Origin of the sequence: Tepidimonas alkaliphilus (assembly GCF_007556595.1) — a bacterium.
Taxonomy (GTDB): Bacteria; Pseudomonadota; Gammaproteobacteria; order Burkholderiales; family Burkholderiaceae_C; genus Tepidimonas; species Tepidimonas alkaliphila.
On sequence record NZ_VJNB01000003.1, the window covers coordinates 172616 to 258285 of the forward strand.

An 85670-nucleotide genomic window follows, 5' to 3' on the forward strand; every position below is an offset into this window, starting at 1 on the left:
GCCCGCAGGCCAAGCCGCCTCTGAGGGTAGATGATCCGGTGCGCGCAGACGCCGCTGCCATTCGTCGGCCAGCGCCTGCAGCGCGGGATCGCTGGGCTGCGCCGTGAGCTGGGAGCCAAGACCGGCGCGCACGCGTCGCACATCGGCCAGCAGCGCGTGCGCCAGCTTGAAGTGCGGCTCGCGCGCCACCAGCTCCATCAACAAGGACTCCGCCTGGCCAAGCTGCCCGTCCAACAACGCTTGGGATGCGGCCAGCAAGGCGCGTTCCGGTTCGGACAACAAGGCTGCGCCCGCCGGTGGCGGCGAGATCCCTGACGGCGTATCGGCTGCTGCGCGCGGCAATCCGCCGCCGCGGCCGTCTCGGGCGCTTAGCCACCACCAGGTGGCGGCGGGGATGGACAACAAAACCACTGCGGCGGCGCTAAGCCGCCACAGAGCCAAGGTTCGCATGGGGCTGCAGTTTAAAGGGTGCGCTCGCTGGCAATCAGCCAGCGCCCCCCTTGCTGCGTCAGCACCAGCTCCTTGCGGGTGCGGTTATCCAGCGAATCCGACCGATATTGCTGCACGAAGCGCACGGCCACCGAGCCATCGTTGCGCGGCTGAATTTGCACATCCGACAGCTCCACCTCGATGCGCTTGCGCGGCACGATGCGCGCGGTGCGTTCGTTGACCCACTGCTCGTGGCTCATGCCGTTTTTGGGCGTGTAGCGCGGCACGTAGCTTTCGACGTAGGCTTGGATGTCGCGCGCGCTCCAGGCGCGACGCCATTGCTCCAAGGCTTCGCGCACGGCCTGTTCCACATTGTCGCCAGAGGTTGGCGACGTGGGTTTGGCCGTCGGCGCCGGAGCCGGTGTCGGCGGGTTGGCGGCAGGCGCAGCCGCGGCGGACGAGCCAGAGGCCGAAGCGGGAGCGGCGGCCGCCGCCGGGGCCGTCGCCGCAGGCGTCAGCGCCACCACCTGGTTGATCAAGCGCAGCTTGGGCTGCAGCTCTTTTTTCGGTTGCAGGTTAAGCGCCCGCGCATAGGATTGGCTGGCCAGCTTGGCGTAGATGTCGCCCAGGTTTTCGTAAGCCGTGGCGTAGCTAGGGTTGGTCTTGATGGCCATTTCCAGCACCGCGCGGGCTTTGTCAAAGTCGCCATCGGCAGCGTAGAGCACCGCCAGGTTGTTGTAAGGCTCGGGCAGCTGGGGATGATCGACAATGAGGTTTTGGAAAATCGTGCGGGCGTCCTTGCTGCGGCCGGTTTCGGCCAGGATGACCCCCTTGAGCAGCAACAACTGCGGATCTTTGGGGTTGGCGGCCAATTGCTCTTCCAGCATGGAGAGGGCCTGCGTGCTTTTGCCGCTGCGATAGGCGGCCAGCGCCGCCTCAGGGGTCGAGGCCCATGCGCTTGCCCAAGCGCACGCCGCGCCGAGGGCCAGGCAGGACAGTTTCCAGGCTCGGGTTACCGACAACATCATGGAGCGTTCGATCGCGAAATGATCAGGCGGTCTGGGACAGCCGCTGCAGGGTGCGATGATACACAAGTGTCAAAGTTTCCAGATCGGCCAGCGCGACGTGCTCATCGACCTTGTGGATCGACGCATTCGGGGGGCCTAGCTCCACCACTTGCGGGCAAAGGGCGGCGATGAAGCGCCCGTCGCTGGTGCCGCCCGAGGTGGACAGCTCTGGGGTCAGCCCGGTGACATCCTGAACGGCTGCGGTGACCGCCTCCACCAGCGTGCCACGGGGGGTTAGAAACGGCAAACCACCCACCGTCCACGTGAGGTCGTAGTCCTCGCCAGGCCGCAAGCCGTGGCGGTGCAGCACGCTCTCGAAGCGCGCCTGCAGCCCGGCTGCCGTGGAGGCGGTGCCGAACCGAAAGTTGAAGTCCAGCGTGACGCTGCCGGGGATGACGTTGCTGGCGCCGGTGCCGCCGTGGATGTTGCTGACCTGCCAGCTGGTGGGCTGGAAGTGTTCGTTGCCGTCGTCCCAGCGAGTGGCCGCCCATTCCGCCAGCGCGGGCGCCAGCAGGTGGATCGGGTTGCGCGCCAGGTGCGGGTAGGCGATGTGGCCCTGGATGCCCCTGACCGTGAGCCGTCCGCTCATCGTGCCACGGCGGCCGTTCTTGATCATGTCGCCGGTGCGCTGCACGCTGGTGGGCTCGCCGACGATGCACCAGTCCAGCCGCTGGCCGCGCTGGCGCAGCAGCTCGCACACCGCCGCAGTGCCGTCGCGGGCCGGCCCTTCCTCGTCGCTGGTGAGCAGGAAAGCCAGCGCCAGCGGCGCGTCGGTCTGCTCGGCCACAAAGCGTTCCACCGCCACCACCATGGCCGCCAGCGAGCCTTTCATGTCGGCTGCTCCGCGGCCCCACAAGCAGCCATCCCGCACCACGGGCTCAAAAGGGTCGCTGCGCCAGCGCTCGCGCGGCCCCGGCGGCACCACATCGGTGTGACCGGCCAGCACCAGCACTGGCGCCTGGGGCGTGGGCCCCGGGCGCAGCGCCCACAAGTTGGTGACGCGAAAATCCGCCGGGCCGCGCTCGATGGTTTCGCAGACAAAGCCCAGCGCGCGCAATCGCTCGGCCAGCAAAGCTTGGCAGCCCGCATCGTCGGGCGTGATCGAGGGGCGGCGCATCAGCGCTTGCGCCAATTCCAAAGTGGCCGTCATCGGATGCTCGTCCAGATGAGCCCGGCAGGCTCAAGGGTTGTTGGAAGAAGGGGGCAAAAAGCCCTCGAAGGAGGGGCCCGCGCGTCCGCTTGCGCCTTGGGGTTCGGCCTGGGCGCGGGCGCGATCGTCGTGCTGCAGCCGCCACAGCAGGTTGTTGGGCGAGTCGGCGTGCGCCAGCCCTTCTTCGCGTGTGATGCGACCGGACAGAATCAACCGCGCCAGATCGGCTTCGAAGGTCTGCGATTCTTCCGCCAACGATTGTTCCAGCGCTTCGCGCACGCCGAAGAAGTCGCCTTTTTCAATCAGCTCGCTGATGAGCCGCGTGTTGACCAACACCTCCACCGCCGGCGCCAGTCCTCCCTCCACGGTGCGCAACAGCCGTTGCGAAACGATGGCCTGCAACGAGGAGGCCAGGTCGTTGAGCATGGTGGGCCGCACTTCTACCGGATAGAAGTTGAGGATGCGGTTGAGCGCCTGGTAGCTGTTGCTGGCGTGCAAGGTGGCCAACACCAAATGCCCCGACTGCGCGTAGGCCAGCGCCAGCGACATGGTTTCCCGGTCGCGGATTTCGCCGATCAACAGCACATCAGGCGCTTGACGCAGGGCGTTTTTGAGCGCCACGTGCAGCGAGGCGGTGTCGGTGCCGACTTCGCGTTGGTTGACGATGCTTTTTTTGTTGCGAAAAAGGTATTCGATCGGGTCCTCGATGGTCAGGATGTGGCCGCTGACTTGTTCGTTGCGATGATCCAGCAACGCCGCCAGCGTCGTGCTCTTGCCTGAGCCGGTGGCGCCCACCACCAGCATCAGGCCGCGCTTGGCCATGATCAAGCGCGTCAGCACCGGCGGAATGCCGAGCTCGCTGACCTTGGGGATCTGTCCGCTGACGTAGCGCACCACCACCGCGCAGGTGCCGCGCTGGCGCATGGCGCTGATGCGAAACCGCCCCACTTCGGCCAAAGGGATGGCGATGTTGAGCTCGCCGCTGCGGTCAAACTCGTGCAGCTGCTCGGGGCTGACCACCTCCGCCAGCAGCCGGTAGGGGCCGTCGGCGGGCAGCGGCTGCTCATCCACGGGCTGGGTAATGCCGTTGACTTTGATCAGCGCGGGCGAGGCAGCCGACAGATAGAGATCCGACGCCTTGCGCAGCGCCATGAGCCGCAGCAGCTGCTGCATCGATTCCATGGGTGTGCCAGAAGCGGCTGGGTTGCGGGCTGGGGTCAGTCGCGCAGCAATTCGTTGAGGCTGGTCTTGGCGCGCGTCTGCGCGTCCACGCGCTTGACGATGATGGCGGCATACAGACTGTAGCGGCCCCCGTCTTTGGGCAGGCTGCCGCTGATGACCACCGAGCCGGCTGGCACCCGTCCGTAGAGGATCTCGCCCGTGGTGCGGTCGTAGATCGGCGTGCTCTGGCCGATATACACCCCCATCGAGATGACGGAGTTTTCCTCGACGATGACGCCCTCGACGATTTCGGAGCGCGCGCCGATGAAGCAGTTGTCCTCGATGATGGTCGGGTTGGCCTGCAGCGGCTCCAGCACGCCGCCCAGGCCCACGCCGCCGGAGAGGTGCACGTTCTTGCCGACCTGGGCGCAGGAACCGACCGTGGCCCAGGTATCCACCATCGTGCCTTCATCGACGTAAGCGCCGATGTTGACGTAGCTTGGCATCAGGATCGCGCCCTTGGCGATGAAGCTGCCGCGGCGCGCCACCGCTGGCGGCACCACGCGCACGCCAGTGGCGGCCAACTCCTGCGGGCTCATGCCGCCGAATTTGGTCGGCACCTTGTCGAAGAACGCCAGATCGCCGGCGCGCATGACCTCGTTGTCGCGCAGCCGGAAGCTCAGCAGCACCGCCTTCTTGATCCACTGGTGCACGGTCCACTGGCCCACACCGTGGCGCGTGGCCACGCGCAGGCGGCCGGCGTCCAGCTCGGCGATGACGTGCTCGACGGCCTCCACGACCTCCTTCGGGGCGCTGCTGGCGCTCAGCTGCGCGCGGTTGTCCCAGGCGTTCTCGATGATGCGTTGCAGTTGGTCGGTCATGGTCGGTGGTGGAGAAGGGTGGAGGAATCCAACGGGGAGGAAGACCGGGGCCGCGCTCAGCCGCGCGCGCAGCGCACGATGCGCTCGGCGGCTTCGACGCATTCGTCGAGCCCCGCCACCAGCGCCAGCCGCACCCGGCCGGCGCCGGGATTGTGCCCTTGGTGCGTGCGCGCAAGGAAGCTGCCCGGCAAAACCGTCACATTGTATTGGGCCAGCAGTTCGCGCGCGAAGGCGGCATCGTCACCCCCAAAGCGCGCCGGCACCCCGGCCCAGAGGTAGAAGCCCGCATCGGGCAGGCGCACGTCCATCACCTCGGCCAGCATCGGCGTGACGCGCTCGAACTTGGCGCGGTAGAGCAGGCGGTTGGCCTGCACGTGCGCCTCGTCGGCCCAGGCCGCGGCGCTGGCCTGCTGCACCGCCAGGCTCATCGCACTGCCGTGGTAGGTGCGGTAGAGGGTGAAGGCGCGGATGAGCTGCGCGTCGCCGGCGACGAAGCCGCTGCGCAGGCCCGGCGCGTTGCTGCGCTTGGAGAGGCTGGTCAGCATGATCAGGCGGCGCAAGTCCCGCCGGCCGAGCCGCCAGGCGGCCTGCAGCGCCCCCAGCGGCGGCTCGTCGCCGAAGTAGATCTCGCTGTAGCACTCGTCGCTGGCGATGACGAAGCCATGGCGGTCGCTGAGTTCGAACAGCCGCGCCCATTCCTCCAGCGGCATCACGGCGCCGGTTGGGTTGCCCGGCGAGCAGGCATAAACCAAGCGCGTGCGCGCCCAGATCTCGGGTGGCACGCGATCCCAGTCGGTGGCGAAGTTGCGCGCCGGGTCGCTTGGCGCGTACCACGGCGTGGCCCCGGCCAGCAGCGCCGCGCCCTCGTAGATCTGGTAGAAGGGATTGGGGCAGACGACCACCGGCTCGGCTCCGGCGGCGAACGCGCGCGGATCCAGCACCACCTGCGCCAGCGCGAACAGCGCCTCGCGCGAACCCAGCGTCGGCAGCACCTGCGTGGCTGCATCGACTTCCACGCCGTAGCGCCGCGCCAGCCACGTCGCGCACGCCTGCCGCAGCGCCGGCGTGCCGGCCGTGGCCGGGTAGGCCGAAAGCCCCCCTTCGGCGTCGATGGCGGCGTGCAGCGCGTCCTTGAGCACCGCCGGCGTCGGGTGGCGCGGCTCGCCGATGCCGAGGTTGATCGGACGGTAAGCCGGGTTGGGCGTCAGGTCCGCGGTCAGCGCGCGCAGGCGCTCGAACGGATAAGGCTGCAGGCGCTGCAGCAGGGGGTTGCCAGCCAACGTCATGGGGCGCAATGGTAGCGGCTGGAGGGGCGGGTCGCGGCGGCGCGGTCTCTTACACTCTCGCCCCGTGCGTTTGCAGACCATCAAACTCTCAGGGTTCAAATCGTTCGCCGAGCCCACCACCATCCAGCTGCCAGGGCAGCTGGTCGGCGTGGTGGGCCCCAACGGTTGCGGCAAGTCCAACATCATCGACGCCGTGCGCTGGGTGCTGGGCGAGTCGCGCGCCAGCGAGCTGCGCGGCGAGACCATGCAGGACGTCATCTTCAATGGCACGACCACGCGCAAGCCGGCGCAACGCGCCAGCGTCGAGTTGGTGTTTGACAACAGCGCGCGTCGAGCCAGCGGCCCGTGGAACGCCTACGCCGAAATCGCGGTGCGCCGCGTGCTGACGCGCGACGGCGCCAGCAGCTACTTCATCAACAACCAGCCGGTGCGGCGCCGCGACGTGCAGGACGTCTTCATGGGCACCGGCTTGGGGCCGCGCGCTTACGCCATCATCGGCCAGGGCACGATCAGCCGCATCATCGAAAGCCGCCCGGAGGAGCTGCGCTTGTTTCTGGAGGAAGCCGCCGGCGTCTCCAAATACAAAGAGCGGCGCCGCGAAACCGCCGCCCGGCTGGCCGACACGCGCGACAACCTCACGCGCGTCGAAGATATCTTGCGCGAATTGCAGGGGCAGCTGCAGCGCCTGCAGGCGCAAGCGGAAGTGGCCCAGCGCTACCAACAGCTGCAAGCGCAGCTGCAGCGCCGCCAGCAGCAGCTGTGGTGGCTCAAAGCCGAGGAAGCGCAGGCGCAACGCGACCGGGTGCGGGCGCAAGGGGGGCAGGCCGTGGCCGCACTGGAGCAGCAGGCCGCGCAGCTGCAGCTGGCGCAGGCGCAGGCCGCCGACCTGCGCCAAGCCCAGCAAGCGGCGGCGGAGGCGTTGCACCGCGCGCAGGGGCGCGTCTATGAGGCCGGCGCGGAGGTGGCGCGACTGCACGCCGAACTGCGCTTTGCGGCGCAGAGCCGTCAGCAGGCTGAGCAACGCTGCCAAAGCTTGCAGCAGCAGCTCAACCAGTGGGTCGAGCGCGCCGCGCTGGCCGGCGAAGAAGAGCAGGCGCTGCAGGCGCAGCAGGAGGAGGCGGCGGAGGAAGCCGAGCGTCTGGCTGCGCAAATCGAGGAGTTGCAGCCCCGCTTGGAAGCGCTGCAGCAGGCGCGCGCCCAAGCGCAGGCGCAACTGCAGCAGCGGCGCGCCCGCGTGCACGAGTTGCAGCGCGAGCTCAGCGCGCTGGCCGCCGAGCAGCGTGGCCTGCTCGAGCAGCGGCAAGCCGTGCAGGCGCGCTATGACCGTGCCATGCGCGAAGCGCAGCGGGCGCAAGCGCCGGATCCGCAGCACCTGCGTCATTGGCAGGTTGAGGAGCAAGCGGCGGCGGAGGCGTTGGCGCAAGCGCAGGCGCGGCTGGCGCACCTGCAAGAGGAAGCGCTGCCCGCTGCGGATGAAGCCCGCGCCGCAGCCGAACGCAGCGTGCGCGAGGAGGCGGCCCGTGAAGCCGACTTGCAGGCCCGCTACAACGCCTTGCGCGCGTTGCACGACAAGCTGCAGCATGATGAGCGGCTGCACCCTTGGCTGCGCGCCCAGGGGTTGGACGGCCTGCGCGCGCTGTGGCACGACTTGCCCAGCGACACCGGTTGGGAAACCGCCTTGGAGGCGGCGTTGCGCGAGCGGGTGCGCGCCTTGCCGGTGCAAGCGTTGGATGCCTTGGCCGGTTTGCGCCACGACCCGCCGCCGGCGCGGCTGGCGTTCTATGCCCGTGGCGGCGCAGCGGGGCCGTCCAGCAAGCAGTCGCCTCCGGGCGGCTGCGTGCCGTTGGCCGAGCACTTGCGCCTGCATGACGCGGCGCTGCACGCCGTGCTGGCGGACTGGCTGCACGGCTGCTGGGCCGCGCCGGATCTGACGGCGGCGCTGAGCGCGCGCGCCGCGCTGGCGGCGGGTGAGCGCATTTACACCCCGCAGGGCCACAGCGTGGGGCGCTTCGACGTGGTGTTTTACGCTGCTGACGAGCCGCAAGCGGGCTTGCTGGCGCGCGCACACGAACTCGAGCAGCTGCAGCGCGCCGCGCACGCGCAGGCGCTGGTGCACGAGCAGGCGCGCTTGGCCTTGCAACGCGCTGACGCCCGCTTGGCCGAACTTCGAGCGGCGCAGGAGTCGGCGCGGCGCGACCTGGCGCAGGCGCAGCAGCGTCACCACGGCGCGCAGTTGGAACGCCTGCGCGCGGAACAAGCCCTGCGCGAGGCCGAACGGCACGCCGAGCGCCTGCAAGCGGAGCGGGCTGAACTGGAGCAGACGCTGCAAGAGCTCCAGCAGCGCGCGGCTGATGCGCAAGCGCGTCTGGAAGCCTCGGATCAGGCGCTGGCTGAAGCGCAGGAAGCCCTGGTGCAGGCCGAAGATGAGGCTGCCGGCGCGGAGGCTGCGCTGCAGCGCACGCAGGAGCAGATGCGCGTGCTGGAGCGGCGCGCGCAGGAGGCCGACTTCGCCTGCCGCAGCCTGGCGCAGCGCCGCGACGAGCTGCGCCGCACCCAAACCACCGCCGAAGCGCAGCAGCGCGAGTTGAGCCAGCAGCTGGCCGCCCTGCAAGCCGAGCTGCAACGCCACGACGACCCTGCGCTGGAGCAAGCCCTGCAGGCTGCCCTGCAACGCCAAAGCGAGGCGGAAACGGCGCTGGCGGCGTGTCGCAGCCGCCACGATGACTTGGCCGCGCAGCTCAGGGCGGCGGAAGAGCAGCGCTTGCGCGCCGAGCAGGCGCTTGAGCCGTTGCGCCAGCGCATCACCGAGCTGCAACTCCAGGAGCAAGCCGCCGAGCTGGCGCGCCAACAACACGCCCAAGCGCTGGCCGAGACGGGGGCCGACCCCGAAGCGGTGGCCGCCAGCATCGTCGCCGACGGCGTGCGCGCCTCCGCTCTGCCCGGCGAGATCGAGCGGCTGCAGCGCGACATCGCCGCGCTGGGCGCGGTCAACCTCGCGGCGCTGGAGGAGCTGGGCGCCGCGCGCGAGCGCGAGCAATTTTTGCGCCAGCAGTCCGACGACCTGCGCCAGGCCATCGCCACGCTGGAAGACGCCATCCGCCGCATCGACCAGGAGACGCGCGACCTGCTGGCGCAGACCTTCCACACCGTCAACGAGCACTTCGGGCGCATGTTTCCGGAGCTGTTCGGCGGCGGGCAGGCGCGCCTGATCATGACCGGCGAGGAGATCCTCGACGCCGGCGTGCAGGTGATGGCGCAGCCGCCCGGCAAGCGCAACCAGACCATTCACCTCTTGTCCGGCGGCGAAAAGGCGCTGACCGCCATTGCCCTGGTGTTCGCGATCTTCCAGCTCAACCCGGCGCCGTTCTGTCTGCTCGACGAGGTGGACGCCCCGCTGGACGACGCCAACACCGAGCGCTACGCCCGCCTGGTCACGCGCATGAGCCGCGACACGCAGTTCCTCTTCATTAGCCACAACCGTATCGCGATGGAGATGGCGCAGCAGCTCATCGGCGTGACGATGCAGGAGCAGGGCGTCTCGCGCATCGTTGCGGTGGATCTGCAGCAGGCCGTCTCGATGATGGACAATGCGGCGCCATGAACGATGCGTCGTTGCTGATGGCACTGGCCGGCGCGGGAGCCGGCGTGTGGCTTGCGGTGTGGGCCTACCACCGTTGGCGGCTGCGCCGCCTGGCGCCGCGTCGGGCGACCGCGGAGCCGGCCCCGCAGCCTGAGGAAGGGGGGCGGCTGGAGCCCGTTTTGGAGCCCTCCCAAGTTCCTGCAACTGCGCAAGAGGCGCCGCAGCGCGTGCTGTCGCCGCGCATCGATGCGCTGGTGGAATTGCGGCTGGAGCGCGTGTGCAGCGGCGAGGCGGTGCTGGCGGCGCTGCCGGCCAGCCGGCGGGCCGGCAGCAAGCCCCTTTGGGTGGAGGGCTGGCCGGAGCAGGCTGCGTCTGAGGCGGACGCCTGGGAGTTGCCGCGGGCGGGCCAGCGCTACAGCCGCTTGCGCGCCGGTGTGCAGTTGGCCAACCGCAATGGCGCCCTCAACGAAATCGAATATTCCGAGTTTGTGCAAAAAGTCACGCAGTGGGCCGAGCATCTGCAGGCGGCAGCGGATTTTCCCGATATGCTGGCCGTGGTGCAGCGCGCGCGCGAGCTGGATCAATTTGCGGCGGCGCACGACGCCCAGCTGGCGCTGACGCTGCGCGCGCGCCGCGCGGCCTGGAACCCAGGTTATGTGACGCAGCACGCTTTGCGTTTGGGCTTTGTGCACGGGGCGCTGCCGGGGCGCATGGTCTATGCGGCGGCGGACGGCACGCCGATGGTCGGTTTGCAGTTCGAAACCCAAGCGGCGCTGGCCGACGACCCGGAGCTGGCCGTGCTGCGCGAGGTGCGCTTGACCCTGGACGTACCCCACGTGCCGGCGGAGCTGGAGCCGTTTGCGCGCCTGCGCGAGCTGGCGCAGGCGCTGGCCCGCGCCATGGAGGGCTGGCTCAGCGACGAAGCCGGGCAGCCGCTCAGCGACGAAGCGCTGGATGCCATCGCCGCCCAGCTGCGCCAGCTCTACCAACGCCTGGACGAGGCTGGACTGTCGGCTGGGTCGGCTGCAGCGCGACGCTTGTTCAGCTAAGGGGTGGAGGCGCAACCTGCGGAACGATCGCTGTTGAGCAACGCGGCGGCGGTGGGCTGGGCCAGCGCTTCCACGCGGGCCAATGCGCGCTGCGCCTCATCGGTCGCGCCGGCTCGGGCGGCGTGCTCCAACTGGGCCGCCGCGGCAGCCATGGCCAGCGCCCCCACGCTGCGGCTGCTGCCTTTGAGCGTGTGCGCGGCGCGCACGGCTTGATTTCCAAGACCCTGTTGGCACGCCTGCTTGAGTTGGGTGATTTCTGCTGCCAGCCCCCGGGCATACTCTTGCACGAGCGCGCGCACCTCCTGGCCCAGCAGCGTTTCCATCGCTTGCAGATGCGCCCAGTCCACCAACGGGACGGCGGGGTCGTCCGCGCCGGCGGCCGGGAGGGCGTTGGGGCGGGCTGCAGGCTCCATCATGCGATGTCGGCGGTGTGCACGCCAAACGCGCCGCGGCGGCGGTCGTCGAAGTAGCGTTGCAGCGTCTCAGCCACGGTCCGAAAGGCCAGCTCCTCCCAGGGAATCTCGTGCTCGGCGAAAAGGCGCGCTTCCATGGTCTCATGCCCTGGCGCGAAGCGGTCGCTCAGCAGCCGCGCCCGATAGTAAATATGCACTTGGCCGACGCGCGCCACATTGAGCAGCGTGAACAACCCTTCGAGCTCGACCTCGGCGCCGGCCTCCTCGCGCGTCTCGCGCAGCGCGCCTTGCGCGGTGGTCTCACCCAGCTCCATGAAGCCCGCCGGCAGCGTCCACTTGCCGCGCCGCGGCTCGATCGCGCGGCGGCACAGCAGCACCCGCTCGCCCCAGACTGGCACCGTGCCCACGATGTTGAGCGGGTTCTCATAGTGGATCGTGCCGCAGGCCGGACAGACCGCGCGCACGCGGGTGTCTCCGTCGTCGGGGATGCGGTGCTCCACCGCCGCGGCGCAGGCACGACAAAAGCGGATCGAGCGGGCTGCCATGTCGCGCTAGTGTAGCCGCGGCGGCGCGCGCGCTCAGGTCGCGCGGGTGTGCTTCTCGATGAGCTGCCGGGCGGTGTCGAGCAGGTCGCGCCCGTTGAAGCCGCGCCGATCCATCTCTTGCACCCACTCCACCTCGACCTGGCGCGCCTTGCGGCGAAACTCTTGCGCCTGCGCCAATTCGATGGTGTGGATGCGGTTGCCGCGCTGCTGCGCCTGCTGGCGCGCCGGCGCATCCCCGCCCTGCTGCGTGCGGCCCATGAGGGCCGAGGTCTGCGGCCCCGAGTTGGCGTCGATCACCTTCCTCAATTCCGGCGGCAGCGACGCGTAGCGCGCCTTGTTCATCGCCATCACGAAGGTGGTGGTGTAGAGCGCGCCGCCCTTGGGGTCGAACTCGCTGTGATACTGCACGAGCTCGTGCACCTTGATGGAGGGCACCACTTCCCACGGGATGACGCACCCGTCGATCACGCCTTTGGACAGCGCATCCGGAATTTGCGGCAGCGGCATGCCCACGGGAGTGGCGCCCAGATAGCCCAACATTTTGGTGATTGGTCGCGTGGGGCCGCGCATCTTAAGGCCACGCAGATCGTCAGGCTGCGTGATGGGGCGCGACTTCACGTGAAACACCCCAGGCCCGTGCACGTGCAGCGCGATCAGGTGCACATCGCGAAACTCATCCGCAGCCTTGGTCTGGACGTAGTCCCAAAAGGCGCGCGAGGTGGCCTCGGCGTTCGTCATCATGAATGGCATTTCAAAGACCTCGCTGCGCGGAAAACGCCCCGGCGTGTTGCCGGGCAGTGTCCAGACGATGTCCACCACGCCATCTTTGGCTTGATCGTAAAGCTGCGCCGGCGTGCCCCCCAGCTGCATCGCCGGGTAGCCCTCAAACTTGATGCGCCCGCCCGACTCGCGCTCGACCTTGTCCATCCACGCTTTGTGCATATGAAGCCAGACGTTGGAGGTGGGCGACATGAAGGTGTGAAATTTCAGCGTCACGCTGGCTTGGGCCAGGCCCACCAGGGCGGGGGCGCCAAGAGCGGCGGCGGCTCCCGATTGAATCAGGGTGCGACGGCGAATCATGGTGCACACACTCCTTGCGACGTCGAGATGGATTGCGTTCAGGCCCTCGATCGGCGCCTGCTGCGCGGCGATTCGATCGAGAACCCACCGCAAGGTTGCAGTGTAGCCCTGCAGGGCCCGGATCCACCCGCCAAGCGACACCGCCGACACGGCGATGCGACAGCCCGCACGCCAACGGCTGCGCTAGACTGCTCGGGGGAATGTTGGCGGCAGTTTCCGGGCCAGACAGCAGGGGTTGGTTGCATCGATGAAGCTTTACAACTACTTTCGTTCCGGCACTTCGTTTCGCGTGCGCATCGCGCTCAACCTCAAAGGGCTGGACTACGACTACGTGGCGGTGCATCTGGCCAAGGGCGAGCAGCACGGCCCCACCTACCGGGCGCTCAGCCCCGACGGGCTGGTGCCGCTGCTGGAGCTGGAGGGCGAGCCGCAGCCGCTGCGGCTGAGCCAATCGATGGCCATCATCGAATACCTGGACGAAGTGTTCCCCGAGCCGCCGCTGCTGCCGCGCGATCCGCTCGGGCGCGCGCGCGTGCGGGCGCTGGCGCAGACGATCGCCTGCGAGATTCACCCGATCAACAACCTGCGCGTGCTGAAGTATCTGGCCGGGCCGCTGGCCCTGTCGGAGGCGCAGCGCGCCGAGTGGTACAACCATTGGGTGATGGAGGGGCTGCGCATCTATGAGCGCCGCCTTCAACAGCTGGCTGAGGAGCGCGCGCGGCAAGATCTGCCGCCGTCGGTGTACTCGTACGGTGACACGCCGACGCTGGCGGACTGCTGCCTGGTGCCGCAGATCGTCAACGGGCGCCGCTTCGGCCTGGAATACGACGGCATCCCGTTGACGCTGGCGGTCTATGAGCGTTGCATGCAGCTGGAGGCGTTCCAGCGCGCCCACCCGAGCCGCTGCCCCGATGCCGAGTGAGATCCCGCCTCCGCGCTGGCAGACGCTGGGGCCGCTGCCGGGCGTGGCGGCGGATCTCGGCCCCGGCGCGCGCGGCTGGGTCAGCACCCGCAGCGGCGGCGTCTCCGCCGGCCCGTGGGCGTGGCTGAACCTGGGCGACCACGTTGGCGACGAGCCTGCGGCGGTGGCGGAGAACCGCCGTCGGCTGACCGTCGCGCTCGGAGTGCGACCCGTGTTTTTGCGCCAAGTGCACGGCTGCGCTGTAGTGCGGGTTGACGATGCCACGCCCGACGGCATCGAGGCCGACGCCGCCTGGACCGACGCGTCCGGCGTGGCCTGCACGGTGCTGGTGGCCGACTGCCTGCCGGTGCTGTTGGCCACCGCCGCCGGCGAATCGGTGGCGGCGGCGCACGCCGGCTGGCGCGGGCTGGCCGGGCAGGGCGGCCGCGGCGTGCTGGAGGCGCTGGCCGAAGCCTGGCCGGCGGTGCGCGACCCAGCGGCGCGGGCCGCCTGCCGCGTCTGGATCGGGCCGGCAATCGGACGCGCGGCATTCGAGGTCGGCGACGAGGTGCGGCGCGCCTTCGTGGAGGCGGCTCGCGACGATGCGTTGGCATTCACTCCTTCGCCGCGCACGCCGGGGCGCTGGCTGGCGGACCTGGCGTGGCTGGCGCGCGCGCGGCTGCACCGGCTCGGCTTTGGGAATGTCGGCGGCCACGACGGCAGCGCGATCTGGTGCACCGTCTCACAGCCGACGGTCTTTTTCTCGCACCGGCGCGACGCGGCCCGGCTCGGCGCCAGCGGTCGCATGGCCGCTTGCGTTTGGCGCGCCTGACGTGGGATCGGCGGCGGCTTGCGCCTGCGCGGCGCGCCGCGCCGCCTTGCGCCGCAGCGGGCTGCCGGCGATATAAACGAACAGCGCCATCGGCAGCAGCCCGTAGCCCAGCGCCACGCGCAGCGCGGCCCCGATGCCGCCGTCCGCCGCCCCGGCGGTGGCCAGGGCCATCAGCAGCACCACGTAGCCCCAAGCCAACAGCACCACCAGCACCATGCGCGATCACTCCTGCCGCGGCGACGCCAACGCCACCAGCACAATGGTAGCCCGAGCGGCGCCTCGGTGACATTCTTGGTCTTCAGCCGTGACACAGCCACAACACCGTCATCGTTGTGACCCTGGGAAACGTTAAGATGTGCAACAAAACGCAACACCGAACTAAATATCCCCACGATCGCAGAGGAGACCGTCGCCATGGCCGACCAACCCCACTCTGAGCCTTGGATGGCTTGGGCGCAACAGGCCTGGCAGCCGTGGCTGACGCCTTGGGGATGGTGGGGCGAGACGGCTCAGGAGTTGACAGCGTTGTCGCAACTGCTGCGTCATTTGAGCGGGCAGCCGCTGCAGCTGGATGCGGCGCAGTGGCTGCAGATTCAGCAAGATTATTTGCGCGAGCTCACGCAGCTATGGCAGCAGGGCCCGCACGTCAAGCCCCCGGCGGACAAACGCTTTGCCGCTGAAGCTTGGGCGCGCAACCCTTTGGCGGCCTTCCAGGCGGCGTGGTATTGGCTGAATGCCCGCACCCTGATGCGCATGGCCGAAGCCGTGCAAGCCGACGCCAAAACCAAAGCGCGCCTTCGCTTTGCGGTGCAACAATGGATGGATGCCAGCGCTCCGAGCAATTTCTTGGCCTTCAACGCCGAGGCGCAGCAAAAAGCGCTGGAGACGCATGGCGAAAGCCTGGCGCGCGGGGTGCTAAACCTGCTGCACGATTTGCAGCGCGGTCAAATCTCCATGACCGATCCCCAAGCCTTTGAAGTGGGGCGCAACGTCGCCGCCACCGAAGGGCAGGTGGTGTTTGAAAATGATTATTTTCAGCTGATTGAATACAAGCCGTTGACGGCGCGCGTGTTCGAGCGGCCTTTTTTGGTGGTGCCGCCGTGCATCAACAAATACTACATTCTTGACCTGCAGCCAGAGAATTCGTTTTTGCGCTACGCGGTGGAGCAGGGGCACCGAACGTTCGTCATCAGCTGGCGCAACCCCGATGCCACGCTGGCGCAGGCCACCTGGGACGACTATATCGAGCACGCCGTCATCCGCGCCATCGACGTCGTGCGCGAAATCGGCAAGGCCGACACCATCAACACGCTGGGCTTTTGCGTCGGCGGCACGATGCTGGGCACGGCGCTGGCGGTGCTGGCCGCGCGCGGGCAGCGCAAGGTGCAAAGCGTCACCTTTTTGACCACGCTGCTGGACTTTTCCGACACCGGCGTGCTGGATGTGTTCATCGACGAGGCCAGCGTGCGCATGCGCGAACTGCAGTTCGCCCACGGCGGCCTCATGCCCGGGCGCGATCTGGCGCTGACGTTTAACTTTTTACGCCCGAATGACTTGGTCTGGAATTACGTGGTGGGCAATTATCTGAAAGGGGAGACGCCGCCGCCGTTTGACCTGCTGTTTTGGAACAGCGACAGCACCAACCTGCCCGGCAAGTGGTATGCATGGTATCTGCGCCACACTTACCTGCAAAATGAACTCTGCCAGCCCGGCAAGCTCACCGTCTGCGGCGCACCGGTGGATCTGGGCGCCATCGACATCCCGGCCTACATTTATGGCTCGCGGGAAGACCACATCGTGCCGATCGGCGGCGCCTACGCCACCACGCGCCACCTCGGCGGGCCGATGCGCTTTGTGATGGGCGCCTCGGGCCATATTGCCGGCGTCATCAACCCCGCTGCCAAAGGCAAGCGCAGCTTTTGGACGGGGCCCGAAGGGCGCTTCCCCGAATCGGTGGACGACTGGATCGCGGCGGCCACCGAGCACAAGGGCAGCTGGTGGACCGACTGGGCACCGTGGATGGCAGCGCACGGCGGCCGCCAGATCGCAGCCCCGCGCAGCTACGGCAACCGACGCTACCGCCCCATCGAGCCGGCGCCGGGGCGCTACGTGCGCGTCAAGGCCGATGATGCGCTGGCGACGTTGGTGGGTCGGCGCACGGGCCAAGCTTCTCCCCATCCCTAAGCGAAAGGATGAATGCGATGGACGATATCGTGATTGTCGGCGCGGTGCGCACCGCCATCGGCAAGTTTGGCGGCACGCTGGCCAAGACCCCCGCGATGGACTTGGGCGCCACCGTGATCCGCGCCCTGCTGGAACGCACCGGCGTGCCGGCGGAGCAGGTCGGCGAGGTCATCATGGGCCAGGTGCTGGCGGCCGGCTGCGGGCAGAACCCGGCGCGCCAGGCGGCCATGAAGGCGGGCGTCCCGAAGGAGACGCCGGCGCTGACCATCAACGCCGTGTGCGGCTCGGGCCTGAAGGCCGTGATGCTGGCCGCGCAGGCCATCGCCTGGGGCGACAGCGAGATCGTGATTGCCGGCGGACAGGAGAACATGTCGCTCGCCCCGCACGTGCTGATGGGCAGCCGCGAGGGCCAGCGCATGGGCGACTGGAAGATGATCGACTCAATGATCGTCGATGGCTTGTGGGATGTCTATCACCAGTATCACATGGGCATCACCGCCGAAAACGTCGCCAGGGCGCACGGCATCACGCGCGAAATGCAAGACGCCTTTGCGCTGGAAAGCCAGCGCCGCGCCGCCGCCGCGCAGGACGCCGGCAAATTCAAGGACGAGATCGTGCCGGTGACGATCCCGCAGCGCAAGGGCGATCCGATCGTTTTCGATGCCGACGAATACATCAATCGCAAAACCAGCGCCGAGGCGCTGGCGGGCTTGAAGCCTGCCTTCGACAAGGCCGGCACGGTCACCGCCGGCAACGCCAGCGGCATCAACGACGGCGCGGCTGCCGTGATGGTCATGAAGGCGAGCAAGGCCGCGCAGCTCGGCCTCCAACCCCTGGCGCGCATCGCCAGCTTTGCCACCAGCGGGCTGGATCCGGCCACGATGGGCATGGGCCCGGTGCCCGCGTCGCAGAAGGCGCTGGCGCGCGCCGGCTGGTCGGTGGCCGACGTCGATCTGTTCGAGCTGAACGAGGCGTTTGCGGCCCAGGCGTGCGCGGTCAACCAAGCCCTGGGGGCCGATCCGGCCAAGGTCAACGTCAACGGCGGGGCCATCGCGCTGGGCCACCCGATTGGCGCTTCGGGCTGCCGCGTGCTGGTCACGCTGCTGCATGAGATGCAGCGCCGCAACGCCCGCAAGGGCCTGGCCGCGCTGTGCATTGGCGGCGGCATGGGCGTGGCGTTGACGGTGGAGCGCTAAGGGCAAGCCGCCGCGATGCGGCGGCGGCCTTTTTCATCCGATTTGCCCGACCTTTCGAAAGAGGAGACATCAGGATGGCTCAACAACGCGTGGCTTACGTCACCGGCGGCATGGGCGGCATCGGCACCGCCATCTGCCAGGCGCTCTACAAAGCGGGTTTCAAGGTGATCGCTGGCTGCGGCCCAACGCGCGATTACCAAAAGTGGCTCGATGAGCAAAAGGCGCTGGGTTACACCTTCTACGCCAGCGTCGGCAACGTGGCCGACTGGGACAGCGTTGTGCAGGCGTTTGCCAAGGCCAAGGCCGAGCACGGCCCGATCGACGTGCTGGTCAACAACGCCGGCATCACCCGCGACCGCATGTTCGTCAAAATGACCAAAGAAGACTGGGATGCGGTCATCAGCACCAACCTGACCTCGCTGTTCAACGTCACCAAGCAGGTGGTGCCGGACATGATCGAGCGCGGCTGGGGCCGCATCATCCAGATCTCCTCGGTCAACGGCGAGAAAGGCCAGGCCGGCCAGACCAACTACTCGGCGGCCAAAGCCGGCATGCACGGCTTCACGATGGCGCTGGCGCAGGAGCTGGCCTCCAAGGGCATCACGGTCAACACCGTCAGCCCCGGCTACATCGCCACCGACATGGTCAAGGCCATCCGCCCGGATGTGCTGGAAAAGATCATCGCCCAGATCCCGGTCAAGCGATTGGGCGAGCCGCATGAGATCGCCTCCATCGTCGCCTGGCTGGCCAGCGACGAAGCGGGCTTTGCCACCGGTGCGGACTTTTCCATCAACGGCGGGCTGCACATGGGCTAAGCCGCTGCCGCCAAGGCGGGCCAGCAATCGGCGCGGCTCGCCCAGGCAGGCGGTCATTTCGACTGTGCGGCGCGGCGGTGGATAATCGCGGCCCCATGAGTGAGCCGCTGGTTTCGAGGGCGTGGAGCCCGTGGCGCCTGAGCGTGGCGCCGATGATGGAATGGACCGATCGCCACTGCCGCTGGCTGCACCGGCAGCTGACGCGGCACGCGCGGCTCTACACCGAGATGGTCGCCACCGGCGCGCTGCTGCACGGCGACGTCGCGCGCCATCTGGCCTTCGACCCGGTCGAGCATCCGGTGGCGCTGCAGCTGGGGGGCAACGACCCACGGGAGCTCGCGGTCTGCGCCCGCATCGGCGAGGCGTGGGGCTACGACGAGATCAACCTGAACTGCGGCTGCCCCAGCCCGCGCGTGCAGCGCGGGGCCTTCGGCGCCTGCCTGATGGAGCATCCGCGGCTGGTGGCCGACTGCGTGCGCGCGATGCGCGATGCGGTGCGCGTGCCGGTGACGGTCAAACACCGTATCGGCATCGACCGGGTGGAGGACTACGCCTTCGTGCGCGACTTCGTCGGCACCGTGGCTGAAGCTGGCTGCGAGGTCTTCATCGTGCACGCGCGCAACGCCTGGCTGGATGGCTTGAGCCCCGCCGAAAACCGCACGGTGCCGCCGCTGCGCTACGAGGTGGCGCACCGGCTCAAGCGCGACTTCCCGCAGCTGACGATCGTCGTCAACGGCGGCCTTGCCACCGACGCGCAGGTGCGCGAGCAGCTGATGCAGGTCGATGGGGTGATGGTAGGGCGCGAGGCTTACCACAACCCGTGGTGGCTGGCGTCGTGGGATGCCGCGTACTTCGGGTCAACGACGCCTGCTCTCGATCGCGACGAGATCGAAGCACGCATGGTTGAATACATGGAGCGCGAGGGCCCGACGCTGCCGGGCGGCTGGTACGCGATCGCGCGCCACATGCTGGGCCTGCGCCATGGCCAGCCCGGGGCGCGGCGCTGGCGCCAGGTCTGGAGCGATCACCGGCTCAAGGCCCTGCCGCCGCGGGAGGTGGCGCGCCGCGCCAGGGAAGCGCTGCAAGGCGGCGCGCGCCGCGTCGCCACAGCTCACGCGGGCGCCAACGCAGCCGGATAACCCGGGGCGCCTGCGCCGCCCCGGCGCGCCAAGCTCAAATTGCCGCCTGCAGCCCGTTGGCGAAATGACGGCGCACCGCATCCACAGCGGCTTGGCGATCGCGCGCTTGCAGCGCCTGCAGGATCGCACGATGCTCCGCCAGGGACTCCGCCACGCGTCCTTCCTTGGCCAGCGAGGCATGGCGGTGCAGCTTCATGACCTTGCGCAGATCCAGCACCAGCTGCTTACGCCAGCGGTTACCGCCCAAATCCAAAACGCGTAAGTGAAACGCCTCGTTGAGTTCGAAGAAGCGCTCGCGCGAGCCGTGTTGCGCGTGGTCGGCGGCGGCTTCCAGCTCGGCGTGCAGGCGCGCCAGTTCGGTGAGCTCCTCGTCGGTGGCGCGCCAGCAGACCGCTTCGGCGGCATCGGCTTCCAGCAGCGCCAGCAGCTCATACACCTCGCGCAAATCTTGCGACGACACTTCGGTCACGTAAGCGCCGCGGCGCACTTTCATCGTGACCAAGCCCTCAGCGGCCAACACCTTGATCGCTTCGCGCAGCGGCGTGCGGCTGATGCCCAGCTCCTGCGCGATCTTCATTTCGTCGATCCAGGCGCCGGGCGGCAGCTCCCGATTGAAAATGCGCTGCCGTAGGCGGTCGGCCACCTCTTCATACAGCGCGCGGGCTTGCAACGGGGTGGCGTTCATGGGTGCGGATGATACGACAGCCGCAGCATGCGTTATCCATAATTATGAATGCGCTATACTGGAACGCGATCGCCGCTCACCGAATCCGAAACAGCTGGTTGGGGTCGATTGGCCGCGTCCTGTGCGGCATTGCGGGCCGCGACCTTCGAAGCATGCAAGCGCCATGAGTCACCCGCACGAACCGTTTCGTCAAGCCACGCTGGCCGACTGGGAAGAGGCCGCGCGCAAGTCCCTCAAAGGCGCGCCGCTGGAGAGCCTGAACTGGGTCACCCCGGAGGGCATCACGGTCAAGCCGCTCTACACCGCGGCTGACATCCGCGATCTGCCTTACACCGACACGCTGCCGGGCTTTGAGCCGTTCATTCGCGGGCCGCAGGCGACGATGTACGCGGTCAAGCCGTGGACGATCCGCCAGTACGCCGGCTTTTCCACCGCCGAGGAGTCCAATGCCTTCTACCGCAAGGCGCTGGCCGCCGGCGCGCAGGGGGTCAGCGTCGCCTTCGACCTGGCCACGCACCGCGGCTACGACAGCGACAACCCGCGCGTGGTGGGCGACGTCGGCAAGGCGGGTGTGGCCATCGACAGCGTGGAGGACATGAAGATCCTGTTCGAGGGTATTCCGCTCGACAAGGTCAGCGTCTCGATGACGATGAACGGCGCGGTGCTGCCGGTGCTGGCCGGCTACGTGGTGGCGGCCGAGGAGCAGGGCGTGCGCCAGGACCAGCTCTCCGGGACCATCCAGAACGACATCCTCAAGGAGTTCATGGTCCGCAACACCTACATCTATCCGCCGGAGCCCTCGATGCGCATCATCGGCGACATCATCGAGTACACGGCGCGGCACATGCCGAAGTTCAACTCGATCAGCATCTCCGGCTACCACATGCAGGAAGCTGGCGCCAACCAGGCGCTGGAGCTGGCCTTCACGCTGGCCGACGGTAAGGAGTACGTCAAGACGGCGCTGGCCAAGGGGCTGGACGTCGACGAGTTCGCCGGGCGGCTGAGCTTCTTCTGGGCGATCGGGATGAACTTCTACCTCGAGATCGCCAAGATGCGCGCCGCGCGGCTGCTGTGGTGCCGCATCATGAAGGGCTTCGGCGCCCAGAACCCCAAGAGCCTGATGCTGCGCACCCACTGCCAGACCAGCGGCTGGTCGCTGACCGAGCAGGACCCCTACAACAACATCGTGCGCACCACCATCGAGGCGATGGCGGCGGTGTTCGGCGGTACGCAGAGCCTGCACACCAACAGCTTCGATGAGGCGATCGCGCTGCCGACCGAGTTTTCGGCCCGCATCGCGCGCAACACGCAGCTGATCCTGCAGGAGGAGACGAACATCACCCGCGTCATCGACCCCTGGGGCGGCAGCTACATGATGGAGGCGCTGACGCAGCAGATGGCCGACAAGGCGTGGGCGATCATCGAGGAGATCGACGCCATGGGCGGCATGACGCGCGCGGTGCAGAGCGGCTGGGCCAAGCTCAAGATCGAGGCCAGCGCCGCCGAGAAGCAGGCGCGCATCGACAGCGGCAAGGACGTCATCGTCGGCGTCAATAAATATCGTCTTGAAAAAGAGGATCCGGTCGAAATCCTGGAAGTGGACAACCTCAAGGTACGTGAGGCGCAGATCGCGCGGCTGCAGCGCCTGCGCGCCACGCGCGACGCCGCCGCGGTGCAGCGCGCGCTGGAGGCGCTGACCGAGTGCGCCCGCACTGGGCAGGGCAACCTGCTGGCGCTGTCGATCGAGGCGATGCGCGCGCGCGCCACCGTCGGCGAGGTCTCCGATGCGCTGGAGAAGGTCTTTGGCCGCCACCGCGCCGACACGCAGAAGGTCACCGGGGTGTACGCCGCCGCCTACGACAGCGCCGAGGGGTGGGAAAAGCTCAAGGCCGAGATCGCCGCCTTCGCGGAGGAATTTGGCCGCCGCCCGCGCGTGATGATCGCCAAGCTCGGCCAAGACGGCCACGACCGCGGCGCCAAGGTGGTGGCCACGGCCTACGCCGACCTCGGTTTCGACGTGGACATCGGCCCGCTGTTCCAGACCCCGGAGGAGTGCGCGCGCCAGGCGATCGAAAACGACGTGCACGCGGTGGGCATCTCGACGCTGGCGGCCGGGCACAAAACCTTGGTGCCCGCGTTGATCGAGGCGCTGCGCCAGCATGGCGCCGACGACATCATCGTCTTTGTCGGCGGCGTGATCCCGCGGCAGGATTACGAATTTCTCTACGAGGCTGGCGTGCAGGGCATCTACGGCCCCGGCACGCCGATCCCGGCCAGCGCCAAGGACGTGCTGGAAAAGATCCGTGCCAGCCTGCAGCGGCAGTCCAGCTGAGACCGGGGCCATGACCGGTTCGCCTGACGATCCGACCGGGCTGCTGGCGGCCCTGCTCGGCGGCGCCCCGATGGCACGGCGCCGCGCGATGGCCAAGGCCATCACGCTGCTGGAATCGACGCGCCCGGACCACCGGCGCCAGGCCGACGCGCTGCTCAACGCGCTGCTGCCCTACACCGGCCGGGCTTGGCGGCTTGGCATCAGCGGCGTGCCGGGGGTCGGCAAGAGCACCTTCATCGAGGCGCTGGGCCTGCACCTGGTCGGCCGCGGCCACCGGGTCGCGGTGCTGGCGGTGGATCCGAGCAGCAGCGTCTCCGGCGGCTCCATCCTCGGCGACAAGACGCGCATGGAAAAACTCTCCGTGCACGAGCGCGCCTTTATCCGGCCCAGCCCCAGCGGCGGCAATCTCGGCGGCGTGGCGGCCAAGACGCGCGAGGCGATACTGGTCTGCGAGGCCGCTGGCTACGACGTCGTCATCGTCGAGACGGTCGGCGTCGGCCAGAGCGAAACCGCCGTGGCCGACATGACCGACCTGTTCTGCGTGCTGCAGCTGCCCAACGCCGGCGACGACCTGCAGGCGATCAAGAAGGGCATCATGGAGCTGGCGGATCTGATCGTCATCAACAAGGCCGACCTCGACCCGGACGCCGCCACGCGCGCGCAGGCGCAGATCACCTCGGCGCTGCGGCTGCTGGGGCTGCATGGCCGCCCGGATGCCGCGCATGGCGAGGCGGGCGGCTGGACACCCCGCGTGCTGCAGCTCAGCGCCCTGCAGGCCAGCGGCATCGAGGCGTTTTGGCAGGCGGTGCAGGAGTATCGCGCCCTGCAGGAGGCCAGTGGCCGCCTGACGCAGCGCCGTCAGCGCCAGGCGCGCGCCTGGATGTGGGAGCGCATCGACGCCGGCCTGCGCGAGGCGTTCGCCCGCCACCCGGCGGTACGCGCGCGTCTGCCGGCGCTCACCGATGACGTGCTGGCCGGCCGCGTCGTCGCCTCGGTGGCCGCGCGGGAGCTGCTGGCCTGCTTTGAGGTCGGGGCCAACGGCGACCCCGGCCAGGGTTCTTTTCCACGAGCGGCGACGGCGCCGACCCCCTGATGGCGCCGCCGCCCTTGAGCCGATTTCCCTAGGAGCCCACCACCATGCACGACATCCTCGAACAGCTGGAGCGCAAGCGCGCCGCGGCCCGCCTGGGCGGTGGCCAGCGCCGCATCGACGCCCAGCACGCCAAGGGCAAGCTGACCGCGCGCGAGCGCCTGGAGGTGCTGCTCGACGAAGGCAGCTTCGAAGAATGGGACATGTTCGTCGAGCACCGCTGCACCGACTTCGGCATGGCCGAGCAGAGGATCCCCGGCGACGGGGTGGTGACCGGCTACGGCACCATCGACGGGCGGTTGGTGTTCGTCTTCAGCCAGGACTTCACCGTCTTCGGCGGTGCGCTGTCCGAGGCGCACGCCGAGAAGATCTGCAAAATCATGGATCAGGCGATGAAGGTCGGCGCCCCGGTCATCGGTCTGAACGACTCGGGTGGTGCGCGCATCCAGGAGGGCGTGGCCAGCCTCGGCGGCTACGCCGAGGTGTTCCAGCGCAACGTGCTGGCCTCCGGCGTCATCCCGCAGATCAGCGTCATCATGGGGCCGTGTGCGGGCGGGGCGGTCTATTCGCCGGCGATGACGGACTTCATCTTCATGGTGCAGGACACGTCCTACATGTTCGTCACCGGCCCGGACGTGGTCAAGACCGTGACGCACGAGGAGGTGACCGCCGAGGAGCTCGGCGGGGCGCTGACGCACACCACCAAGAGCGGCGTGGCCGACCGCGCGTTCGAGAACGACATCGAGGCGCTGCTGATGGTGCGCCGGCTGTTCAACTACCTGCCGCTGTCCAACCGCGAAAAGCCCCCCGTGCGCAAGAGCGGCGACCCGATCGACCGCGCCGAGCCGAGCCTGGACACGCTGGTGCCGGACAACCCCAACCAGCCCTATGACATGAAGGAGCTGATCCTCAAGACCGTCGATGACGGCGACTTCTTCGAGATCCAGCCCGATTACGCCAAGAACATCATCGTCGGCTTTGCGCGCATGGACGGGCAGACGGTGGGCATCGTCGCCAACCAGCCGCTGGTGCTGGCGGGGTGCCTGGACATCAAGAGCAGCATCAAGGCCGCGCGCTTCGTGCGCTTCTGCGACGCCTTCCACATCCCGGTCATCACGTTCGTGGACGTGCCCGGCTTCATGCCCGGCACCGCGCAGGAATACGGCGGCATCATCAAGCACGGCGCCAAGCTGCTCTATGCCTACGCCGAGGCCACGGTGCCCAAGATCACCGTCATCACGCGCAAGGCCTACGGCGGCGCCTACGACGTGATGGCTTCCAAGCACCTGCGCGGCGACGTCAACTTGGCCTGGCCCAACGCCGAGATCGCCGTCATGGGCGCCAAGGGGGCGGTGGAGATCATCTTCCGCGAGGACAAGAAGGATCCGGCCAAGCTCGCCGCGCGCGAGGCCGAATACAAGGCGCGCTTTGCCAACCCCTTCGTGGCGGCCGAGCGCGGCTACATCGACGACGTCATCCTGCCGCACGAGACGCGCAAGCGCATCTGCCGCTCGCTGGCGATGCTCAAGGACAAGAAGCTTGAGAACCCGTGGCGCAAGCACGGCAACATTCCGCTGTGAGGGCAGGGGAGAGCGCACCATGTTCAAGAAGATCCTGATCGCCAACCGCGGCGAGATCGCCTGCCGCGTCATCGCCACCGCCCGCAAGATGGGCATCGCCACTGTGGCCGTCTATTCCGAGGCCGACCGCGAGGCGCGCCACGTCCGCCTGGCCGACGAGGCCGTCGGCATCGGCCCCGCGCCCAGCCGCGAGAGTTACCTCGTGGCCGACAAGATCATCGCCGCGGCCAAGTCCACCGGCGCCGAGGCCATCCACCCCGGCTACGGCTTTCTGTCCGAGAATGAGGACTTCGCCCGCCGCGTCGAGGAGGAGGGCCTGGTCTTCATCGGGCCGAAGCACCACAGCATCGCGGCCATGGGCGACAAGATCGCCTCCAAGAAGCTGGCCAAGGAAGCTGGCGTCAGCACCATCCCCGGCTGGAACGACCCGATCGAGTCGGCCGAGCAGGCGGTGGAGATCGCGCGCAGCATCGGCTATCCGGTGATGATCAAGGCCAGCGCCGGCGGCGGCGGCAAGGGCCTGCGCGTGGCCTTCAACGACAAGGAGGCGCTGGAAGGCTTCACCTCGTGCCGCAACGAGGCGCTGAGCAGTTTCGGCGACGACCGCGTCTTCATCGAGAAGTTCATCGAGGAGCCGCGCCACATCGAAATCCAGGTGCTGGGTGACGCGCACGGCAACGTCGTCTACCTGTGGGAGCGCGAGTGCTCGATCCAGCGCCGCCACCAGAAGGTCATCGAGGAGGCGCCCAGCCCCTTCATCAGCGAGGCCACCCGCAAGGCGATGGGCGAGCAGGCCGTGGCGCTGGCCAAGGCGGTGAAGTACCAGAGCGCCGGCACGGTGGAGTTCGTGGTCGGCAAGGATCAAAGCTTCTACTTCCTCGAGATGAACACCCGCCTGCAGGTGGAGCACCCGGTCACCGAGTGCATCACCGGGCTGGATCTGGTGGAATGGATGATCCGCATCGCCGCAGGCGAGCGGCTGCCGTTCACTCAGGCCGACATCCGGCGTGACGGCTGGGCGATCGAGTGCCGCATCAACGCCGAGGACCCGGAGCGCAACTTCCTGCCGTCCACCGGGCGGCTGGTGCGCTTCAAGCCGCCGAAGGAGACGATGCACGCCGCCGACACCGCGCACCGCTACGGTGTGCGGGTGGACACCGGGGTGTTCGAGGGCGGCGAGATCCCGATGCACTACGACTCGATGATCGCCAAGCTGATCGTGCACGGGCGCGACCGCAAGGAGGCGATCGCCAAGATGCGTGAGGCGCTCAACGGCTTTGCGATCCGCGGCATCAGCAGCAACATCCCGTTCCAGGCGGCGCTGCTGGCGCACCCGGACTTCGTCGCCGGGCGCTTCCACACGGGCTTCATCGCGCAGCACTTCCCGCGCGGCTTCCGGCCCGAGGACGTGCGCCACGACGACCCCGACTTCCTGGTGGCGCTGGCGGCGTTCGTGCGCCGCAAGAGCCGCGAACGCGCCGCCGGCATCAGCGGCCAGATGCCCGGCTACGGCGCGCGCATCGGCAACGACTATGTCGTCATCGCCCTGGCCGCCGATGGCCAGCACCGCCACATCCCCGTGCACGTCGATGAATACGTCGGCGAGACGGGCTACGCCAGCGTGCGGGTCGGGCAGGGGGACGAGGCGCGCCGCTACAAGATCACGTCCGCCTCGCGGCTCAGCGACATCGTCATCACCGGCGAGTGCAACGGCGAGCCCTTCACCGCGCAGGTCGAGCGCGGCACGCCCAAGCACCCGCTGGCACTCGTCGTGCAGCACCACGGCGCGCGGCTGGAGTGCCTGGTGGTGTCGCCGCGCATCGCCGAGCTGCACCGGCTGATGCCGTTCAAGGCGCCGCCGGACATGAGCCGCTTCGTGCTGTCGCCGATGCCGGGTCTGCTGGTGGACGTGGCGGTGCAGCCCGGGCAGAAGGTGCAGGCCGGCGAGCGCGTCGCCGTCATCGAGGCGATGAAGATGGAAAACATCCTGTTCGCCCCGGCCGACGGCGTCGTGGCCAAGGTGCTGGCGCAAAAAGGCGAAAGCCTCGTCGTGGACCAGCCGATCGTGGAGTTCGAGCGGTGAGCGCACCGCGCCCGTTTCGCATCCTCGGCATCCAGCAAATCGCCATCGGCGGGCCGGACAAGGCGCGGCTGCGCCGGCTGTGGGTGGATCTGTTCGGGCTGGAGGTCACCGGCACCTTCGTCAGCGAGCGCGAGAACGTCGACGAGGACATCTGCGCGGTCGGCGCCGGGCCGCTGAAGGTGGAAATCGACCTGATGCAGCCGCTGGATCCCGAGAAGAAACCCGCGGTGCACGCCACGCCGCTGAACCACGTCGGCCTGTGGGTGGACGACCTGCCGCGGGCGGTGGAGTGGCTCACCGCGCAGGGCGTGCGCTTTGCGCCCGGCGGCATCCGCAAGGGCGCGGCGGGCTTCGACATCTGCTTCATCCACCCGAAGGGCAGCGACGAGGCCCCGATCGGCGGCGAAGGGGTGCTGATCGAACTGGTGCAGGCCCCGCCGGAAGTCGTGCGCGCGTTCGACGCGCTGGCCGCCGCGGCGCGAGGCTCAGGCCGGCCTGGCGCGGGCCTTGCGCCGTGAGCGGGAGCTGGCCTGCCCCCGGTGGTCAAGACCCGGGGGGTGTCGATGCACCGGCCAGCTTGGCGCGAGCCTTCTCGATGGCGGCCTGCACCAGTTGGCGCTTGCGCTCCAGCAGCGCCGGGTCGGTGTGCTTGGAATGCTGCGCCAGGTCGGCGAGCTTGGCCTCGGCCTTGTGCAGCCGGCGCGCCTCAGCTTCTACCGCCTCGCGCGCCAGGCGCTGCAGGCGCGCCTGGTAGCGCCGCCGGGCGGTGTCGGCTTGCGCTGCCGACCACGCCTGCCAGCCGCTGCGCCCGGGTGTGGTCACCTCCATCGCGATGCAGTCCACCGGGCACACAGGGATGCACAGCTCGCAGCCGGTGCAATAGGCCTCGATCACCGTGTGCATACGCTTGGGTGCGCCGACGATGGCGTCGGTCGGGCAGACTTTCAGGCACAGCGTGCAGCCGATGCACCACGTCTCATCGATCACCGCGACGCCAAACGGCCCCTCGCGGCCGACCTCGGGGTCCAGCGGCACCGCAGGCAGGCCGGTGATCGCCGCCAGCCGCCGCACGCCCTCCTCACCGCCGGGCGGGCAGCGGTTGATCGGCGCTTCGCCGCGCGCGATCGCCTCGGCGTAGCGGCGGCAGTCCGGGTAGCCACAGCGCGTGCACTGCGTCTGGGGCAGCGCTGCGTCCAGCCGCTGCACCAGCGCGGGATCCGCTGGGGCCGCGCCGGCGGCGTCGGGGAGGGTGGTGGCAACGGCGGCCGGATTCACGCTTCACGCACGCGACGCCGTGCACCCCCGCCAGGCTCAGCGGCTGGGGCCGGCGCGCGTTCGATGGCAGCGGCCAACAGCTCCGCTTCGTGCACCATGGCTTCGTCCGGGCCGGCGGCGGGCGGTTGGTGCTGGCGAATAAAGTCGCGCACCACCGGGTAAACTTTTTCCCGCCAGCGGCGACCGCTGAAAATTCCGTAATGCCCGGCGCCTTCCACCTCAAAATGTCGGCGCAGGTGCGGCTCTAGACTCGTGCAGAGGTCATGCGCGGCGCGCGTCTGGCCGCTGCCGGAAATATCGTCCAGCTCGCCTTCCACCGTCAACAAACCGACACCGCGAATGTCTTGCGGGCGTACGCGCTCCAAGCGCCCGTCCGGGGCTCGCACGTCCCATGTGCCTTGCACCAGGCGAAATTCCTGGAAGACGATGCGAATGGTTTCCAGGTAATAGGGCGCATCCATATCCAGCACCGCGTTGTATTCATCGTAAAACTTGCGGTGCGCCTCCGCGCTTTCGTTGTCGCCTTGCACCAGGTGCTTGAAGTAATCGTAATGACTCTTCAGGTGCCGGTTGGGGTTCATCGCGATGAAGCCGGCATGCTGCAAAAAGCCCGGATAGACGCGCCGCCCTTCGCCGGGGAACCCAGCTGGCACGCGGTAGATCAGGTTGTTTTCAAACCATTCGTAGCTGCGGTGGGTGGCCAAATTGTTGACTGCCGTCGGCGAGCGTCGCGCGTCGATGGGCCCACCCATCATGGTCATCGACAACGGGGTTTTTTCCCCTCGACTGGCCATCAAGGAAACGGCTGCCAGCACCGGCACGGTCGGCTGGCACACGCTCATCACGTGGCAATGACCATACTTGCCTTGCAGGTGGCGGATAAATTCCTGCACATAATGGACGTAATCGTCCAGATGGAACTCGCCTTGCTCCAGCGGCACCATGCGCGCGTTTTTCCAGTCGGTGATATACACCTTGTGGTCGCGCAGCATGGTGCGCACGGTGTCGCGCAGCAGCGTGGCGTGGTGGCCCGACAACGGCGCCACGATCAGCACCACGGGCTGATGCTTGAGCCGCAGCAACAGCGCAGGGTCGTCCGCGTAACGCTTAAAACGCCGTAACTGGCAAAAGGGTTTGTCAATTTCGACGCGCTCGTGGATGGCCACAGGCACGCCCTCGATGTCCACCGTGTGAATGCCGAACTCCGGCTTTTCGTATTCCTTGCCGAGTCGGTGGAAGAGATCGTAAGCGGCCGCCAGGCGCTGCGAAAACGGCGTTTGCGCCAGCGGCGAGGTCGGGGTGGCGTAAAGCCTGGCGGCCACCGCCGCAAATTGAGAAAACGGCTCGATCAGCGCGCGCTGCGCCTCATACAGGTGATACAGCATGAGAACCCCGGCACCGTTTTGTTGCGGTGCAACAACTATAGCAGGAAGCCGTGACGCATGCCATCGGCGTCAGCCCGAAAGCCCGGTCTGCGGGGCGACCTTGCGCCTTGCGCGCGGAGGACTCAGCGCAAGACCGCCGCGATCGCGCGGCAGACGTAGCCGATGTTGCGGCTGTTGAGCGCCGCCACGCACATGCGCCCGGTGTCTGTGCCATAGACCCCAAACTCGCTGCGCAGGCGCTGCATCTGCTCCTTGGTCAGGCCGGAGTAACTGAACATGCCGATCTGGCGCGTGATGAAGCTCATGTCCTGCGCCACGCCGGCTTCCTTCAGGCCCTGCACCAGCTGCTCGCGCATCGCTTTGATGCGCGTGCGCATGCCGGCCAGCTCCTGCTCCCACAGCGCCCGCAGCTCCGGGGTGTTGAGCACCGTGGCCACCACCGCCGCACCGTGCGTCGGCGGGTTGGAGTAATTGGTGCGCACGACGATCTTGAGCTGCGACAGCACGCGTTCGGCCTCGTCCTTGCTCGCGCACACCACCGACAGGGCGCCGACGCGCTCGCCATACAGGCTGAAGCTCTTGGAGAACGACGTGGCGACGAACACGTCCAGTCCCGCCTCGACGAACTTGCGCACCGCCGCACCGTCCTCGGCGATGCCGTGGCCGAAACCCTGGTAGGCCATGTCGAGGAACGGCACCAGGCCGCGCTCCTTCACCACCGCCACGACCGCATCCCACTGCCCGGGGGTCAGGTCATAACCCGTCGGGTTGTGGCAGCAGGCGTGCAGCACGACGATGGTGCCGGGCGCGGCGGCGCGCAGGCTGGCCAGCATGCCCTCCACGTTGACCCCGCGCGCGGCGGCGTCGTAGTAGGCGTAGGTATCCACGGCGAAGCCGGCGTTGGCAAACAGCGCGCGGTGGTTCTCCCAGCTCGGATCGCTGATCAGCACCTTGGCGGCCGGGTTGAGCTTCTTCAGGAAGTCGGCGCCGATCTTCAGGCCCCCCGTGCCGCCCAGCGCCTGCACGGTGGCGACGCGGCCGCTGCGCACCACGTCGCTGTCGGCGCCGAACACCAGCGCCTTGACCGCGTTGTCATAGGCCGGCATGCCGTCGATCGGCAGGTAGCCGCGCGGGGCGGGCTTTTCCATCAGGCGCGCCTCGGCCTGGCGCACGCACTGCAGCAGCGGCAGCTTGCCATCGTCGTCGTAGTACACCCCCACCCCGAGGTTGACCTTCTCCGGGCGGGGATCGGCGGCGAACTGTTCGTTGAGCCCCAGGATCGGGTCGCGCGGGGCCATCTCGACGGCGGCAAAAAGGGACATGGTTGCTCCGTTGATGCAGACTGCTCCAAAATCTAGGATTTTATCGTTCCATTTATCCCGGCCCCGGCCATCCGTCCGTCCTCTCATGAACGCCCCTACCCCCGGCCAGTTCGTCCACTTTCCCGGCTCGCCGTACGAGCTGTTCCAACCCTATCCGCCGGCCGGCGACCAGCCGGAGGCGATCGCGCGGCTGGTCGAAGGGGTGCAGGACGGCGAGGCGTTCCAGACGCTGCTGGGCGTGACGGGATCGGGCAAGACGTTCACGATGGCCAACGTGATCGCGCGGCTGGGGCGGCCGGCCATCGTCTTTGCGCCGAACAAGACGCTGGCGGCGCAGCTTTACAGCGAGTTTCGCGAATTCTTCCCGAAGAACGCCGTCGAGTATTTCGTCAGCTACTACGACTATTACCAGCCCGAGGCCTACGTGCCGCAGCGCGACCTCTACATCGAGAAGGACAGCGCGATCAACGAGCAGATCGAGCAGCTGCGCCTGTCGGCCACCAAGAGCCTGCTGGAGCGGCGCGACGTGGTGATCGTGGCCACCGTCAGCGCCATCTACGGCATCGGCGACCCGCACCACTACCACCGCATGATCCTGACGCTGCGCACCGGCGAGCGGCTTGCGCAGCGTGACATCATCGCCCAGCTGGTGCGCATGCAATACCAGCGCAACGAGCAGGAGTTCGTGCGCGGCAAGTTCCGCGTGCGCGGCGACGTCATCGACGTCTTTCCGGCCGAGCACTCGGAGCTGGCGCTGCGCATCGAGCTGTTCGACGACGAGATCGAGCGCTTGAGCCTCTTCGACCCGTTGACCAGCCGGATCGAGCGCACGCTGGCGCGCTTCACGGTCTATCCGGGCAGCCACTACGTCACGCCGCGTGAGCAGATCCTGCGCGCCATCGACACCATTCAGGAGGAGCTGCGCGAACGCGTGCAGTGGTTCGTGCAGCAGGGCAAGCTGCTGGAGGCGCAGCGGCTGGAGCAGCGCACGCGCTTCGACCTGGAGATGCTGGCCGAGGTCGGGCACTGCAAGGGCATCGAGAACTACTCGCGCCACCTGACCGGCGCGCGCCCCGGCGAGCCGCCGCCGACGCTGGTGGACTACCTGCCCCCGGACGCTTTGATGTTCCTGGACGAGAGCCACGTGATGATCGGCCAGTTGGCCGGCATGTACAACGGCGACCGCGCGCGCAAGCAGACGCTGGTGGACTACGGCTTTCGCCTGCCCAGCGCGCTGGACAACCGGCCGCTGAAGTTCGAGGAATTCGAGCAGCGCATGCGGCAGGTCATCTTCGTGTCGGCCACGCCGGGCGACTACGAGCTGGCCCGAAGCGGCCAGGTGGTGGAGCAGGTGGTGCGCCCCACCGGCCTGGTGGACCCGGTGGTGGAGGTGCGCCCGGCCACGCACCAGGTGGACGACGTGCTGCAGGAGATCCGCCTGCGCGTGCAGCGCCAGGAACGCGTGCTGATCACCGTGCTGACCAAGCGCATGGCCGAGCAGCTCACCGACTACCTGCACGAAAACGGCGTGCGCGTGCGCTACATGCACTCCGACATCGACACGGTGGAGCGCGCCGAGATCATCCGCGACCTGCGCCTGGGGGCGTTCGACGTGCTGGTCGGCATCAACCTGCTGCGCGAGGGGCTGGACATCCCCGAGGTGTCGCTGGTGGCGATCATGGACGCCGACAAGGAGGGCTTCCTGCGCTCCGACCGCAGCCTGATCCAGACCATCGGCCGCGCCGCGCGCAACCTCAACGGCATGGCGATCCTCTACGCCGACACGGTCACCGACTCGATGCGCCGCGCCATCGACGAGACCGAGCGCCGCCGCGCCAAGCAACTGGCCTTCAACGCCGCCCACGGCATTACCCCGCGGGGGGTGAGCAAGCGCATCAAGGACTTGATCGATGGCGTGGCCAGCGACAAGGCCCAGCAGGCCGCGCAGCGCGCCGCCGCGACGGCGGCCCAGGCGGCGGAGCTGGAGGAGCTCGACGAGAAGGATCTGGCGCGGCGCATCCGGCAGCTGGAAAAGCGCATGCTGGAGCACGCGCGCAACCTGGAGTTCGAGGCCGCCGCGCGCGTGCGCGACGAGCTGCTGCGGCTCAAGGCCGGCGTGCTGGGCGCGCAGCGCCCGGACGCGGTGGCCGAAGCGACCTGACTCCCTCGTTTGGGGGAGGTGTGCCGTGGCGTGGCTTGCTTGAAAATCGGCGGCCATGTCGGGCATCACGCGCATCTACTTGATTGAAGACGACCGCAGCATCTTGCGCTTTGTGGAGGAAGCGCTGCGCCTGCGGCCCGATTGGAAACTGGTGGGGCAGTCGGAAACCTTCGCCCATGCGCAGCGCATGGCGCCGCACAGCCTGGCCGATGTGTTTCTGGTGGATTTGGGCCTGCCCGATGGCCGCGGCGAAGACATGCTGCGTTTGCTGGCCGAAGCACGCCCGGATGCGGAACTGCTGGTTTTCACCGTCTTCGGCGACGAGACGCGGTTGATTCGCGCCTTGCAAATGGGCGCCACGGGCTATGTGCTCAAAGGCTGTTCCACGCAAGAATTGATCGAGGCCATCGAGCAAATTCGGCAGGGCGGGGCGCCGATCTCGCCGCTGCTGGCGCGCATGCTGCTCAAGCAATTCCGACAGCTCGGTGAAGCGCCCGATCCCCTGGCCGAAGGCCCAGCCCCAACCCTATCTGAACGAGAAACCGACGTGCTGCGTCTGGTGGCGCAGGGCTACGTCAACAAGGAGATCGCCCAGCGCCTTGGCATCGGCGTGGCCACCGTCAGCACGCACATCAAAAACCTTTACCGGAAGCTGGCCGTGCGCACGCGTGTGCAGGTGGTGCGCGCGGCCCAGGCGCGGGGGCTGCTGTGACGGCGGCGCCGCCCGCATCCGCGCCGCCGCCTCCTGCTGCCCGTCCAACGTCCAGCCGAGGAGGCGGCGCGGTGGTTGGCGTGGTCGCCGTCTTGCTGGCGGCCGTGCTGTTGGCCCTGCATGCCTTGACGCGGCCCTGGGCGCCGCCCGGCGCCTGGGTATGGCGCGAGGCGCGCGTTGCGCTGCCCGCCGATCCCGGACAGAGTCCGCGGACGGTGCGTTTGCCCCACATCTTGGACGATGAGGGGCCTGCTTGGTGGGGTGCGGTGCGCTACGAGCTGCCGTGGCCCCGCGTCCTGGACTACGAGCAGCCCGCTGCGGCGCGGTTGGCGTTGCTGATGCCGCGCGCAGGCATGCGCGTGCGCGTGCTGCTCAACGATCAGGAAATCTACCAATTCGGCTGGGATGCGGCCCCCGAGCGCACGGTGGTGGGCAACGCCGTGCCGCACTACGTGCCTTTGCCGCCGATGGCGCTGGCGTCCGAGGCGCAAGCCAACCGGCTGGTCGTGGAGGTGCAAGCGCGCCCCCTGGAGCGCAGCGGCCTGTGGCCAGCGGTGCTCGGCCCTCAGGAAGTGTTGCAAGAGCGACATCAATCGCTGCTGTTGTGGCAAGTCACCGGCTCCTGGATCATGGCGGCGCTGGCGCTGTTCATCGGCGCGCTGGCCTTGCTGCTGTGGCGCGCGTTGCGCGAGCGGCTGTTTCTGCTGATTGCGCTGGCCTCGCTGGCTCACGGCGTGCGCACCGTGCTGGTGTCGGTGGTGGAGCCGCCGATGCCTTTCGAATGGCTGTTGCTGCTGCGCTGGAGCGCCTTTGGCGTTTACGTTGGCTTTTTTGTGCTCACGATTGAGGAGTTGTTCGAGGCTGGGCTGACCTGGGTGCGCGCCGGCGCCTGGGGGGTGATGGTGGCATCGCCCTTGATGACCGCAGCCGCGCTGTGGACGCTGGAATACGATCTCATCCGCCTCTGGGCTGGGGCCATGACGGCGTTTGCCGCTGCGGCGCTGCTGCGCGCGGTGTTGGAGCGGCTGCGCCGCCGCGCGCTGCAGCGCCAGCAACAAATCGTGGCGCTGGTGGCGCTGTTTACGTGGCTGACGGCGTTGCGCGATTTTTTGGTCATTCAGCTGAATTTTCCAGGCGACGGCGACCTGCGCTGGATGTCCGTCGGCAGCCTGGTGCTGACCCTGACGCTGGGCTGGGTGCTGGTCGAGCGCGCTGCGGGTTGGGCGCGCGCGGTGCACAAGCTCAACGAGACGCTGGCGCAGCGCATCGCGCAACGCGAGCGCGAGCTCAGCGCGGCGTTCGAGCGGCTGCAGGCCGCCGAGCGCCAGCGCGCCATTGAGGAGGAACGCCGCCGCCTGATGCGCGATATGCACGACGGCCTGGGCAGCCAGCTGGTGCAGACGCTCAACCTGGTGCGCAACCCCAACGCGCAGCTCGACCGCGAGGCGCTGGCCGGCATGCTGCGCCAGGCGTTGGATGAGCTGCGGCTGACGCTGGACTCGTTCGAGCCGATGGAAGGCGACCTGCCGGCCATCCTCGGCACGCTGCGCCGCCGCCTCGGCCCAGCGCTGGAGGGCGTCGGCATCGAGCTGCGCTGGGAGGTGCAGGACGTGCCGCCGCTGGCGGCGCTGGACTCGCGCGGTGTGCTGCACCTGTTTCGCTGCCTGCAAGAGATTTTCGCCAACGTCGTCAAGCACGCGCGTGCGCGGCGCATCGTCGTCAGCACCTGGCAGCGCGATGAGCAGGTGATCCTCACCATCGAGGATGACGGGGTGGGTTTGCCGCCGGCGGAGCAGCGCTCGCCCGAAGGGCGAGGGCTGCGCAACGTGTTGACCCGTGCAGCCAAGCTCGGCGCCACCGTGCGTTTTTACGATGCCCATCCGGGCACCGGCATCGAATTCGCTTTTCCGTTGCGCAACGGCGCTCAGCCGCCCAACAGCGGCTGGGCGCCGTGAGCACGTTGATGGCAGGGTTAATTTCCGACTGATTCGTTAGGTTTTTGTTATACTCTACGAAAACAGTCGGGATTTAGGGCGTTGCGGTTGCACAAACGCCCCCAGCCAGGAGTCCTGCCATGCGTCTGACCACCAAAGGCCGCTTTGCCGTCACGGCGATGATCGACTTGGCCTTGCGCCAAGCCAGCGGGCCGGTGACGCTGGCTGCCATCAGCCAGCGCCAGCACATCTCGCTGTCGTACCTGGAGCAGCTGTTCGGCAAGCTGCGCCGGCACAAGTTGGTCGAATCCACGCGCGGCCCAGGTGGCGGCTATACGCTGGGCCGCAAAGCCAGCGAGATCACGGTGGCCGACATCATTCTGTCGGTCGATGAGCCGATCGACGCCACGCAGTGCGGCGGCAAGGAAAACTGCCGCGGCGAAGGGCAGCCCTGCATGACCCACGATTTGTGGGCCGAGCTCAACGAGCGCATGATGGAATTTCTGCGCTCGGTGACGTTGCAGAAGCTGGTCGATGACCAGCTCGCCAAGGGCGCGGTGGTCGAGCCGGCGCCGTCGCTGAAGCGCGCCATTTCGCCGCATCCGGTGGTCAAGCCGATCCGGGTCAACGCCCCCAATTCCGTGTTCGCGCTGGCCGCGGCCGGCGCCAAATAAGCCCCAACCCGCCAACCGCCAGGAGCGCGCCGCGATGAGCAGCACCCCGCACTACCCGCTTTACATGGATTACAGCGCCACGACGCCGGTGGATCCGCGCGTGGTTGAAAAAATGATCCCTTGGTTGCATGATCATTTTGGCAACCCCGCTTCGCGCAGCCACGCCTGGGGCTGGGAGGCTGAGAAGGCCGTGGAGCGCGCGCGCGAGCAGGTCGCCGACCTGGTCGGCGCCGACCCGCGCGAGATCATCTGGACCAGTGGCGCCACCGAATCCAACAACCTGGCGCTCAAAGGCGCGGCGCATTTCTACAAAGAGCGCGGCCGCCACATCGTCACCGTCAAGACCGAGCACAAGGCGGTGCTGGACACCTGCCGGCACCTGGAGCGCGAGGGCTTTGAGGTTACTTATCTTGACGTGCAGCCCGACGGGCTGCTCGACCTGGAGGCGTTTCGCGCCGCGCTGCGCCCCGACACCATCCTGGCCAGCGTGATGCTGGTCAACAACGAGATCGGCGTCATCCAGGACGTGGCCGCCATCGGCGCCATCTGCCGCGAAAAGGGCGTGATCTTTCACTGCGACGCCGCGCAGGCCACCGGCAAGGTCGAGATCGACCTGCGCCAGCTGCCGATCGACCTGATGAGTCTGGCCTCGCACAAGACCTATGGGCCCAAGGGCATTGGCGCGCTGTACGTGCGGCGCAAGCCGCGCGTGCGGCTGGAGGCGCAGATGCACGGCGGCGGGCACGAGCGCGGCCTGCGCTCCGGGACGCTGGCCACGCACCAGTGCGTCGGCATGGGCGAGGCGTTTGCCATCGCCAAGGCCGAGATGCCCACCGAGCTGCCGCGCATCCGCCGGCTGCACGAACGGCTGGTGGCGGGGCTGACGCAGATCGAGCAGTCCTACATCAACGGCCACCCGACCCGGCGCGTGCCGCACAACCTCAACATGAGCTTCAACTACGTCGAGGGCGAGTCGCTGATCATGGGCATCAAGGGCGTGGCGGTCTCCAGCGGCTCGGCCTGCACCTCGGCGAGCCTGGAGCCCAGCTACGTGCTGCGGGCGCTGGGCCGCAGCGACGAGCTGGCGCACAGCAGCCTGCGCATCACGATCGGCCGCTGGACGACGGAAGCCGACGTGGACTACGCCATCGAGGCCATCAAGGCCAATGTTGCCAAGCTGCGCGAGCTCTCGCCGCTATGGGAGCTGTATCAGGAAGGCGTCGATCTCAACACCATCCAGTGGGCGGCGCACTAAGGCCATCCCTGTGGCCATTGACATTGAAAAAGGAGCGTGACCATGGCATACAGCGACAAGGTCATCGATCATTACGAAAACCCGCGCAACGTCGGCAGCTTTGACAAAAACGATGACACCGTTGGCACCGGCATGGTCGGCGCGCCGGCCTGCGGCGACGTCATGAAGCTGCAGATCAAGGTCAACCCGGCCACTGGCATCATCGAGGATGCGCGCTTCAAGACCTACGGCTGCGGCTCGGCGATCGCCTCCAGCTCGCTGGTCACCGAGTGGGTCAAAGGCAAGACGTTGGATGAGGCGCTGCAGATCAAAAACAGCCAGATCGCCGAAGAGTTGGCGCTGCCGCCGGTCAAAATCCACTGCTCGATTTTGGCTGAAGACGCCATCAAAGCCGCCGTGGAAGACTACCGTCGCAAACACGCCGCCGCGACCCAAACTTAAAGCCCAGCGTTATGGCCGTGACGTTGACGCAAGCCGCTGCGCAGCACGTGCAAAAATACCTTGCCCGCCGGGGCAAAGGGATTGGCGTGCGCTTGGGGGTCAAGACCACCGGTTGCTCGGGCTTGGCCTACAAGCTTGAGTATGCCGACGACGTGCAGCCCGAAGACCACGTCTTCGACTCGCACGGGGTTAAAGTGCTGGTGGATCCCAAAAGCCTGCCGTATCTCGACGGCACCGAGCTTGACTTCGTGCGCGAGGGCCTCAACGAGGGCTTCAAGTTCCGCAACCCCAACGAGCGTGACCGCTGTGGCTGTGGTGAGTCGTTCCGCGTCTGAGCCGACCCTGTCGCTGCAGGCGGACGACTTCGCGCTGTTCGGCCTGCCGCGGCGCTTCGCGCTGGACGTGGCCGAGCTGGACGAGCGGCGCAAGGCGCTGCAGCGCCTCTCGCATCCCGACCGGCACGCCGCCGCCGGCGCCGCCGCGCAGCGTGTGGCGATGCAGTGGTCGGTGCGCATCAACGAGGCGTGGCAGCGCCTGCGCGACCCGCTGCGCCGCGCCGCGTATTGGTGCGAGCTGCACGGCGTGCCGGTGCAGGCCGACAGCAACACCGCGATGCCGTCCGACTTCCTGCTGCAGCAGATGCAGTGGCGCGAGGCGCTAGAGGAGGCCGACGGCGACGCCGACGCGCTGCACGCGCTGCGCCGTGAGGTGGAGGCCGAACGCGCCGCACGCCTGCAGCGGCTGGCGCAGGCGATTGACCAGGACGCCGACCCCGCCGCGGCGGCGGCGCAGGTGCGCGCGCTGATGTTCGTCGAGCGGCTACTGGATTCCTTGCACGCACGGCTGCATGAAGCTGAGCGCTTGAAAGCACACTGATGGCATTGCTGCAAATTTCTGAGCCCGGCATGGCGCCGGACCCGCACCAGCGGCGCATCGCGGTGGGCATCGACCTCGGCACCACGCACTCGCTGGTGGCCGCGGTGCGCCACGGCGTGGCGGAGTGCCTGCCGGACGAGCAGGGGCGCGTGATCCTGCCCAGCGTGGTGCGCTACCTGCCGCCCGGCTCATCCCCGCCGTGCCAGGTGGGCCACGAAGCGTTGGCCGCGCAGGTGGACGACCCCGGCAACACGATCAGCTCCGTCAAGCGCCTGATGGGCCGGGCGCTGGCGGACATCGAGCGCGACGGCGTGGCGGGCCGCCTGCCTTACACCGTCGTGGAGGGCCCCGGCGGCGTGGTGGTGCGCACCGTCGCCGGTGATAAGACGCCGGTGGAGGTCAGCGCCGAGATCCTGTCCGCGCTGCGCCGCCGCGCCGAAGCGACCTTTGACGCCGAGCTCTACGGCGCCGTGATCACCGTGCCGGCGTACTTCGACGACGCGCAGCGCCAGGCCACCAAGGACGCGGCGCGGCTGGCGGGCCTGAACGTCCTGCGGCTGCTCAACGAGCCCACTGCGGCGGCCATTGCCTACGGGCTGGATCAGGGCGCCGAGGGGTTGTATTTGGTTTATGACCTCGGCGGCGGCACCTTCGACGTCTCGCTGCTGCGGCTGACCCAGGGCGTGTTCGAGGTCGTGGCCACCGGCGGCGACTCGGCGCTTGGCGGCGACGACTATGACCGTGCGCTGGCCGCGTGGGCGCTGCAGCGCGCGGGCCGCACCGAGCCGCTGGAGCGGCTCGATCCGCGCGTGCGCGCGCGCGTGCTGGCCGAAGCGCGGCGCGTCAAGGAGGCGCTGTCCGGCGCGGCGGAGGGCGCCGCCGTCGCGATGGAGCTGGCGGTGGACGCGGGCGGCGCGGTGCGTTCGGTGCTGCCGGTGACGCTGGCGGATCTGAATGCGGCGACCCGGGGCTTGACCGAGCGCACGCTGGAGGCGGTGCGGCGCGTGCTGCGCGACGCGCGCGTGCAGCCGGATGAGGTGCACGGCGTGGTGATGGTCGGCGGCTCCACCCGCATGCCGCTGGTGCGCCGGGCGGTGGCCGCGCTGTTCGGACGCGAGCCGCTGACCAACCTGAACCCGGACGAGGTGGTGGCGATCGGCGCGGCGATCCAGGCCAACCAGCTCGCCGGCAACGACCCCGACGGCGAGCTGCTGCTGCTGGACGTGATCCCGCTGTCGCTCGGCATCGAGACGATGGGCGGGCTGGTGGAGCGCATCGTGCCGCGCAACACGCCGATCCCCACCGCCCAGGCGCAGGATTTCACCACCTTCCAGGATGGCCAGACGGCGCTGGCGATCCACGTCGTGCAGGGCGAGCGTGAACTTGCGCGCGACTGCCGCAGCCTGGCGCGCTTCACGCTGCGCGGCATCCCGCCGATGACCGCCGGCGCGGCGCGCATCCGCGTCACGTTCACAATCGACGCCGACGGGCTGCTGACGGTGAGCGCCCGCGAACTCTCCACCGGCGTGGAGGCGCACGTGGAGGTCAAGCCCTCCTACGGCCTTACCGACGAACAGGTCACCCGCATGCTGCAGGACAGCTTTGCCAGCGCGGAGGCCGACATGCGCGCGCGCGCGCTGACCGAGGCGCGCGTGGAGGCCGAGCGGCTGCTGGCGGCCACGCGCAGCGCGCTGCAGGCCGACGGCGACCTGCTCGAAGAGACCGAGCGCGCCGCGATCGACGCGCTGCTGCAGTCGCTGGAGGCGGCGCGGCAGGGCGACGACCCCGCGGCGATCGACGCGGCCACCCAGGCGCTGGCCCACGGCACCGAGGCGTTCGCCGCCCGCCGCATGAACCGCAGCATCGCCCAGGCGCTGGCCGGGCGGCACGTGGAGTCGATCTGAATGCCTGCCATTACCGTTCTGCCTCACCCCGAGATCTGCCCGCAGGGGGCGCGCATCCACGCGCCCACTGGCACCACGATCTGCGAGGCGCTGCTCGACCACGACATCGAGATCGAGCACGCCTGCGAGATGAGCTGCGCCTGCACCACCTGCCACGTGATCGTGCGCGAGGGTTATGCCTCGCTGGGCGAGCCGTCGGAGGAGGAGGAAGACCTGCTCGACAAAGCGTGGGGGCTGAGTCCCACCTCGCGCCTGAGCTGCCAGGCGCGCCTGGGCACGCAAGACGTGACGATCGAGATCCCGCGCTACACCATCAACCACGCGCGCGAGCGCCATTGACGCGCCGCGCGTACGCCAGAAAGGCAGGGCGCATGCGCCAGATCGTGCTGGACACCGAGACGACCGGCCTGTCGCCGCAGGACGGCGACCGCATCATCGAAATCGGCTGCGTTGAGCTGGTCAACCGCCAGCTGACGCGCAACAACCGCCACTACTACCTGAACCCGGAGCGCGACATCCACGAGGACGCGCTGCGTGTGCACGGCATCACGCTGGAGTTCCTGGCCGACAAGCCGCGCTTCGCCGACATTGCCGCCGAGCTCGCGGACTACCTCGCTGGCGCCGAGCTGATCATCCACAACGCGCCGTTCGACCTCGGCTTCCTCGACGCCGAATTCGCCCGCGTGGGGCTGGGGCCGACGCGCGCGCTGGTGGCCGGCGTCATCGACACGCTGGTGCTGGCCAAGGAGATGTGGCCCGGCAAGCGCAACGGCCTGGACGCGCTGTGCGACCGCCTCGGCGTGGACAACTCCAGCCGCCAGCTGCACGGCGCGCTGCTGGACGCCGAGCTGCTGGCCGACGTTTACATTCGCATGACGCGCGGGCAGGAGTCGCTGGTGATCGACCTCGGCGGCGGGCCGGCTGGCGCCGGCGAGCTGGCGCGGCGCGACCTGTCGCCGTTCACGCTGCCAGTGCTGGAGCCCGACGCGGAGGAGCTTGCCGCCCACGAGGCGCTGCTGGCCGCGCTCGATCAGGAAAGCAAGGGCCGCACCGTCTGGCGCCGGGCCTGACCGAAAATGGGCTATACTAACGTCTGTTGACGACGACGTCACGACCGGGTGATTAGCTCAGCGGTAGAGCACTGCCTTCACACGGCAGGGGTCGTAGGTTCGAACCCTGCATCACCCACCACGAATGCCTTCCGCAACGCCTCCCCTCGGGAGGCGTTGCCGTTTCCGGTCGGTGCTGGCGTTCCGGGATGCCGCTGCGGCCACGGCCTGGCGCAAGACCCGGCCGCGCCCAGGGTCTTGACCGCTCCCCGCCAGCCGCAGGCCGGCGGCCCGCGTAGCCTCTGCACCGCGCCCGCTGCCGGCGGCCATGGTGGCTCCGGCCCTTGCGGCCGCAGGAGGCAGACCCCCATGATCGATCGACGCATGTTCCTCGGTGCCGGCCTGGCTGCCACCGGCTGGCTGGCTTTGGGCTCGGCCTGGTCGCAGCAGGGCACCCCGCCCAACCTCGGGGCCCCGGCGCTGCCGGCGGTCGGCCACCGCCGGCACCGGCTCGGCGAATTCGAGCTGATCGCGCTGCACGACGGCGCGCTGCGCCGCCCGCTGGGCGAAGAGTTCGTGCGCAACGTCCCGCTGGAGCAGGTCAAGGCCATGTTGGCGTCGCAAGGGCTGCCGACCGACTACGTGGACATCCCGTTCACCGCGTTCCTCGCCGTCACGCCGGCTGGGCGCTTTCTGTTCGACGCGGGCTTCGGCGACAACGGGCCGCCGACCACCGGCCGCCTGCGCGAGCATCTGGCCGCCGCCGGCTTCAAGCCCGAGGACATCGACCACGTCGTCATCAGCCACTTCCACGGCGACCACATCAACGGCGTGCGGCTCAAGGACGGCGCGCTGACCTTTCCGCGCGCGCGCATCCACGTGCCGGCCCCGGAGTGGGCGTTCTGGATGGACGAGGCGCGCATGCAGGCGGCTCCGCAGGCGCTGCAGGGCGCGTTCCAGGCGGTGCGGCGCGCCTTCGGCGGGCCGGTGGCCGAGCGCATCGTGCAGTTTCAGCCCGGTGCCGAGCTGGCCCCCGGCATCCGCGCCGAAGCCGCGTTCGGCCACACGCCGGGCATGTGCGTGTTCACGCTGCGCTCGCAGGGTCAGGGCTTCATCTACGTGGCCGACACCGCCAACATCCCGGCGCTGTTCGTGCGCAATCCCGAGTGGTCGGTGATGTTCGACATGGACGCCGAGCTGGCGCGCCAGACGCGCCGGCGCATCCTGGAACAGGCCGCGCGCGAGCGGCTTCTGGTCGGCGGCTACCATTTCCCGTTTCCAGCGCTGGGCACGCTGGAGCCGATGGGGACGGGTTGGGACTGGCGACCCTTGGCGCCCGTCAGCGGCTAGCGTCTGTCGTTATCGCCAGAGCCCGTCAGCCCCTTGCAAGGCGGCTGCCGACAATCCCATGGCGCGAACTCGACAAAACCACACACCCGAGGAGCCCGCGCGCCGTGGATTACGCTGCGTTTTACCGCCGCTCGATTGAGGAACGCGATGTCTTCTGGGCCGAGCAGGCCCGCCTGATCGACTGGCAGCGCCCGTTCGAGCGCGTCTGCAACACCGACCGTCCGCCGTTTGCGCGTTGGTTCGAGGGCGGGCTGACCAACCTGTGCCACAACGCGATCGACCGCCACCTGGCCACGCGCGCCGACCAGCCGGCGCTGATCTACGTCTCCACCGAGACCGACACCGAGCGCGCCTACACCTTCCGCGAGCTGCACGTCGAGGTGCAGCGCATGGCCGCGATGCTGCGCTCGCTCGGCGTCGGCAAGGGCGACCGCGTGCTGATCTACATGCCGATGATTCCCGAGGCAGCGTTTGCGATGCTGGCCTGCGTGCGCATCGGCGCCATCCACTCGGTGGTGTTCGGCGGCTTTGCCAGCCATGCGCTGGCCACCCGCATCGACGACGCTGCGCCGAAGGTCATCGTCAGCGCCGATGCCGGCATGCGCGGCGGCAAGGTGGTGCCCTACAAGCCTTTGCTGGACGAGGCGATCCGCCTGTCGACCCACAAGCCCGAGCGCGTGCTGATGGTCAACCGCGGGCTGGCGGCGCTGGATCCGGTGGAGGGGCGCGACGTTGACTACGCCGCGCTGCGCCAGCAGCATCTGGATGCCCAGGTGCCGTGCGAGTGGGTTGAAAGCGACCACCCGAGCTACATTCTCTACACCAGCGGCACCACGGGCAAACCCAAGGGCGTGCAGCGCGACACCGGCGGCTACGCGGTGGCGTTGGCCGCCTCGATGCGCCACATCTACATGGCCAACCCAGGCGAGACGTTCTTTTCCACCAGCGACATCGGCTGGGTGGTCGGCCACAGCTACATCATCTACGGCCCGCTGATCCACGGCATGGCCACCCTCATGTATGAAGGCACGCCGATCCGGCCCGATGCCGGCATCTGGTGGCGCCTGGTGCAGGGTTACCGCGTCAGCGTGATGTTTACCGCGCCGACTGCTGTGCGGGTGCTCAAAAAACACGATCCCGCCCACCTTAGCCGCTACGATCTGAGCAGCCTGCGCGCGCTGTTTCTGGCCGGCGAGCCGCTGGACGAGCCCACCGCCAGCTGGATCGCGCAGGCGCTGGGCAAGCCCGTTATTGACAACTACTGGCAAACCGAGACCGGCTGGCCCATCTTGGCGCTGTGCAACGGCGTGGAGCAAGCTCCCAGCAAATGGGGCTCGCCGGGCCGCGCGGTCTATGGCTTTGATGTATGCCTGCTGGATGAACTGACCGGCGAGGAAATCCTCGAGCCGGGGCGCAAAGGCGTTATCGCGGTGCGTTACCCGCTGCCGCCTGGCTGTCTGCAAACCCTGTGGGGTGATGAGGCGCGCTTTGTGCGTACGTATTGGACGTATCTGCGCGAGCGCTGGTATTACAGCACTTTCGATTGGGGCGTGCGCGACCCCGACGGCTACTACAGCATCCTGGGGCGCACCGACGACGTCATCAACGTGGCCGGTCACCGGCTTGGCACGCGCGAGATCGAAGAAAGCATCGCCAGCCATCCCGCCGTAGCCGAGGTCGCGGTGGTCGGCGTGGCCGATGCGGTCAAGGGCCAGGTGGCGGTGGCCTTTGTGGTGCTCAAGGATCCGGCGACGGCGGCTCACGAGACCGACGAGCAGCGGCTACAGGCCGAGATGATGGCCACCGTCGAGCGGCAGTTGGGCGCGGTGGCCAAGCCTGCGCGCGTGCATCTGGTGCCGCTGTTGCCGAAAACGCGCAGCGGCAAGCTGCTGCGCCGCGCGATCCAAGCGGTGTGCGAGGGGCGTGATCCTGGCGACCTTTCGACCTTGGATGATCCCAGCGCGCTGCAGCAGATCCGCGCGCTGGTGTCGCCGCCTTGACGTTCGCATTTTTGGCACTCCGGCGCTTTGTGGGTATGATCCGCGCAAAGTGCTTGAATGCAGATATATGCAACAACTCACCGACGCCGACGCGGACAAAGATCGTGTCTTTGAGCTGGCCGCCGAGCTGTTTGGCATTCTGTCCACGCCGATGCGGCTGCGCATCCTCAACGCCCTGTGCGATAAGGAAAAATCGGTCTCCGAGCTGCTGGCGGAAATCAACACCACGCAGCCCAACCTGTCGCAGCATCTGAACCTGCTGTACCGCGCCGGCGTGCTGGCCAAGCGCAAGGAAGGCACGCAGGTCTATTACCGCGTGCAGAGCGAGCAGGCGGTGGCGCTGTGCCGCACTGTTTGCACGCAAATCGCCATCGAGCTCGACGAGCCGGGCGGGGTGCCGCCCAGCCAGCGCTTGATGCCGCGCGGCGCCTAGCGCCCGCGCCTGGTGCGCCTTGGTGCCGCGCCGCGAGATACGAAAACGTTACAACTTTTCACGGTCATTAGCGCCGGTTGGTGGCACAATCAGGCCCGCACACCGGCCCTTCCAGTGTCACAGTCGCGTCCGCCAAACGGTTCAGCCGTGTCGCGGAAGGTGATTCCAACCCGACAGTTTCCTGCAGGGAAACGGAGGTCAGCGATTCCATGAGCGAGGCGATCAGCATCTATCAGGCCTTGAGCGCCAACTCTTACCTGTTCGGCGGCAACGCGCCTTACGTTGAAGAGCTTTACGAAAAATACCTCACCGACCCGAGCAGCGTGCCCGATTCCTGGCGCGACTATTTCGATGCGCTGCAGCACGTGCCTGCGGTGGACGGCAGCGACGCACGTGACATCCCGCACCAGCCGGTGATCAACGCTTTTGCCCAACTGGCCAAGCAAGGGCCGCGCCCGTTGGCGGCGGCGCAAGGCGCCGACAGCGACGTGGCGCGTAAACGCGTGGCCACGCAGCAGCTGATCGCCGCCTACCGCAACCTGGGCGTGCGCTGGGCCAACCTGGATCCGCTCAAGCGCTCCGAGCGGCCCGACATTCCGGAGCTGGAGCCATCGTTCTACGGCTTCACCGACGCCGACCTCGAGACGGTGCACAACGTCTCCAACACCTACTTCGGCAAGGAGACGATGTCGCTGCGCGAGCTGCTCAACGCGCTGCGCGAAACCTACTGCGGCACGCTCGGCGCTGAATACATGTATATCAGCGACCAGAAGCAAAAGCGCTGGTGGCAAGAAAAACTCGAGAGCATTCGCAGCAAGCCGTCGCTCACCGCCGAGCAAAAGAAGCACATTCTTGAAAACTTGACCAAAGCCGAGGGGCTGGAGCGCTACCTGCACACCAAATACGTGGGGCAAAAGCGGTTCTCGCTGGAGGGCGGGGAAAGCTTCATCGCCGCGATGGACGAGCTGATCCAGCGCGCCGGCGCGCTGGGCGTGCAAGAGATCGTCATCGGCATGGCCCACCGCGGTCGCCTGAACGTGCTGGTCAACGTGCTGGGCAAGATGCCCAAGGATCTGTTCGCGGAGTTTGAGCACACCGCGCCGGAGGACCTGCCGGCCGGTGACGTGAAGTACCACCAGGGCTTCAGCTCCGACGTCTCCACCCCCGGCGGGCCGGTGCACCTGAGCCTGGCGTTCAACCCTTCGCACCTGGAGATCGTCAACCCAGTAGTGGAAGGCTCGGCGCGCGCGCGCATGGATCGGCGCGGCGACCGCAAGGGCGACCAGGTGCTGCCGGTGCTGGTGCACGGCGATGCGGCGTTCGCCGGCCAGGGCGTGGTGATGGAGACGCTGGCGCTGGCGCAGACGCGCGGCTACTACACCGGCGGCACCGTGCACATTGTCATCAACAACCAGATCGGCTTTACCACCTCCGACCCGCGCGACAGCCGCTCCACGCTTTATTGCACCGACGTCGTCAAGATGATCGAAGCGCCGGTGCTGCACGTCAACGGCGACGACCCCGAGGCGGTGGTGCTGGCCACGCAGCTGGCGGTGGAGTTCCGCCAGACCTTCAAGAAGGACGTCGTCATCGACATCGTGTGCTTCCGCAAGCTGGGCCACAACGAGCAGGACACGCCCAGCCTGACGCAGCCGCTGATGTATAAAAAGATCGCCCAGCACCCGGGCACGCGCAAGCTCTATGCCGACAAGCTGGTCACTCAAGGGGTGCTGCCGCCCGAAGGGCCCGACGAGATGGTGCGGGCCTACCGTGCCATGCTCGACGAAGGCCGGCGCACGGTGGATCCGGTGCTGACCAACTACAAGAGCAAATACGCGGTGGATTGGGCGCCGTTCCTCGGCAAAAAGTGGACCGACGTGGCCGACACCGCCATCCCGCTGTCCGAGTGGCGGCGGCTGGCCGAGCGCATTACGACCGTGCCGGACAACATCACGCCGCACCCGTTGGTCAAAAAAGTGCTGGCCGACCGCGCCGCGATGGGCCGAGGCGAGATCAACGTGGACTGGGGCATGGGCGAGCACATGGCGTTTGCGTCGCTCGTGGCCAGCGGCTACGGGGTGCGACTGTCGGGCGAAGACAGCGGTCGCGGCACCTTCACGCACCGCCATGCGGTCATCCACGATCAGAACCGGGAAAAGTGGGACGAGGGCACCTATATCCCGCTGCAAAATGTCGCCGAGGGCCAGGCGCCGTTCACGGTGATCGACTCCATCCTGTCAGAGGAGGCGGTGCTCGGCTTCGAGTATGGCTATGCCTCCAACGACCCCAACACGCTGGTCATCTGGGAGGCGCAGTTCGGCGACTTCGCCAACGGCGCGCAGGTCGTCATCGACCAGTTCATCGCCTCAGGCGAAGTGAAATGGGGCCGCCTCAACGGCATCACGCTGTTCCTGCCGCACGGTTACGAGGGCCAGGGGCCGGAGCACAGCTCGGCGCGCATCGAGCGCTTCATGCAGCTGGCGGCGGATACCAACATGCAAATCGTGCAGCCCACCACCGCGGCGCAGATCTTTCACGTGCTGCGTCGGCAGATGATCCGCCCGTTGCGCAAGCCCTTGGTGGTCTTTACGCCCAAATCCCTGCTGCGCGCCAAAGACGCCACCTCGCCGGTGACCGACTTCATCAAGGGCGGCTTCCAGACCGTCATTCCGGAGCAAAACCCGCAGGTGCTTCAAAACGCCCAGCGCGTCAAGCGTGTCATTGTCTGCTCCGGCAAGGTCTATTACGACCTGGTGCGCAAGCGTGAAGACAAAGGGGCTGACGATGTCGCCATCGTGCGCATCGAGCAGCTTTATCCGTTTCCGCACAAGGCGTTTGCGGCGGAGATGAAGCGCTACCCCAACGCCACCGATGTCGTGTGGTGCCAGGACGAGCCGCAGAACCAGGGGCCGTGGTTCTTCGTGCAGCACAACATCCACGAGAACATGCTCGATGGCCAGCGCCTGGGCTACGCGGGGCGCGCTGCGTCGGCCTCGCCGGCGGTGGGCTACGCCCACCTGCACCAGGAGCAGCAAAAGGCGCTGGTGGAGGCGGCGTTTGGCCGCCTCAAGGGCTTCATCCTCAGCAAGTGATGGCGTCGCGCACGAACGTTGGTCGCGTGCCGGCCTGCAAGTCGCCGCGCCATCGCGCCCCGCATTGAACCCCACGCTTTTTTCGGGAAACGAACACCATGGCCATCGTTGAAGTCAAGGTTCCGCAGCTGTCCGAGTCGGTCGCCGAAGCGACCCTGCTGCAGTGGAAAAAGAAAGTCGGCGAGGCGGTCGCCGCCGACGAGATCCTGATCGAAATCGAGACCGACAAGGTCGTGCTGGAGGTGCCCGCGCCGGCTGGCGGCGTGCTGGCTGACATTTTGGTTGGCGACGGCGGCACCGTCGTGTCGGGCCAAACCATTGCGCGCGTGGACACCGAGGCTCAAGCGGGGACCGTGGCGGCGCCGGCTGCCGCTGCTGCAGCCGCGGTCACAGCCCCAGCGCTGGCGGCGGCCTCCTCGGCTGGGGGCGGCGTCAAGGCCGGCGTGGCGATGCCGGCGGCGGCCAAGCTGATGGCGGATCACGGCTTGGATGCATCCGCCGTGGCAGGCACCGGCAAGGATGGCCGCATCACCAAGGGCGACGTGCTGGCCGCGCTGGCCACGCCGAAACCCGCGCCAGCTGTCGCGGCGCCGGCGGCGATCCCGACCGGGGCGCCGGCCAAGGCGCTGCCGCAGGTCAGCGCCCCGGTGGGCTTGCCGCCGGAGCTGATGAACCGCCCCGAGCAGCGCGTGCCGATGACGCGCCTGCGCGCGCGCATCGCCGAGCGGCTGCTGCAGTCGCAGGCCACCAACGCCATCCTGACCACGTTCAACGAGGTCAACATGGCGCCGGTCATCGAGCTGCGCAAAAAATATCAGGAAAAGTTCGAAAAAGAACATGGCGTCAAGCTCGGTTTCATGAGCTTTTTCGTCAAGGCGGCGGTGCACGCGCTCAAGAAGTTCCCGATCCTCAACGCCAGCGTGGACGGCAACGACATCGTCTATCACGGCTACTTCGACATCGGCATCGCGGTCGGCTCGCCGCGTGGGCTGGTGGTGCCGATCCTGCGCAACGCCGACCAGATGAGCTTTGCCGAGATCGAAAAAGCGATTGCCGACTTTGGCAAGCGCGCCGCGGAGGGCAAGCTCAGCATCGAGGAGATGACCGGCGGGACGTTCTCGATCTCCAACGGCGGGGTGTTCGGCTCCATGCTGTCCACGCCGATCATCAACCCGCCGCAGTCAGCCATCCTCGGCGTGCACGCGACCAAGGAGCGCCCGGTGGTGGAAAACGGCCAGATCGTGATCCGCCCGATCAACTACCTGGCGCTGAGCTACGACCACCGTATCATCGACGGGCGCGAGGCAGTGCTGGGGCTGGTGGCGATGAAGGAGGCGCTGGAGGATCCGGCGCGTCTGCTGTTCAACATCTGACGCCGGAGTCCCTTCGCCATGAGCCAAACCTTTGACATCGTCGTCATCGGCGCCGGCCCCGGCGGCTACATCGCCGCCATCCGCGCCGCGCAGCTGGGCTACACGGTGGCCTGCATCGACGAGTGGAAGAACGCCGCCGGCGGCCCCGCCCCCGGCGGCACCTGCACCAACGTCGGCTGCATCCCGTCCAAGGCGCTGCTGCAGTCGTCGGAATACTTCGAGCACGCGCGGCTGCACTTCGCCGAGCACGGCATCGCCACCGGCGCGGTGCGCATCGACGTGCCGCAGATGATCGCGCGCAAGGATGCCGTCGTGAAGCAGAACAACGACGGCATCCTCTACCTGTTCAAGAAGAACAAGGTGACGTTCTTCCATGGCCGCGGCTCGTTCGTGCGCGCGCTGGAGAGCGGCTACGAGCTCGCGGTCAGCGGCGCGCAGCCCGCCACGCTGCTGGCGCGGCACGTCATCGTGGCCACCGGCTCGCGCGCACGTGCGCTGCCCGGCGTGCCATTCGACGAGGAGCGCATCCTCTCCAACGATGGTGCGCTGCGGCTGCAGGCGGTGCCGAAGCGGCTTGCCATCATCGGCGCCGGCGTCATCGGGCTGGAGATGGGCTCCGTGTGGCGCCGCCTCGGCGCCGAGGTGACGATCCTGGAGGGCCTGCCGACGTTCCTGGCCGCCGCCGACGAGCAGATCGCCAAGGAGGCCAAAAAGGCGTTTGACAGGCAAGGCCTCAAGATCGAGCTTGGCGTCAAGGTCGGCGAGGTCAAGGCGACGAAGAAGGGCGTGGCGATCGCCTACACGCAGGCCAGCGGCGCCGAGGCGATGTTGGAGGCCGAGCGTCTGATCGTCTCCATCGGTCGCGTGCCCAACACCGAGGGCCTCAACGCCGAGGCGGTGGGCTTGAAGCTTGACGAGCGCGGGGCCATCGTGGTGGACGAGCTGTGCCGCACCAACCTGCCCGGCGTCTGGGCGGTCGGCGACGTCGTGCGCGGCCCGATGCTGGCGCACAAGGCCGAGGAGGAGGGCGTGGCGGTGGCCGAACGCATCGCCGGCCAGCGCCCGCACGTGGACTTCAACACCATCCCGTGGGTGATCTACACCAGCCCCGAGATCGCCTGGGTCGGCCAGACCGAACAGCAGCTCAAGGCCGCCGGGCGCGCCTACAAGGCCGGCGTCTTCCCGTTCATGGCCAACGGCCGCGCGCGCGCGCTGGGCGACACCACCGGCCTGGTCAAGATCCTGGCCGACGCCGCCACCGACGAGATCCTCGGCGTGCACATGGTCGGGCCGATGGTCTCGGAGCTGATCGCCGAGGCGGTGGTGGCCATGGAGTTCAAGGCCAGCGCCGAGGACATCGCGCGCATCTGCCATGCGCACCCTTCGCTGTCGGAGGCGACCAAGGAGGCGGCGCTGGCGGTGGACAAGCGCACGCTCAACTTCTGAGGCCGTGGCGGGCGACCCGGTAACGCCAGCTGCGGCTGGGGCCACGTCCCCGGCTGATGCGGCCTGGGGGCCGGTGCGGCGCACCTACGAGGCGGCGCTGGCGGCGCACGGCTTTTCCAGCGACCCGGCTCAGCTGCGCGGGGTTGAAGCGCTGGAGCGCTGCGCCGCAGAGTGGGCGCACTTCAAGCGGCGCCGCTCCAACGCGTTCAAGAAGCTGATCTATCGCTTGCCGATCCCGCGCGGGGTGTACCTGTGGGGCGGGGTGGGGCGCGGCAAGAGCTTTCTGATGGACTGCTTTTACCAGGCCGTGCCGCTGCGGCGCAAGACGCGGCTGCACTTCCACGAGTTCATGCGCGAGGTGCACCGGGAGCTGGCGCACCTGCAGGGCGCCGTCGATCCGCTGAAGGCGCTGGCGCGCCAGATGGCGGTGCGCTTCCGGCTGATCTGCTTCGACGAGTTTCACGTCGCCGACGTTACCGACGCCATGATCCTGCACCGCCTGCTGGAGGCGATGCACGCGCACGGCATCGGCATGGTGACGACCAGCAACTTCCACCCCGACGGGCTTTACCCCGACGGGCTGCACCGCGACCGCATCCTGCCGGCCATCGAGCTGCTCAAGCGCACCATGGACATCGTCAACGTTGATCACGGCGTGGACTACCGCCGCCGCGCGCTGCAGCAGGTGCGCACGTACCTCACGCCGCTGGGCGAGGCCACCGAGCGCGAGATGGAGGCAATCTTCGAGCAGCTCGCCGAGGCGCGCGACGAGGATCCGGTGCTGCGCATCGAAGGGCGCGAGATCCGCGCCATCCGCCGCGCCGGCGGCGTCGTGTGGTTCGACTTCCGCACGTTGTGCGGCGGGCCGCGTTCCCAGAACGACTACCTGGAGCTGGCCAGCCAGTTCCACACCGTGCTGTTGAGCAACGTGCCGGTGATGCCGCCCAACATGGCTTCCGCCGCGCGGCGCTTCACCTGGCTGGTGGACGTGCTCTACGACCGTCGGGTTAAACTCCTGGTCTCCGCCGCCGCCGCGCCGCAGCAGCTTTATACCGAGGGGCCCCTGGCGCACGAATTTCCGCGCACCGTTTCGCGCTTGCTGGAAATGCAGTCGCAAGATTACCTAAGCCAACAACGGCGTGAGGTGGACACCCGACTCACTTGACCAGGCTTGCTCCGAGCCCGCGGGTCGCCGGGCCCGCGGCCCCGGTCAAACCTTAAAGCGGTTGATCTGCTCGCGTAAAGCTTGCACTTGATCGTCCAGGTTCTTGGTGGCGGCCCCGATCTCCTCCACCAAGGCGGCATTGCGCTGCGTGACGGTGTCCATTTGCTGCACCGCTTCGTTGACCTGCTGCATGTTGCCTGCCAGGTCGCGGCTGGTTTGGTCGATTTCCGTCATGGCATGGCTGACCTGGTCGATGCGTTGCACCGCATCCGCCACTGCGGCTTGGGCTGAGTTGGCCCGCTCATGGCCCGCTTGCATGCGTTGCACGTTGTCTTCGATGATGGCGCGGATCTCGCGCGCGGCCTCAGCGCTCCTCTGCGCCAAGGAGCGCACCTCGCCGGCCACCACGGCAAAGCCGCGTCCCGCTTCGCCTGCGCGCGCAGCCTCCACTGCAGCGTTGAGCGCCAGAATGTTGGTCTGAAACGCAAGCCCGTCGATGGTGCCGATGATGTCGCGGATGCGCTGCGAAGACACCTGGATGCCTTGCATGGCCGCCACCAAATCCTGCACGATGGCGCCCACTGATTGCGCTGCCTGCGCGGCTTGTTGAGCCATCGCGCGCACCCGTGCGGCTACCTCGGCGTTATGGTGCAGGCTTTGGGTCATGCCCTGCACAGTGGCCGCGGTTTGCTCCACCGCCGCGGCTTGCTGCTGCGTGCGAGCGCTCAAGTCGAGGTTGCCTTGCGTAATCTCGGCTGAGGCGTCGCCTGCCGCGTTGGCCGCCTGCTGAATGCGTCGCAGCACGTGCGCCACTTGCTCCTGCATCTGCCCCAGGCTGACCATCATTTGAGCGATCTCATCCTCGCCAGGGGCGTCGAAGCGGCGCGTAAAGTCGCGCTGCGCCATGGTCTGCACCACCTCGACCGCCAGCTTCGCGGGCGGCACGATGCCACGGTGCAGGCTGATGGCCACGGCCAAGCCGATCAAAACAGCCAACCCCGCTGCCCCTAACGTCACCCGCTCGGCCTGCTGGCGAACCTCATGAGCGCGGTCGCGCATGCGGTCGGCGTCGCGCTGCAAGCTTTGCGCCAGCTCTTCTTGCGCCTGCATGTAGGCACGGGCCGCGGGTTCATAGTGTTGGCGAACGAAATCGGCCACCTTCGGCATGTCGCCTTCTTCGATCATTTTGATGGTGGCGTTGCGGGCATCGATATGGGCTTTGCGCAGGTCGCTGACGCGCTGCAGCAGCGCGCGGCGGGTCTCCCCGTCCACGGCGGCGGTGACTTGGCTTTCCAGCGCGTCCACTTCGGCGCGGGTCTGCGCGATGCGCTGCTGCAAATCCTTGCGCAGCTCGGCGTCGCTTCCATGCCGCACCAGCGTGCGCGTGCGATCCACCTGCATGCCGGTCAGAGCCGCCCAACGCTGGGCGTTGCCGGCCACCAGCTGCATGCGCTCCGCGGCATCCGTGAGCTTGGCTGCTTGGGATCCCCAGACGATCGCCACCCCCTCGGCCAGCACCAGCAGCAACAGCACGGTGCCCAAACCCAGTGCCAGTTGGGTGCTCAGGCGAAATCGACGCAACAACGACCACACGATGCGATGTCCTTTCGATCACGACGTCCTTGTTTTTGGCCCGCGATCCTGCCGCGAGGCTTGGTCTGCGAGGTGAGGTTGGCGGCCCAGCTGAAGTCAGCCCTCATGGCTTAGACGCTCAGCGGCCAGTTCGGCGCCCCCAAGCGAGTGGACGGGCAACCGCAAGCACGCCGGCGCCTCAGCTTGATGCGGCAGACGCAGGCGTGCATCTGCTGACGCATGCGCATCAGGTTTCGATACGCCCTAACGCGGTTCGGATGCACCGTTTGGAGCGTTTCCGTTGAGCGCTTCACCACAGCGGATGATTGGCCCGTCCGGAGGGGCTCGAACCCCCGACCCACGGCTTAGAAGGCCGTTGCTCTATCCAGCTGAGCTACGGACGGCAGGGGGCTTGCGCGGGCAGCGATGGTGGTCGGAGCGAAAGGATTTGAACCTTCGACCCTCTGCTCCCAAAGCAGATGCGCTACCAGGCTGCGCTACGCTCCGACGGTTGCGAATTGTAACGCTTGCGCTGCCCTTGCTGATCGGCCCGATCAGGTATTCCATGCCACAAAGACCCCCAAAGCTGGTAAAATCCTCGGATCGCGACCAAATGGGCGGGTATCCACCGGCCCATTTTTTTTGGTCGCGCAGCAAAGGGCAAGCGAGCGCGTCACCGACGTGCGAGCAGGTTACTCGCATCGAACGAAACATGGCAGGCAACTGGCAGCAAACCGTGGCTCAGACGGTGGCCGGCATGGGCTATGAATTGGTGGACCTGGAGCGCTCCGCCGGCGGCATGCTGCGCTTGACCATCGACTGGCCCTGGGCGCCGGGGCAATCCGAGCGCTTCATCACCGTGGACGACTGCGAGCGCGTCACCCGCCAGCTGCAATGGGTGCTCGAAGTCGAGGGGGTTGATTACCGGCGGCTGGAGGTGGGTTCACCCGGTATTGATCGGCCGCTGCGCCATGCGCGCGACTACGAGCGCTTTGAGGGCGAAGTGGTGGAGGTGACGCTGCGCGCGCCAATCGGCGCGGCAGCCAGTGGCTTGGTAGCCGCGACGCGGCGCAAGTTTCGCGGCGTCCTGTGTCGGGGTTCGACGCCAGGGGCATGGCGATTGGAGCTGCTGTCCGACGACGACAAGCGCCTGGGGCCGAAGCGGGCGGCTCGCGTTGCAACGGCACGCGGCGCAGGAGACGAACCCGGCGCGGCTGCGCAGACCGTGCGGGTGCTGGACTTCACGCTCGATGAGGTGCGGGAGGCGCGATTGGCGCCGGTGGTGGATTTTACGGGGCGTCGCCCAGGAAAGCGACTCCCCCAGCAAGCACAAGGCGAAGCAGAAGGCGTGCGCAACGACAAGCTGGCATAAGAAAGGCCGACCACAATGAACCGTGAAATGTTGATGTTGATTGATGCCATCTCGCGCGAAAAAAATGTCGAGCCGCGCGTGGTGATAGGGGCTGTGGAAGCGGCGTTGGCGTCGGCGACGAAGAAGCTGCTGGGCGGAGACGCCGATGTGCGCGTGCAAATTAATCCCGAAACGGGCAGCTACGAAACCTTTCGTCGCTGGAAAGTCGTGCCTGACGAGGCCGGTCTGCAAAATCCAGAGGCCGAAGAGCTGTATTCGGACGTGGTTGAAGAATATCCTGATATTCAAATTGGCGACTATATTGAAAAACCTATCGAAAGCGTCCCGATTGGTCGCATCGGAGCGCAGGCGGCCAAGCAAGTCATTTTGCAGAAAATCCGCGACGCCGAGCGCGAAATGCTGCTCAATGACTTTCTTTCTCGTGGCGATCGTATTTTTGTCGGCACCGTCAAGCGCATGGACAAGGGCGACCTGATTGCGGAAAGCGGTCGGGTGGAGGCGCGCCTGAAGCGCAGCGAAATGATCCCGAAAGAAAACTTCCGCAACGGAGACCGGATTCGCGCGCTGATCGTCGAGGTTGATCCTAGTCTGCGCGGGGCGCCGATCTTGCTGTCGCGCGCCAGCCCCGAGTTCATGATCGAGCTGTTCCGCCAAGAGGTGCCGGAAATCGAGCAGGGCCTGCTAGAGATCAAGGCCTGCGCGCGCGACCCCGGCAGCCGGGCCAAAATCGCGGTCGTGTCGCACGACCGCCGCATCGATCCGATCGGCACCTGCATCGGGGTGCGCGGCTCGCGGGTCAATGCGGTGACCAACGAATTGTCAGGCGAACGGGTGGATATCGTGCTGTGGAGCGATGATCCGGCCCAGTTCGTGATTGCGGCGTTGGCGCCTGCTGCGGTGCAGTCGATCGTGGTGGACGAAGAGCGGCACGCGATGGATGTGGTGGTGGATGAGGAAAATCTTGCCATCGCCATTGGTCGTGGCGGCCAAAACGTCCGGCTGGCGTCGGAGTTGACCGGCTGGAAAATCAACATCATGACGGCTGAAGAGTCCGCCGCCAAGCAAGCTCAAGAGCGCCAGGCGCTGCGCGAGCTGTTCATGGGCAAGCTCGATGTGGATGAGGAGATTGCCGACATTTTGATTGAGGAAGGCTTTACCAGCTTGGAAGAAGTGGCCTACGTGCCGCTGCAGGAAATGCTGGAAATCGAAGCATTGGACGAAGAAACCATTCATGAGTTGCGCGCGCGCGCCAAAGACGCGTTGCTGACGATGGAAATCGCCAAAGAGGAAAGCGTCGAAGAGGTGGCGCAAGATCTGCGCTCGCTGCCGGGCTTGACCACCGACCTGATTGCCAAGTTGGCTGAAGCGGGCGTGCATACGTTGGATGATTTGGCTGATTTGTCGGTGGACGAGCTGGTTGAGATCACGGGGCAAGACCCTGAAGAAGCCAAAGTGCTGATCCTCAAGGCGCGCGAGCACTGGTTCACCGGTGACGACGCCAGCCCGCGCAGCTGACCTGCCCAGCCCCTGCAGAGAGTCACGAAGGAATCCTATGTCGAGCAACACCGTCGCCGAATTCGCTGCCGAGCTCAACAAACCCGTCTCGCTGCTGCTGGAGCAGTTTGCCGCCGCTGGCGTGCGCAAGCAGGCTGGCAGCGACCCTGTCACCGAGGTGGACAAGCAGCGCCTGCTGGCCTACCTGAAGGCGGCGCACGGCACGCTCGGCCAAGAGCGGCGCAAGATCACGCTGACCAAAAAATCCACCACCGAGATCAAGCAGGCCGACGCCACCGGGCGGGCGCGCACCATCCAAGTCGAAGTGCGCAAAAAGCGCACCTTCATCAAGCGCGACGACGAGCCGGCGCCGACGCCGGCTCCGCCTGTGTCGGCTGAAATGGTCTCCGCGGTGGACGAGCAAGCCTTGGTCGAGGCGCAGGCCCAAGCGCAAGCCGAAGCCGCGGAGTTGGCACGGCGGGAGGAGGAAGCCCGCTTGCAAGCCGAGCGGCTGCGTCAGGAAGAGGAAGAGCTTGCGCGCCGCCGCCGTGAACGCGAAGAAGCCGAGGCTCGAGCGGCTGAAGAGGCCCGGCTGGCGCGCGAAGCCGCCGAACGCGCGCGCGCGCAACGCGACTCCGCCCGCGCCGCTGCCGCAACGCAAGTGACGCAGCAACCTGCTCCATCGCTTGAGGCGCTGGAACACAACGCCCCCGTGGCTGAAGCGGCGCAGCCAGCCCAGTCCAACGCAGCGGCGCAAGAGGAAGCCGCCCAGCGCGAACGCCTGGCGGCGCAGCGCGCCGCCGAAGAGGCGCGCGCACGCGAGCTGGAGGAGCGGCGGCGCAAAGCGCTGGAAGAGGCCGAAGCCATCCGTGCCATGATGGCGCAGCCGCGCAAAGTGCTGGTGGCCAAAAAGCCCGAGGAGCCCAAGGCCGGCGCAACGGCTGCGGCGCCAGCCCCGAAGCCGGGCCTCAAAGGCACGCTGCACAAGCCGGCGGGCACGCCGGCGCGCGCGCCGGCTGCGGCGCCGACTCCGGCGAAGAAGGAACTCAAATCGGAAGCCCTTTCCTCGTCGTGGAAAGACGAATCCGGCAAGAAAAAAGAAAAAGAGCTTAAAGGCCGCGCCGAGGCCGCTGCCCGCGCCGGCGCCAACGGTTGGCGCGCGGGGCCCAAAGGCAAGGCAGCGGGCAAGGGAGGGCGTGACGAGCGGGTGGCGGCGCCGCCTCCGGCTGAAACCCGGGTGCTCGAAGTGCACGTGCCGGAAACGATCACTGTGGCTGACTTGGCGCACAAGATGGCCATCAAGGCTTCGGAGGTCATCAAAGTGCTGATGAAACTCGGCCAGATGGTGACGATCAACCAGTCGCTGGATCAGGATACCGCGATGATCGTCGTCGAGGAGCTGGGTCATAAAGCCGTGGCCGCGGCGTTGGATGATCCGGAGGCGTTTTCCGAAGAAGAGGCCGGGCTGTATCGGGGCGAGCCCAAGCCCCGTCCCCCGGTGGTCACCGTCATGGGCCACGTTGACCACGGCAAGACGTCGCTGCTGGACTACATCCGCCGCTCCAAGGTCGCTGCGGGCGAAGCTGGCGGCATCACCCAGCACATTGGCGCCTACCATGTTCAGACGCCGCGCGGCGTCATCACCTTCCTCGACACGCCGGGCCACGAGGCGTTCACCGCGATGCGCGCGCGCGGCGCGCAGGCCACCGACATCGTCATCCTGGTGGTGGCGGCTGACGATGGCGTGATGCCGCAGACGCGCGAGGCGATCAAGCACGCCAAGGCGGCCGGGGTGCCGATCGTGGTGGCGCTGACCAAAATCGACAAGCCCGACGCCAACCCCGAGAAGGTCAAGCAGGAGCTGGTGGCCGAGGAGGTGGTGCCAGAGGAATACGGAGGTGATTCGCCCTTTGTCGGGGTATCGTCCAAAACCGGCCAGGGCATCGACGAACTGTTGGAAAACGTGCTGTTGCAGGCTGAAATCCTGGAGCTCAAGGCTCCGGTGGACGCCAAGGCCAAGGGCCTGGTGATCGAGGCCCGGCTGGACAAGGGCCGCGGCCCGGTGGCGACCGCCTTGGTGCAGTCCGGCACGCTGCGCGTCGGTGATGTGGTGCTGGCTGGTCAGACCTACGGCCGCGTGCGCGCGATGCTCGATGAAAACGGCCGCCAGGTTAAAGAGGCCGGCCCGTCGATCCCGGTGGAAATCCTCGGTCTTGCCGAGGTGCCGCAGGCCGGCGACGAATTCATGGTGATGATCGACGAGCGGCGCGCGCGCGAGATCGCCACCTATCGCGCCGGCAAATATCGCAGCACCAAGCTGGCCAAGCAGCAGGCGGCCAAGCTGGAAAATCTCTTTGCCGAGATGAACGCCGGCGAGGTCAAGACGCTGCCGATCATCATCAAGGCCGATGTGCAGGGCTCGCAGGAGGCGCTGTCCGCAGCGCTGCTCAAGCTCTCCACCGACGAGGTGCGCGTGCAGCTGGTTTATGCCGGCGTCGGCGGCATCAGCGAGTCCGACGTCAACCTGGCGATCGCCTCCAAGGCGATCATCATCGGCTTCAACGTGCGGGCAGACGCCAACGCGCGCAAGGTGGCCGAGGCTGCCGACGTCGAAATTCGCTATTACAACATCATCTACGACGCGGTGGACGATCTTAAGGCCGCGATGGCCGGGCTGCTGTCCCCGGAGAAGCGCGAGGAAGTCATCGGCATGGCCGAAATCCGCACCGTGTTTGTGGCTTCCAAGATCGGCACCGTGGCCGGCTGCATGGTCACGCAAGGCTACGTCACGCGCAACGCGCACTTCCGCCTTATCCGCGACAACGTGGTGGTTTACACCGGCGAGCTGGAGTCGCTCAAGCGCTTCAAGGATGACGTGCGCGAGGTCAAGGAAGGCTTTGAGTGCGGCATCAAGCTCAAGAACTACAGCGACATCAAGGAAGGCGACGTGCTGGAGTTCTTCGAGATCAAAGAAGTGGCGCGCACGCTCTGAAGGGAAGCACCATGCCCAGCCGCAAGGGACCGCACCGTGGCCTGAAGGTGGCCGACCAGATCCAGCGCGACTTAAGCGAGCTCATCCCGCGCGAGCTGAAGGATCCGCGCCTCGGGATGGTGACCATCCAGTCGGTGGAGGTCACGCCTGACTACGCGCACGCCAAGGTGTTTTTTAGTGTGCTGGTCGGCGACCCTCAGCAGACCGAAGAGGCGCTCAACCAAAGCGCCGGCTTCCTGCGCAACGCGCTGTTCAAGCGGCTGCACATCCACACGGTGCCGACGCTGCATTTCATCTACGACCGCTCGATCGAGCGCGCCGCCGACCTCAACGCCCTGATCGCCAAGGCCGTGGCCTCGCGCGGCAAGGACGAGGACGCGGCATGACCGCCGAGCCCCGTGCACGGGTGCGGCGGCGCCCCGTGCATGGGGTGCTGCTGCTGGATAAGCCCGTCGGTCTGTCGGCGCAGGCGGCGGTGTCGCGCGTCAAGGCGCTGCTGGCGGCGGAGAAGGCCGGCCACACTGGCACGCTGGACCCGCTGGCCAGCGGGCTGCTGCCGGTGTGCCTGGGTGCGGCCACCAAGTTCGCGCAGGTGCAGCTGGAGGCCGACAAAGCCTACGAAGCGGTGCTGCGCTTAGGCGTGCGCACCTCCACCGGCGACGCCGAGGGGGAGGTGATCGCCACCGCGCCGGTCGAGGCTGAGCGGCTGACCCCGGCGCGGCTGGCCGAACTGGCGCGCCGCTTCACTGGGGTGATCGAGCAGATCCCGCCGATGCACAGCGCGCTGAAAAAAGATGGCAAGGCGCTCTATGAATATGCGCGCGCCGGCGTCGAGCTCGAGCGCGCGCCGCGGCGCGTGACGATCCACGCGCTCGAGCTCGAGCCGCTGCCCCATGACCCCGCCGCGCTGCGGCTGCGCGTGCGCTGCAGCAAGGGCACCTACGTGCGCACGCTGGCCGAGGATCTGGGCGCGGCGCTGGGCTGTGGCGCGCACCTGAGCGCGCTGCGACGCACCGCCACCGGGCCGTTTGAGCTCGCCGAGGCCGTCACGCTGGAGCAACTGGAGCAAGCCACGATGCCGCAGCGTCTGCAGTGGCTGCGGCCGCCCGAGGCGCTGCTGCACGGCTGGCCGCAGGTGACGCTGGAGGAGGGCGAAGCGGCTCGCTTTCTATCGGGCCTGCGCCGCCGCGGCCGTTGGCCCGACGCCGAGGCGGTGGCCGTCTTCGGCGCCAAACCGCGCGCGCTGCTCGGCAGCGGCCGCTGCCAAGGTGGCGAGCTGATCCCGGTGCGGCTGCTCGCCCCGACCGAAATCGCCCAATGGCTGACCCAGACCCACGCATCATGACCCGACCGATCCGCAACATCGCCATCATTGCCCACGTTGATCACGGCAAGACCACGCTCGTGGACCAACTGCTGCGCCAAAGCGGCACTTTTCGCGAGAACCAGCAGGTCGGCGAACGCGTGATGGACAGTCACGATCTGGAGCGCGAGCGCGGCATCACCATCCTGGCCAAGAACTGCGCCGTGCGCTGGAAGGACACGCACATCAACATCGTGGACACCCCCGGCCACGCCGACTTCGGCGGCGAGGTCGAGCGCGCGCTGTCGATGGTCGATGGCGTGCTGCTGCTGATCGACGCGCAGGAGGGGCCGATGCCGCAGACGCGCTTCGTGACCAAGAAGGCGCTGGCGCTGGGGCTCAAGCCCATCGTCGTCGTCAACAAGGTGGACAAGCCCGGCGCGCGGCCCGACCACGTCATCAACGCCGCCTTCGATCTGTTTGACAAGCTGGGCGCCACCGACGAGCAGCTGGATTTTCCGGTCGTCTATGCCTCGGGCCTGAACGGCTGGGCCTCGCTGACGGAGGGCGAGCCGGGACAACCCTGGGGCGCCGACATGGCGCCGCTGTTCGAGACAATCCTCAAGCACGTGCCGGCGCACCAGGGCGACGCCAGCGCGCCGCTGCAGCTGCAGATCTCGTCGCTGGACTACTCCAGCTACGTCGGCCGCATCGGCGTGGGGCGCATCCACGCTGGCACGATCCGCCCCGGCATGGAGGTGCTGGTCTGCGAGGGGCCGGACGGGCCGCGCCGCAAGGGCCGCATCCACCAGGTGCTGAAGTTCCAGGGGCTGGAGCGCGTGCTGGCTGATGCCGCCGGGCCGGGCGACATCGTGCTGGTCAACGGCATCGAGGACATCGGCATCGGCGTGACGCTGTGCGACCCGCTGGATCCGCGCCCGCTGCCGATGCTGAAGGTGGATGAGCCGACGCTGACGATGAATTTCTGCGTCAACACCTCGCCGCTGGCGGGGCGCGAGGGCAAGTTCGTCACCAGCCGCCAGATCTGGGATCGCCTGCAGCGTGAGCTGCAGAGCAACGTGGCGCTGCGCGTGCGCGAGACGGCCGAGGACGGCGTCTTCGAGGTCAGCGGCCGCGGCGAGCTGCACCTGACCATCCTGCTGGAGAACATGCGCCGCGAGGGCTATGAACTGGCGGTGTCCAGGCCGCGCGTGGTGTTGAAGGAGATCGACGGCGTGCGCCACGAGCCGATCGAGCTGCTGACGGTGGACATCGAGGAGCCGCACCAGGGCGCGGTGATGCAGGCGCTGGGCGAGCGCCGCGGCGAACTGGTCAACATGGAGCCGGACGGCCGCGGCCGCGTGCGGCTGGAGTACCGCATCCCGGCGCGCGGGCTGATCGGATTCCAGACCGAGTTCCTGAACCTGACGCGCGGCACCGGTCTGATGTCCAACATCTTCGACGGCTACGAGCCTTACAAAGGCGAAATCGCGCGTCGCAAGAACGGCGTGCTGATCAGCCAGGACGACGGCGAGATCGTCACCTACGCGCTGGGCAAGCTCGACGACCGCGGTCGCATGTTCGTCAAGCCCGGCGACCCAGTCTACGAGGGCATGATCATCGGCATCCACAGCCGTGACAACGACCTGGTCGTCAACCCGGTGCGCACCAAGCAGCTGACCAACTTCCGCGCCGCCGGCAAGGATGACGCCATCAAGCTGACGCCGCCGATCGAGCTGACGCTGGAATACGCGGTCGAGTTCATCGAGGACGACGAGTTGGTGGAGATCACGCCCAAAAGCATCCGGCTGCGCAAGCGCTTCCTGAAGGAGCACGAGCGCAAGCGCGCCAGCCGCAGTGCAGACTAGCGAAAATCGAAACCTCCCTAAGGCGGGAGAGCGGGAGTCCAGCACACCCTGTAAACTGCGCATATGAAGCCTGGCCCGGGATGGTGGTCCCGCCGCAAACTGCCGATCGGCATCCAGACCCTGCGCGACATCCGCGAGGGCGGCTACTACTACGTGGACAAGACGCTGCTGATCGCGCGCCTGGCGGACAGCGGCAAGTTCTACTTTCTCTCCCGCCCGCGCCGCTTCGGCAAAAGCCTGCTACTGGACACGATCGCCTGCGCCTTCGAGGGCAAGCGGCAGCTGTTCGACGCGCACGACGGCGCCGATGGCACGGCGCCGCGCGACAAGCTCTTCCTTGCCGACCACTGGGACTGGGCCAAGCCCCACCCCGTGATTCGCTTAAGCTTTGCCGAAGGCCGTCTGGAAAAGCGCGACGAGCTTGACCGCCACATCCGCCGCCAGCTGCGCGAGCAGGCGCAGCGGCTGGGCGTCGCGCTGGAAGACCCCGACGACATCCCCGGCAGCTTCGCCGAGCTCATCACCCGCGCCGCTGAGCAGCACCACCGTCAGGCCGTGGTGCTGGTCGATGAATACGACAAGCCCATCCTCGACAACCTCGAAGCCCCTGAGATCGCCCGCGCCATGCGCGAGGGCCTGCGCAACCTCTACAGCGTCATCAAGGGAAGAGACGCCGACCTGCGCTTTGTGCTGCTGACCGGGGTCTCGAAGTTCAGCAAGGTCTCGATCTTTTCAGGCCTCAACAACCTCTACGACCTGACGCTGGATCCCGAATACGGCACGCTCTGCGGCTACACCGAGGAGGACATCGACACGGTGTTTGCGCCGGAGCTGGAGGCTGCCAAGCAAGAGGGCCAGCCGCTGGACCGGGAGGAGATCCGGCGCTGGTACAACGGCTACCGCTGGGGGCCGGTGAGCGTTTACAACCCGTTTGACGTGCTGCTGCTGCTGCGCAATCGGCAGTTTCGCGCGCACTGGTTTGAGACCGGCACGCCGACTTTTCTCGTGGAGTGGCTGCGCGGCAAGGGGTTCTTCACCCCGCAGCTGGAGCGGCTCTACGCCAGCGAGCAGCTGCTCTCAGCCTTTGACGTGGAGCGTATCGAGCCCGAGGCGCTGCTGTGGCAGACGGGGTATTTGACCATCGACGGCCAGCAGCGCAAGGGTGCCGCCACGGTCTACACGCTGCGCGTGCCCAACCTCGAGGTGCGCAGCGCCCTCAACGAGGCGCTGCTGCTGGGCGGGTGGCTGCCGGGCGGCACCCCGCTGTCGCAACTGACCCTGCGGCTGTACGACCTGCTCACCGACGGTGACGCGCAAGGCCTGCGCGCGCACTTCGAGCGTCTTTACGCCAGCATCCCGCACGACTGGGTGCGCGCCAACCCCATCGCCCAGTATGAGGGCTATTACGCCAGCGTCTTCTACAGCCACTTGGCAAGCCTCGGGCTCGACATCGTGCCGGAGGAGGTCTCCAATCCGGGCCAGTGCGACCTCGTCATCCGCCATGCGGGCCGCGCGTGGGTGATCGAGTTCAAGGTCATCGACGGCGACGCCCCCACCGGCGAGGCGATGCGCCAGCTCAAGGCCAAGGATTACGCCGCCAAGCACCGCGGCGCGCCGGGCATTGAGGAGGTGATCGAACTCGGCGTGGAGTTCAGCCCCACGAAGCGCCAGATCGTCGGGTGGGAGGTGGCGCGCGGTTGAGCCGGTGCACTGCGCCCCGCGCCGCGGTGACGGCGCCGGCCCGCGGATGGGAGGGTCAGCGCGTGCGGTGCTTGAGCGCGCGCTCGACCTCGCGCTTACCCTCGCGTTCCTTGATCGTCTCGCGCTTGTCGTGCTGGGCCTTGCCGCGCGCCAGCGCGATGTCGCACTTGACGCGGCCGTTCTTCCAGTGCAGGTTCAGCGGCACCAGCGTGTAGCCCTTTTGCTCCACCTTGCCGATCAGGCGGCGGATCTCGTCCTTGTGCATCAGCAGCTTGCGCGTGCGGGCGCTGTCGGCCCGGACGTGCGTGGAGGCGGTGCGCAGCGGGTGGATCAGGCAGCCGATCAGGAACAGCTCGCCGTCGCGCACGACGACGTAGCCCTCGGTGATCTGCACCTTGCCGTCGCGGATGGCTTTGACCTCCCAGCCCTGCAGCACCACGCCCGCCTCGTGGCGTTCCTCGATGTGGTAGTTGAAATGCGCCTTTTTGTTGTCGGCGATCAGCGCCGCAGCAGGCTTGCGGGTGGTTGCGTTCATGGGGCCTACAATCGGGCGAAATCTGGCATTCTATGAAACCCAAGACGGTCCGCAAATCGGTGCTCGTCTGGCACGGCGCGCCGGAGATGTTCGCGCTGGTGGCCGACGTGGAGCGCTACCCGGAGTTCCTGCCGTGGTGCGAGCATGGTCGCGTGCTGGAGCGCACGCCCAACGGCATGGTGGCCTCGATCGGCATGGCCTTCGGCGGCGTGCACAAGAGCTTCACCACGCGCAACGTGCACGAGGAGGGGCGGCGCATCCGCATCGCGCTGGTGGACGGGCCGTTTTCGCAGCTGGAAGGCGACTGGACCTTCACGCCGCTTGGGGAAGGGGCGCAGCGGGCCTGCCGCATCGACTTCGTGATGACCTACGGCTTTGCCAGCAGCGTGCTGGCGGCGCTGGTCGGGCCGGTGTTCGACCGCATCGCCGACACCTTGGTGGACGCTTTCGTCAAGCGCGCCGACCAGGTTTACGGCGCGGGGTAGGGCGGCGCGATGCGGGTGGATCTCATCTGGGCCGAGGCGCCGCGGCGGGTGCGCGAGCAAGCGCTTGAGCTGCCCGACGGGGCCACGGTGGCGCAGGCGCTGGCCGCCAGCGGCTGGGATGTCGCCGCCGCGCTGGCCGACGGCACGCTGGCCGCCAGCGTCTGGGGGCGCCGCGTGGCGCCGGAGGCGCTGCTGCGCGACAGCGATCGGCTGGAGCTGACACGGCCGCTGCGCGTCGATCCCAAGGTGGCGCGGCGCGAGCGTTTTCAGCGTCAAGGCGTGCGCGCGCCAGGTCTGTTTGCCCGTCCACGCCGAGAGCCAGGCTCCAGCCGCTAGGCTGACCGTTGGGATGAACGAGAGCAGGCAACTACAATACGATTTTTGGAGCCATCTCATGCGCTTGCTCGGAAAAGCCCTGACGTTTGACGACGTTTTGCTCGTCCCCGCTTACTCCGAAATCCTGCCGAAAGACACGTCGCTGCGCACCCGTCTCACCCGTGAGATCGAACTGAACCTTCCGCTGGTGTCGGCCGCCATGGACACCGTCACCGAGGCGCGGCTGGCGATTGCGATTGCGCAGGAAGGCGGCATCGGCATCATCCACAAGAACCTGTCGGTGCAAGAGCAAGCCGCGCAGGTGGCCAAGGTCAAGCGCTACGAGTCCGGCGTGCTGCGCGACCCGGTGGTCATCAGCCCCGACACCACGGTGCGCCAGGTCGTCAAGCTGTCCGATGAGCTGGGCGTGTCGGGCTTTCCGGTCGTCGAAGGAGGCAAGGTGGTCGGCATCGTTACCGGGCGTGACCTGCGCTTCGAGACGCGCATGGACGCGCCGGTGCGCGAGATCATGACGCCGCGCGAGCGCCTGGTCACCGTGCCGGAAGGCACCACGCCCGAGGCCGCCAAAGCGCTGCTGAACAAGCACAAGCTCGAGCGGCTGCTGGTCGTCAACGACGCCTTTGAGCTCAAGGGCCTGATCACCGTCAAGGACATCACCAAGCAGCTCAACTTCCCCAACGCCGCGCGCGACGACAACGGCCGCCTGCGCGTCGGTGCGGCGGTGGGCGTCGGCCCCGGTACCGATGAGCGTGTCGAGGCACTGGTCAAGGCCGGCGTGGACGTGATCGTCGTGGACACCGCCCACGGCCACAGCAAGGGCGTGCTGGACCGCGTGCGCTGGGTCAAGCGCAACTTTCCGCAGGTGCAGGTGATCGGCGGCAACATCGCCACCGGCGAGGCTGCCCGCGCGCTGGTGGAGGCTGGGGCGGATGCGGTCAAGGTCGGCATCGGGCCGGGCTCGATCTGCACCACGCGCATCGTGGCCGGCGTCGGCGTGCCGCAGATCACCGCCATCGACAACGTCGCGCAGGCGCTTAAAGGATCCGGCGTGCCGCTGATCGCCGATGGCGGCATCCGCTACAGCGGCGACATCGCCAAGGCGCTGGCCGCCGGCGCGCACAGCGTGATGATGGGTGGCATGTTCGCCGGCACCGAAGAGGCGCCCGGCGAGGTGATCCTCTACCAGGGCCGCAGCTACAAGAGCTACCGCGGCATGGGCTCGATTGGCGCGATGAAGGCCGGCAGCGCCGACCGCTACTTCCAAGACGGTGAGGACGCCGCCAACCCCAACGCCGACAAGCTGGTGCCGGAAGGCATCGAGGGCCGCGTGCCCTACAAGGGTTCGGTGGTGGCGATCATCTTCCAGATGGCCGGCGGCATCCGCGCGGCGCTGGGCTACTGCGGCTGCGCCAGCATCGAGGAGCTGCACGAGAAGGCCGCCTTCGTCGAGATCACCGCCGCCGGCATCCGCGAAAGCCACGTGCACGACGTGCAGATCACCAAGGAAGCGCCGAACTACCGGCTGGATTGATCGGGCCGCCCGCCTGTCGCGCGATCCATGTGCGGCGTTTCGGTCTTACGATTCAGACTCGCGACGAACAGGGGTTGTGGCCATGCAGACCGTTTCCGTACACGAGGCCAGAGAGCGACTCTCGGCGTTGTTGCAGGCTGTCGAGGCGGGCGAGGAGATCGTGATCACGCGCCGAGGGCACCGGGTGGCCCGTCTGGTACGCGATCCCTCCTGCTCCGAGGGTAGCGAGGCCGGCACTCGCGACCTCCTGCGGCGACGGGCCTTGGATCGGCTGCGTGCCTACCGGCGGCTGGCGGCGGGTGCCCCGGCCATCCAGGGGTTGACGGATTGGAAAACCCTGCGCGACGAGGGACGGATTTAGTGATGGCAGTCCCGGTGGTCGTCGATGCGTCGGTTGCGGCAGCGTGGTTGTTGCCGGACGAATGCAGCGAGACGGCGGAGGATTGGTTCGCCGAGGCCTGTGCCGACGAAGGGCGTTTCTGGGCGCCAGCCTTGTGGTGTTGGGAGGTCGGCAACTTGCTGCTGATGGCCGCCCGGCGCGGGCGCATTGCCCCCGCGGCTGTGGAGGCCGGCTTGGATCTGCTGCTGTCCACCCGTGTCGCGATCGAAGATGCGCCGACGCCCGAGCAACGACGGGAAACGCTGCGGCTCGCGCGAGAAAGCGGCTTGACGTTCTACGACGCGGCCTATCTCGAACTCGCGAAGCGCCGCAGCGCGCAGCTCGCCTCCCGCGACCGGCAGCTCATCGCCGCGGCGCGCGCCCGTGGCGTGGAATGCCTTGAACTTTGACCTCACGATGAACCACGACAAGATCCTCATCCTCGACTTCGGCTCGCAGGTCACGCAGCTGATCGCGCGGCGCGTGCGCGAGGCGCACGTTTATTGCGAGGTGCACCCGTGTGACGTCAGCAGCGAGTGGGTGCGGCAGTACGCCGCCGACGGGCGGCTCAAGGGCGTGATCCTCTCCGGCAGTCACGCCAGCGTCTATGAGGTGGACGACCGCGCGCCCGATGCGGTGTTCGAGCTGGGCGTGCCGGTGCTGGGCATCTGCTACGGCATGCAGACCATGGCGCAGCAGCTCGGCGGGCGCGTGGAGGGCTCGCCGGTGCGCGAGTTCGGCTATGCCGAGGTGCGCGCGCGCGGCCACACCGCGTTGCTGAAGGACATCGCCGACTTCCACACGCCCGAAGGGTACGGGATGCTGAAGGTGTGGATGAGCCACGGCGACAAGGTGGTGGAGCTGCCGCCCGGCTTCAAGCTGATGGCCAGCACCGACTCGTGCCCGATCGCCGGCATGGCCGACGAGACGCGGCGCTTCTACGGCGTGCAGTTCCATCCGGAGGTGACGCACACCGTGCAGGGCCGGGCGATCCTGGAGCGCTTCGTGCTGGAGATCTGCGGCGCCAGGCCCGACTGGATCATGCGCGACCATATCGAGGAGGCGGTGGCGGCCATCCGCGCCCAGGTCGGCGACGAGGAGGTGCTGCTCGGCCTCTCGGGCGGGGTCGATTCGTCGGTGGCCGCCGCGCTCATCCACCGCGCCATCGGTGACCAGCTGACCTGCGTGTTCGTGGACCACGGCCTGCTGCGCCTGCACGAGGGCGACATGGTAATGGACATGTTCGCCGGCAAGCTGCACGCCCGGGTGATCCGGGTGGACGCCAGCGACCTGTTCCTACGCGAGCTGGCCGGCGTGACCGACCCCGAGCGCAAGCGCAAGATCATCGGCCGGCTGTTCGTCGACGTCTTCAAGGCCGAGGCGGAAAAGCTCAAGGCCGCGCGCCCCGGCTCCAAGGGCATCCAGTGGCTGGCCCAGGGCACCATCTACCCGGACGTGATCGAGTCGGGTGGGGCCAAGAGCAAGAAGGCCGTCACCATCAAGAGCCACCACAACGTCGGCGGCCTGCCCGAGCAGCTGGGCTTGAAGCTGCTGGAGCCGCTGCGCGACCTGTTCAAGGACGAGGTGCGCGAGCTCGGCGTGGCGCTGGGCCTGCCGCACGACATGGTCTACCGCCACCCGTTCCCCGGGCCGGGCCTGGGCGTGCGCATCCTCGGCGAGGTCAAGAAAGAATACGCCGACCTGCTGCGCCGGGCGGACGCCATCTTCATCGAGGAGCTGCGCTCCACTATCGAGCCCAACTCCGGCAAAAGCTGGTACGACCTCGTCAGCCAAGCGTTCGCGGTGTTCCTGCCGGTCAAGAGCGTCGGCGTGATGGGCGACGGCCGCACCTACGACTACGTGGTCGCGCTGCGCGCGGTGCAGACCAGCGACTTCATGACCGCCGACTGGGCCGAGCTGCCCTACAGCCTGCTGAAAAGGGTCAGCAGCCGTATCATCAACGAGGTGCGCGGCATCAACCGCGTCACCTACGACGTCAGCTCCAAGCCGCCGGCGACGATCGAGTGGGAGTAACGTGAGGCGGTCGATCGGACAGGCACCGACATGAGCGAGCGCTTGCCCCCTTTCGCCGTCTTCCTGCGCCACCGCTACCGCGCGCACGTGCACGGCTGGCTGGTGCTGGGCGTGGCGGGGCTGGCGGGCTACTACATCAGCCTGTCTCCGCACGAGCCGCTGTGGCTGCTCGTGCCGGTGTCGTTCATCGTTGCATTCTTCGTCGTGTCCGTCTGGGTGGCGACCGCGGCGCTGCTGCGCGTGCCGTGGTGGCTGCTGGCGCCGCTAACTTTCCTATCGATGGTCGCCGAGTGGGGGTGGCGGCGGTGGCGGGGCCGGCCTTGGCGCCGACGGCCTCAGCCGCGCGAGCCGTGGCTCAGCCACCCTTTCGCGCTGTGGCAACGCCGGCGGCTGCGCCGTCTGCGGCGTGAGCGTGTCCGGGCGCGAGGGCGGGCTCAGGTCATCGCATTCCCGGCCGCGCGCGCATGCCGATCGCCACGACGCGCCGCGCACCAACCGTCTGTGCGTCCCCCTTGGTCCCCGCAAGGGCTGGGCGGCTACATCGGTGAGGTCTTCGAACGGCACTGGATGTTCTGGTTCTTCACCGCGCCGGCGTGGATCACGCTGTGGTTCTGGGTGGCCGAGGATCAGATGTTCCTGGTGGCGCTGATCCTGGGCGTGCTGCTGTGGCTGCTCGGCTCGGTGATCCTGATCATTCCCATCGCGGCGGGGCTGCTGGCCTTGGCCTCTTCGTTTCTGGCCGGGGCGGGGTTGACACCTTTGCAACGTCAAGCGGTGGTGCAGCATGCCGCAGCCGAGCGCGCGCGGCAGCGGCAGACTGCAGTCGCCGTTGCGGCACCGACGACGTCCCCGCCGCAACGCGGCAGTTGGGTTTGGCCGCTGCTGCTGGGGCTGTGGATCGGCAGCGCTTGGGGCGCGGATGACTAGCTCTGCCTTTGCTAGACTGAAAGCGCAAGCACAGATACGGCCTCGACCGCCATGACCACCGCCACCGACCTCTCGTGGGACGACCTCAAGGCCATGATTGCCGCGCTGGCCGAGCAAAGCCGCGAGACCGACCGCCAGCTGCGCGAGCTCAAGCGCCAGATCGGCGGGTTGGGTGACAAGTTCGGCTACTTTGCCGAGGGCATGGCGCTGCCGACGATGGAGCGGCTGCTGCGGCGGCGCTTTCACATGGACAACGTGGCCCCGCGCCTGCGCGTGCGCCGCGACGATCGCGAGCGCGAATACGACGTGCTGGCCTGGGCCAACGGCAAGGTCAACACGGTGGTGGTGGTGGAGGTCAAAAGCCGCGTCAAGCGCGAGGCGATCGGCCAGCTGATCGAGCAGCTGGAGACCCTTTTCGACTTTCTGCCGGAACTCAAGGGCAAGGCGCGCGTGGGGATTCTAGCCGGCATCGACTGGGATGCCGGGGTGGAAGAAGAAGCCCAAGCGGCAGGTCTCTACACTGCGCGCATCCGTGATGAGATGTTTGAGCTCACGACACCCAAGGGCTTCAAGCCGCGCAAGTGGTAAAGGGCGAGCGGAACGTGCTTGCGCCGGGATTAACCGTCGCGGGCGTAGTTTTGCACTGGTCGCTGTTCAACGGTGCAGCCGGAGTCGCATGCGGATCACAAAAAACTCGCGGCGCTGCTGGCGCTGGTGCGCCGGCAGGTGGCCGCCGCGCTCGAAGCCGCGCGGTTTGAGGCGCGGGCCGGCCGGGCAGGCTATACTTGGCACAAGCTCTGGCGCAGTGTAGCCCGATGGGTAAGGGTGGCTGCCGCCACGGGCGGTAAGTGGATGCCGGTTCGAATCCGGCCCTGCGTCAGAGCGCTCCACCGATTACTTCGATACCCTTGCCGACCTGGCCGCGCAACGCGGCCAGTTCTTTTTCTGCCAGCAGCGCGCCCGTGCCCACGCTTTGGCGGGCCACGCTATACTCGGCACAAGGGCTGGCGGCAAAATCTCCCTCCATCTGGTGAGGGCAGACCTGGGGCCCAAAGGTTTCGTCGCCGGGCGCGGGAGTCCGGCGCGCCAGCCCCGCGAGGCGGTCCAGGTGCCGCCTTATTTCTTTTCTCCCTTTTTCAGTAGGCGCTGGAAACCGTCTTGGCCGCGCTGGGCGATGCGCAGCTGGAGTGCCGCTGCGACGAGCTGGCGGCGCTCTTGGCGCTGGTGCGCCGGCAGGTGGCCGCCGCGCGCGAAGCCGCGCGGTTTGAGGCGCGCGCGGGGTAGGCTATACTTGGTGTGTCATCGGCGCGGAAGGCTGCGATCCTGACCATACAGCGCCGGACGGGCCGCAGGTGGCGCAGCGCCTGCGGCCATTTCATTTCGGCCAGCGCCGTCTTCCGGCGTCGTAGCGCGGCAGGCGGGTGCGGCATGGAAGCGAGTCGCATAAGGCATTGGGGCGCACCCATTCTCTATTGTCCAACCTGCCACGGCGTTCGAGGTGGGTGACTTCATCGGGCTGAAACGCGGTGATCGGCTGCCACATGTCGCGCCCCCATTCGAACACCGTCAGGGCGGGCGCTTCCTCCCCCGGCAAAAGCCAACGCGCCACTTAGCGGCGACGCGCGGGCTTAGGTGGGTTACACTTGCCGTAAGGGCTGGCGGCAAATTCTCCCGGCAGATGCTGAAGGTGCGCCGGACACCGAAGGTTGGTGGGGATCAGACTTACCCACCGGGGCCGCAAGGCTCTCGCGGCGGTCAGGGGAGCCCGCCGCGCCAGCCCCACGAGGCCGATCCGGCGCGGCCTCACCCCTTGTCTCCCTTCTTCGGCAGGCGCTGGAAACCGTCTTTGCCGCGCTGGGGCAGGCGCAGCTGGAGTGCCGCTGCGACGAGCTGGCGGCGCTGCTGGCGCTGGTGCGCCGGCAGGTGGCCGCCGCGCGCGAAGCCGCGCGGTTTGAGGCGCGGGCCGGGTAGGCTATACTGACCATAGGCGGTGATGCGCTGCGCCCTGACAGGTAACGGGTCCGCGTAAGCGGGTTGTGTGTGGGTTCGAGTCCCACCGCGCATCACCAGCCGCTCTGGATGACGAGTCGTGGCAAGGGGTGTCCACGAGGTCACGGCAGCCGCCGTGGATCGATGAGGGGGTTCCCGTCCCTCCGTCATTCCAGAGCTATATTTAAGGTGCCTGCGATGCCGTGTACCCCGATGGGTAAGGGGGCGGGGGCGGCGCAAGCCGCCCGCGTTGATGTTGGTTCGAGTCCAACCCGGCATCACAGGCGCCCATCGATCAGGATCAGCGCCGAGGCGCCGATTTCGTTGCGAAGGGTCCGCAACGCTTCTTCATCCAGCACCCGCCCCGTCCCCACCACATTGGCCAGCGCCCCGCGCGGTTTCTTGAGCCGATAATCCAGCCGCAACACCAGCTTGGCGCCCTCGGGCGCATCGAACAGCAGCAGTAACGCCGGCTCGTCATGGGTGCGATCCAGCAACACCGCTGACGGCTGGCGCAGATGCGCGGGCAACTGCCGCAGCCACGCGACGGGCAGCTTGCGCGCCTTGGCGTCGCGCAGCATGTGCGCCAGATCCACGTCTCGCACCATGATCTCGGCGCTGGCGGGACTGGCGCCGTGCGCGGCCAGCGCCTCGATCCAGCCCGGCCGCAGCGCCCCGGCCAGCGCCATGCGCCCGCGCGGCTGTTTGCGCTCGGCAGCCACTTCATCGACGAACGCGGCAAACAGCGCCTCGGCCTTGGCACGCGCCGTCCCGTCCAGGCTTTCCCACAGCGCCGCGCCCAGCTCCGGCGGCCACTGCGCGATGCCAGTCGCGGCGCGAGAGGTCGCCGGCCACGCTTTTTTCCAGCATGGCGCGCAGGTCAGACAGCAGGTCGGCGCGCGCCAGGCGCGACACGGTGAAGGCGCGCGCGTGCTCGTCGTGCCACAGCTCGTGCCAGTCGTAGCTCACGCGCACCGCATCGCGCCCTTGCATGTAGCGCACGGCATCCTCGGGCGGCAGGCGGAAGGCGCGCGCGAATTCGCCCGGCGCAGCGGGCGCCACGATGGGGGCCTGCCCCGGATCAGCGGCGAGCTTGACGGGCATGGGCGCGCTCCTCGAAGCGTTGCCAGGCGTCGCGGCAGTCGGCGTCGCACCAGCGCCGCTGGGCAGGCAGCGGCGCTTCGCACCACAGGCAGGCGCCGCAGGGCGGCGGGGCAGACGGGCGGCGGCGCAGCAGGCCGTCCATCTCGCGCTCGATGCGCGCCTGCGTCAGGTCGGCATCATCGGCCATCGCCGCCCTCCGGCTCGCGCCCGTGCACCCCGGCCAGCCGCGCGGCAAACTGCGCGCGCGCCAGCCTTTCCGCCAGCGCCTCCACCGGCAGCCCAGGCAGCGCCTGCGCCAGCCGGCGGCTGACGTCCTCCGCCGTCAGGCCCTGCCCGGCGGCGGCATCCAGCAGTGCCTGCACCGCATCCGCAAGCGGCTCCACCATCGGCTGCCAGCCGGCCATGGCTTCGTCCACCAGGCGGTCGAGCTCGTCGGGCTCGGGCGGCTGCTGCGGCGCGTGGCTTGTGTGCGGCTGCCCTGCGGCCTGCGGCCTTGTCGCATGCCATCCGTGCACGGCGCGCGCCTGTGCGGCAGCCGGATCGCCGCCGGTTGGGCCGGATCGGGCCGGATCGGCCTGGGTCTGGCCCAGCACCGCCTTGGAGACCTGCCGATCCAGGTAGTCGATCAGCTTGTGGCAGAGGTCGGCGGAGGCGCTCTTCGTGCCGGATTCGATCAGCTCCAGCGCCATCTCTTGCGGGATCACGGCGGCGGCGTCGCTGCCAAAGGTCGATCCCCGCATGCGCGGGGGAGACCGGATACATGCCATGCCGACGACGCGATCCGAAGGTCGATCCCCGCATGCGCGGGGGAGACTGTGGGCATGGGGGCGCAATGACTATGGTCAACGGTCGATCCCCGCATGCGCGGGGGAGACGCGGCAGCGTCCGCCGCCAGACGCTTGAGGAACGGTCGATCCCCGCATGCGCGGGGGAGACGACGGTGTGCGCGGCGAGTACCGGATCAAGTCGGGTCGATCCCCGCATGCGCGGGGGAGACTCAAGCGCTGGGCGTGGGAAGGTCACGCCCGCGGGTCGATCCCCGCATGCGCGGGGGAGACAGCCCCACGCCGCACCTCTTCATCCGCACCAAGGGTCGATCCCCGCATGCGCGGGGGAGACCCGGTTGAGGATGGGGTGTTTGCGGATGATGAGGGTCGATCCCCGCATGCGCGGGGGAGACAGATACCAGGCCGGCCCCGTGCCGCTTTGCAGGGGTCGATCCCCGCATGCGCGGGGGAGACGCGCAGACCGGATGGATGCCCTCCGTCGAGCTGGGTCGATCCCCGCATGCGCGGGGGAGACCACAATACGAAACCACCCAGAAAGGCCGACTCCGGTCGATCCCCGCATGCGCGGGGGAGACTCTTTCAAGCGCCCGGCGCCGGGCTCCTGGTAGGGTCGATCCCCGCATGCGCGGGGGAGACGTCACGCCATCGAAGGCCGGCGGGCGCTCGCGGGGTCGATCCCCGCATGCGCGGGGGAGACCTTGCAAGAAAGTCTTTGATTTGAAAGGCAAAGCTACAATTTTAAAGATCAATCGCTTGGCCGTTGCCTTGGGTTCGTAGGGGTGGACGGGCGACGTGCCAAAACGATGCCGTCCACCTCAACGAGCTCGATGCGGGGCACGCCCAGAACCTTGACGGCTTGGCCGGCGGGCATCTCCCGCTCGCTCCAGAGCATCACAATCGAGGCATCCTTCTCATTGGGAAACCAATCTTCCAACACTTGCCAGATCCGTTGCCTGACCGCTGGCGAGATACGCGGCGCGCAGTAGATGCCGGGCGCAAGTTCGAGCATAACGGAGGCAAGAAACCCGCGCACCCGGGCTGAGACGTTACGAGTTGCCACCACGGTCATCGACATCAAAAAGTTCCTTGATGCGATCGATCATCTTTGGAATGACCTTGTCTCGTCGAAAGGCCGCCGCCGCACGCTTGCGCACCTCCCGTTCGATGTTGTCGGCTTGTTTGTCCAACACAGCGCGCACGGCGCCAAAGGCCAACGGCAGCGTCAACTCGACCCGCCACAAGTCGGCGATGTCCAAGGTAAAGGCGTTGCTGGAGTCCTCATGGATGAAGCCCAGCGGCGGTAGCGCCCCCACGGCAGCCACGGCGATATCGGCGGCAGCTTCAACAAAGGTGGCGGCATGGTTGATGGCCTGGTTGGGTAGGTCAGCGGCGCCTGGGTTGTCGCGATCGTAACGGCGGCCATCCCAGGCGATGCCAAACCGCTGCGCCACAAGTTTGTAGCTTTCTTTGATGCGGGCGCCTTCGATGCCGCGCAGGGTCTCGATGTCGCGGTGCGGCAAGATGCGGCCAAAACGCCAGGCGTAGAGCCGGCGCGCCGTGTCGAGGCGTCGCTTGGGGTCGGCCCAGAGCTCGGCATGACGCCGCGCGACGTCCGAGCGCCCTTGCCCCATCGGGGGAGCGGTGTAGCTTTTCACGCCCCCTTCCCCTACGGCGGCGATCAGCGTTCCGTGCCTTGCGCACAGCCGCAAAACGTCTTGCGTGAGGCTGGTGCCAGGCCCGAGAAGGATCATCGAGACGCCTTGGTAGGGAATCGCGTATTCCCCGGCGTCCAGGGTCTCGCTCTGGGCAGCGGTGAAGCGCAGCGTGCCGTCCTCCACGGATAGCTTGCCATACTCCAGCCAGAGCAAGCCGTGCCGGTCGGCATGCGGGATGCGGGAAGCCGCTAGCCCCAGCCGTCCGTGTAAAAGGCCAGGCGCCGGGCTCATCGTGGCGGGGCCAGCAACACCATGCCAAAGCCGAAGGCGCGATGCCGGCCAATGCCGCGGGCCAAGCGCTCGGCAAAAGCTGCGCCGTCGATCACGACGGCCTCGGCGCCGAACAGGGCTTGGGGCCGCTCCACATGGCGCAGCCGGTTGCCATGGCGGCGGTCGCGGCGCAAAAGTTGGCTGCGAGCGCTCATACCCAAAAGTTCGACTGATTCCAAACGCACGGCGCCACCCCATTGGGCGGCAAACCACTGGCGATAGACTTCAGTGCGCGCAGGGGCCGAATCGCCTAGGCGGTCGAGGGCGCGCAGATACACGTCTTTTTCCTCGTCGTCCTTGCGGGAGACAGGGCAGACGAGCACCTCCAGATGCAGGCGCTGGCCGCTACGCCAGGTTAGCGGCATGGGCTTGCTGGCTACCCTTTCGGCGTCTAGGGCTTGCCAGGCTTGGGGCGAAGCGAAGGCTTGAGCGTGATCCAGCAGATCAACATGATCCCTACGGGCATACGCCAGCACCTCCCCGCGCCGCTCCAGATAGCGAAACGGCTTGGGCGCAAGTTCGCCAAACAGGGCGGCAAACCAGGCGTGCAGGGTATAGCCCAGGGTTTCGTCCTCCTCTCGGATACCGTGCTCGAAGGCAAAGCGCAGCAGGCGCGGCGGATCGACCGGGAGGCGCAGAAGATGGAGCGCGCTCATGTCGCCACCTCCAGCAGGCCCACCGCGTAGCGCCGGCTGCCGCGATGGATGTTATTGGCCCAGTCGCGCTGGTCGTAGCGTTCCTCGGTTTGCACCCCTGCGCCTTCATCCAGCGGCCACAGGGCTTCGACGCGCTGGGGCCGCCGCCGTGGGCCAATGCTCGCGAGCGGCTCACGGGCGAGCGCGTCTTTGACGCCTGTTGCTTGCCGCCGGCCCACCAGGATCGGCGCGGCGGGCAGACAGGGCTTGCGCCCAATGAACAGCGGCCGAGCGGGGTAGCGCAGCGCTTGCTCGACGTTGCCGAGGCTGGGATCGCCCGTGCCATCCAGCGCCAGGGCGACGGTGGCGACGCCGTTGGCCCAATGGTCGCGGTAGCGGATGTGGGTGCCGGTGGCCGCTGTGCCGCCCTTGCGATCTTCCCGTCGGCCTCGGGTGGTCCAGCCCGTCTCCATTAGGAAGTCTTGCCCGAGATCCACGGTCTGGTAATCGGTCAGGAGCTCCGGCGCGGCATCCCAACGAGCGGCAAAACGCAGCCGGTCTTGCAAGGTCTGCAGCCGCTCGGTGTCGCGGTGATCCCAGCCCAAGGCGTTGCCGATGAGGCCGGCAAGCATCGCGGATCCGGGGAAGCGCCAGAGGGGGTGGCGCTGATCCACCACCACGGCGCCAAAGCTCATCAGGGGCGCATCAAAACGCAAAAGCAGCACATCCATGAGCCGCATCCCTCAGCCTCGGCGTCCAAAGATGCGATCCAGCGCCGCGCGGATGCTATCGCGCAACGGCTGTTTGGGCGGCAGCGGCGGCGTCGGCTCCAGCGTCGTGGAAAGGAAGCGACCATGCTCGTCATCGGAGCCGTTGGAGCTGCCATACATCGCGTCAAGCTGTTCGAGGTGGGCAGCCAGTCGGTCGATCGCTGCTTGGCGTGGGTCTGCCTTGCCATCAAGCCGCAGCGCGTCGAGGAAGGCGTTGGCAAGCGTCCTCGGCTGGCTGCGGCCTGTTTCGAGGAAGACCATTTCGGCCCAGGCGTAGGGCGCGGTGCTGCCCTTCTTCGCCCCCGGGCTTTGGCGGGCGACGCTGTCGATCAGGGCTTCCAAGACCTGCCGGACGGTGGCGGGGTCCTGGTTGCGCCAGTCTTTGGGGTCGGCGCCCGTGAGATTGCCGACCAACAGCGGCACGTCCACCGCCACATAGCCGTAGTAAAGCCCGGCGCCGAGTTCGGTCTGGTTGGCATGGGCGGCGCCGGTTTCGTCGTCACGGTTGAGATCGTCCACCACGGTGAAGTAGTCCATCTCGGTGTTGGCGGCATGCACGGTGAAGGCGTGCGCCACATGCACCGGCGCATCGACGCGGGCGAGCAGGTCGGAGGTGACCATGCGGCCAAAGAGTGCGGCGGTCAGTCCTGCGGCGGCCTTGCTCATGGCCTTAATGTTGTCTTTTTCGTCTTTCGTTTTGAGCCGCTCCGTGAGCGCTTTGCCTGGGTCGGGTTGGCTGCTCGCGTCCTTGAGCAGTTGCACGAAGTAGTCGGCCTCGCGCAGGCCGAAGAGCACCGGCTGGTTGAGGTCCCCCCCTTCCTTGACGCCGCCGTCGATCACCGCCTTTGCCAAGGGTTCGATCAGCTGGTTGGCGACAGCCTGCGGCACACCGGCTTCCACGGCGCGCGGCAAGACCGTGCGCGTGAAAAAGGAGCGCGTGCGCTGGCCATCGGGGATATGGGAGAGTCGGTGACTGAGGTCTTCGCGCCAATGGCGTTTCAAGCATTGGGAGGACACGCGCAGCCGCAGGGCGTTGCCAAACGGAATGCGTTTAGCCAATCCCGCATCGTCGCGGTTCAAGAGGCTTGCGGGGTAGCTCGTCAGGGTGTGGATTTGCAGAAACATGGATCACTCCTTTCTGAGGTCAAGCGGTTTCGGGCAAATGGCGGTAAAAGGCCTGTGCGATGCGCCGAGCAAGCCCCTCGCGTTTGGCCTCATCTTCGGTAACCAAGTAAAGAGCGGCCTCCACAAGATCAAAACGCTCGTCCTTGGCGGCGAGAAACCGCACCGCCTGCACGAAGAGATCGGCGCGCACGTCGGCCGGAGCGGAAAGCAGCCGCTCCAGCCTTCCTTCAGAAAAACCGGCTTCGGCCAGCGCCTGGCCCCAAGGCCGTTGGGGATCGTGGGCTTTTTCGCCCAGAGTGACGATGGCCCAGGCGATGAGCATCCAGGCTTCGGTCTGATACTGCGCAGGCAGGTCGGCGCCCACATGGCGCAGCCACAAACGGTAGAAGGCGAGCGGCACGGGCTGGCCCGGTGCCCAGCGGCGCAGCGCCGAACGATCCCCGGCAGGGTAGTGCCGCGCGCCGATGATGGCAGCGAGGCGCCCCACCATGGAAGACAGATTCGACGGCTGAATCGAATTCGGTGCGGTGGTGTTCATGCGGCGGTCTCCTCGGTGGTGCTGGAGTCAGCGCGGGTTTGGACAGGCCAAGGCAGCTTGGCCTTGCTGAGCATGCCAACGAAAGCACCCTGGGCTTGGGTGAGGGCGCGCCAGCGGCGGTTGGACGGCAGCGGCAAGCGACTCGTGGCTTCGTTCAGCAAGGCCTGGGCCCGATCGACGAGTTGCTGCTGCCAATCCGCGCGCACCTTCTGGTGATCTTCATCGGCGCCGCGCCAGAGCGTGGGGAAATAGAGCGCGTTCCACTGTTGGGAGAATTGCTGGCGGGCTGCGCCGATCCAGGTCTCGACGCGCTTGAAGTCGGCCTCTTGCGGCCCGCCTTCGGTCAGCACGGTCAGCGCTACGCCCAGCGCCGTGCTGACGTCTTTGGCATCGGCCAGCAGGCTTTGGGCGAGGTGCGCCAGGGTCTCTCGCTTTTGCTTGTGCAGCAGCGTCAGCCGGGCCTTGGGCGGAATGGGGATCTCGACGCGATGGAAGCCTTCCGTCGTGCCTTGTCCGCGCACCAGACAAGAGGCGAGGAGCCAGCCCGGCTGTTCCCCGGGCCGTGGCTTTTGCAAGGCCGTGAGCTGAAAGCCATCCTCAAAAATCAGCGCCGTCAATTTTTGCGGCGTGAAACCATCGGCGGATAGCGTCAACGCGGATTGGCCTTTTTTCTTGTCGCCGACGTTGATCGGCGTCCAAGGGTCGCCAACATCGCCATTTTCCAGCGTTTTGGGGCCGATTTGCCGGGCCTTGCTGCCGGCACCCAAGGCCATCAGGCGACCATCCTTGAGCTGGCGCAAACGCAGGGGACGGCAGGCTTCGATGAACCAGGGCTCTAGCTTTGTCCCGTCCGTTAGATGGAACTGGTGGCTGTCGCGATCCCAGTGTGTCAACCACGTCAGCACCATCCCGCGAGGCGCGTAACGAAACTTTTTGCAAGTTTCAGCGCGCAAGACCTCCAACGCTTGGGTTTCGGCAACGAATCGCGCCGAAGGCTGGCGGCTTTCGGCCCAAGCGACGATGGAGCGGCTGCCAAAGCCGCCATTCATACGGACAATGCCATAGTTGCCTTGCCCAAGGAAGCCGCTCGTGGTTTGCAGCATGACCAAGGCGTAAAGCCAAGCTTCGGCAAGCCCCGCCCCCACTCGCGCCATCTTGACATCATGGTTCTTGGACGTGACCAGCACGTCGAGTTCGTCCGGGGTGGTCGCCTTGGGATCGAACACCGCCTGCCCGCGGCTGGTCTTCACGCCATAATCGGCGGCCTCCTCATCCCAGCTCCGCCAGGGGTGTTGCAGAAACGCCGGCTTGGTCACGTCCTCCACCACCAGCTGCCAAGCCTCGGGGATGCCCTCAGCGAGATCCAGAAGCCCTTCGCGCCAGTAAGCTGCGTCGGCAGGCAAGGATGCGGTGGGGTGGCGCGCCTGGATGCTGGCGGCCAGCTGCACCAAAAACACATGCCAGGGGTCGGCCTGATGGGCTCGTAGGCCCGTGTAGCTCTCGACTTTGCCTGCGCTCAAGGCAGCCAACAGTTCAGGGAGATTCAAGCGCTGCTGGCCTGCAATCGTGCGCACGCCGATCATGGGGTCGGTTAGCAGGTCATGCATCGTCTCGCTCCAAACCCAAGCGGGTGTAACGAAAGGCCGTCTGACCGACGGAAAAGCGAAATCCTTCAGGCATGGCCGTCGCCTCGATGGCGTCGGGCGCGGAAGCATCGGCGATCCAATGCGCGGGGATGGTGATACGGTCGATCAGCGTGCCGAAGGGTGAGTGCATCGGCTCGGCCAATGGGATGTCGAAGGTAGGCTCGCCCAGACGGGTGAGGATGCGCTCGCCGGTATCAGCGTAGTGCAGCTCGCCGAAGGACTTTTCTTCCAGCACCGAGCGCAGCGCTTGACGGATGTCCGAAAGTTCCTTGCCCTCGATAGTCCTGCCGTGGGCCGGCCACGGATCGGGCAAACGCGCGAAGCTCTCGGGGTGGGTTGCGGTTTCGATGCGGCATCTAGCCTGGTGAGGTAGCGCCAGTTCCGGGTCGCTGACAAGCGACTGCCAGGTCAGCGTCAGCACCCGGCCGTCCGCATAGACGGTTCCCAACCCTGCAGGGGCACGCAGCGAACCATCTCGGGCGATATACGCGTCCAAACCCCGTGGCGGTACGCGCACCAGCGCGCGCGGTTCGGCTAAGGCCGCGGGGCGGTTTGACCTGGCGTGACGGTGCAGGCGCCCAAAGCGCTGGATCAAGACGTCCATCGGCGCGAGATCAGTGATGAGCCAGTCGGCGTCGATGTCGAGGCTTTGCTCCAGGGTCTGTGTGCCAATCAGCAACAGCGGCCCCGCAGGCGACCCTTTGCCGAGGCGGGCGGTAACTGCGGCATCGAGTCGTTCCCGGTCTGTGCGTGCAAAGCGGCCGTGGTGGGGGCAGCGCACCCCATCCAGGCTGAACAGCGCCTCCAGCAGTGCAGGCCGCTCTTGCTGCAACATGGCTTCAACGCTGCGAAAAAGCGCGTTGGCGCGCTTGACTGTGTTGCAAATCACCAGCACCCGCGCCCCCTGTTCAAGGGCGCCGATGATGTCGGGGATCAACGCTGCGTCGTCTTGGAGCGTGGGGGAGCATGCCACCTGGATGCGGCGATGGCGGGACGCCGGCATCGGGAGAGCCTGCGTCCGGGTGGTCAACAGAGGATAGGGGCGCTGTTGCGCGTCAACCAAGGGCGCCAAGGGTCGGTCAAAAAAGGCCGCCGCCGCTGCTTCGCCCAACGTGGCGGAAAGCAGCAGCGCCCAGCCGCCGCGAGCGACGTGGCCCCGCAGCAACGCCTGCAACACCTCGCGCATGTAGGGGTCGGAGGCGTGCACCTCATCGACCACAAGCAGGTGCCGATCCAAGCACACAGACCGCAAGAGACTGTGCTTGACCTGCAGCGCCGACAGCAGCGCTTGGTCCATGGTGCCGACAGCAATCGGCGCGGCGAGAAACCGCTTGGGCTGCTCTGCTGCCCACAAACGCTCACGGCGAAGATCTTGCGGGTGATCGTCCCACAGGGCGCCTTGGGGATCAGTCAGCAAGTGCGCCACGCTGTGTCCGTCTGCCTTCACGTAGCCCGGCACCGCAAGCAACACGGGACGGGGACGTTGGTCGGGCTCAAAAGCGGCTTCGATGGCACGATGAACTCGGCTGTAAAGCTCGCGCGCCGCCACACGCGTGGGCAGGGCGAAATAAAGACCATCGACCCAACCCTCGGCATAAAGCCGAAAAAACCAGGCCAGCGCTGCCTCCGTCTTGCCCGACCCCGTATCGGATTCGACCAGCAGCAATCGGCTGTCTTCACCAGGCGCTATCTCAGTAGCCAACGCGCTCTGAAGGGCCGTGGGATTGAAGCCAAAGATTTCGGCAAAGGATGAGGGGGTGCGTGGTTGCGGCGGGATGAGACCCGTCGCTTGCAGGGCATGCCGCGCCGCCCGAAAACTGAATGCCTGGCGCGAGCAGCCGGCTGGCGTTGGGTAAGGGAAAAACTGAATGTCCGACGCAACCCAGTCGGCCAGCATCACCAGTCCTGCAAAGCGCTGCTGCAGCGCCGGCGTAGCGTTGATGGCGGGCGCATCGTTCTGGAACGCCCTCGGAAAGGCTTCGCAAGCGGTTTGGGTCAACTCATCCAATGCGGCCAATGGATTGTAAGCGCCGCTCGGTTGCCAAAGTTTATCCGATTGACTTCCCGCGCTGCCGTTCAAAAAGCTTTCAATATTCTGCTCGGAAACCGGACGTCCATGGTGTGAGATGCTGGCCAAAAGCATTTGCAGCGCCTGCGTCTCATCTCGGAACCAGGTTGCGATTTCGGTCATCAAGCGTGACCAGGCGGGCGGCCAAAGACGCTGGCATGCGGTCAGCCATGCCGCGGCCTCCATGACATGTCCGGCGGTGTCGCGGGCAGTTGGGTCGGCTTTGGCTTGAAAGCCGCCATTGGCTTTGCCGAAGTCGTGCAAAAATGCCACGACCGCCAAGCGCTCAAGGCAGCTATCGGTTAACTTATGACCACAGGCAGCTTGCAAGCGCTTTTGCCAAGAGGGCTGCACAGCCAGCGCGTGAAAGACGTGCGCGACATCAAGACAATGCTCTGCCAAAGATAGCCATTGTTGAGCGTCGCGCCATTTTCCCCATGCTCGCTTTGCTCTTGGCATTGTTGTTTTTGGCGTAGGCTCGTTGTGTGAAAACATCCGCGAATTGGCATCGCCTTCGCTGAAGACGCTGGTGCAAGGAGGATCCGGGGTGTTGTACTTGCTTATTGACTCCGTGCTCCTCCCTTGATAGCCGTGATCTTGACCCAACTTTCGCGCCCTTGACAAGGGGCTGTTAGGGCGTTGCGGCGCGTTTGCAACAGGGCAAGCAGCCAGCCCGCAAGCGGTCACGTGCATCCAGGGTGGTCGGCGCTTGAGTGACCTGCCCCTTTGTTTTGCCTGCACTGATCGGCGCATTGGCGCGGTCAGGCGCTGGCATGGCACAGCGCGAACGTTGCCGCTGGTCGATCTGTTGGAGGCAAATTCATCGATGCCCACCGATCTGCGAGCTAGAGGCGGGTTCGGGGTGAGAAGTTTGATCGGCCCCAATTGCGACCGCCAAGATGCCGGTCAAGCCTGCAAAAGGGGCCCAATATGCTCTTCAGCCAACGCGCAAGGTTATCGCTTGGGTGATAAGGAGTTTTGCGTTTGCCGAAAAATTCTAGTTAAATGAAGACTTTAAACGGTATTTTTGGCGGAGTGAGAGGCGATCCTCAAGCCCATCTGGACCACCAAGACCGAAACCGCCACCCGCGTGCGCCAGCGCCTGGAGGCGGTGCTGGACTACTGCGCCGTGCACGGCTGGCGCGAAGAGTCCAACCCGGCGCGCTGG

Annotated in this window: 76 protein-coding genes, 4 tRNA genes and 1 CRISPR repeat array (1 of these 81 cut by a window edge); of the genes, 50 read left to right on the forward strand and 30 right to left on the reverse strand. The window is 67.4% G+C overall.

What is annotated here, in order from left to right:
• The 6 genes from Talka_RS04430 to dapC form a co-directional block, all read right to left on the reverse strand.
• Nucleotides 1-282, reverse strand: the start of a protein-coding gene (locus tag Talka_RS04430) for a L,D-transpeptidase family protein (protein ID WP_221933854.1). Its footprint begins 1128 nt before the window's first position; 282 of the gene's 1410 nt are visible here — the first part of the coding sequence; it begins with the start codon at nt 280-282; the stop codon falls past the left edge of the window.
• Nucleotides 283-461: 179 nt separating this feature from the next.
• Nucleotides 462-1457, reverse strand: a complete 996-nt coding sequence (locus Talka_RS04435; protein WP_143889908.1) for a L,D-transpeptidase Cds6 family protein — start codon at nt 1455-1457, stop codon at nt 462-464.
• 22 nt (nt 1458-1479) lie between these two features.
• Nucleotides 1480-2646: a succinyl-diaminopimelate desuccinylase gene (dapE, locus tag Talka_RS04440; protein ID WP_143889909.1), complete on the reverse strand. Its 1167-nt coding sequence runs from the start codon at nt 2644-2646 to the stop codon at nt 1480-1482.
• A gap of 30 nt (nt 2647-2676) precedes the next feature.
• The gene (locus Talka_RS04445; protein WP_143889910.1) at nt 2677-3828 is read right to left on the reverse strand and encodes a PilT/PilU family type 4a pilus ATPase; all 1152 of its coding nucleotides are present in this window, start codon (nt 3826-3828) and stop codon (nt 2677-2679) included.
• A 35-nt stretch (nt 3829-3863) separates the two neighbouring features.
• Nucleotides 3864-4688 carry a 2,3,4,5-tetrahydropyridine-2,6-dicarboxylate N-succinyltransferase gene (gene dapD, locus Talka_RS04450; RefSeq protein WP_143889911.1) on the reverse strand — a complete coding sequence of 275 codons (825 nt, stop codon included), beginning with the start codon at nt 4686-4688 and terminating at the stop codon, nt 3864-3866.
• Nucleotides 4689-4744: 56 nt separating this feature from the next.
• A complete protein-coding gene (dapC, locus tag Talka_RS04455) occupies nt 4745-5974 on the reverse strand; it encodes a succinyldiaminopimelate transaminase (RefSeq protein WP_143889912.1) in 1230 nt (409 codons plus the stop codon).
• 64 nt (nt 5975-6038) lie between these two features.
• Here dapC and smc point away from each other — a divergent pair, with 64 nt between their 5' ends.
• Nucleotides 6039-9575 carry a chromosome segregation protein SMC gene (gene smc, locus Talka_RS04460; RefSeq protein ID WP_143889913.1) on the forward strand — a complete coding sequence of 1179 codons (3537 nt, stop codon included), beginning with the start codon at nt 6039-6041 and terminating at the stop codon, nt 9573-9575.
• The gene (locus tag Talka_RS04465; protein ID WP_143889914.1) at nt 9572-10603 is read left to right on the forward strand and encodes a cell division protein ZipA C-terminal FtsZ-binding domain-containing protein; all 1032 of its coding nucleotides are present in this window, start codon (nt 9572-9574) and stop codon (nt 10601-10603) included. Before smc ends, Talka_RS04465 begins: the two co-directional genes overlap by 4 nt.
• Here the strand turns inward: Talka_RS04465 and Talka_RS04470 are convergent.
• Genes Talka_RS04470 through Talka_RS04480 form a run of 3 tightly spaced genes read right to left on the reverse strand, consistent with a single transcriptional unit; the run spans nt 10600 to nt 12641 of the window.
• Nucleotides 10600-11019: an Hpt domain-containing protein gene (locus Talka_RS04470; protein ID WP_143889915.1), complete on the reverse strand. Its 420-nt coding sequence runs from the start codon at nt 11017-11019 to the stop codon at nt 10600-10602. The two genes, Talka_RS04465 and Talka_RS04470, sit on opposite strands and share 4 nt — an antisense overlap.
• Entirely contained in the window at nt 11016-11561 is a 546-nt protein-coding gene (locus Talka_RS04475; protein WP_143889916.1) for an NUDIX hydrolase, read from the reverse strand. Before Talka_RS04475 ends, Talka_RS04470 begins: the two co-directional genes overlap by 4 nt.
• Nucleotides 11562-11594: 33 nt before the next feature.
• On the reverse strand, nt 11595-12641 hold the full coding sequence (locus Talka_RS04480; protein ID WP_143889917.1) for a TRAP transporter substrate-binding protein: 1047 nt from the start codon (nt 12639-12641) through the stop codon (nt 11595-11597).
• 247 nt (nt 12642-12888) lie between these two features.
• Here Talka_RS04480 and maiA point away from each other — a divergent pair, with 247 nt between their 5' ends.
• Both maiA and pgeF read left to right on the forward strand, forming a co-directional pair.
• The gene (gene maiA / locus Talka_RS04485; RefSeq protein WP_143889918.1) at nt 12889-13563 is read left to right on the forward strand and encodes a maleylacetoacetate isomerase; all 675 of its coding nucleotides are present in this window, start codon (nt 12889-12891) and stop codon (nt 13561-13563) included.
• Nucleotides 13553-14374: a peptidoglycan editing factor PgeF gene (gene pgeF, locus Talka_RS04490; protein WP_143889919.1), complete on the forward strand. Its 822-nt coding sequence runs from the start codon at nt 13553-13555 to the stop codon at nt 14372-14374. The genes maiA and pgeF overlap by 11 nt, the downstream gene beginning before the upstream one ends.
• Here pgeF and Talka_RS04495 read toward each other — a convergent pair.
• Nucleotides 14285-14590 carry a hypothetical protein gene (locus Talka_RS04495; RefSeq protein WP_246100572.1) on the reverse strand — a complete coding sequence of 102 codons (306 nt, stop codon included), beginning with the start codon at nt 14588-14590 and terminating at the stop codon, nt 14285-14287. The two genes, pgeF and Talka_RS04495, sit on opposite strands and share 90 nt — an antisense overlap.
• Nucleotides 14591-14788: 198 nt before the next feature.
• Here Talka_RS04495 and phaC point away from each other — a divergent pair, with 198 nt between their 5' ends.
• From phaC to dusA, 4 genes are all read left to right on the forward strand, one after another.
• Nucleotides 14789-16558: a class I poly(R)-hydroxyalkanoic acid synthase gene (phaC, locus tag Talka_RS04500; protein ID WP_246100573.1), complete on the forward strand. Its 1770-nt coding sequence runs from the start codon at nt 14789-14791 to the stop codon at nt 16556-16558.
• Nucleotides 16559-16575: 17 nt separating this feature from the next.
• A complete protein-coding gene (locus Talka_RS04505) occupies nt 16576-17754 on the forward strand; it encodes an acetyl-CoA C-acetyltransferase (protein WP_143889920.1) in 1179 nt (392 codons plus the stop codon).
• Between the two features lie 74 nt (nt 17755-17828).
• Entirely contained in the window at nt 17829-18569 is a 741-nt protein-coding gene (gene phbB, locus Talka_RS04510) for an acetoacetyl-CoA reductase (RefSeq protein ID WP_143889921.1), read from the forward strand.
• A 95-nt stretch (nt 18570-18664) separates the two neighbouring features.
• Nucleotides 18665-19708, forward strand: coding sequence for a tRNA dihydrouridine(20/20a) synthase DusA (dusA, locus tag Talka_RS04515; RefSeq protein WP_143889922.1), 1044 nt, complete (start codon nt 18665-18667; stop codon nt 19706-19708).
• Nucleotides 19709-19742: 34 nt separating this feature from the next.
• Here the strand turns inward: dusA and Talka_RS04520 are convergent, their stop codons facing one another.
• Nucleotides 19743-20393, reverse strand: a complete 651-nt coding sequence (locus tag Talka_RS04520) for a GntR family transcriptional regulator (protein ID WP_143889923.1) — start codon at nt 20391-20393, stop codon at nt 19743-19745.
• Between the two features lie 163 nt (nt 20394-20556).
• On the opposite strand from Talka_RS04520, the gene scpA reads away from it, so the two are divergent.
• From scpA to Talka_RS04545, 5 genes are read left to right on the forward strand one after another with little or no spacing between them, the layout of a single operon-like run.
• Entirely contained in the window at nt 20557-22725 is a 2169-nt protein-coding gene (gene scpA, locus Talka_RS04525; RefSeq protein WP_143889924.1) for a methylmalonyl-CoA mutase, read from the forward strand.
• Between the two features lie 10 nt (nt 22726-22735).
• The gene (meaB, locus tag Talka_RS04530; RefSeq protein ID WP_143889925.1) at nt 22736-23818 is read left to right on the forward strand and encodes a methylmalonyl Co-A mutase-associated GTPase MeaB; all 1083 of its coding nucleotides are present in this window, start codon (nt 22736-22738) and stop codon (nt 23816-23818) included.
• 44 nt (nt 23819-23862) lie between these two features.
• A complete protein-coding gene (locus Talka_RS04535; RefSeq protein WP_143889926.1) occupies nt 23863-25395 on the forward strand; it encodes an acyl-CoA carboxylase subunit beta in 1533 nt (510 codons plus the stop codon).
• Nucleotides 25396-25414: 19 nt separating this feature from the next.
• The gene (locus Talka_RS04540; protein WP_143889927.1) at nt 25415-27478 is read left to right on the forward strand and encodes an acetyl-CoA carboxylase biotin carboxylase subunit; all 2064 of its coding nucleotides are present in this window, start codon (nt 25415-25417) and stop codon (nt 27476-27478) included.
• A complete protein-coding gene (locus Talka_RS04545; RefSeq protein ID WP_143889928.1) occupies nt 27475-27996 on the forward strand; it encodes a VOC family protein in 522 nt (173 codons plus the stop codon). The genes Talka_RS04540 and Talka_RS04545 overlap by 4 nt, the downstream gene beginning before the upstream one ends.
• A gap of 25 nt (nt 27997-28021) precedes the next feature.
• On the opposite strand, the gene rsxB is transcribed toward Talka_RS04545, so the two are convergent.
• The 3 genes from rsxB to Talka_RS04560 form a co-directional block, all read right to left on the reverse strand.
• Nucleotides 28022-28753 carry an electron transport complex subunit RsxB gene (gene rsxB, locus Talka_RS04550; protein ID WP_425472627.1) on the reverse strand — a complete coding sequence of 244 codons (732 nt, stop codon included), beginning with the start codon at nt 28751-28753 and terminating at the stop codon, nt 28022-28024.
• Nucleotides 28750-30138, reverse strand: coding sequence for a polyhydroxyalkanoate depolymerase (locus tag Talka_RS04555; RefSeq protein WP_143889929.1), 1389 nt, complete (start codon nt 30136-30138; stop codon nt 28750-28752). The genes rsxB and Talka_RS04555 overlap by 4 nt, the downstream gene beginning before the upstream one ends.
• Nucleotides 30139-30260: 122 nt before the next feature.
• Nucleotides 30261-31460: an amino acid aminotransferase gene (locus tag Talka_RS04560; RefSeq protein ID WP_143889930.1), complete on the reverse strand. Its 1200-nt coding sequence runs from the start codon at nt 31458-31460 to the stop codon at nt 30261-30263.
• Between the two features lie 85 nt (nt 31461-31545).
• On the opposite strand from Talka_RS04560, the gene uvrB reads away from it, so the two are divergent.
• From uvrB to zapE, 19 genes are all read left to right on the forward strand, one after another.
• Complete coding sequence (uvrB, locus tag Talka_RS04565) at nt 31546-33621, forward strand: excinuclease ABC subunit UvrB (protein WP_143889931.1); 2076 nt, start codon at nt 31546-31548, stop codon at nt 33619-33621.
• 55 nt (nt 33622-33676) lie between these two features.
• Nucleotides 33677-34333 carry a LuxR C-terminal-related transcriptional regulator gene (locus Talka_RS04570; protein WP_143889932.1) on the forward strand — a complete coding sequence of 219 codons (657 nt, stop codon included), beginning with the start codon at nt 33677-33679 and terminating at the stop codon, nt 34331-34333.
• Nucleotides 34334-34404: 71 nt separating this feature from the next.
• Nucleotides 34405-36288, forward strand: coding sequence for a sensor histidine kinase (locus Talka_RS04575; protein ID WP_143889933.1), 1884 nt, complete (start codon nt 34405-34407; stop codon nt 36286-36288).
• Nucleotides 36289-36407: 119 nt separating this feature from the next.
• A complete protein-coding gene (gene iscR, locus Talka_RS04580) occupies nt 36408-36941 on the forward strand; it encodes a Fe-S cluster assembly transcriptional regulator IscR (RefSeq protein ID WP_143889934.1) in 534 nt (177 codons plus the stop codon).
• Between the two features lie 34 nt (nt 36942-36975).
• Nucleotides 36976-38196: an IscS subfamily cysteine desulfurase gene (locus Talka_RS04585; RefSeq protein WP_143889935.1), complete on the forward strand. Its 1221-nt coding sequence runs from the start codon at nt 36976-36978 to the stop codon at nt 38194-38196.
• A 42-nt stretch (nt 38197-38238) separates the two neighbouring features.
• Nucleotides 38239-38637 (forward strand): Fe-S cluster assembly scaffold IscU, encoded by a 399-nt coding sequence (gene iscU / locus Talka_RS04590; protein WP_143889936.1) that lies wholly within the window; start codon nt 38239-38241, stop codon nt 38635-38637.
• Nucleotides 38638-38648: 11 nt separating this feature from the next.
• On the forward strand, nt 38649-38972 hold the full coding sequence (gene iscA / locus Talka_RS04595; RefSeq protein ID WP_143889937.1) for an iron-sulfur cluster assembly protein IscA: 324 nt from the start codon (nt 38649-38651) through the stop codon (nt 38970-38972).
• Nucleotides 38973-38979: 7 nt separating this feature from the next.
• Nucleotides 38980-39513: a Fe-S protein assembly co-chaperone HscB gene (gene hscB, locus Talka_RS04600; protein WP_143889990.1), complete on the forward strand. Its 534-nt coding sequence runs from the start codon at nt 38980-38982 to the stop codon at nt 39511-39513.
• A complete protein-coding gene (gene hscA / locus Talka_RS04605; protein ID WP_143889938.1) occupies nt 39513-41417 on the forward strand; it encodes a Fe-S protein assembly chaperone HscA in 1905 nt (634 codons plus the stop codon). The genes hscB and hscA overlap by 1 nt, the downstream gene beginning before the upstream one ends.
• A complete protein-coding gene (gene fdx, locus Talka_RS04610; RefSeq protein WP_143889939.1) occupies nt 41418-41756 on the forward strand; it encodes an ISC system 2Fe-2S type ferredoxin in 339 nt (112 codons plus the stop codon).
• 32 nt (nt 41757-41788) lie between these two features.
• Entirely contained in the window at nt 41789-42487 is a 699-nt protein-coding gene (dnaQ, locus tag Talka_RS04615; RefSeq protein WP_143889940.1) for a DNA polymerase III subunit epsilon, read from the forward strand.
• A 46-nt stretch (nt 42488-42533) separates the two neighbouring features.
• Nucleotides 42534-42608, forward strand: a tRNA-Val gene (locus Talka_RS04620).
• A 227-nt stretch (nt 42609-42835) separates the two neighbouring features.
• Nucleotides 42836-43816: an MBL fold metallo-hydrolase gene (locus Talka_RS04625; RefSeq protein WP_143889941.1), complete on the forward strand. Its 981-nt coding sequence runs from the start codon at nt 42836-42838 to the stop codon at nt 43814-43816.
• Between the two features lie 104 nt (nt 43817-43920).
• Entirely contained in the window at nt 43921-45816 is a 1896-nt protein-coding gene (locus Talka_RS04630; protein WP_143889942.1) for a propionate--CoA ligase, read from the forward strand.
• 67 nt (nt 45817-45883) lie between these two features.
• Entirely contained in the window at nt 45884-46249 is a 366-nt protein-coding gene (locus Talka_RS04635) for an ArsR/SmtB family transcription factor (RefSeq protein WP_143889943.1), read from the forward strand.
• 209 nt (nt 46250-46458) lie between these two features.
• Nucleotides 46459-49341 (forward strand): 2-oxoglutarate dehydrogenase E1 component, encoded by a 2883-nt coding sequence (locus Talka_RS04640; protein WP_143889944.1) that lies wholly within the window; start codon nt 46459-46461, stop codon nt 49339-49341.
• Nucleotides 49342-49439: 98 nt separating this feature from the next.
• Nucleotides 49440-50714, forward strand: coding sequence for a 2-oxoglutarate dehydrogenase complex dihydrolipoyllysine-residue succinyltransferase (gene odhB / locus Talka_RS04645; RefSeq protein ID WP_143889945.1), 1275 nt, complete (start codon nt 49440-49442; stop codon nt 50712-50714).
• 18 nt (nt 50715-50732) lie between these two features.
• The gene (gene lpdA, locus Talka_RS04650; protein WP_143889946.1) at nt 50733-52160 is read left to right on the forward strand and encodes a dihydrolipoyl dehydrogenase; all 1428 of its coding nucleotides are present in this window, start codon (nt 50733-50735) and stop codon (nt 52158-52160) included.
• Nucleotides 52161-52233: 73 nt separating this feature from the next.
• On the forward strand, nt 52234-53325 hold the full coding sequence (zapE, locus tag Talka_RS04655; protein WP_246100574.1) for a cell division protein ZapE: 1092 nt from the start codon (nt 52234-52236) through the stop codon (nt 53323-53325).
• A gap of 45 nt (nt 53326-53370) precedes the next feature.
• Here the strand turns inward: zapE and Talka_RS04660 are convergent, their stop codons facing one another.
• The 3 genes from Talka_RS04660 to Talka_RS04670 form a co-directional block, all read right to left on the reverse strand.
• Nucleotides 53371-54918 (reverse strand): methyl-accepting chemotaxis protein, encoded by a 1548-nt coding sequence (locus tag Talka_RS04660; protein ID WP_143889948.1) that lies wholly within the window; start codon nt 54916-54918, stop codon nt 53371-53373.
• Nucleotides 54919-55224: 306 nt separating this feature from the next.
• Nucleotides 55225-55301: transfer RNA gene (locus tag Talka_RS04665), tRNA-Arg, on the reverse strand.
• 26 nt (nt 55302-55327) lie between these two features.
• Nucleotides 55328-55404: transfer RNA gene (locus Talka_RS04670), tRNA-Pro, on the reverse strand.
• 31 nt (nt 55405-55435) lie between these two features.
• Between Talka_RS04670 and Talka_RS04675 the strand changes: the two genes are divergently transcribed.
• From Talka_RS04675 to Talka_RS04705, 7 genes are all read left to right on the forward strand, one after another.
• The gene (locus tag Talka_RS04675) at nt 55436-56269 is read left to right on the forward strand and encodes an LSm family protein (RefSeq protein ID WP_221933855.1); all 834 of its coding nucleotides are present in this window, start codon (nt 55436-55438) and stop codon (nt 56267-56269) included.
• A gap of 15 nt (nt 56270-56284) precedes the next feature.
• Nucleotides 56285-57784: a transcription termination factor NusA gene (gene nusA / locus Talka_RS04680; RefSeq protein ID WP_143889950.1), complete on the forward strand. Its 1500-nt coding sequence runs from the start codon at nt 56285-56287 to the stop codon at nt 57782-57784.
• A 37-nt stretch (nt 57785-57821) separates the two neighbouring features.
• The gene (gene infB / locus Talka_RS04685; RefSeq protein WP_143889951.1) at nt 57822-60755 is read left to right on the forward strand and encodes a translation initiation factor IF-2; all 2934 of its coding nucleotides are present in this window, start codon (nt 57822-57824) and stop codon (nt 60753-60755) included.
• An 11-nt stretch (nt 60756-60766) separates the two neighbouring features.
• Nucleotides 60767-61141, forward strand: a complete 375-nt coding sequence (gene rbfA / locus Talka_RS04690) for a 30S ribosome-binding factor RbfA (protein WP_143889952.1) — start codon at nt 60767-60769, stop codon at nt 61139-61141.
• Nucleotides 61138-62100, forward strand: coding sequence for a tRNA pseudouridine(55) synthase TruB (truB, locus tag Talka_RS04695; protein ID WP_143889953.1), 963 nt, complete (start codon nt 61138-61140; stop codon nt 62098-62100). Before rbfA ends, truB begins: the two co-directional genes overlap by 4 nt.
• The gene (gene typA, locus Talka_RS04700; protein WP_143889954.1) at nt 62097-63926 is read left to right on the forward strand and encodes a translational GTPase TypA; all 1830 of its coding nucleotides are present in this window, start codon (nt 62097-62099) and stop codon (nt 63924-63926) included. Before truB ends, typA begins: the two co-directional genes overlap by 4 nt.
• A 63-nt stretch (nt 63927-63989) precedes the next feature.
• Nucleotides 63990-65627 (forward strand): ATP-binding protein, encoded by a 1638-nt coding sequence (locus Talka_RS04705; RefSeq protein WP_143889955.1) that lies wholly within the window; start codon nt 63990-63992, stop codon nt 65625-65627.
• A 55-nt stretch (nt 65628-65682) separates the two neighbouring features.
• Here the strand turns inward: Talka_RS04705 and smpB are convergent, their stop codons facing one another.
• Nucleotides 65683-66162 carry an SsrA-binding protein SmpB gene (gene smpB / locus Talka_RS04710; protein WP_143889956.1) on the reverse strand — a complete coding sequence of 160 codons (480 nt, stop codon included), beginning with the start codon at nt 66160-66162 and terminating at the stop codon, nt 65683-65685.
• Nucleotides 66163-66194: 32 nt separating this feature from the next.
• On the opposite strand from smpB, the gene Talka_RS04715 reads away from it, so the two are divergent.
• The 10 genes from Talka_RS04715 (at nt 66195) to Talka_RS12225 (ending at nt 73138) form a co-directional block, all read left to right on the forward strand.
• The gene (locus Talka_RS04715) at nt 66195-66647 is read left to right on the forward strand and encodes a type II toxin-antitoxin system RatA family toxin (protein WP_143889957.1); all 453 of its coding nucleotides are present in this window, start codon (nt 66195-66197) and stop codon (nt 66645-66647) included.
• 9 nt (nt 66648-66656) lie between these two features.
• Nucleotides 66657-66983, forward strand: a complete 327-nt coding sequence (locus Talka_RS04720) for an RnfH family protein (RefSeq protein WP_143889958.1) — start codon at nt 66657-66659, stop codon at nt 66981-66983.
• Between the two features lie 58 nt (nt 66984-67041).
• Nucleotides 67042-68514, forward strand: a complete 1473-nt coding sequence (gene guaB / locus Talka_RS04725; RefSeq protein WP_143889959.1) for an IMP dehydrogenase — start codon at nt 67042-67044, stop codon at nt 68512-68514.
• 82 nt (nt 68515-68596) lie between these two features.
• Nucleotides 68597-68875, forward strand: coding sequence for a type II toxin-antitoxin system Phd/YefM family antitoxin (locus tag Talka_RS04730; protein WP_143889960.1), 279 nt, complete (start codon nt 68597-68599; stop codon nt 68873-68875).
• A 2-nt stretch (nt 68876-68877) separates the two neighbouring features.
• Entirely contained in the window at nt 68878-69303 is a 426-nt protein-coding gene (locus Talka_RS04735; protein ID WP_143889961.1) for a type II toxin-antitoxin system VapC family toxin, read from the forward strand.
• A 7-nt stretch (nt 69304-69310) separates the two neighbouring features.
• Nucleotides 69311-70927 carry a glutamine-hydrolyzing GMP synthase gene (guaA, locus tag Talka_RS04740; RefSeq protein WP_143889991.1) on the forward strand — a complete coding sequence of 539 codons (1617 nt, stop codon included), beginning with the start codon at nt 69311-69313 and terminating at the stop codon, nt 70925-70927.
• A 30-nt stretch (nt 70928-70957) separates the two neighbouring features.
• Nucleotides 70958-71854 (forward strand): hypothetical protein, encoded by an 897-nt coding sequence (locus Talka_RS04745; protein WP_143889962.1) that lies wholly within the window; start codon nt 70958-70960, stop codon nt 71852-71854.
• A 51-nt stretch (nt 71855-71905) separates the two neighbouring features.
• Nucleotides 71906-72442: a DUF3782 domain-containing protein gene (locus tag Talka_RS04750; protein ID WP_143889963.1), complete on the forward strand. Its 537-nt coding sequence runs from the start codon at nt 71906-71908 to the stop codon at nt 72440-72442.
• 211 nt (nt 72443-72653) lie between these two features.
• Nucleotides 72654-72734 (forward strand) — tRNA-OTHER (locus Talka_RS11910).
• A gap of 278 nt (nt 72735-73012) precedes the next feature.
• Entirely contained in the window at nt 73013-73138 is a 126-nt protein-coding gene (locus Talka_RS12225) for a hypothetical protein (RefSeq protein ID WP_281289642.1), read from the forward strand.
• 983 nt (nt 73139-74121) lie between these two features.
• Here the strand turns inward: Talka_RS12225 and Talka_RS04755 are convergent.
• The 12 genes from Talka_RS04755 to cas3 form a co-directional block, all read right to left on the reverse strand.
• Nucleotides 74122-74565, reverse strand: coding sequence for a hypothetical protein (locus Talka_RS04755; protein ID WP_143889964.1), 444 nt, complete (start codon nt 74563-74565; stop codon nt 74122-74124).
• Between the two features lies 1 nt (nt 74566).
• Entirely contained in the window at nt 74567-74947 is a 381-nt protein-coding gene (locus tag Talka_RS04760; RefSeq protein ID WP_143889965.1) for a hypothetical protein, read from the reverse strand.
• The gene (locus tag Talka_RS04765) at nt 74925-75134 is read right to left on the reverse strand and encodes a hypothetical protein (RefSeq protein WP_143889966.1); all 210 of its coding nucleotides are present in this window, start codon (nt 75132-75134) and stop codon (nt 74925-74927) included. The genes Talka_RS04760 and Talka_RS04765 overlap by 23 nt, the downstream gene beginning before the upstream one ends.
• The gene (locus tag Talka_RS12275; protein ID WP_143889967.1) at nt 75124-75651 is read right to left on the reverse strand and encodes a phage portal protein family protein; all 528 of its coding nucleotides are present in this window, start codon (nt 75649-75651) and stop codon (nt 75124-75126) included. Before Talka_RS12275 ends, Talka_RS04765 begins: the two co-directional genes overlap by 11 nt.
• Before the next feature lie 21 nt (nt 75652-75672).
• A CRISPR array of direct repeats spans nt 75673-76432; the repeat unit is 28 nt; unit sequence GGTCGATCCCCGCATGCGCGGGGGAGAC.
• A gap of 48 nt (nt 76433-76480) precedes the next feature.
• On the reverse strand, nt 76481-76810 hold the full coding sequence (gene cas2e / locus Talka_RS04775) for a type I-E CRISPR-associated endoribonuclease Cas2e (protein ID WP_143889968.1): 330 nt from the start codon (nt 76808-76810) through the stop codon (nt 76481-76483).
• Complete coding sequence (cas1e, locus tag Talka_RS04780; RefSeq protein WP_143889969.1) at nt 76782-77681, reverse strand: type I-E CRISPR-associated endonuclease Cas1e; 900 nt, start codon at nt 77679-77681, stop codon at nt 76782-76784. The genes cas2e and cas1e overlap by 29 nt, the downstream gene beginning before the upstream one ends.
• Nucleotides 77678-78376 (reverse strand): type I-E CRISPR-associated protein Cas6/Cse3/CasE, encoded by a 699-nt coding sequence (locus Talka_RS04785; protein WP_143889970.1) that lies wholly within the window; start codon nt 78374-78376, stop codon nt 77678-77680. The genes cas1e and Talka_RS04785 overlap by 4 nt, the downstream gene beginning before the upstream one ends.
• A complete protein-coding gene (gene cas5e, locus Talka_RS04790; protein WP_342781040.1) occupies nt 78373-79095 on the reverse strand; it encodes a type I-E CRISPR-associated protein Cas5/CasD in 723 nt (240 codons plus the stop codon). Before cas5e ends, Talka_RS04785 begins: the two co-directional genes overlap by 4 nt.
• 3 nt (nt 79096-79098) lie before the next feature.
• Nucleotides 79099-80250: a type I-E CRISPR-associated protein Cas7/Cse4/CasC gene (cas7e, locus tag Talka_RS04795; protein ID WP_143889972.1), complete on the reverse strand. Its 1152-nt coding sequence runs from the start codon at nt 80248-80250 to the stop codon at nt 79099-79101.
• 19 nt (nt 80251-80269) lie between these two features.
• Nucleotides 80270-80788, reverse strand: a complete 519-nt coding sequence (gene casB, locus Talka_RS04800; protein ID WP_143889973.1) for a type I-E CRISPR-associated protein Cse2/CasB — start codon at nt 80786-80788, stop codon at nt 80270-80272.
• Entirely contained in the window at nt 80785-82395 is a 1611-nt protein-coding gene (casA, locus tag Talka_RS04805) for a type I-E CRISPR-associated protein Cse1/CasA (protein WP_143889992.1), read from the reverse strand. Before casA ends, casB begins: the two co-directional genes overlap by 4 nt.
• Nucleotides 82388-85255 carry a CRISPR-associated helicase Cas3' gene (gene cas3 / locus Talka_RS04810; protein WP_342781042.1) on the reverse strand — a complete coding sequence of 956 codons (2868 nt, stop codon included), beginning with the start codon at nt 85253-85255 and terminating at the stop codon, nt 82388-82390. Before cas3 ends, casA begins: the two co-directional genes overlap by 8 nt.
• A 292-nt stretch (nt 85256-85547) precedes the next feature.
• Between cas3 and Talka_RS12280 the strand changes: the two genes are divergently transcribed.
• Nucleotides 85548-85670, forward strand: a 123-nt coding sequence (locus Talka_RS12280) for a phage integrase central domain-containing protein (protein ID WP_425472629.1), incomplete at its 3' end; no start/stop codon positions are given.

What these genes read in the sequence shown, in the direction of transcription:
- guaA (WP_143889991.1), top strand. Translation starts at nt 69,311, where the DNA reads ATGAACCACGACAAGATCCTCATCCTCGACTTCGGCTCGCAGGTCACG.
- Talka_RS04505 (WP_143889920.1), top strand. Translation starts at nt 16,576, where the DNA reads ATGGACGATATCGTGATTGTCGGCGCGGTGCGCACCGCCATCGGCAAG.
- Talka_RS04540 (WP_143889927.1), top strand. Translation starts at nt 25,415, where the DNA reads ATGTTCAAGAAGATCCTGATCGCCAACCGCGGCGAGATCGCCTGCCGC.
- Talka_RS04745 (WP_143889962.1), top strand. Translation starts at nt 70,958, where the DNA reads ATGAGCGAGCGCTTGCCCCCTTTCGCCGTCTTCCTGCGCCACCGCTAC.
- Talka_RS04520 (WP_143889923.1), bottom strand. Translation starts at nt 20,393, where the DNA reads ATGAACGCCACCCCGTTGCAAGCCCGCGCGCTGTATGAAGAGGTGGCC.
- Talka_RS04750 (WP_143889963.1), top strand. Translation starts at nt 71,906, where the DNA reads ATGACCACCGCCACCGACCTCTCGTGGGACGACCTCAAGGCCATGATT.
- cas5e (WP_342781040.1), bottom strand. Translation starts at nt 79,095, where the DNA reads ATGCGGCTCATGGATGTGCTGCTTTTGCGTTTTGATGCGCCCCTGATG.
- Talka_RS04445 (WP_143889910.1), bottom strand. Translation starts at nt 3,828, where the DNA reads ATGGAATCGATGCAGCAGCTGCTGCGGCTCATGGCGCTGCGCAAGGCG.
- iscR (WP_143889934.1), top strand. Translation starts at nt 36,408, where the DNA reads ATGCGTCTGACCACCAAAGGCCGCTTTGCCGTCACGGCGATGATCGAC.
- scpA (WP_143889924.1), top strand. Translation starts at nt 20,557, where the DNA reads ATGAGTCACCCGCACGAACCGTTTCGTCAAGCCACGCTGGCCGACTGG.
- Talka_RS04585 (WP_143889935.1), top strand. Translation starts at nt 36,976, where the DNA reads ATGAGCAGCACCCCGCACTACCCGCTTTACATGGATTACAGCGCCACG.
- truB (WP_143889953.1), top strand. Translation starts at nt 61,138, where the DNA reads ATGACCGCCGAGCCCCGTGCACGGGTGCGGCGGCGCCCCGTGCATGGG.
- dnaQ (WP_143889940.1), top strand. Translation starts at nt 41,789, where the DNA reads ATGCGCCAGATCGTGCTGGACACCGAGACGACCGGCCTGTCGCCGCAG.
- iscA (WP_143889937.1), top strand. Translation starts at nt 38,649, where the DNA reads ATGGCCGTGACGTTGACGCAAGCCGCTGCGCAGCACGTGCAAAAATAC.
- cas2e (WP_143889968.1), bottom strand. Translation starts at nt 76,810, where the DNA reads ATGTCGATGACCGTGGTGGCAACTCGTAACGTCTCAGCCCGGGTGCGC.
- meaB (WP_143889925.1), top strand. Translation starts at nt 22,736, where the DNA reads ATGACCGGTTCGCCTGACGATCCGACCGGGCTGCTGGCGGCCCTGCTC.
- phaC (WP_246100573.1), top strand. Translation starts at nt 14,789, where the DNA reads ATGGCCGACCAACCCCACTCTGAGCCTTGGATGGCTTGGGCGCAACAG.
- guaB (WP_143889959.1), top strand. Translation starts at nt 67,042, where the DNA reads ATGCGCTTGCTCGGAAAAGCCCTGACGTTTGACGACGTTTTGCTCGTC.
- Talka_RS04535 (WP_143889926.1), top strand. Translation starts at nt 23,863, where the DNA reads ATGCACGACATCCTCGAACAGCTGGAGCGCAAGCGCGCCGCGGCCCGC.
- Talka_RS04735 (WP_143889961.1), top strand. Translation starts at nt 68,878, where the DNA reads ATGGCAGTCCCGGTGGTCGTCGATGCGTCGGTTGCGGCAGCGTGGTTG.
- Talka_RS04760 (WP_143889965.1), bottom strand. Translation starts at nt 74,947, where the DNA reads ATGCCCGTCAAGCTCGCCGCTGATCCGGGGCAGGCCCCCATCGTGGCG.
- Talka_RS04730 (WP_143889960.1), top strand. Translation starts at nt 68,597, where the DNA reads ATGCAGACCGTTTCCGTACACGAGGCCAGAGAGCGACTCTCGGCGTTG.
- Talka_RS04635 (WP_143889943.1), top strand. Translation starts at nt 45,884, where the DNA reads ATGCAACAACTCACCGACGCCGACGCGGACAAAGATCGTGTCTTTGAG.
- Talka_RS04560 (WP_143889930.1), bottom strand. Translation starts at nt 31,460, where the DNA reads ATGTCCCTTTTTGCCGCCGTCGAGATGGCCCCGCGCGACCCGATCCTG.
- Talka_RS04480 (WP_143889917.1), bottom strand. Translation starts at nt 12,641, where the DNA reads ATGATTCGCCGTCGCACCCTGATTCAATCGGGAGCCGCCGCCGCTCTT.
- fdx (WP_143889939.1), top strand. Translation starts at nt 41,418, where the DNA reads ATGCCTGCCATTACCGTTCTGCCTCACCCCGAGATCTGCCCGCAGGGG.
- smpB (WP_143889956.1), bottom strand. Translation starts at nt 66,162, where the DNA reads ATGAACGCAACCACCCGCAAGCCTGCTGCGGCGCTGATCGCCGACAAC.
- Talka_RS04785 (WP_143889970.1), bottom strand. Translation starts at nt 78,376, where the DNA reads ATGAGCGCGCTCCATCTTCTGCGCCTCCCGGTCGATCCGCCGCGCCTG.
- cas3 (WP_342781042.1), bottom strand. Translation starts at nt 85,255, where the DNA reads ATGCGCCGATCAGTGCAGGCAAAACAAAGGGGCAGGTCACTCAAGCGC.
- Talka_RS04705 (WP_143889955.1), top strand. Translation starts at nt 63,990, where the DNA reads ATGAAGCCTGGCCCGGGATGGTGGTCCCGCCGCAAACTGCCGATCGGC.
- Talka_RS04570 (WP_143889932.1), top strand. Translation starts at nt 33,677, where the DNA reads ATGTCGGGCATCACGCGCATCTACTTGATTGAAGACGACCGCAGCATC.
- Talka_RS04495 (WP_246100572.1), bottom strand. Translation starts at nt 14,590, where the DNA reads ATGGTGCTGGTGGTGCTGTTGGCTTGGGGCTACGTGGTGCTGCTGATG.
- typA (WP_143889954.1), top strand. Translation starts at nt 62,097, where the DNA reads ATGACCCGACCGATCCGCAACATCGCCATCATTGCCCACGTTGATCAC.
- casB (WP_143889973.1), bottom strand. Translation starts at nt 80,788, where the DNA reads ATGAACACCACCGCACCGAATTCGATTCAGCCGTCGAATCTGTCTTCC.
- infB (WP_143889951.1), top strand. Translation starts at nt 57,822, where the DNA reads ATGTCGAGCAACACCGTCGCCGAATTCGCTGCCGAGCTCAACAAACCC.
- dapE (WP_143889909.1), bottom strand. Translation starts at nt 2,646, where the DNA reads ATGACGGCCACTTTGGAATTGGCGCAAGCGCTGATGCGCCGCCCCTCG.
- Talka_RS04465 (WP_143889914.1), top strand. Translation starts at nt 9,572, where the DNA reads ATGAACGATGCGTCGTTGCTGATGGCACTGGCCGGCGCGGGAGCCGGC.
- cas7e (WP_143889972.1), bottom strand. Translation starts at nt 80,250, where the DNA reads ATGTTTCTGCAAATCCACACCCTGACGAGCTACCCCGCAAGCCTCTTG.
- maiA (WP_143889918.1), top strand. Translation starts at nt 12,889, where the DNA reads ATGAAGCTTTACAACTACTTTCGTTCCGGCACTTCGTTTCGCGTGCGC.
- hscA (WP_143889938.1), top strand. Translation starts at nt 39,513, where the DNA reads ATGGCATTGCTGCAAATTTCTGAGCCCGGCATGGCGCCGGACCCGCAC.
- pgeF (WP_143889919.1), top strand. Translation starts at nt 13,553, where the DNA reads ATGCCGAGTGAGATCCCGCCTCCGCGCTGGCAGACGCTGGGGCCGCTG.
- lpdA (WP_143889946.1), top strand. Translation starts at nt 50,733, where the DNA reads ATGAGCCAAACCTTTGACATCGTCGTCATCGGCGCCGGCCCCGGCGGC.
- dapD (WP_143889911.1), bottom strand. Translation starts at nt 4,688, where the DNA reads ATGACCGACCAACTGCAACGCATCATCGAGAACGCCTGGGACAACCGC.
- rbfA (WP_143889952.1), top strand. Translation starts at nt 60,767, where the DNA reads ATGCCCAGCCGCAAGGGACCGCACCGTGGCCTGAAGGTGGCCGACCAG.
- uvrB (WP_143889931.1), top strand. Translation starts at nt 31,546, where the DNA reads ATGAACGCCCCTACCCCCGGCCAGTTCGTCCACTTTCCCGGCTCGCCG.
- Talka_RS04475 (WP_143889916.1), bottom strand. Translation starts at nt 11,561, where the DNA reads ATGGCAGCCCGCTCGATCCGCTTTTGTCGTGCCTGCGCCGCGGCGGTG.
- dusA (WP_143889922.1), top strand. Translation starts at nt 18,665, where the DNA reads ATGAGTGAGCCGCTGGTTTCGAGGGCGTGGAGCCCGTGGCGCCTGAGC.
- Talka_RS04715 (WP_143889957.1), top strand. Translation starts at nt 66,195, where the DNA reads ATGAAACCCAAGACGGTCCGCAAATCGGTGCTCGTCTGGCACGGCGCG.
- Talka_RS04640 (WP_143889944.1), top strand. Translation starts at nt 46,459, where the DNA reads ATGAGCGAGGCGATCAGCATCTATCAGGCCTTGAGCGCCAACTCTTAC.
- Talka_RS04470 (WP_143889915.1), bottom strand. Translation starts at nt 11,019, where the DNA reads ATGATGGAGCCTGCAGCCCGCCCCAACGCCCTCCCGGCCGCCGGCGCG.
- casA (WP_143889992.1), bottom strand. Translation starts at nt 82,395, where the DNA reads ATGCATGACCTGCTAACCGACCCCATGATCGGCGTGCGCACGATTGCA.
- dapC (WP_143889912.1), bottom strand. Translation starts at nt 5,974, where the DNA reads ATGACGTTGGCTGGCAACCCCCTGCTGCAGCGCCTGCAGCCTTATCCG.
- nusA (WP_143889950.1), top strand. Translation starts at nt 56,285, where the DNA reads ATGAACCGTGAAATGTTGATGTTGATTGATGCCATCTCGCGCGAAAAA.
- Talka_RS04625 (WP_143889941.1), top strand. Translation starts at nt 42,836, where the DNA reads ATGATCGATCGACGCATGTTCCTCGGTGCCGGCCTGGCTGCCACCGGC.
- Talka_RS04720 (WP_143889958.1), top strand. Translation starts at nt 66,657, where the DNA reads ATGCGGGTGGATCTCATCTGGGCCGAGGCGCCGCGGCGGGTGCGCGAG.
- Talka_RS04765 (WP_143889966.1), bottom strand. Translation starts at nt 75,134, where the DNA reads ATGGCCGATGATGCCGACCTGACGCAGGCGCGCATCGAGCGCGAGATG.
- odhB (WP_143889945.1), top strand. Translation starts at nt 49,440, where the DNA reads ATGGCCATCGTTGAAGTCAAGGTTCCGCAGCTGTCCGAGTCGGTCGCC.
- phbB (WP_143889921.1), top strand. Translation starts at nt 17,829, where the DNA reads ATGGCTCAACAACGCGTGGCTTACGTCACCGGCGGCATGGGCGGCATC.
- Talka_RS04555 (WP_143889929.1), bottom strand. Translation starts at nt 30,138, where the DNA reads ATGCTGTATCACCTGTATGAGGCGCAGCGCGCGCTGATCGAGCCGTTT.
- Talka_RS04435 (WP_143889908.1), bottom strand. Translation starts at nt 1,457, where the DNA reads ATGATGTTGTCGGTAACCCGAGCCTGGAAACTGTCCTGCCTGGCCCTC.
- iscU (WP_143889936.1), top strand. Translation starts at nt 38,239, where the DNA reads ATGGCATACAGCGACAAGGTCATCGATCATTACGAAAACCCGCGCAAC.
- cas1e (WP_143889969.1), bottom strand. Translation starts at nt 77,681, where the DNA reads ATGAGCCCGGCGCCTGGCCTTTTACACGGACGGCTGGGGCTAGCGGCT.